The sequence below is a fragment of the Tumebacillus flagellatus genome, assembly GCF_000714935.1.
GTDB classification, from domain to species: domain Bacteria; phylum Bacillota; class Bacilli; order Tumebacillales; family Tumebacillaceae; genus Tumebacillus; species Tumebacillus flagellatus.
Genome location: NZ_JMIR01000016.1, coordinates 1 through 93,813, shown reverse-complemented (window position 1 = coordinate 93,813; position 93,813 = coordinate 1). Strand labels below are relative to the sequence as shown.

Here is a 93,813-nt window from a genome sequence, read left to right as displayed (position 1 = left end):
AAGAACATACATTGATTCGATGTCTTGAATCACAAAGTTTGCTATCCAGTTTTCAAGGAACAATCTCGTCAACCGGATGTCTCTCGCGGCGACAAGAGTTATCTTATCACGCATGCTTCAACACCACAATACCAATTTCGACACAAACGGAAACAAACTTCGCACTCTCATGCGAAGACCTGCACGATTCTCCGCCGCACAGGTCTTTTCTTCTCTTATTCTACGTGCAAGGTGAATCGGAACGAAGAATGGACATTCAAGCGGCTCACGTGCTGCAGGTCCTGTCTGGTAAACGGATCTTCCGCCACGAAACTCGCGACTTCATAGTCGCCGGGTTGTACCGGCGCGGTGAACTTCAACGTTTTGACGGCAAATTTGCCGGCCGGAACGTTGGCGTACCAATACGGCGCTCCGTTCTCCCACGGAATCTGCTGCCAGCCAAGCGTCGCCCAAGCCAAGTAGGTTTCCACTTCCGGATCGCCGCCCATGCGGACGGAGAACCGCACCGTCTGCCCCGCTTTGGCGTTGACTTGCTTCGGCGGAACTTTGAAAGTGTCGAGATCGGCGGTTTCGGGGCTTAAAAACACGCCCTGAAACCCGTTGGCGTCGCGGGTAACCTCGCTCGGCGCGGGAACCGGCGCGTTTTGGAAGGTGTCGCTTTCCTGTTTGATCAGCGTGTACCTCCCCGCCGTTCCGAAAAACTCGCTCGGCTCTTGGGCCGCGCTCTGACTCGTCATCTGGTTCGAATCCGCGATCAGCGAGAGCACCAGCGCATGTGCGCCCTCTCCCAAGTCACTCACCGGAAAGTGCAGCGGCACCAGTTTCTCTTCTTTGTTTTTGAGAGGAAACGTCATCGTCAGCTCGTTTTGCTGCTTGTAATCCAGATAAACCAGCAGCGAGAACGTGCCGTCATGACCGGAGAAGTTTTGCACATTCACCGGGTACTGAAACTCTTGCAGGTTGGAGATGTCGATTTCAAACTGCTTGTTCGCCGGAGCTTCCAACGAGACGTTGTACCCGAGGTCTTGATCCTTCATCTGTTGCAGCACTTGTTGGGCCTGCATCTGCTCATCCGGCTTGTCAAAAAACTCAACTTTCACGAAGACAATCCCGAACCCGAGCACCAGTCCAAGCAACACCAACCAGAGCAACTCGCCCGCTTTTTTCATGAGTCAAACACCTGCCTAAGTAGGAACAACTCCCGCCACGAGCACCGTGACAGGAGTTGTCTTGTTTTTTACTCGTCTGAGGGTCTAGAAGCTGAGGGAAGTCGAAACGACTGCAAAGCCTGCAGCAGAGTCGGTGAATTGATGGTAGCCTGCGAAATGGCCGGAGGTGTTTGCCAAGGTGTTGGAAGAGGAAGCTACGAAGGTGCCGTTGTTCACCGAGTCAGAGTGGCCGCCGTAATCGATGCCGCCGTCCCCGTAGTAGGTGTGCAGCGAAGCGACCAGGTTGCCCACCGGAGCGGACGTGGAGGACGTTGCGTACGCGGTCGGTTGCGCGCCGCCGGATACCAGGACCAGGTTACCGGTCAGGGTGACGCCGTTTTTCACTTTGGAAGCGGTTTGTGCTGCACCTGCGGTGGTTGCGACTGCGAGAGCTGCTACTGCCATTACGGTTGCGATTTTCGTGATCTTCTTCATTTCTTTCACTCCTATCATAAATTTTATTGGTCTTTCTGTTTATGATGTTAATATGACTGCGGGATTTTTTCATCCTGCCGATCCCGCCATTATCGAGAATTAGAGTCCGAACCTGTATGATTTTCTGGATTTTCCTCTGTCTTAAAGCAATAACTAAATTAATGAATTGCACTTACATTAATGAAATTAGTTTTACACCCCCGCCAAAAAAAGACCCGATCCGTTTTCGGACCGAGTCTTTTGGCAGCTCTTATCAGGCATGCAGTTGTTTCAGTTGACCGAGGCGCTTGCGCACAACGCTCACGACCGCTTCCTCCGCTTCGACGAGCGGCAGGCGCACGCTGCCGACGTTCATGCCGATCATCTGCAGCGCAGCTTTAACCAGCGTCGGGTTGGTGGCGAGAAACAGCCCCTTGAAGATCGGGGTCAAGCGCTTGTGCCAGTCCGCGGCGTCGGTGGTGCGGCCTTCGACGAAAGCGTTGATCATCTGCGTCATTTCGTCGCCGACGACGTGGGACGCGACGGAAATGATGCCGTACGCACCCGCTGCCAGCATCGGCAGGGTCAAAATGTCGTCTCCGCTGTAGACGAGGAAGCCCTCCGGCGCCCGCGACGTGATCTCGCTGATCTGCCCGAAGTCGCCGCTCGATTCCTTGGTCGCGACGATGTTCGGAATTTCGGCGAGACGCAGCGTGGTTTCCGCCTCCATGTTGATCGAGGTGCGGCCCGGGATGTTGTAGAGGATGCACGGGATCTTCACAGATTCCGCAATCGCTTTAAAGTGCTGGTACATCCCTTCCTGCGAGGGTTTGTTGTAGTACGGGACGACGAGCAACAGCCCGTCGACACCTACAGCCTCGGCTTCTTGCGAGAATTTCACGCTGTCCGCCGTGGAGTTGCTGCCGGTCCCGGCGATGACTTTGGCGCGGCCCCCAGCCGTAGCGACGACGCGCTTGAAGAGCGCCAGTTTCTCGTCGTGCGAGAGGGCCGGCGATTCGCCGGTCGTCCCGCAGACGACGATCGAAGTGGTTCCGGTCGCGATGAGGTGTTCGACCAACGCGTCTACCTGATCGAAATCAATTTGCAAGTCTTGGTCAAACGGGGTGACCATCGCGGTCACCAGTCTTCCGAATGTCATGAATTTGACACCATCCTTATGTCTATCGTTGGTGCAATTGAAATTTGTTGTGGAGGGCACGGATGGCCTTCACCATGTCTGTGCCGCGCACAAGCACCCAAATCGTCGTGTGCGAGTCGGCCGATTGCAAAATCTCGATGTCCTCGGAGACGATGGCGTCGACGATCAACGCCATCACCCCCGGCACGCCGGCGATGCCCGCCCCGACGATGGCGATCTTGGCGCATCCGGACGCGATTTCCGGCTCATAGCCCAGTCCGCGCAGCACGCGAAGCGCTTCCGGCGTGTCGCGGTCGGTGACGGTGTACGCGACGCCGCGCGAGTTGACGTTGATCAAGTCCACGGAGATGCCGTGCTCCGCCATCGCACGAAACACGTTGCGCTGCATCGGCAAATGCTGACCGGGTTCGGCAAACACTTTGATCTGCGTCACGTTCGCCGTCTGGGTAATGCCGGTGACCATGCGGTCTCCGAGATAATCCTCAATCCGGTCGCTCTCATGCGACGAGGTGACCAGCGTCCCTTCGTCCTTGCTCATCGTGGAGCGGACGCGGATCGGGATGTTTTTTTGCATGGCGATTTCGACGGCGCGCGGGTGAATGACCTTCGCGCCCTGATAGGCCAAGTTGCAAATTTCCGTGTAGGTAACCGTCTGCAGCCGCGTCGCGTTGTCCACGATGCGCGGGTCCGCCGTCATGATCCCTTCCACATCGGTGAAAATGTCCACGATCTCCGCATCCAATGCCACTCCAAGCGCGGTGGCCGACGTGTCGCTTCCACCTCTTCCAAGCGTCGTGATCTCGTGATTTGGAGCCCCGCCTTGGAACCCCGTGACGATCACGACACGGTCTTTCTCCAGCTCTTGGAGGATGCGTTTGGGTTGAATCGTGACGATTTGCGCGCGCGAGTAGTCTTCGTTGGTGACGATGCCCGCTTGCGGACCGTTCAAGACGGTCGCCTCGACGCCGTGTCCGCGCAGCTGCGCGGCAAACGCGACGGCGGAGATCAACTCGCCGCACGACATCAGCAAGTCGAGTTCCCGACGGTTCGTGCGGTCCTTCTCGTCGATGATCGACAGCAGGGAGTCGGTTGCGTACGGGTCGCCCTTGCGCCCCATCGCGGAAACGACGACGACGACGCTGTAGCCCTCCCGGCGCGCATCCATGATATGCTCGATGGCTTGCTCGCGGGTCTCGCGTTTCGCGACAGAAGTCCCGCCGAACTTTTGGACTAAGATACGCATAGTGTCCCCTTCTATCTGGTTTTCACCATGTACTCAGCGATCTGCACCGCGTTCCAAGCGGCGCCTTTCAACACGTTGTCGGATACGATCCACATGTTCAAGCCGCGCGGATGGAACAAGTCGCGGCGAATGCGTCCGACGAACGTATCGTAAGAGCCCTCTGCGGTAACCGCCATCGGGTATTCTTGGGCTTCCGGGTTGTCGATGACTTTCACACCCGGCGCTCCTTGGAGCAGTTGCACGACTTCTTCGAGGTCAAACGAGTTTTTGAGCTCGACGTAGACCGATTCGGAGTGCCCGTAGAGCACCGGCACGCGCACGGTGGTCGGCGTGACTTGGATGTCCGGGTCGCCAAAAATTTTGCGGGTCTCGTTGACCATCTTCATTTCTTCTTTGGTAAAACCGTTATCGGTAAAGACGTCAATTTGCGGAATGACATTGAACGCCTGTTGGTGTTTTTTCGGGAGCGATCCAACCGGCAGCACTTTGGGTTCCGGTTGCTCTCCATTGAGAATCGCGCGGGTTTGGTCGAGCAGGTCGTTGATCGCGTTCTGCCCCGCCCCGGAAACCGCTTGGTAGGTGGAGACGATGATGCGGTCGATGCCGTACGCATCGTAGAGCGGCTTGAGCGCGACCAGCATCTGGATGGTCGAGCAGTTCGGGTTGGCAATGATGCCTTGGTGTTGGCCGATCATGTGCGGGTTGACTTCCGGCACGACGAGCGGCACTTCCGGCACCATGCGGAACGCCGAGGTGTTGTCGATGACGACGGCGCCGCGTTCCACAGCAGCCGGCGCGAGTTTCTCACTGATCGAGCCACCAGCGGAGAACAGGGCGAAGTCGATGCCTTCAAACGCCTCCGGGAGCGCTTCTTCAACCGTGTAGGTGCGGCCTTGGAACTGCACTTGCTGCCCTGCGGAGCGTGCGGACGCAAGCAGTTTCAACTCACCCACCGGAAAATTGCGTTTTTCGAGCGTTTCGATGATTTTTTGTCCGACTGCGCCCGTGGCTCCCACCACCGCGACATTGTAGCGATCCTTTTTCTCCATCTGGTATTCCATCTCCTCAATAGATCTTGCTTGTTATTTTTGTAAATCCCGCCACTTCTCCACGAGCACCGGTTGGATTTGTTTTTTCTCCAGTGCGGCTTCCAAGGTCGGGATGATCATCTCGTTGCGCGCGACCAACGAGTTGACCTTCTTCACCGGGTCGTCTTGACCAAACGGCACGAAGAAGATGTTCTTGGTCGCCATCAACCGCGCCAAATTGGCCATGTTCAAGCCCAGCCCGTCGTTGGTCGAGATCGAAAGAACCACGGGCGCCTCATTGCGCAGCGTGGCTTTGGCCGCCATCAACACCGGCGATTCGGTCATCGCGTTGGCCAGTTTGCTGAGGGTGTTGCCGGTGCACGGCGCAATCAGCACCACGTCGCACAGTTTGGAAGGGCCGAGCGGTTCCGCCTCCGGGATGGAGCGAATCGCTTTCTCCCCGGTGATTCTCTCAATCGTGGCAACCCATTCGTCCGCTTCTGCAAAGCGGGTGCTCGTCGACTGCACTGTATAGGAGAGGATCGGAATGACGCGCGCTCCGATCTTGACCAGCTCTTCCAGCGCCGGTTGAACGTCCGCATAGGTGCAATGCGAACCGGTCAATGCAAAGCCTATCGTCTTTCCTTTGAGATCCATGGTCGATACCTCCGGTTATGCGTTCTCCCGCAACAACCGGCACAACGTGCGTGCCAAAATCTGACCGGCTGTTTTGGGGGCAACGATCCCCGGCAGGCTTGGAGCCAGAATGGCTTTGATTCCCCGTTTCTCTGCATAGCGGAAGTCTGTACCGCCCGGATTGGAGGCGATGTCGATGATCACACAGGACTTTGGAACTTTGGCCAAGATCTGCGCGGAGAGGATCATCGCCGGCACGGTGTTGAAGATGATCTGCGCCTCCCGCACCGCCGCCGCCAAGTCTTGCATCGGGACAGCTTGAAGACCCATCTCTTCGATCCGCGCCAAGTCGGCCGCACTTCGCGCGCAGCACGTGACGTTTGCTCCGATGCCGGTAAGCATTCGGGCCAGCGTGATGCCGCAACGGCCGAAGCCTAGCACGACCGAATGGGAGCCGTGCAAGGTGATGTCGGTGTTCTGCATCGCGAACTGAATGGCGCCCTCCGCCGACGGAATCGAGTTGTGGATGGCCACTTCGTCCAGCTCCATCAGCTTGAACAAGCGCAAGTCCCGCGCCTGGCAGGTTTCCGCCAAACGCTTGCGGGCGATGCCGGTGAAGATCATGGTGTGCCGCGGCATTGCCTCAAAGTGTGACTCGTCAAGCACCAGCGGGCTCGAAGAATATTGTGCTTGCACGTTGCCTTCGTCATCCATCCCGGAAACCGGGAGGACGATCGCGTCTACATCGGAAAACACATCGGGGGAGAGCTCCGCCTTCACCGTGTCCGGCAGCGGGGTCTCAAGTTGGTCGAAGCCGATCAAGACGATGCCCGCATCCAGTTCACTGGCATGTTTGATGACTTCGATGATGCGGGCGTCGCCGCCGACGAACGCCATTTTGATCCCAGTCAGCATGCTCCGGTGCCCCTTTCAGAACATTTTACGCCAAACCCTTGCATTTGCATAGACTTCGTAGACTTTGCAGCACGAGAACGGGGAAGCTCCATGCCGCGGGCGTTGCAGTGAGATATCCTATTCATGGGCTCTCTGTCTGGTGACTCGCGGAGCATGTTCCGAATCGAGGATGATCATATCCGGCCCGACTTTCACGATCGCCTCCCACGGAATCACCGTCTCTTCCCGGCGTTTGCCAAACAGCGACCCGCCCGCCGACAGCAAGATCGAGTCGATGCGCCCCGTCTCTTCATCGATCCTCAGGTCCGCCCCGCTCAACGCCCCGATCTTCGTCCCCGTCTGCATGTCGATCATCTCTTTGCCCGCCAATTCGCTCAGTCTCATCTCTTCGTCAGCCCCTCTCCGGCGTGTTCGCTCTCTCGTATTGGCTTATGCATACCCAAAAATAAAAAGTACCCGCCCGAGGGCCGGTACTTTCGCGTGGCTGTTTGTTTTTTCCAACTTAATAAGACTGTTGCGGCGCTTGCAGCGTTTCGTTCGGGCCGACTGCGGCCATCGCCAGTTGGTTGCCGCCAAGCATCAGTTTGGCTGCTTCATGCACTTGATCGAGCGTCACGGTCTGGACTTTCGCGACCAGTTCGTCGAGCGTGTTGTGACGGCCGAGCAGTTCGTTTTTGCCCAAGCGGCTCATACGCGAAGAGGTGCTCTCCATCGACAGCATCAGCGAGCCTTTGACCTGTTCCTTGGCTTTGGTCAATTCCTGTTGCGACACGCCCTGCTGGACGATGTTGTCGAAGATCCCGCCCACCAAGTCGAGCACGCTTTGCGCCCGCTCCGGTGCTGTTCCGCAGTAGAGGCCGAATACGCCGTTGTCTTTGTATGCCGTGTGGTAGGAGTAGATCGAGTACGCCAAGCCCCGCTCTTCCCGCACTTCTTGAAACAAACGCGACGACGACGTGCCGCCGAGGATGTTGTTGAAGAGAATGCAGGGGTAGATCATCGGGTGGTCGTACTGGAAGCCCGGCATCCCGAGCACGATGTGCGTCTGCTCCGTCGCTTTGTGGCGAATCGCTTGCCCCGCGGTAAACGACGCTTGCTCCAGCGTGTGCACGCGGCGCGATTGCTTGATGCCGCCAAACAACTCCCCCGCACGCGCAAGCACTTCGTCGCGCTTGACGTTGCCGGCGATGGCGAGCACGATGTTGTCGGTGGTGTACTGGTCCGCCATGTAGCGGAACAGGTCTTGGGAGGTGAACGCGTTCAAGTTCTCCTCCGTGCCGAGGATGTTGTAGCCGAGCGGGTGCGTCGGGTAGATCACCTCGGCGATCAAGTCGTGCACCAGTTCGTCCGGCGCGTCTTCGTACATTTTGATCTCTTCAATGACGACGCGGCGCTCCTTGACCAGCTCTTCCTCGGCAAATTTCGAGTGCAGAAGCATGTCGGACAGCGTCTCCAGCGCAAGGCCGAAGTGCTCGTCGAGAACTTTGGCGTAATAACAGGTGTATTCCTTAGAAGTAAAAGCGTTCACTTGACCGCCGATGCCGTCGAACAGCTCGGCGATCTGCCGGGCGTTCAACTTGTCGGTGCCCTTGAACATCATATGTTCGATAAAATGGGTCACGCCGTTGTTCTGCGGGTTCTCATCGCGGGAACCGGTGCCGACCCAGATGCCGAGCGACACGGAACGAACGGTTGGAATCTCTTCAATGACCACACGGATTCCGTTCGGGAGTACTTCACGGTAGATCAAGGACATCCTCCTCGTACACGTTGCGTCTAATAGAAACTGCCATTACTATAACAGAACATTCCAATCGGAACAAGTTGACGCCCTGACGCCTTACGGAGCGGGCAAGGGGCGCTCCGGGTCGAGCAGTTGCGAGACGGTGACGAGAGCGTAGCCTTTTTTCTGCAACCCTTGCACTAAGGTACGCAAAGCGTCGCGCGTCGGTTCCGTCGGATGCATCAGCACCATCGCGCCGTTTTCCGCTTTGTTCAGCACGCGGCTCGTGATGGTGGCAGCGGGCGGTTTTTTCCAATCGACGGTGTCGAGCGTCCAGAGGACCGTCCGCATCTTCTGCCCGTGCGCGGTTTTGACGGTGGTGTCGTTGTACGCGCCCGACGGCGGCGCGAACAGGCGCGGCGTGATGCCGGTCGCTTTTTGGATCGCTTGGTTGGTGCGGGCGATCTGACTTTGTTGCGCGGCGGCACCCAGTTTCGACATGTCGGGGTGCGTATAGGCATGGTTGCCGAGTTCATGCCCGCGCGCGACAATCTCTTTGGCGACGGACGGGTTGTCGGCCGTCCACGACCCGTCGAGAAAAAACGTCGCTTTCACGCCGCATTCGTCCAGCGTTTTCAGCATATCCTCTATATATTCTGTTCCCCACGCAACATTTATCATGAGCGCCATTTGTTTTTTTTCCGGATTGCCCCGGTAGATCGGCACCGCGCCGAGGTCGTCGAGGGTTACTTTTGGCGGAATTTGTTTGGCGACGAGTTGGAGCCGGCCGTCGGGGTTTTTCTCGTTTTGCTTGACGGTGGCAGCGACGTCGATTTTCAGGCCGTTGAGGGCGGGGATGCCTTTCCAGACCCGGTCATTGCGCGCGTCGATCGGTTCGGCGTCGTACTGACCCGCCAAAATTTCCACGCGCTGTTGCAGCGACTTCTCCTGATGGCCCGCCATCGCGCTGACGACAGCAAGCGGTCCGCCGGATTGTCTGGGTTGTCCCTTCCAAAAAAGGCCGCCCGCCAGCAGCAGCGCGACGGCAGCCCCTGCGATCAGACGGCCGCGCGGCAGTTTGAAGGAGAGAATGGGCTTTCTCATGTTCCGCTCCCCCCTTTCCCTTGCAGGTCGGAGCAAGTGCTCCACTGGAACCCGGCGCCTTGGACGAGTTGCAAGAGCTGCGTCAATCCTTTTGAGGTTTGGGCGTCGGTGCGCAGGCGGAGGATGTCGCCCGGCTGCAAGGACTTCTCCAACCCCGTCCAGACGGTCGCCGGGTCTTGCCCAACGTTTGGCGCCGCGTTGACCGACCAGGAAATCAGGTCTTCGTGGCGTTCACGAATCTGTTTGGCGAGTAGGCCTTTCGAGTTTTGCGCGTCGCCGTAGGGGATGCGAAACAGCGCGGAGTCCGGCAGGCCGGCTTTTTTCCAAGCGGCGTCGGAGCGGTCGAGCTCCGCTTGCAGGTCGGCGGCAGAAAGGGCTGTTGCTTTTTGGTACGTATAGAGAGAATGGCCGACTTCATGACCTTGTTTGACAATTTCCAAAGCGGTGCGCGGATTCTTCTCCACCCACTCCCCCGTTAGAAAAAACGTCGCCTGCACATGTTGGGTCCGCAGTTGATTCAAGATGTCGGCGATGCGCTCGTTGTCGGATGCGCCGACATCGAACGTCAGCGCAACCGCTTTTTCTTGGACGTTGAAGCTCTGTACGGGAATCGCCATGCCTTTGAGATCCCGCACGTATGTATTGATCGCCATCGTATCGCTGAGGCCGGAGTACAGCAGCAGGCACACCGCCGCTGCGGCCAGCAGTTTGCCGGCTTGTACCCGCCGCGCCGTCGAGGTCGTCTTGGTTTTCATGCTCGTACCTCCTCACTGTGCTAGGAGGATTCTATGCGCAAAAGCACAGGGCTAGACCGAAAAAAAGAGACAGGCCGCCGTGCGGCGGTCTGTCTCTTTGGTTTCGATCTCTCAATTGAAGAAAAGCGTGCGGGATTACTGCTTGGTTTCTTGACGCGGACGGTCGCTGTTGTGCGGACGGCGGTCGCCGCCGCGATCACCGCGCGGTCCGCGGTCGCCGTCGCGGTTTTCACGACGCGGCGGACGGGATTCGGACGGCGGAGACGGCGGGAGACCCTTGAGCTCGCGAATCGCTTCCTTGTGCGAGAGGTTCACGCGGCCTTGCGGGTCGATTTCGGTACACTTGACGAGCAACATGTCACCGACTTTGACCACGTCTTCCGTTTTCTCGACACGCTCTTCGCCCAGTTGCGAGATGTGCACGAGACCTTCCTTGCCCGGGAGAACTTCGACGAACGCGCCGTATTTCTCCACGCGGGTAACTTTGCCGTTGTACGTGACGCCTGCTTCGACTTCCTTGACGATGCCTTCGATGATCGCTTTCGCCTTCTCCCCTGCTTCCCCGTTGGTCGCAGCGATGAACACGCGGCCGTCTTGCTCGATGTCGATCTTGACGCCGGTTTCGTCGATGATCTTGTTGATCACGCGGCCGCCCGGTCCAATGACGTCGCGGATCTTGTCCGGGTTGATGCGCAGGGTGATGATGCGCGGCGCGTACGGCGAGAGGTCTTCACGCGGTTGGGAGATCGCTTCCATCATCTTGGCGAGGATGTGCGCGCGGCCGCGATGTGCTTGCTCCATCGCCGTTTCGAGAACTTCGCGGTTGATGCCTTTGATCTTGATGTCCATCTGCAGCGCAGTGATGCCCTTCTCGGTGCCTGCAACTTTGAAGTCCATGTCGCCGAGATGGTCTTCCATGCCTTGGATGTCGGTGAGGACGGTCATCTTGTCACCGTCTGCAACCAGGCCCATCGCAACGCCGGAAACCGGCGCTTTGATCGGAACACCCGCGTCCATCATCGCGAGGATCGAACCGCAGATCGACGCTTGCGAAGAGGAGCCGTTCGATTCGAGAACTTCGGAGACGAGACGGATGGTGTACGGGAATTCTTCCTTATCCGGAATGACCGGTTCCATCGCGCGTTCGCCGAGAGCGCCGTGACCGATATCGCGGCGGGACGGAGCACGCAGCGGGCGCGCCTCGCCGACGGAGAACGGCGGGAAGTTGTAGTGGTGCATGAAGCGCTTCTCTTCTTCAAGGCCGATGCCGTCGATTTCCTGTGCATCGCCGAGCACGCCGAGGGTGCAGATGGAGAGCGCTTGGGTTTGACCGCGAGTGAACAGGCCGGAGCCGTGTGCGCGCGGGAGCAACCCGACTTCCGTTTCGATCGGGCGCACTTCGTCGATCTTGCGTCCGTCCGGACGGATGCCTTCGTGGACGATCGAGTAGCGGACTTGTTCCTTCACGATGTCGTAGAGGATCTCGTTGATGTCTTTGGAGTGTACGCCGAAGTTCTCTTCGCCGAGCTCTTCGAGCAGCGCCGCTTTCACTTCGTCCTTCACAGCGGTGATGTTCGCTTCACGCTCGTGCTTGTCGAAGGTGCGGATCGCTTCTTTGAGCTTGTCCGTTGCCATGGCACGGACTTTTTCGTTGATCTCCGCATCGACTGCGTGGAGAACGACTTCCATCTTCTCCGGTTGCAGTTCTGCGACGATCTGCTCTTGGAATTCCACCAATTCCTTGATGCGTTCATGACCGAACATGATCGCTTCGATCATGTCTGCTTCCGTCACTTCCTTCGCGCCCGCTTCGACCATGTTGATCGCGTGCTTGGTGCCCGCGACCACGAGGTGCATGTCCGATTTCGCGGCTTGCTCAACGGTCGGGTTGACGATCAGTTCACCATCTACACGGCCGACGATGACGCCTGCAATCGGGCCTTCAAACGGCACGTTGGACGTCATCAACGCAACAGAAGTACCGATCATCGCGACGATTTCCGGCGCGCAGTCTTGGTCTACAGACATAACGATGTCCATGACTTGAATATCGTTGCGGAAGCCTTCCGGGAACAGCGGTCGGATCGGACGGTCGATCAGGCGGGATGCCAAGATCGCTTTCTCCGACGGACGGCCTTCGCGTTTGATGAAACCGCCCGGAATTTTACCTACGGAGTACAGGCGCTCTTCGTAGTTGACCGTCAGCGGGAAGAAATCGAGGTCCTTCGGTTCTTTCGATGCTGTAACGGTTGCCAAAACAACCGTATCGCCGTAGCGAACGAAGCAAGACCCACTGGCTTGTTTCGCAACTTTACCAATCTCGATGCTCAGCGTGCGTCCGCCAAGCGTAGTTGTAAAGACTTTGTGCATGGTATACAAGATACCTCCTTACGGATATCGCTTTCGATATCGACCTATGTATGAACGACTTAAATCTTATATTACTTCGCACTTGAGGATAGTATTTCCTTCTTTGCCCGAGAAAAATCATTCCCAACACAAAGAAGAAGCGGGAAAGAAATTTCCCGCTTCTTACAAGTGTTACTTACGCAGACCCAGTTTCGCAACGGTTTCGCGGTAACGGTTGACGTCCGTCTTGCGGAGGTAGTTCAACAGGTTACGGCGATGACCGACCATTTTCAGAAGGCCACGACGGGAGTGGTGGTCTTTCTTATGCGTACGCAGGTGATCGTTCAGGTAGTTGATCTTGTTGGTCAGGATTGCGATTTGTACTTCCGGGGAACCGGTGTCGGTTTCGTGTACTTGGAAGTTTTCGATCAGTTGTTTTTTCGCGTCTTGAGACAGTGCCATCTCAATACACCTCCTATTATATATCCCCAAGGCCCAGAATGTCGTCGGTGTAGTCGACAATCCGCGCTCATGGTTGCAGTGTTATTTGCCGATGACTGTGATGACCAGCCGTCCCTGTGCGATGTCTTTGGCTACAATGTCAAAGGCTCTCCCGCTAAAGGAGATAAATCCCCGGAATCTCGTCGCAACCGGCAGAACGCCCGGCAACAGCCGCGCGGCTCTCACGATGTCGTCCACGTGAATGCCTCGCTGCCGCCCCTCATAGAGGCGCTGCTTGGCATGGGCTGTGACGATGACTCGCATGATCAGTTGTACTCAAACGACTGCTGAAAATTCTCGTCTCCCTCGGTAAACAAGGAAAACAGCGAATCTTGAAAAGCCAGCAAAAAGGGATCGTCCATCCCGGACTTGCGATAGAATTTCAGCAAGTCGCGGTTGAGTCGCTTAAACTCATCGCTGACGCAGATTCGTGCCACTTCGCGGCACCACTCCATCAACTTCTCATCTCGTTCATCGACGTATGGGACTCTCACGGCTCATCCATCCCTCGCTCTCACGATCGTGTAAGGCCGGGAGCTGGGTCTAGTAGGACGACGTTAAGAACCACTAAGAGATTATAGCATATCTGATTCCCTTGCACAACACCAGCGCTTGTGCTTCATGTGTATGCAAGCGCCAACGGGATTCAGACCTAGACGGAGTATTGCGCGAGGCGTGCTTGCGCCTCTTGCACGTCCGCCCCGATTTGCGCGATCAACTCGTCGATGGAGAAGAACTTTTTCTCATCGCGCAAGAAGTCGAGCAGCTCCACATAGACGGGTTGACCGTAGATGTCGCCGTCAAAGTGGAACAGATGCGCTTCCAAGGAACGATGAGCCTGGTCGTGGAACGTCGGCTTCGTGCCGATGTTCATCACCCCCGCGTGCCACACCCCGCCGTAGTCGCCGCCGATGTGAACGCGCACCAAGTAGACGCCGTTTTTCGGAAGCGAGTACGATTCGGACAATTCGATGTTCGCCGTGGGGAAGCCAAGCAGTCGCCCGCGCTTCTCCCCGTGCACGACATGACCGCTGACGACATAGGGGCGGCCGAGCAATTCTTGCACCAGCCGCACGTCGCCGTAGCTTAATTTCTCGCGGATCAGCGTGGAGCTGACCTTCTCGCCGTAGCGGTTGACCGCTCCGACGATCTCCACGTAGATGCCGATTTGTTCCGCGAGTTTTTTCAAAAGGGACGCGTCGGCGATCCCGCCGCGTCCAAACGAGTAATCAAACCCCACGACCACCGTCTGCGGGTTCAATCCCGCCAAGAAGTTGAACACGAACTCTTCGGCGGTAAGGCATGCAAAGTCGGTTGTGAAATTCACCACATAGGTGGTCTGTACACCCATCCCTTGCAAGACTCGCATCTTCTCTTCAAACGGAGTCAGCAAGTTGTTGTAGTGACCGCGGCCCAATACGACGCGCGGGTGCGGGTCGAACGTCAGCACGCTCGCAGGCAACCCGGAAGCGTCGGCCAATTCCTTGGCGCGGGAAATCAATTGTTGATGCCCGACGTGCAAGCCGTCAAAATTGCCGAGCGCCATCACCGACGGCCGTGCGGCAAGACCTTCTGGAAAACCGTTGATCTTCAGGATCTCCATGTCTCTCTTTCACCCCTGTACCTGCTCTTTGAACACCTTCTCCGGCAGTGTATGCGTCTGACCGTCCGCAATGGACTCCACACGGTACAGTGCCAACAATTGACCTTCCCGCGATTCCATGCGAATCAGCGACCCGACGTCCGTACCGGGCAGGACTTTTTTGATCGTGAAGTCACGGCCGTTGTGCACGCGGCGTTCCAGCACTTCCGGCACGAGATGCACCGGCACATGCGGGAGTGCCGCGCCGAGCGGTTGCAGGCGACTCTCGATCGTGCCGTCCTCAACATAGGATTGAATTTCTTCCAGCGTCATCGCCATCTCCAGCGTGAACGGGCCGGAGCGCGTGCGCACGAGATGCGACATGTGCGCCGGGATGCCGAGTTTTTGTCCGAGGTCGTGACAAAGCGTGCGAACGTACGTGCCTTTGGAGCATTCGACGGTGAAGCGGACTTTGGGATGCGGGAGGCTCAAGTCCATCTCTTCGATCTCCAAGTTGTAGATCGTCACTTCCCGCGCCGGGATCTCGACGTCCTCCCCCTGTCGCGCCAAGTCGTAGGCGCGTTTGCCGTCGATCTTAATCGCGGAATACTTCGGCGGAATCTGTGAGATCGGGCCGAGGAAAGCGGCAAACGCCGAGCGCACCGCTTCCTCTGTCAACCGCACTTCGTCCACCGACTCCAGCACCTCGCCGGAAGCGTCCTGCGTAGACGTGGACCAGCCGAACGTCACTTCTCCGCGATACGCTTTGGCTTGATCGAGCAAGTATTCCGCCACGCGGGTTGCCGTGCCCAGACACAGCGGCAAAACGCCGGTCACATCCGGGTCCAGCGTCCCGGTGTGGCCGATCTTCTTCATTCCGAGAATTCGGCGGGCCCGGCTCACCACTTGCTGGGAGGTCAGACCCGCCGGTTTGTTAACGACGAGAATTCCGTTCATGCCTGTTCCGCCTCATCTTCGGAAATCGCCTGTGCCACGCGGGCGAGCACGCGTTCCTTCACTTCCTCCAAAGTCCCGTCCACCGTGCAGCCGGACGCCCGGGCATGGCCGCCGCCGCCCAATTCGAGCGCGATGGCGCCGACGTCGACGACATACTTGGAGCGGAAACTGACTTTGACTTTGCCGGGTGCAGCTTCGCGCAAGAGGATGCCGACTTCCACGCCTTCGACGTTGCGCGGGTAGTTGACCAGCCCTTCGACATCTTCGTCGCAACCGCCCGCCGCGTGAATCATGTCGCGGGTGACGACCGCCCACGCGTACTTGCCGTCCTCACTGCGGCCGAGATTCTCCAAGGCCGAGCGAATCAGCAGCACTTGCGGCCACGTCATCGTCTCCATGACTTTGTCCACGACGTTGTACGGTTGGACGCCGAGTTTCAGCAAGGAAGCGGCGATCAACATGACTTCCTCAGAAGTATTCGAGTAGCGGAAGCCGCCGGTGTCGGTGACCAAGCCGGTGTAGAGGCAGGTCGCCGCATCCAAGGAAAGTTCCGCTTCCATTTCGCGGGAGATCTTGTAGACGATTTGGCAAGTGGCGGCTGCGTCGAGGTCAACGAGGTTCTCCGTGCCAAAAAAGTCGTTGGTTTTGTGATGGTCGATGTTCAAAATCACCGCGTCGCTGGCGATCAAGTCACCGGATAGACCGAGGCGTTTGCGGTCGCCGCAGTCAAACGAAATCACAGAACGAAAACGAGTCTTGACGTTCTCCGGAAGCAAGAATTGATCGGCCATCGGCAGGAACATAAACTTGTCCGGGATCGGGTCGTCGTTGACGAGCGTGAACGTTTTGCCCAATTGTTGCAACAAGTGGGCCGCGCCGAGCACGGAACCGAGAGCGTCGCCGTCCGGCTTCTCGTGCACAAGCAAGAGGAAATCATCGTATTCGCGGAAAAACTTCGCGGCGGTTTTATACGCCTGTTTCATTTCCGGGTTCATCGGTGGTTTCACCCTCTTTGATATCCCGCAACACTTCGGAGATGCGGGTAGAATAGTCGAGCGACGTGTCGAGCTTAAAGTGCAATTCCGGGGTACGGCGCAGGCGGATGCGACGGCCTACTTCCGCGCGGATAAAGCCTGTGGCTTTTTGCAAAGCGTCGAGCGAGCCTTTGCGTTGCTCATCGTTGCCCAAGACGCTGACGTAGACGGTTGCATGCTGCAAATCGCCGGAAGCTTCAACACCGGTGATCGTGACAAAACCGACGCGCGGGTCTTTGACTTCCGTGCGCACGATGTCCACGATTTCCTTCTTGATTTGTTCACCGACGCGGGAGACGCGAATCTTGGCCATGTGTGGGTTCCACCTCTCGTACAAAGATGTAAGTTGGATCAGTATGTAGAAGTTGGAGTTGCGCCTCTGCGCGAACGCGAGACCCAACTCCAAGGGTACAGCGATGTTCAGTTGAATGGCTTAGACGATCTTGATCTGTTCCATCTGGAAGGACTCGATGATGTCGCCTTCACGGATGTCGTTGAATCTCTCCAACGTGATCCCGCACTCGAAGCCGGTTGCGACTTCGCGTGCATCGTCTTTGAAACGCTTCAGCGCATCGAGTTTGCCTTCGAAGAGAACGATGCCGTCACGGATCAAGCGAGCTTCTGCGTTGCGCACGATCTTGCCTTCGGTAACCATGCAACCTGCGATGGTGCCGACTTTGGAGACCTTGAAGGTCTGGCGAACTTCAGCGCGGCCGTTGAGCACTTCCTTGTATTCCGGATCGAGCATCCCTTTGAGGGCGGACTCAACTTCTTCGATCGCGTTGTAGATGACACGGTAGAGGCGGACGTCGACTTTTTCCGATTCAGCCATCTTCTCTGCGTTCGGCTGCGGACGAACGTTGAAGCCGATGACGATCGCGTTGGACGCGGTCGCGAGGATGATGTCGGATTCGTTGATCGCGCCGACGCCTTGGTGGACGACGCGAACGCGGACGCCTTCCACGTCGATCTTCTCAAGCGAACCGCGCAGGGCTTCAACAGAGCCTTGAACGTCCGCTTTGAGGATGACGTTGAGTTCCTTCATCTCGCCTTCCTTGATCTTGCTGAACAGGTCGTCAAGCGTGACGCGGTTTTGAGCGGAGACCGCTTCGGCGCGCTGTTTCGCCACACGCTTGTCAACGAGTTTCGAAGCTTTGCGCTCGTCGTCGTACACGACGAACGGATCGCCTGCGGACGGTACGTCGGAGAGACCGAGGATCTCAACCGGCATCGACGGGCCTGCTTCTTTGATGCGGCGACCGCGGTCGTTGACCATGGCGCGAACTTTCCCGTAAGTGGTGCCGCAGACGACGACGTCGCCGACGCGCAGCGTGCCGTTTTGCACGAGAACGGTGGCAACAGGGCCGCGGCCTTTGTCCAGTTCGGCCTCGATGACGGAACCGCGCGGACGGCCGTCTTTGTTCGCTTTGAACTCTTGGACTTCCGAGACGAGCAAGATCATCTCGAGCAGGTCTTCGAGGTGCATGCGTTGCTTCGCCGAGACGTTGACGAAGATCGTTTCGCCGCCCCACTCTTCCGCAACGAGACCGTACTCGGTGAGTTCTTGCTTGATTTTATCCGGGTTTGCATCCGGTTTGTCGATCTTGTTAACCGCGACGATGATCGGCACGTTTGCCGCCTTCGCGTGGTTGATCGCTTCTACGGTTTGCGGCATGACGCCGTCATCCGCAGCCACGACGAGGATGGTGATGTCGGTGACTTGCGCACCGCGTGCACGCATCGCGGTAAACGCGGCGTGACCCGGGGTGTCAAGGAACGTGATCTTCTTGCCGTTGATCTCGACTTGGTACGCACCGATGTGCTGGGTGATGCCGCCTGCCTCGGACGCGGTGACGTTGGTCGTGCGAATCGCGTCGAGCAGAGTGGTCTTCCCGTGGTCGACGTGGCCCATGATCGTGACGATCGGCGGGCGTTCGCGCAGGTCTTCCGGATTCTCTTCTTCGATCAGCATGTCGAGTGCTTCTTCGTCGACCGGCTCTTTGACGATGACGGTGACGCCGAGGTCTTCGCCGACGAGTTGAACCGCATCGGTGTCGATCTCTTGGTTGATCGTCGCCATGATGCCGAGGAAGAGCAGCTTCTTGATGATTTCGGAAGGCTCGCGCTTCATCGATTTGGCGAGATCGCCGACAGTGATCGGCCCCTCGATCTCAATTTGCTTCGGCAATTCCGGCGCTTTCGGAGCCGGACGGCCGCCGCCTGCATACTGATTGCCGCCGCGACCGCCGCCGCGGTTGTTGTTCCCGCCGCGGTTGTTGCCGCCACGATTGTTGTTCCCGCCGCGGTTTTGGTTGCCGCCTCGGTTGTTCCCGCCACCGCGGTTTTGGTTCCCGCCGGTGTTCGGTTTGGCACCCCCGGTGCCCGGTTTCGCCCCCGCGGTCGCACCCGGTTTCTTCGGGATCTGTTGGTTGCGCGGTTGCGCGGCCACTCTGGCTACACGATCCGGCACGAGCGTGTCGTAATCCTTTTCGTTGCCTGCTGCGGCCTCGGTCGTCTGCGACTGTGTGGTTTCATTCGGTTTCTTGTTTTGATTCATATTCCCCTGAGTTCTCCGTTCTCCACCAGATTGATGATTGGATTCTTCCTTGATTTTGCGCATGAACGTCTCCACCGCCTCGACCATCGAAGCATCCATCACGCTCATGTGGTTGTTGACTTCAACCCCCACACGGCCGAGGATGTTGATGATCTCCTTGCTGGACATGTCCTGCTGCTTCGCGTATTCATACACCCGCAATTTGCTCAATCGGCTTCACTCCCGTCCACTTCATTCGACAATTGGAGTATGCGGTTTGCAAATCCTTTGTCGGTGATCACGACGATAGCCCCGTGTTCTTTGCCAACCGCGCGGCCCAAGCGTTCCTTGTCAAACAGCTTGATCAACGGAACGCCGAAAGAATTGCATTTGTCGTGATACTTTTTCATGGCGTTGTCACCGGTGTCCTGGGCTACGATGGCAAGCAATGCTTTGCCGGATCCGGAGCGGATCGCCTGCATGCAGGCGTCGTTGCCTGTGATCAGGCCGCCGGCGCGCTTTGCCAAACCTAAGAGATTCGCGATTTTTTGTTCACTCATCGGGTCCCTCCGGTTCCACCTCGGCCAGTTGTGCGGCGAGGCTGTCGTAGATTGCGTCAGACACAGACGTTTTCAGCGAGCGATCGAGCGCTTTCTTCTTGCGGGCCGGAGTCAAACAATGGACGTTGCGGCAGATGTAAGCCCCGCGTCCGGGTTTGCGCCCGGACGGGTCGAGGTCTACACTGCCGGCTGTCGCATTGTACACGATCCGGATCAATTCACGCTTGGGTTTCATTTCTTGACAACCCACGCATTTGCGAAGAGGGATCTTTTTCATTGTGGAAACTCCCTCCTATACGTATTCAGTTAGGTGACGACTACTCTTGAACTTCTTCCGCCACAGTGAGGTCGCTGTCGGCAAATGCGGTTTCATCCGTCATTTCGCCTTCCGGTGCCTCACTCGGGGTGCCGCCGGCTTGCGTCTCGCTCTTGATGTCGATCTTCCAACCGGTCAACTTCGCAGCGAGGCGGGCGTTTTGGCCTTCCTTGCCGATCGCAAGCGACAGTTGGTAGTCCGGCACGACGACGCGGGCGACTTTGTTTTCTTCGTCCACGTCAACGGAGACGACTTTCGACGGCGAGAGCGAGTTGGCGACGAGCTCGACCGGGTCTTCGCTCCACTTGACGATGTCGATCTTCTCGCCTTTGAGCTCGTTAACGATCGTCTGCACGCGCATGCCGCGCGGGCCGACGCAAGCGCCGACCGGATCGACGTCCTCGTTGCGGGAGAACACGGCGATCTTCGAACGGTAGCCCGCTTCGCGAGCCACCGATTTCAGTTCGACAACGCCCTCGTAGATTTCCGGCACTTCCAACTCAAACAGACGCTTGAGCAGGCCCGGGTGCGTGCGGGACAGCATGACTTGCGGTCCCTTGGTGGTCTTCTCAACCTTGGTGATGTACGCTTTGACGCGGTCGTTGTGCTTGAACTTCTCCGTCGGCATCACTTCGTTGAGCGGCAGCACCGCTTCGATTTTGCCGAGGTCTACATAGTAGAAACGGCTGTCTTGGCGTTGCACCACGCCGGTGACGATATCGTGTTCGCGGTCTACGAAAGCCGAGTAGATCAGACCGCGCTCTGCTTCGCGGATGCGCTGGGTGACGACTTGCTTCGCGGTTTGCGCCGCGATGCGGCCGAAGTCGCGCGGGGTGACTTCAATGTCGACGATGTCGCCGATATGAAGGCCAGGGTCGATCTCTTCCGCCGCGTCGAGCGCGATTTCCAGACGCGGGTCGGACGGTTCTTCGACGACCGTCTTGCGCGCGTAGACTCGAACCACGCCGGTGTGACGGTTGACGTCGACCCGCACGTTCTGTGCGGAGTTGAAGTTGCGCTTGTAGCCAGAGATCAAGGCCGCTTCGATCGCTTCGATCAAAACTTCCTTGGCAATACCCTTCTCACGCTCGAGTTGTTCCAATGCATCCATAAAATCTGTGTTCATTTGATACTCGCTCCTCCTATCTAGCGGACGCCGGCGTCCATTTAGAAGACGACAGCAAGACGAGCCGAGGCAATTCTCTCAGCTGGCAGGGTGACGGTCTTCTTGGCTTCGGTGATCGTCACTACATCACCGTCATAGCCGGAAAGCACCCCTTCGAACGTTTTCTGTCCATCCACCGGTTCGTACGTGGTTATGTATACTTGTTTGCCGATCGAACGCTCGAAATCGGCCGGCTTTTTCAACGGACGTTCTGCGCCCGGGCTGGAAACTTCCAGAAAGTAGCTGTCAGGAATCGGGTCCACTTCATCCAGCATGTCGGACAACTTTTCGCTGACACGGCTGCAGTCGTCGATGTCGACGCCCTCGGGCTTGTCGATAAACACGCGCAAGAACCAGTTGGCGCCTTCCTTCTTGTACTCTACGTCGACCAGTTCGAGACCCTCGCCTTCCACAATCGGGGCCGCGAGCTCTTCGACGATGTCGGTGACTTTGCGCTTGGTCATTTGTACCCTCCTTGTGTTTCATAAAACAGACGGTATTCGTGCGAGTAGTATTCCCACAAATTCCGTCTCGTGAAACACCTAGATAAACCGAAAGAGTGGGTTTCCCCACTCTTCATACGTACCGTATTCTACGTCTTACCCAAAGTATAGCATGGCTCACAATACTATGCAACCTGTGCCCTAGAACAGCGACAGTTGGTTGGTCTCCGGAAGTCCCACCAAACACTTGTGAGCTTCCAAAAGTTCAATCACGGTTTTCGACACGCGCGAACGCTCTTGCAAGTCTTGCACCGACAGGAATTCACCCTGTTTCGCCGCTTCCGCAATCGCCTTCGCCGCCGATTCCCCGCAGCCCGCCAATGCGCCAAACGGCGGGAGCAAACCGTTTTCTTCCTTAATAACTTGGAAACGGGTCGCGTTCGACTTGTAGAGATCGAGCGGCAGGAACTTAAACCCGCGCGAGGTCATCTCCAGCGCCATCTCCAAAACGGTGTGCAGCGCTTTTTCCTTCGGCGCGGCGTTGAAGCCTTTCGCCTCGATTTCTTCGATCTTGGCGTAGATGGCGTCATACCCCTTGCCCATGATCTCAAGGTCGAAATCGTCGGCGCGCACCGAGAAGTAGGTTGCGTAAAACTCCAGCGGATAGTGCACTTTGAAGTACGCAATCCGCACCGCCATCAAGACATACGCGGTGGCGTGCGCCTTCGGGAACATGTACTTGATCTGTTTGCAAGACCAAATGTACCAGTCCGGCACGTTGTTTTTCTTCATTTCTTCTTCCATTTCCGGGGTTAAGCCTTTGCCCTTCCGTACGCTCTCCATGATCTTGAAGGCGAACGACGGCTCCAGACCTGCGTAGATCAAGTAGACCATGATGTCGTCCCGGCAGCCGATGACGTCTTTCAGCTTGCAGATCTTGTCTTGGATCAGCTTCTGCGCGTTGTTCAGCCACACGTCCGTCCCGTGTGACAGACCGGAAATCTGCAGCAACTCGGAGAACGTCGACGGTTTGGTGTCTTCCAACATCTGGCGGACGAACTTCGTCCCGAACTCCGGAATGCCGTACGTGCCGGTCTTGGAGCGAATCTTCTGCGGCGTGACCGGGTTGTCCGGGTCGATCGTCAACGCGTCGGTGCCCGAGAACAGCGACATGACTTTGGGATCGGACGTCGGGATTTTTTTCGGGTCGAGACCCGTCAAGTCTTGGAGCATGCGGATGACCGTCGGGTCATCGTGCCCCAAAATATCGAGTTTCAGCAAGTTGTCGTGGATGGAGTGGAAGTCGAAGTGCGACGTGCGCCACTCGGCGTTTTTATCGTCCGCCGGGAACTGGATCGGGCAGAAGTCGTATACGTCCATGTAATCCGGCACGACGAGGATGCCGCCCGGATGCTGACCGGTGGTGCGCTTGATCCCGGTGCAGCCGTTGACGAGCCGCGCCATTTCCGCGTTGCGCAGCGTCCAGCCCTTCTCTTCGGCAAACTTCTTCACATAACCGAACGCGGTCTTCTCCGCAACCGTCGCGATCGTCCCGGCGCGATACACGTAATCGTCCCCGAACAGGACTTTGGTGTAGGCGTGGGCTTGCGCTTGGTATTCACCGGAGAAGTTCAAATCGATATCAGGGACTTTGTCGCCCTTAAACCCGAGGAAGGTTTCGAACGGAATGTCGTGTCCGTCCTTCTCGAACACAGTACCGCACTTCGGACAGTCCTTATCCGGCAAGTCAAAGCCGGAGCCGACGGAACCGTCCTCAATCCATTCGCTGTGCTTGCACTCCGGGTTCGGGCAGCGATAGTGCGGCTGCAACGGGTTGACCTCGGTGATCTCGGAGAACGTCGCGACCAGAGAGGAACCGACAGACCCCCGCGAACCGACGAGATAGCCGTCGGACAGTGATTTTTTTACAATCTTGGCGGAAATCAGGTAGATGACGGCGAACCCGTGAGTGATGATCGAGTTCAATTCCTTCTCCAGACGCTTCTCAACGATGTCCGGCAGCGGATTGCCGTAGAGCTCGTGCGCTTTTTCGTAGCACATCGTGCGAATCTCTTCGTCGGTGCCTTCGATCTTCGGCGTGTAGAGTTTGTCCGGGATCGGAGAGACGTCCTCGATCATGTCCGCGACTTTGTTGGTGTTGGTGATGACCACTTCGCGCGCCAGCTCCGGGCCGAGATACGAGAACGCCTCCAGCATCTCGTCGGTCGACATGAAGTAGAGCGGCGGTTGATCGTTGGCATCGCGATCGTTTTGCGCTTGCAAGAAGACTTGGCGGTAAATCGCGTCTTCCGGGTTCAAGAAGTGCACGTCCCCGGTGGCGACGACCGGCTTGTCCAACGCTTTACCGACTTCAATGATCATGCGGTGGTACTGCTGTACGGAATCAAGCGTCGAGATCGACTCGTTGCGAAGCAACGGCTTGTAGTGCAGCAAAGGCTGGATTTCGAGGTAGTCGTAAAACTCCGCGATCTCCATCAACTCTTCCTTGGTCTTCCCGCGCAAGATGCCGTCGAACAGCTCCCCCTGTTGGCAGGCAGTGCCGATGATCAATCCTTCGCGGTACTTGGCAATCAGCGATCTCGGAACGCGCGGCACGCGGAAGAAATACTTCGTGTGCGATTCCGAAACCAGCTTGTAGAGGTTCTTGAGCCCGGTCTTGTTCTGCACGAGAATCGTGGCGTGAAACGGGCGTTGGCGGGTGTAGTCGATCTCGCCGTCGTTCTCATTGAGCTTGGCGAGCGACTTAAAACCCTTCTCCACCATGTCTTTCAACATATATTGATAGATTTTCGCCAGCGCCACGGTGTCGTCGAGCGCCCGGTGGGCGTTCAGCAGATCGACTTCAAATTTCTTGGCGAGCGTCCCGAGGCGGTAGTTCTTCTCATGCGGGTACAGCTTGCGGGCGAGCGGCAGGGTGTCGAGGAACAGGTTGTCCCAATCTGCCATGCCGCTGCGTTTCGCGCAGGCGCGGATAAAGCCCAAGTCGAACTCCGCGTTGTGCGCGACGAGAATCGCGTCGCCGACGTAGTTTCGGAATTCCGGCAACACCTCGTCGATTTTGCGTTTGCCGCGCACCATGTCGTTGGTGATGTGCGTCAGTTCGGTGATCTTGGCGGAAATCGGCACGCCCGGGTCGATCAATTCCGTCCATTCCCCGACGATTTCGCGCCCCTTCATCTTGACGGCGGCGATCTCGATGATCGTGTTCTCCGCCGCGTTCAAACCGGTGGTCTCCGTGTCAAACACGACCCATTCGGTGTTCTCGTCGATCGTCACGTCGCGCCCGTTCAATTGCAGCACGATCGGCACGCCGTCGTCGACGACGTACGCTTCGAGGCCCAGGAGAGCTTTCATGTTGTTTTTCTTGGCGACCGAGTACGCTTCCGGGAACGACTGCACGACGCCGTGGTCGGTGATCGCAATCGCGGTGTGCCCCCACTTCGCCGCTTGCCCGATCAAGTCCTTGACGGGTGCCACGCCGTCGAGCGACGACATCGGCGTGTGCAGATGCAACTCGACGCGCTTCTCTTCCGACGTATCCTTGCGCGACGGCTTCGGCGTTTCCACCATGTCCTGAATCATCAGCACAAGTTCTTTGGCAAACGTGTCGAACTGCACCGTCCCGCGCACTTTCATGAACATGCCGTCCTTCAAGAGCTTCAGCACTTCCAGCTGCTTGTCCCCCTTGGAGAACGTCTTGCAGGAAATCGAGTCGGTGTTGTCGGTGATGTTGAACGTAAACAGCGTCCGTCCCGACGCCAGTTCCCGTGTTTCCACGGAAAAAATCCGGCCTTCCACCGTCACGCGGCGCATCTCGTCTTGCACCTGCTTCAGCGGCGTCGGCGCGTCGTCGATCGGGTGGCCGAGTTCCACTTTGTCAGGCGGCGGTCCGGCGTCGCCCTTCTTGCCATTGCCACCTCCCGCACCGCGGGTGGCTTCTTGCTTTTTTTCCTCTTCGACGGCAACGAACGCTTTTTGCCCTTCAAGGCGGTCTTCTTCTTGGATCAAGGAACGGAAGTTCTCCATGTCCTGCTCCAACTTCTTCTCATCGCGGAAAAACTGAACGGTCACGCTGAGGTCGAGAAACTCCCGCATCCATCGGGCGAGACTTTCATCGTACCCCTTCTGCTTGGCGCGCGCCGCGGTCGCGTCGGTGAGCATCGGAACGCGCAGGACGTCGCCTTCGAGTTGTAATCCGGACGGGTTCTTCAACTCGCCTTTGAGCACCACGTCGTCGCCGAGCACTTGATCGACCGCGTACACCCAGTAATCTTGAATGCAGCCAAACACATCCGGTTCCGGCTGCCCATATTGAAAACGAACGTCCACCTGGCGCGCATCCTCGCCAAAATACGCACGAAACGCCTCTTGCGCATGTGCGTACACCTGAAAAGGAACGCGCGCCGGCAAGTGCAGTTTCACGGCGACGGTGCGCTCGCGTTTGTTCACGACGGCCGGTCCCGCGAGTCTCGCGTCCGGGATGCCGGCCCGTTCTACAAATGCAGAGAGACTTTGCCCATTCACGTTGATCACACTCATAATGGGAAATCCCCTCCATCTTCCATAGAGTCTAGTTCTAGAATTCGAAATGATGACCGTACTATTTTAGCACAAGTCAAAACCGACCGCCTCCTGCGAAAGCGGTGTTTTTTCAAAGAAAACGAGATTAGTGACCGGTTTCGTAAAAAAAGAAACTGGACGGCAGCCTTCAGGCTTTTCATCCAGTTTCTTCGGCGTTGCGGACTGCACCGCTTATTCCAGCGATCCGGTCAATTCATACCGTTTCGCCATCGCGTCGATTTCTTTTTTCAGTTCGCTCACGAGGATGTCTTCCGGAATTTTGCGGACGATCTCTCCGTGTTTGAACAGCAAGCCTTCGTTGCGGGAACCGGCGATGCCGATGTCCGCTTCTCGAGCTTCCCCCGGGCCGTTGACGGCGCAACCGAGCACGGCGACTTTGATCGGGGCTTTGATGTTCGAAACATAGTCTTCGATCTCGTTGGCGATCGACACGAGGTCGATTTCGATGCGCCCGCAGGTCGGGCAGGAAATCAACGTGACGGCGTTCGACGCCAAGCCGAACGCTTTGAGCAGTTCGCGGCCGACTTTGATCTCTTCGACGACGTCTGCAGACAGCGAAACGCGCATCGTCGAACCGATTCCCTTCGCCAGCAACGCGCCGAGTCCGGCGGCGCTTTTGATCGAACCGGAGAACAGCGTGCCGGCTTCCGTGATACCCAAGTGCAACGGATAGCGGAACCGCTCCGCCGCGAGGGTGTACGCGTCGATGGCGAGCGGCACGTCGGACGCCTTCATCGAGATGATGATGTCCTCAAAGCCCAAGTCTTCGAGAATTCCGACATGGTACTCTGCCGATTCGAGCATCCCTTGCGCAGTCGGGTAGCCATACTTGTCGAGGATGTGCTTCTCCAGCGACCCGGCGTTGACGCCGATGCGGATCGGGATCTTGCGCTCCTGCGCCGCTTTGACGACTTCTTGGACTTTCTCGCGCTTGCCGATGTTGCCCGGGTTGATCCGGACTTTGTCGATGCCGTTTTCGATCGCTTTCAGCGCCAATTTGTAGTCAAAATGAATATCCGCAACCAGCGGGATGTGGATTTCGCGTTTGATTTGTTTGATCGCTTCGGCCGCTTCCATGTTGTTCACCGTGACGCGAACGATTTGGCAGCCCGCTTCTTCAAGACGGTGAATCTGTTCCACGGTCGCTTTGACATCGGCCGTTTTCGTCATCGTCATCGACTGCAGCACGACCGAGTCGGAACCGCCGATGGTGACGTTGCCCACGTTGACCGGGCGGGTTTCAGAACGATGGTACATTGGGGTACACGCTCCCGTTTTTACAGTTTTTGAGCGACTTCACGCGCGGTCGCCCGCGCCCAAGCGTCTGCCGAAAGGATATCTTCGAGACTCGGGTTGCCCAGCACGTCATGGCGCTCCATCACAGTTGCGTTGACGCGTTCGATGTCGAGAAACGAGATGCGCTCGTCTCGGAACAAGGCGTTTGCCACCTCGTTGGCTGCGTTCAACACAGCCGGCATCGAACCGCCGATCCGCCCTGCATCGTAAGCGTAGCGCAGGCACGGGAAGCGGTCAAGGTCTGGTGCACGGAAATGCAACGAGCTCGCTTCCAATAAATTCAAACGCTTATACTGTGCCGGCCGGCGGGTCGGATAGGTCAGCGCGTATTGAATCGGCACGCGCATGTCCGGCGCGCCCAACTGCGCCATGATCGAACCGTCCACAAACTCCACCAAGGAGTGCACAACGCTCTCCGGGTGCACGAGGACGTCGATTTGGTCATACGGCATGTCGAACAGCCAGTGCGCTTCAATCACTTCCAGACCCTTGTTCATCAGAGTCGCCGAGTCGATGGTGATCTTCGCCCCCATCGCCCAGTTCGGGTGGTTCAAAGCGTTTTGCAGCGTCGCCTGCGCCATCTCTTCGCGGGTTTTGTCGCGAAACGGTCCGCCGGAAGCGGTGACCAGTATGCGCTCCACATCCGAGCGGCGCTCACCGTTCAAGCACTGGAAGATCGCCGAATGCTCAGAATCCACCGGCAGCAGCGCACAGCCCTTATGCTTCGCCAAATCGGTGACGAGGTGCCCGGCTGCGACGAGCGTTTCTTTGTTGGCAAGCGCGATGTGCTTGCCTTTTTTCAACGCTTCCAGCGTCGGCAAGAGCCCGGCCGCGCCGACAACCGCCGTGACGACGACCTCGGCCGCCTCGTGCGTGGCGACGGCGACCAGTCCCTCCTGCCCGACCAGAACTTCGACAGACGAACCGAAGCGGCTCTTGACCGCTTGGGCTCCCTCTTCCGTCGCCACGCTGACCAACTCCGGGCGAAACTGTTCGATTTGCCGGCAGAGAAGATCGAGGTTGTTCCCGGCGGCGAGGGCGGCGACCCGGTATTCTTCCGGGTTGCCCGCGACGACGTCGAGCGTCGAGGTGCCGATGGAGCCTGTGGAGCCTAAAATTGTGATTGTACGAGACATGTCGTCACCTCATCCACTCCCTACTGAATCCATACGAATTCAGTACGAAATCATTGCGAAAGGATCAGCAGAATGCCGTAGTAGGCAATCGGTGCCGTAAACAAAAAGCTATCGAAACGGTCCAGCACACCGCCGTGACCGGGCAAGATCGTTCCCGAATCTTTGACGTCCAGCGCGCGTTTGAGCCCAGACTCCACGAAGTCGCCGAATTGACCGAACACCGACAAAAGCGCTGCCAGCAACATCCACGGCCCCATCGAGAAGCCCATCACTTGCGCGAAGATCAAACCGACCGCAAGCGCCCCCACGACGCCGCCGAGCGACCCGGAAACGGTCTTGTTCGGCGAGATCGCCGGCCAGAGTTTCGGGCCTTTGAGCGTGCGTCCGACGAAGTACGCGGCAGTGTCGGTCGTCCAGATCGTCAAGAGCACAAACAGAAAGTACGCAAGCCCTAACTGCTCGTTCGTACGCAAGAGCAAGGCCGAATGCAGCGTCAACCCGACATACAGCGTCCCCGCGAACAGATAGGTCATGTCTTGGAACGTAAATTTGTTTTTTGAGACCACGCTAACCGACAAAAACACAAACAGCGCAAGAAGCAACCACAGACTGGAAAGCGTATCGCCGGACGGCATCCACGTTCCGGCAAACGGCTGCAACAGCGAGCCGAGCAGCCACATCAACGTCACCACATAGCCAATCAGGGCAGGTCCGGAAAAAAGCGACCAGCCGCGCATGCGCACCAGTTCGCTGAATCCGACGACGGCCATCAACGCGATCAGCAGGGCAAACGGAAACCCGCCGTACCACACAGCGCCCAGAAAAATGGCGCCCCCGATGATTCCGGTCACTACTCGTTGACCCAACATAGGAATCCCCCTACTTCAGACCACCAAATCGACGCCCGCGGCCCTGGAAGGCGCGAATCGCTTGGAAGAAATGTTCTCTTGAAAAATCAGGCCAAAATACATCGGTAAACCAAAATTCCGTATACGCGGATTGCCACAGCAAAAAGTTGGACAGCCGCACTTCCCCGCTGGTGCGGATCAAGAGATCCGGGTCGGGCAGGCCGCGGGTCAACAAACGCTCCGCAATCGCCGCATCGTCGATCGCATCGACACTCAACCGACCCTCTTGCACGTCCTGCGCAATCTGTTTAACGGCTGCGACGATCTCCCGGCGCGACCCGTAGTTCAGCGCGATGTTCAAGATCATTCCCGTGTTGGCCTTGGTCTTCTCTTCCGCATCTTGCACCACGCGAGCCGTGTGCGACGGCAATCCTTCCGTTTCGCCGATGATGCGAATCTGGCAATTGCGGGCAATCAGTGTGTCAAGCTCCTTCGCCAGCCATTCTTCCGGCAAGCGCATCAAAAATTCAACTTCCTCGGTGGGGCGTTTCCAGTTCTCCGTGGAGAATGCGTACAACGTCAGCACCTTGATGCCGATGTCGTCAGCCGCCAAGGAGATTTCCTTGACTTTGTTCATCCCGGCACGGTGACCGGCGATGCGCGGCAGACCGCGTTTGCGAGCCCAACGTCCGTTGCCGTCCATGATGATGGCGACGTGGTTTGGCACAGCATCGGGAACAATCCCGTGCCCGTCCGTCTCTGGTTGCGGTTGTGAGCTAAATAGTCGCTTGAGTCGTTGCAGCATCGTGACTCCTCCACGTGAAAAATAACCCCCTTCGATACGAAGGGGGTCCGAAGGTCTTTACACTTCCATAATCTCCGCTTCTTTGGCAGAGAGCAGTTTGTCAATTTCCGCAATGGTCTTGTCCGTTGCAGCTTGGACTTTGTCCTGTTCGCGGCGAATTTCGTCTTCGGAGACTTCCTTCTCCAGCTTCTTCAGCGAGTCGTTGACGTCGCGGCGGATGTTGCGAACCGCCACGCGGCCGTCTTCCGCCAGACCCTTGACTTGCTTGACGAGGTCTTTGCGGCGCTGTTCGGTCAGAGCCGGGATGATCAAACGGATCACGTTGCCGTCGTTGGACGGGGTGATGCCGAGGTCCGACTTGGTGATCGCTTTGTCGATCGCCGCGAGGGAGCCTTTGTCCCACGGAGTGATGACGAGTTGGCGCGGTTCCGGAACGGAGACGTTTGCCAATTGGTTGATCGGCATCATGCTGCCGTAGTATTCGACTTGAACGCGGTCGAGCATCGACACGTTGGCACGGCCCGCGCGGATGGTGCTGAATTCACGCTTGACGTTGGACAGCGCTTTTTCCATGCGCTCGTCGAGCGACTTCATAATGTCTTGGATACTCATTGGTAGGTTCACCCCTCAACAGTTGTACCGATTTCTTCACCGATGATGGCACGCTTCATGTTGCCTTCAACGGTCATGTTGAACACGAGGATCCGAATGTTGTTATCCATGCAAAGCGAGATTGCCGTCGTGTCCATGACTTTCAGCCCTTTGTTCAGAACATCCATATACGTCAGATGTTCAAACTTCTTGGCATCCGGGACTTTCTTCGGGTCTGCGTCGTACACGCCGTCCACGTCGTTTTTCGCCATGAGGACTACTTGCGCCTCGATTTCCGCCGCACGAAGCGCAGCGGTGGTGTCGGTGGAGAAAAACGGGTTGCCGTTGCCTGCCGCAAAAATCACGACGCGGCCCTTCTCCAGATGTCGGATCGCACGGCGTCTTATGTAAGGTTCTGCTACTTGGCGCATCTCGATGGAAGTCTGCACGCGGGTGGAGACTCCTGCTTTCTCAAGAGCGTCTTGCAGCGCGAGCGCATTCAACACGGTCGCGAGCATTCCCATGTAATCCGCTTGTGCACGATCCATCCCTTGCGAGCTGCCGGAAACTCCGCGCCAGATGTTGCCGCCGCCGACGACGATGGCCACTTCCGTACCGAGTTCGACAATTTCGCGGATTTGATCTGCAACCGAGTTGATTACGGAGGCTTGGATGCCGTAGCCGGTATCACCGGACAGCGCTTCCCCGCTCAGCTTGAGAACGACACGTTTGTACTTCGGTTGAAGCATTGCCCATCCTCCAATACTCTAGTTTCTACATTGTTGTAAACATTCCTGCCGGAGCCTTAAAAAAAGGGAACACGGAAAGTGTTCCCTGTCAGGACCGGTCATTAGCCCTTGTTTACTTGGCTCATAACTTCTTCTACGAAGTTATCAACTTTCTTTTCGAGGCCTTCGCCCATTTCCCAACGGACGAAGCGACGGATGTTGATGTTCTCACCGATGGTCGCGATTTGCTCTTTGACCAGGGTTTCGATGGTTTTGTCCGGGTCTTTTACGAACTCTTGCTCGAGCAGGCAGTTCTCTTTGAAGTACTTGGAAACGCGGCCTTCGACCATTTTGTCGACGATGTTTGCCGGTTTGCCTTCGTTGAGAGCTTGCGCGCGCAGGATTTCTTTTTCGTGTTCGATGGTTTCTTGGGAAACCTCATCACGGGTCAGGAAGAGCGGTTTTGCAGCCGCGATGTGCATCGCGATGTCCTTGACGAAGTTGCGGAAGCCTTCGTTTTTCGCAACGAAGTCGGTTTCGCAGTTGACTTCGAGGAGGACGCCGATCTTGCCGCCTGCATGTATGTAGGATTCTACGATGCCTTCAGCCGCGATACGGCCGGATTTCTTCGCAGCAGCAGCCAGACCCTTTTCGCGAAGGAAGTCGATTGCTTTTTCGAGATCACCGTTGGTTTCAACAAGTGCTTTTTTGCAGTCCATCATGCCAGCGCCGGTGCGCTCGCGCAGTTCTTTTACAAGTGCAGCAGAAATGCTCATGTCTGTCGCCTCCTTGGTTACTATCATACCCATATTCGTGTATTCTGCATCATACAGATAAAAAGGGTGACTCAGGGTTCTACAACCCTAAGGTCACCCCCGGAACCACACAATTACGCGTTTTGTTCGCCTTGCTTGCCTTCCATGATCGCATCAGCGATTTTAGCGGTCAGCAGTTTGACAGCGCGGATTGCGTCGTCGTTGCCCGGAATCACGTAGTCGATTTCATCCGGATCGCAGTTGGTGTCGACGATTGCAACAATCGGGATACCCAGTTTGCGAGCTTCTGCAACAGCGATGCGCTCTTTGCGCGGGTCGATGATGAACAGAGCGCCCGGCAGAGACTTCATGCCTTTGATACCGCCGAGGAACTTCTCAAGGCGTTCCATTTCCTTCTTCAGAACGATAACTTCTTTCTTCGGAAGGACGTCGAAGGTACCGTCTTGCTCCATGGTCTCGAGCTTGGTCAGGCGGTCAATACGCTTTTGGATGGTGGAGAAGTTGGTCAGGGTACCGCCGAGCCAACGTTGGTTGACGAAGTACTGACCTACGCGCTCCGCTTCTTCCTTCACGGAGTCTTGCGCTTGTTTCTTGGTGCCCACGAAGAGAACCGTTTTGCCTTCTGCAGCCAGTTCACGTACAAAGTTGTACGCTTCCTCGACTTTTTTAACAGTCTTCTGCAGGTCAATGATGTAGATACCGTTACGTTCGGTGAAGATGTAGCGAGACATTTTCGGGTTCCAACGACGGGTTTGATGACCGAAGTGGACGCCTGCCTCCAGCAGTTGTTTCATGCTGATGATCGCCATAATCTTCAACCTCCTCTCAAAATGGTTTTTTCCTCCGTTGCCGTCCACCCTTCTCGACACTCATCCGTTGGGACAAGCACCTTCGAAAAAGTCGAGCAACGTGTGTTGTGTATTCACACCGGAAGTTAATATACCATACCGCCTGCTACTTGTGCAAGACTTCCCAACAAAAAAACAACCAAGCCGCGTGTGCCGAGGCTTTGGTTGTTTGTTATTGCTTCGGCGGTGTGGCGATCAACTTCAAAACGGCCGCCGGATCTCCCTTGAGCGGCAGGTCGTACACGCCCGCGCGAATCGGGTTTTGCGAGCTGCTGCGCAAGCTGATCAGCGCGTTGCCGTCCTCCAGCACCCCGGACGCTTGCAACAAACGGGCTACGTCTGTCGTGCCCATGCCGGGCTGGATGTAAACATGAACGGTCTTCGCAGACGCGGGTTGCGCAGCCAGTTCGTCCGCTTTCTGTTTGGCACCTTCCTCGCGGGCTTGCTGCAAACGCTTGTCGAGCTCGTCCTTCGCCAGCACTACCATCCCCGCTTTGTCCGCCTCTGCTTTCCAATCGGTCGAAGGCGTTTGTCCGTCAGCCGGAGCGGCGGGGGCGGACGATGATGCGGGAACGTACATGCTGCCGATGCCGAGCACCAAAGTGGCCGCGAGCACACCGGCTCCGAGACCTAAACTCAAGCTCCTGCTCTCCATCAGCGCGCTTCCTCCCGTTTCACGAGGCCGAGCACCAATTGAATCTCCCCGATGCCGATGCCGGTTTCGCGGGCGATTTGAGGCGGTGTGAGACCACGGTCAGACAGTTCGACGACCTTGGCGTATTTTTCGTTCACCAAAAAGCTCGGAGCTTTCGGTTCCGGAGCAGGCTCGGGTTCTGTCGGCGGTGTCTCCGTGCCGCCGGGTGCGGGAGTTGCAGGCAACATCGCTTGTGCGGCCGCTTTCTGTTCAACTTCTTGCAGGCGTTGCTCCAGCGCTTGGATGACGGACTGTTGCTCCGCCAACTTCGCTTGCGTTTCCCGCTCCAACGCTTTGAAGGTGTCAAGCGTGCGGTTGTTCTCCCGCTCCAATTCGTTCATGAACTCCTCAAACGTTTCCTTCAATTCCTGATCGACCGCCGCAGAAGGAACCGTGGAGGCTGGAACGACAGAAGACCCGGCGGAGGGAGACTTCGCGCGGGTCAGAGCGAACAAAACGATGACGACACCCACCAAAGCTACATAGAGATACAAGTGGCTCATGAATCGTCCTCGCTTACATTTTGATATCGAGACGGCTTCCCTTGTACGGATGCGGCGCTTCTTGCACCTCTTCGTCTTCGGGACGAGCACGCCGAGGGTACACCTTGCCCGCCGTTTGACCCTGCTTGCGGTCGCGCAACTCCGTGCGGGCGTTGTCTTCCGCTTCCCCCACCGTTTCTTCCTGAACGGTTGTTTGCCGGGTCAAACTCTCCCCGTCGACCGCATTTTGCAACGAAGCCTGATTCTGTTGAATCTGCTGGTTGCGGCTGTTGTCGAGAGTGCGGGGCAAGGCAACTTGCAATTCAATAGGTTTCAAAGACATGACGACTCCCCCTCCAGGGTGTTTCGCCTGACTAGAAACGCGAAGTCGAGACCTCGCCGTCTGAAATGCCGTAGACGATCGGACCGCGTTGCGGGTCGCGCAGGTAGGTCACCTGTTGACCCAGGGTGAGTTTCACCCCGGCGTACGCCACTTCCGTGACGAAGACTTTCGCGTTGCGCGTATCGAGCAAGATCACTTCGATCTCCGAGCGGCGATACATCAACTCTTCTTCTTCATGCTGGTAGTGTTCGTAGGTGTGGGTGAGATTTTGACGCAGCGCTTCTTTTTCCGGCGGCAGTTGATTGCCGACTCCCGCCATGTTCTCGAGAAGTGCGAGCGCTTTCTTGGTTTTGTCCATATGCAAGTACAATTCCTTGAGACGCGCTTGCAGCTCTTGAATCTCGGTGCGCAGATGCGGGTGCACGCCGACTTCCACTTCCGACGGCGTCGCCATCGGAGACCCGAGCGTTCTCGTGCGCACTTCCTCGCCGGCACGCACCAAACCGCCGACGATCACCGACTTCTGCGCCTCCATCAACACGTGGCGTCCGGCTGAGATGTGACAATGCATGATGCTGTCGCGAACGATGACGTCAACGCCCGCTTCAACGTTTGCGCCCTGCATGAAGCGGGAGCGCACAGTGCCCGAAGCCTTGATCAAGCCTTTCGAGCGCATTTGCACGCCGCCGCGAATCAGCACGTCCCCGCCCGCTTCCAAGATCGCGCCGTCAACGAAACCGGCTACTTCAATGTCGCCGGCCGCCACCACTTTAAAGCCCGGCAACACGCTGCCGTTGATTTTAACATTGCCCAAAAACTCAATGTTGCCGACGGCAAAGTCCACATCGCCTTTGACTTCAAAAACGTCGAACACGTTGATTTTGCTTTCCCGCGGGTTGTAGGACACGTGCCCGTCCACTTCTGCAAGCAAAGTGAAACCATCCTCGGCAATCGTGGTGTTCTTGCCGTTTGGAAGCCGAACATCGCGCCCCGGTTTCGCCATCAAAGCGGCTCCCCCGACGCCGACGCCCTGAATGCCTTCTGTGGCCGGCTTCTTCCGAGCCAAGATCTGACCCTTGGTCACGGTGTTGACAACCCCTAAGTTGTAAAAATCCACACGGCCGTCTTCCAGCATGCGCGGGGATTGTTCGTGTTCGTTGTTGATCAGGATCTCAATGGTGGCATTCTCGCCGTTGATCGGCTCTTTGCCTGTCGCAACCTTGCTCTTGCCGCCGATGAAACCGCGCGGGTTCATGACGATCTGTTGGCAAGACACCATATCCACCCCGTAAGAGACACCGTTCTGACGCAAGTGTTCCACTAAACAATCATAGGTCAGAGCCGGAAGCTCCTGTTCTTGTAACAGGGCCTCGCTTAAACTCAAAGAGGCGGTCAGACCGCCTTGCTCGATGGTGACCTTGGAGTTCTTCGCCCACCAGCTCATCTCTTCTTGTCTAGTCGCCATCGTATCACCCCCTGATCGAATCCCCTCAGCTCACGTTCTCAGTTCTTTTTTTCTGCGGCTTAAGGCCCCCCGCAAGCGGTAAATCGCCTTGGTATGCAGCTGAGACACTCGTGAAGAGGACAGCTCCAAAATCTCTGCAATCTCTTTAAACGTAAACTCTTCGTAGTAGTGCAACGTCACCACAAGACGTTCTTTCTCCGGCAACCGCTCTAACACGCCGGCCAAAAGCGTCTGTCGATCCGCCCGTTCCAACTCCGTCAGCGGCTCCCGAGCGTTCGGGTCGAGAATCGTGTCGGAGACCAACAGATCGCTGCTTGAATCTTCCTTGGCCAACATGCCGTCAAGCGATACCAAAGGAGACACGGAAAGTTCGTACAACACGCTCTGAAAATCGGAGACGCTCATGTTTAGACGTTGTGCAATCTCTTCGTCCTTGGCCGAGCGAAGGGTCTCGTGCTCAATTTCCGCATAGGCGGCTTCGATCTCTTTGGCTTTGGCGCGCAGAGAGCGGGGAACCCAATCCAAACTGCGCAGCCCATCCAACACAGCTCCGCGAACTCGGTGGGTTGCGAACGTATGGAACTCATAGCCCCGGCCCGGATCAAAACGCGTGACCGCGTCGATCAACCCTAGGGTGCCCATGCCGATCAAGTCGTCGGTGTTGGTGGGGCCGTTCCAATGGCTCGTCATTTTGCGCACCACTTTGTGAACAAGTGGAAGATGCGCCAGAACCAGAGCATCCCGCGACTGCTTGTCACGATGCTGCATGTATCGGGACCACAGTTGTTCATGCTCTTTGTTGCTTCGATTCTGCTCTTGCATCTCTCCACTCACCACCCTTCACCTATTCATCAAGATGTCGCAACGCGTCAGCCAGTTTTTCAGGGTCGATCTCCTCAAATTTGTCCTTGGCGGACACAGGGTTCGAGTTCCAAGGCACGAATTCGGCGGAGATATCTTCCGACGTCTCCTCCGATTCTTCGTTCGAGGATTTCGCTCCCTTCTTCTGAGGCTGCTCGGGAAGCAACAAGTCCAGATGTTTGCCGAGCACTTCCGCGTGTGCGTCTTCTTGGGAACCGACAAACGTTTTTAACGCAACTCGAATGATATAGCCTAGGAAAAAGGCTCCAAAAAGTCCAACAGCGCCGCGGAAAATGCTCGTGACCACGGTATTGCCCGCAGCGAGACTCAATCCACCCGTGAAGAAAAACCCCACAACGCCAAACGCGACCGGGATCCCAATGTCTGCAGGTTTGCGTTTGTTTGTATCCATTACAGTGTGCTGACTCCTTGCTTTGCCGTTCGAATAACCAGAGAACCGTCAACAGAAAATAGCTCTATCGTTCGGCCGCAATTTCCCCCTGTGTCCTCTGCCACGACCGGAATCGTGCTCAGACGAAGCGCCTCTTTCACCGCTTCCACGTTGCGCGGTCCGATGCGCATCAAATCGCTTTGTCCGGCGAATGTGAACATCTGCGCCCCTCCTGCAAGTTTCGCGTTCATGCGGCGTCTGTTCGCCCCTTTTTTCTCCATGAGTTCGATCAGCAGGGGCACGGCGGTGTTGGCATACTTGGCACGATTCGTCTCATTGGGATTGGCTGAAGTCGGAAGCATGATGTGCGCCAAGCCCGTGATCTTGGTTTGGGGATCGTACAGCGCGATCCCCACACAAGACCCAAGACCTGTTGTGCGCAACGAATCTTCTCCGTCCGCCACGTTCAAGTCGGCCATCCCCACTCTGATCACTGTCATTGGATATCCACCCCTAGTGCATGGAACAGAATCCGCACCGAACCCGGGTCCGGCAACATGAAGAAATGACCTTCGATGTTGCGCGCTCCTTGAACGAATTCTGTATCGACGAGTAAAGCGTAGTCGGCACCCAATTGAACCAATCCAATGCTCAAGATGGCGCCTGCCATGTCAACCGCGATGGCGGGAGGTGTCGGGGACATTTCTTTTTTGGTGAAATCGGCGAGCGACGAGAGATACGAGCCGGCCAAGATGTTGCCGATCTCCTGCAAAGCGGAGATTTCCATCTCGGAAAACTCATCGGGTTCCGCAGAGCCCATGCTGCCCACCAGATCGGTCACCAAACGTTTCGCACTTTCAACTTGCAGCAAGAAGAAAATGCTCCCCGGGATCTCGCCTTCAACACGCAGGAAGATCCCGATGACAAATTGTTCAGATCCGCCTACAATCTCCGAGATCTCTTCGAAACCGACCACCGAAACGCGCGGCACGTTCATCTGAATCTCCGAGCCGAGCAACTTGGAGAGTGCCGTGGCCGCATGCCCGGCGCCAATGTTCCCGACTTCGCGCAGAACGCTCAGCTGAAATTCGCCTAAATTACGAATTTCTTCACTCATCACGACTACCTCTCCATCGAGGACATCGCTTGAATCTCTTCGTTGCTCAGAACTTTGTCCAAATTGAGCATGATCAACAGACGATCCGAAAGTTTTGCAACACCGCGCAGGTACGCTTTGTTGATGCCGCCGACTACAGCCGGCGGTTGTTCGATTTTGTTGACCGGAATGTCGATGACGTCGTTGGCTGCGTCTACGATCAGACCGACTTCCATGTCGTCCACCGCCACGATGATGATGCGTGTGGTATCGGTGTAGTTTTCTTCCCCGAGGTCAAAACGGGATTTCAAATCGATGACCGGGGTGACGATCCCGCGCAGGTTGATGACGCCCTTGACGAAGTCCGGAGTGCGCGGTACGCGGGTGATTTTTTGCATGTGTTCAATGGAACGAACTTGGTTGACTTCCACGCCGTATTCCTCATCGACCAAACGGAAGACGATGACCTTGATTTCCTCTACGATATCTTTGTGCTCCAACATGACAATTCCCTCCTCAATTAAGTCCCAACGATTATTGAATCAGTGCGTTGCAGTCCATGATCAGCGCGACTTGGCCGTCGCCGAGGATGGTGGCCCCGGAGATGGCGAACACGCCGCCGGTCAGGTACTTGCCCAGCGATTTGAGGACGACTTCTTGCTGTCCGATGAAGGCATCTACGACGAGGGCCGCCATCTTGTCGCCTTTGCGGACGATGACGACGTTCTCTTCCTCAAGGCCTTGCGGCTCCGGACGCGGAATCGAGAAAATCTCTTCGAGGGACAACAGCGGGACGACGCGGCCGCGGAAGTCGATCACAGCTTGCTTGTGAACGCGCTTGACGTCCGCTTTGTTGATGATCGCCGTCTCGATGATCGAGCTGAGCGGAATCGCATATTTCTCATCGGAGATCTGCACGAGCATCGCTTGGATGATCGACAAGGTCAGCGGCAGTTGAATGCTGAACTTCGTGCCTTTGCCCGGTTGCGACTGGACGAGCACGCGACCGCCGAGCGATTCGATCTTGGTCTTGACTACGTCGAGGCCGACGCCGCGACCCGAGACGTCGGAAATCTTCTCCGCCGTGGAGAATCCGGAATGGAAGAGCAGATCGTATACTTGCTGATCCGTCATGTTTTCCGCTGCGAACGGATCGACGATGCCCTTCTCGATCGCTTTCTTCAACACGCCCGCCCGGTTGATGCCGTTACCGTCATCGGTGATTTCGATGAAGACGTGATTGCCGGAGTGGAACGCAACCAGTTCGACTAGACCCGTTTCGTCCTTGCCGTTTTGGCGGCGAGCTTCCGGGTTCTCCAAACCGTGGTCAAGCGAGTTGCGCAGCAAGTGAACCAGCGGATCGCCGATCTCATCGATGACGGTGCGGTCGAGTTCGGTTTCTTGTCCGCGGATGACGAAGTTGACTTTTTTGTTGAGATCGCGCGCGAGGTCGCGGACCATGCGCGGGAAACGGTTGAAGACAGTCTCCACCGGGACCATGCGAATCGTCATGACGATGTTTTGCAGGTCTGTAGAGATACGGCTCATGTGCTCGACCGTTTCGTACAGGCTTTGGTTGCCCAACTCCCGTGCGATCTGCTCCAGACGAGTCCGGTCGATAACCAACTCGGAGAACAGGTTGATCAGAACGTCAAGGCGCTCGATGTCAACGCGAACCGATTTGCCCAATTGCGGCTTCCTGGCGTCGTGCGCTGCCGCTTTCGGAGCTTCTGCAACCGATGCTGTTGCCGCTGCTTGCGAAACGGCTTGCACGATCGGCTCCACGTGGGCAGCAACCGCCGGAGTCGGCGCCGCCGGTTGAGCCGGCGCCTGATGCACGTCGATCTCCGTCACTTCCACAGAAGCGACTTCCGAGACGTTCAAACCGGTCTTGCGGACTTTTTCGATATCTTCTTGCGTGACGAGCACGAGCATGAACTCGTTCTCGAACTTCTCTTCTTCGAGGTCTTCCACGCGCGGTTCCGACTTGATGATTTCCCCGACGCGCTCGTACGCGTCAAACACCATGTAGGCGCGGGCTGCGCGCATCACGCACTTCTCTTCGAGACGGACGACGATCTTATACCCGGTGAACCCCTTCTCCTTGGATTGTTGGAGAATGGTGGACTCGTATTCGTTGAGATCGAGGTTGTCATTGGACTCTGCTTCTCCTGCTGCAGCAGCAGGAGCGACGGACGCACTCGGCACTGCGGCCGCTACCGGTTTGCCGGAAGCGATCGCTTTGAGCTGCGCGACGAGAGCCTCGACGTTCACGCCCGCATCTGTGCCGGTTTCGATGATTTGGTGAAGCTGAGTTTCCAACACGTCGACGCAGCTGAAAAGCACGTCCATCACTTCTTGCGTAACGGCGAGTTTTCCGTTGCGCATCAGGTCCAGACCGTTTTCCATATCGTGCGTCAGGTGCGCCATCTGTTCAAAGCCCATCGTTGCCGCCATGCCTTTGAGCGTGTGAGCGGAACGGAAGATGACGTTGACGATGTCAAGGGATTGCGGGTTTTGCTCCAAAGCGAGCAGGTTTTCGTTGATCGCCTGCAAATGCTCTTTTGATTCCTCAATGAACATATCCAAATATTGATTCATGTCCATGTATGACACCTCCTAGCAATTCCAAGGCTTCGTGAGTTCGTCCGCGATGCGGTCCAACGGGGCGATGATGTCAACGCAGCCCTTGGCGATCGCTGTGCGGGGCATTCCAAAAACAACGCATGATTCCTGTGCTTCCGCGATCGTGCGACCGCCTTGGGCTTTGATTTTTACCATTCCGTTTGCGCCATCTCCGCCCATTCCCGTCAGTATCGCAGCTCGTATCCGAACACCGCGAAGTTCTGCCAGCGAGTCATACATGGTGTCTACAGCGGGACGATGACCGCCAACCGGCGGCTCTTGATTCAATTGAATCACATACGTGCCGGGCGACTTCTCCACAATTCGCATGTGGTAGTCCCCGGGGGCGATATAAACATGTCCTTGCTCCAACACTTGCCCGTCCTGTGCTTCCTGCACCGAGACCAAGCAGAGATGGTCAAGCCGCTGTGCCAGCGAACGGGTGAAGCCCGCCGGCATGTGCTGCACGACCACAACAGGCGCCGCAAGCGTTGCCGGCAGATGAGAAAGCACCATCTGCAGCGCGCGCGGCCCTCCCGTAGAGGTGCCGATCGCCAAAATTTCTTCGACACGCTTCGACGTACGCAACGGTTTGGGCGGCGCGGGTGTCGGTTTTGGTTGCGGCCTAAAATACTTCGTGCTCTGGACGACTTGTTCCTTTTTTGCGGCGGCTTTAATTTTATGAATCAGATCCTGTCCGACCTTTGCCAAATCAAGCGAGATCGAACCGGATGGTTTTCCCACGAAATCGAACGCGCCCAGTTCCAAGGCTTTGATCGTTGCGTCAGCCCCTTCTTGCGTGAGGCTGGAGAGCATGATGGTCGGCAACTTGTATTTGCGCCAAATCATCGGCAACGCTTCAAGGCCGTTGAGCACCGGCATCTCGATGTCCAGCGTCAAGACATCCGGCTTCAACTGCGGAATCAATTCAAGCGCTTCCTGACCGTTCTTTGCTGTGCCAACTACGATGATTTCAGGGTCCGACTTGAGAATGTCGCTGATGATGCGACGCATAAGTGCTGAATCGTCACAGACGAGAACTTGAATCGGCTTCATCCCGGTCATTCATCCTTTGGTTCCAAGTTTATCGAAACAGTCGTACCATTCGATGTAAAAACTGTTTCATCCCTTTGGGAGGCGCATCCTGTTCCGCTTCTCCGTGGAGTTGAGTTTGAATCATCTGTTTCAGACTTCGGGATGCCGTCGTTTCCGGGTGCGCGATGTAAAAAGGTATCTGTTGCTTTACCGATTTGGTCACGTTCGGATCATCCGGCAGGATGCCCAGCATCGGAATCTTCAAATTCAGGAAGCGCTCGGCCACGAGGCTGACCTTGTCTGCAGCTTCCCGGCCTTCCCCGACCGTTTGCGCACGGTTGACCAACAACTTCAAATGTGCGGACGGATCTCGGTTAACAACCATCTTGATCAGCGCATACGCATCGGTGATCGACGTTGGTTCCGGCGTTAAGACGACGAAGATCTCGTCAGCTGCCAAGATCAAACGCAACGATTGCGCGTTCAACCCGGCTCCTGTGTCAATCAACACGTAATCCGCGTATCCCTGCAACTGACCCAACTGCTCCACCAGATAATCAAACTGTTCCGGTTGAAGGTCGAGCAGATCTTGAAATCCAGAGCCGCCGGCGATGAATTTGATGTCCATCGGGCCGGTCTCGAGGATCTCCCACAATGTGGCTTCCTTGCGAATTAATTCAGCTAAGGTCTGTTTCGGTTTCACTCCCATCAGCACGTCGATGTTTGCAAACCCGACGTCTGCGTCAAGGATGACGACTTTCTTCCCCTGTTCCGCCAACGCGAGGGCGTAATTCAGAGTGAAATTCGACTTGCCGACTCCTCCCTTGCCGCTGGAGATTGTGATCACCCGCGTCTCTCGGCCGGACGCAGCGCGGTTGGCTTGCGCGACCATCGAACGCAAACGCTGTGCCTGATCATGCATCGGACTTCTCTCCCACCAACAGAGTCGCTACTTTCTCGGCGGATGCAAGTTCGATGTCATCCGGAACCGTCTGACCTGTGGTCAGATAAGAAAGGGAAATGCCGTGACGGACGACCAAGTTGTAGATCGAACCATAGCTTGTGGTTTCATCCGCTTTGGTGAACAGGTACTTCTGAATGGGAATCTGCTCAAAGTTCTGCACGATGTCCGACAGGTCGGTCGACTTTGAAGTCAGAGCCAGCACCAGATAGGTCTCATCCGGAGAGAGCACTTTCAAGTACGGTTCCAACTCTTGCACATTCAGCCGGTTGTGGTAATTGCGTCCCGCAGTGTCAACGAGAATCAAGTCGTAGTCGGCGAATCTCTCCATGGCGCGTTGCACATCGTCCGGTGAGTAACAGACTTCCAGCGGCACGTTCAGGATCGTCGCATACGTGCGCAATTGCTCGACCGCTGCGATCCGGTACGTATCGGTGGTAATCAGTCCGACTCTCCGGCCGTAAGTCAACACTTGCCCGGCTGCCAACTTTGCAATCGTCGTGGTTTTGCCGACGCCGGTCGGTCCCATGAACGATACGACACGGGTGGTTGGAGCGATGGGGGACGGTGCCCCGACCTTCTCCAACTCCTCCCTAATAAACTTTGTCAAAATACCTCGAAATTCCTGCTCCGTGATGTCCTGAACTTGTGGAAACTCGCGAATTCCCCGTTCGACAAGGTCATCCACCTGCTCTTCTGCCACCCCGTTTGCCAAAAGTTGTTTGCGAACCGTGTAAACCGACTCCGGAAACATCTTGTGATTGTTGGCGTTGATCAAGCTGCGGATCAAGTGGCGAAGGTCTTGTACTTCTCGCAGTACAGTGTCGTCTTCCTCCGTGCGGGCCGAGACGACGGACGGTTCGGAAGCGCCGGCAACCGCTTCGGATCGAACTGCGGGAGTTGCCGAAGGCGTCTGCCGCGTCGACTGTGCAAGTTGTGTCGACGGGAGCGGCGATGTGACGGGCGGAGTAGCAACAGCCGCTTGGAACGCCGCCACAGCCGCCACAGGGTCCGAATGCTCGCTTTGCGCCAGCGGCTCAAGCGTAGCCGTGGCGCTCCCCGCCTGCGGGCGGGATTGTTGTTGGTACGCACCCACCGCGAAGTTGCGCGGCAACGTCGCCGGAACCGGACGATCCGCTGGTTTTTCTTCGTTGGCCGCCGCGATTACTTCGATGTGAGTTTTGCTGAACAGCCCGAGGAACCCCCGGCTTTGCACTTTCTTGGTCGAGAGAATCACGGCGTCTTTGCCGAGGTCTTCCCGAATCAGTGCGACTGCTTCCGGCATTTCTTTGACCATATAGCGTTTGACCAGCATTACAGATTCACCACCCCTCCGCTTTGAACATCAACTGTTGTATCGAGTTCGTTAAAGGAAAGCACCGCCACGTCGGGCAAGACGCGCTCAATCAACTTGCGCACATGCATGCGGGTGTTCGGCGAAGTGAGCAGGAGCGGAGGGTGCCCTTGGTTTGTCACCACTTGCACCTGTTCGGCCAACTTCTGGTAGATCTGCTGAGAGACGCGCGGGTCAAGCGCCAGGTAAGTTCCTTGGTCGGACCCTTGGATGTTGTCGAGCAACAGCTTCTCCACGTTCGGGCTCAGCGTGATCACCTTGAGCGGACCTCCTCCCGCTTTGTATTGGTTCGTAATCTGACGGGACAGCGCCTGGCGAACATACTCTGTCAGAATGTCAGTATCCTTGGTATACCCAACATAATCGGCCAAGGCCTCCAGAATGGTAACCAAGTCTCGAATGGAAACTTTTTCACGCAGCAGGTTGATGAGCACCTTCTGCACTTCCCCGATCGACAACTGGTTCGGAACCACTTCGTCGACCAGCGCCGGGTAGTTCTCGCGCAGCGAATCGATGAGTTGCTTGGTTTCTTGACGGCCCAGCAGCTCGCTGGCATGTTTGCGCAACACTTCTGTCAGGTGAGTTGCCACCACCGAAGGCGGATCGACAACGGTGTAACCGGCGAACTCCGCCTGTTCCCGCATGTTGTCGGTGACCCAGAGCGCCGGCAAACCGAACGCCGGTTCCTTGGTCGGGATGCCGACGATGTTCTCGTCGTCAAATCCAGGACTCATGGCGAGATAGTGGTCAAGCAGCAGTTCGCCGCGCGCGACTTCGTTGCCCTTGATCTTGATCACATACTCGTTGGGGCGCAGTTGGATATTGTCTCGGATGCGGATGACCGGAACCACCAAGCCCATCTCCAACGCAAACTGACGTCGAATCATGATGACACGGTCGAGCAAGTCGCCGCCCTGATTGACATCGGCAAGCGGAATCAGCGCATAACCGAATTCGAATTCGATCGGGTCGACTTGAATCAAGGAAATCACGCTCTCCGGACTGCGCACTTCTTCTTGTTTCGTCTCTTCCACCTGCTCCAACTCACGAATCGTCTCCAGTTTCATCGAGCGCTGCATCAGGAATCCGCCGTATACGATAAGTCCGGCCACCGGCCAGGTCTTCAGCACACCGATCGGCGTGAACAATCCCATCAACCCGATCACGCCGCCGACGATGAAAAGCATCTTCGGATACGCGAGCAGTTGCTTGGTGATATCTTCGGAAAGATTGTTGTCAGAAGCGGCTCGGGTTACGACGAGACCGGTTGCCGTCGAAATCAGCAGCGCCGGAATCTGCGAAACCAGACCATCGCCGACCGAGAGAATCGTGTAGTTCTGCATGGCTTGCGTTGCCGATTCACCGCGCATCGCCACCCCGATGACAAACCCGGCGATGATGTTGATGGCCACGATGATCATCCCGGCGATCGCATCGCCTTTGACGAATTTCGAAGCACCGTCCATCGCTCCGTAGAAATCGGCTTCGCGTTGAATTTTCGAACGTTTCTCCCGAGCTTCCCGCTCGGTGAGCAAGCCTGCGTTCAAGTCCGCATCGATGGAGATCTGCTTACCCGGCATCGCGTCCAAGGTGAAGCGGGCTGCAACTTCCGCAACGCGCTCCGAACCTTTGGTGATGACGATAAATTGGATAATGACAAGAATAAGGAACACGATAAAACCGACGACCGCGTTCCCACCGATAACGAACGTCCCGAAAGTGTGAATGACGTCCCCGGCCTCTCCGGAAGAGAGGATGGAGCGAGTCGACGACACGTTCAGAGCCAGCCGGAACAACGTTGTCAAAAGCAACAAGGATGGAAAAATCCCAAATTCAAGCGGCTCCTTGGTATTCATCGCCACAAGCAAAATCGTCAAGGCGATGCTCAAGTTGATGATCAACAAAAAATCCAGCAAAAAAGTAGGCATAGGGATGACCATCATAACTACGATCCCGATGACAGCCCCGATTACACCTAAGTCCTTGAGTTTCAACTCGGTCCCTCCTACCTACACCTTGCCTTTTAGTCTGTATACATACGCGAGCACTTCGGCAACCGCTTGGAAGAGATCGCCTGGAATCGACTCCCCGATCTCAACCGTTCTGTAGAGCGTTTGCGCGAGTGGGCGGTTTTCGACGCAGATCACGTTGCTTTCGCGGGCGATTTTTTTGATGCGTTGGGCGGTTTCGTCGACACCCTTGGCGATCACCTGCGGAGATTCCATAGAGTTCGAATCATACTTCAGGGCGATGGCAAAGTGCGTCGGGTTGGTGATGACGACGTCCGCTTTGGGGACGTCCGCCATCATGCGGCGCATCGCCATAGCGCGCTGACGCTCTTTGATTTTGGCCTTAACTTCAGGGCTCCCTTCTTGTTGCTTGTACTCTTCCTTGACTTCTTGCTTGGACATTTTCAAGTTGCGTTCAAAGTCGAAACGCTGGTAGAGAAAGTCGGCGACCGCGAGCGCCAACATGGCGAAACCGACTTTCCAGAAGATCCCGTAGGCCAAGGAAGCGACGACAGAGAGCATGTCGGAAACATCCATGTCGCCAAGCCGTGAAACTCGAACCCAGTCCTTGCTGATTTCACTGTAGACGATGAAGCCGATAGCTCCCATTTTTAAGATCGACTTCAAAAGGTCCACGAACGTACGCATCGAGAAGATCCGCTTAAATCCCGAGAGCGGATTGATCTTGGAGAAGTCAGGCATGAGCGGCTTTAAAGTAAACAACGTGCCCACTTGCAAATACGAGGTGAAAGCACCGATGACCATGACAACGCCGGCAATCGGCAGAATCAGTTTTGCCAGTTGCAAAAGCATTTCTATGAACAACGGAATCACCGATTGATCGGTGAGTTGGTACGTCAACTTGCTGGTGAAGTTCACCTGAAACAAGTGCGTCAACTGGTTCATGTAGTACCCGGAGAGAAGTTTCAAGGTGAAAAGACCGCTCAAGAGCACAGCCGCTTGGCCGAATTCTTGACTTCTCGCGACCTGCCCTTTTTTTCGGGCGTCTCCCCGTTTCTTGGCTGTCGGTTTCTCTGTCTTCTCACCTGCAAAGTACTGGAGATTTAATTTGATCATGACTTATCCTCCCAGCACTCGCAAAAGGGTGTCCATCTTGTCGAACATCGTATGAAACAACCCGCGAAGAAGATAAACAAAAGCCGGCATCACCACGATGATCATCAGTCCGCCAACCACGGTCTTCACAGACATTCCCAGCGCAAACACGTTCATCTGCGGCACAGCTTTTGAAAGCATCGCAAACCCGAAGTCTACCAAAAACAGTGTGGCGACCACCGGGATGGCCACTTTCAACCCCAGCAAGAACATCGCCGAGAACGTCTGCATCAGCACCGACATCAGGTTGTCCGAAACCTGAAAAACGCCGATCGGCACGAAATTGTAGCTTTGCAGCATTGCTGTAATCAATCCGTGATGTCCGTCAAGACCCAGAAACAGCAAAAACGCGAGTGCATACTTGAATTGACCGGTCAGCGGCGACGAGGCGCCGGACATCGGGTCAAAAACGTTTGCCATCGCGAAGCCGATCTGAAGGTCGATGAACATCCCTCCCACCTGAACGGCGGCGAAGATCATCGCGGCAGTCAAGCCGAGTGTCACTCCTACCATCGCTTCTTTGAGCAAAACCAGCACCAAGTCGGCAAACGAGGCTCCCGCGTACGAAGCACCCGACTCCGTCGCAGCGATTGCAGGTGTAACGATGATCGTCAACAAAAAAGCCAGCCCCGTTTTCACGGCCGCCGGGACGTTCCGGGTTCCAAAAAACGGCGTCAGGAAAAAGAAGCTGGACATGCGGACGAGTACTAGGAGAAAGATCTGCGTATACTGAAGTGCGACATCTAGCATCGGATATCGCCCCTATCGAATAAACGAACTGAGGTTGCCTAAAATTCCACGCGTAAAGTCCAGAGTCAGCGACAGCATCCACGGCCCGAAGATCAACATCGCGGCGAACACCGCAATTAACTTCGGAATGAACTGCAACGATTGCTCTTGAATTTGCGTGGTGGCTTGAAACACGCTGACGATCAACCCGACCAAAAGTCCGACCCCAAGCAGTGGCGCACAGATCTTGAGCATCGTCCAGATGGCGTTTTGACCGAGCGAGAGTACAAAATCACTGCTCACGCGCTACACCCTTCCCAAACCCTTATTGGTAACCGGTTAACAGGGACTTGACGACGAGATACCAACCGTCGACCATGATGAACAACAAAACCTTGAACGGCATGGAGATCATCACTGGCGGCAGCATCATCATCCCCATTGACATCAACACACTCGCGACGACCATGTCGATGATCAAGAACGGGATGAAGATCATGAACCCTAGCTCAAACGCTGTCTTCAACTCACTGATGACATAGGACGGAACCAACGTGGAGAGCGGAATGGCTTCCACGGAGTCAGGCAACGCCTGCTTGCGGTAATCCAAGAACAGTTGCAAGTCCTGCGGGCGCGTCTGGTTCGCCATGAAGTGCTTCAGAGGAACCTCGGCTTGGGTCAGCGCTTGCGTCTGTGTCAGTTGACCGTGCAAGTAGGGTTGAAGTGCCTGGTCGTTGATCTGGTTAAAAGTCGGATACATAACAAACAACGTCATGAACAACGCCAAACCGACCAGCACCTGCGTCGGCGGCATCTGTTGCAACGCCAAAGCGTTGCGCACAAACCCTAACACCACAACGATGCGAGTAAAGCAGGTCATCAATACCAAGATGGACGGCGCCAACGAAAGCACCGTCAAGATGGTGATGATCTGCAAGGAAGTCGCAACGGATTCAGGGTTGTCCGAGGTCGAAACGCCGATGTTCACCCCTGGGATGACGGTCCCCTCGGCAAGCGCCGGATGGGACCACGTTAGAGCCAGCAGCATGACGACGAAAAGAAAGAGAACTCTCAAGTTTTTCATTTCGATGGATCCTGCCAATCGTCGACCGTCTGTTGACGCCTTTCCTTCAAGTTGTGAAGTTTTTCTCGCAAAGCGGCGTCAAACGGCAATTCTTCCACTTGTAGTTCTTCGGCCTGTGCGTTTGCTTTGGGGCGCAGACGATTCATCCAAGTTTGCAAACCGGGCACAGGACGCACCATCGGTTGCTGGGCATTCTCCCGCAATTGTTCGATCAGTTGCGCATCTGTCACGGTATCGAGCAGCGTAACAGTTTCCCCCACCCCGAGCAGGTAGACTTTGTCCCCTACGGAGATCAAGTGAACCGAGCGATCCTTCCCCAGTGCCTGAGCGCCCAACGACTGGAACGCTTGATTACGAGACAGATTCGTTTTCTGGGAAAGGAAGCGAATCAAAAAGTAGATGATTGCGATGATGATCCCCAAGGCAAAAACCAATTGCAGCAAGGACCAAAAAAGCGAACCATCGCCTGTGGCAGTTGGTAGCTCCGCCGGAGCGGTGCCTTTTTGCTTGTCTTGAATCGCCTTCGTGACGTTTTCACCAACCGCCAACACATGAGGTGGGGAGGCAAACCAAAGGGTACCCAGTGCAACAGACCAAGTCGTTATCGTGCGAGGTATTGTCAGTCGCATGACCCCACCCTTTCTAAAATGTTGACGTTCAGGGAACGCTTAGCCCAAAGTTTTCTTGATCGCTTCGATAACACGATCTGCTTGGAACGGTTTGACGATGAAGTCCTTTGCACCCGCTTGAATCGCATCGATAACCATCGCTTGCTGGCCCATTGCCGAGCACATGATGACACGAGCGTTGGCATCAAACGCACGAATTTCTTTCAGTGCGTGAATCCCGTCCATCTCCGGCATCGTGATGTCCATCGTAACGAGGTCCGGGCGCAATTCTTTGTATTTTTCAACAGCTTGTGCGCCGTCTTGTGCTTCGCCTACTACGTTGTAGCCATTGCGGGTAAGGATTTCCTTAATCATCATTCGCATGAATGCCGCATCGTCAACGATCAAGATTTTGTGAGACATTGTTTGGTTCCCCCTAGTCTAATTACTGTAATTTGCGAACTCGTTCTGCCGGTGAAATGATATCAGTTACCCGTACACCAAAGTTTTCGTCAATGACCACGACTTCTCCTTTGGCGACCAACTTGTTGTTGACCATGATATCAACCGGGTCCCCCGCCAATTTATCCAATTGTACGATGGAACCGGGTACGAGTTCCAAAATGTCGCGAATTAATTTCTTCGTACGTCCTAACTCAACAGTAATCGAAAGCGGGATATCTAGCAAGAGGTCAAGATTCCCTTGTGAGCCAGTCATCTCGGACGTCTCGAACGATTGGAATTGAGCAGCTTGTACATTGACATTCGGCTGAACCGGACGCGGTTGATTAGTAGCGGCCTGCGCAGCCGGATCTCCATACCCCGGATATCCTTGCGGCGGGTATTGTTGCGGATACGGAGGATACGCGTATTGCGGCGGATACGGCTGCGGATACGGCGGGTAACCGGCAGGTACTTGTTCCGCATACATTGGTTGCGGCGGATAGTTCTGCGGTTGTTGCGGCGGATATTGTCCGGGAACGCCGGAAGAAACTGGTGCTTCATACATCGGTTGTTGAACAGGCTGCGGTTGGGCTGCAGGCTGTTGCACAGGCGCTGCCGCAGCGACCGGAGTCGGTTCCGGCATGGACGCTGCAGGAGCAGATTGCGGAGCCGGAGCCGGAGCCGGTTCAGGCTCTTCGCTCATGCCGCCCGTCAGTTTGGAGATCATGTCTTTGGCGAACGAAACCGGAACCAATTGCATGATGTGCGAGTCGATCAACGTGCCGATGATCAGTCGGAACGAAATCTTGATCAAAACTTCGTCATCCGGGAATAGAGACGCCGACTGCTTGTTGTCAAAGTCCATCACGTCCACGATCGGCGGAGTGATGTTGACCATCATGTTGAAAATCGTCGACATCGAGGTGGAAGCGGAGCCCATCATCTGGTTCATCGCTTCCGCCACCGCGGAGAGATGAAGTTCGTTGAGTTCGGACGGAGCTGTCGTTCCGTCTCCCCCCATCATCAGGTCCGCAATGATCTGTGCATCCTCAACGCGAATGGCCAAGACGTTGGCCCCGATGAACCCGTCCGTATATTCCACTTTGATCGCCACATGCGGCAACGGGAAATCGTTGCTCAAGGAGCTGCGGAGAACGGCTGTCACTTTCGGGGTCGTGATGTCTACTTTTTGTCTCAACAAAGTCGAAAGCGCTGTTGCCGCTGTTCCGAACGAGATGTTCCCGATCTCTCCAAGCGCGTCGGTCTCGAAGTCGCTCAGGTAATCGCTCAAGCGGATTCCGTCCGAGTTCGGATCGGTGTCGTCGTCGTCGCCATTCTGCCTAAGGAGCGCATCGATTTCTTGTTGAGACAACACATCTTTATTCATCTGCGCCCACTCCTTCTTCTATTACTTGTGAAATCTGCACCGCGACTTTGCCGCGTACGGTTCCCGGCTGTCCCAAGAACTTCAAGCGTTCTCCCACTTTCAGTTGGAGCTTCGCTTTGACGTCTTGATCCAGCGAGATGACATCTCCTACATTCAAAGCGAGAAATTCGCCTACGGAGATCGTCGAGGAACCCAACTCTGCAATCAACGGCACTTGGGTCTTCCCAAGGTTTAGACGGATGGCTTCCCATTCCTCCGAGAAGTCCTTGGTGCTTTTCGAAGTACCCATCCAGTAGTGGGTGGAGAGTTTGGGGATGATCGGCTCCAACACAACGTGCGGCATACAGATGTTGATCATCCCGGTAATTTCCCCGATCTTGGTCGACAAGGAGACAACGGCAACGGTTTCGTTTGGCGACACCAGTTGCAAGAACTGAGGGTTGACCTCCAAATGATCGAGTTCAGTCACCAATTCTGCGACGCCCTTCCAAGCTTCCTCGAAGTTGTCGAGCGCCCGCCCGAACACGCGTTCCATAATCGTCATCTCGATCTCCGTCAAGTCGCGCAGGATATCCGTCCCCATGCCGGCACCGCCAAGCAAGCGATCCAGCATCGCGTACGCGATGTTCGGGTGGACTTCCATCACGAACTTGCCTTCGAGCGGTCTGCAGTTGAAGACGTTCAAAATGGTCATCTTGGAGATCGATCGAATGAATTCTTCGTAAGGCAGTTGATCGACAGAGACCACAGAGATCTGGACGAACGTTCGCAATTGGGCTGAAAAGTATGTGGTAAGCAGGCGCGCGAAGTTTTCAAAGATCCGCGTGATACTGCGGATGTGGTCTTTGGAAAACCGCATGGCGCGTTTGAAATCGTATACTTTGATCTTGCGGTCGGTGTCTTCCTTGCGAATTTCTTCAGCAGAGATTTCACCGGTAGAAAGCGCGGATAAAAGGGCATCGATTTCACTTTGTGACAAGACCTCAGCCATCGGTCATCACCTCCTTTGTCCCAGGGTGTTCTTATTGAACAACGATGTCGGAGATGTATACGTTCGTCACTTTCCCCTCAAGCATCACTTTGTTCAACTCGCCAATCAAATTAACTTTCAGAAGCTCGATGCCTTCCGCCTTCTCCAGGTCTGCCTGCGTCGTTTTGTGCAGGACAGCGTTGATGATATCGCGGACTTGCACTTTGCGTTCTTCCAGTTCGGTCTTCATCTTGGAGCTGTCGCCTTGGATGGAGATCGTGGCTTGAATCAGCGAGTTGCCCGCCAGGTTGGTCGTCATCTTGCCAATGTCGAATTGGCTGGCCAACAGTTCCTTGGCCGACGGCACTTTGGGTTCATCGGCGCTTTTGGCACCAAACATCTTATACCCGACAAGGCCGAGAACGCCCACCAAAATTACAGAAATAATGACCAGTAAGACAATATTAAATGCCTTATTCCGAAACATCTGTCTCCTCCGCATTCTGTTGGACTTGCACAGCAAGAAGTCCAACTCTTCGGTAGTAACCCTCGACCATCTTCAGCACTTCTTCGACAGTCTCACGTACGATCAGCTTCTTCCCGTTGACAAGCGTGATCACAGTATCAGGCGTAGATTCAACCTGCTCGACGAGCGTCGCATTGACGTACACCGTCGAGCGGTTGAATTTAGTGACCGGAATCATGGTCTACGATTCACCGATTATCCGCGCTTGAGGTTGACGACTTCTTGAAGAATTTCGTCAGCAACGGTGATCGTGCGGGAATTCGCTTGGAAACCGCGCTGTGCCACGATCATTTCGGAAAATTCATTGGTCAGGTCGACGTTGGACATTTCCAGCGCGCCGACTTGAAGAGTGCCAAGACCGACGTCGGTGCTGCCCGGAGCGCCGAGTTGCGGGTCGCCCGAGTTTCCGGAAGTACGGAACAAGCTCCCTCCGACTTTCTCCAAACCGGACGGGTTTGCAAACTTCGTCAACCCGATGGTCGCCACCGGTGTTCCGTCGGTCGTGCCGTCGTTCAGGACGGTGTAGAGGTTGCCCTTGGAGTCGAACGTGTACGACTTGACGGTCGTCATGTCAACAACGATCGGTTGCCCATCCGCACCCGCGACTTTCCAGCCGTCGGAGTTCACCAAGTTGCCGGCGTTGTCGAGGTAGAAATTCCCTTGACGGGTATAGAACGTCTCGTTGTTGTCATTGACCAAGGTGAAAAAGCCGTTGCCCTGGATGGCAAAGTCCAACGGGCGGTTCGTGACTTGGGTCGAACCGTCGTTCATGACGGTGTCAATCGCCGAGATCGTCGAACCCAAGCCGACTTGGATCGGGTTGGTGCCGCCGAAGCCTTGGGCCGGGGCGCCCGCGCCTTGCATGGTTTGGCTCATGATGTCTTTGAACATGACACGGCCAGCCTTGAAACCGGCGGTGTTGACGTTCGCTACGTTGTTGCCGATGGTGTCCAACTTGGTTTGGAAACCTCGCATACCAGAGATACCCGAGTAAAGAGAGCGCAGCATGTGTTAGTTCCTCCTCTTAGTGGGTAGTAAACCGCGTCTGTCATTCGGCGGTTCAGGGCCTCCACATTGTGGGCCAGCCCAAGAAATTTCATCAAGCAAAAACAGCACTGTCGATGTTGGTAAACACATGGTCGTTCATGTGTGCTTGATCAACGGCGGTGATCACCGTTCGATTCCTGATGTTGATCAAATACGCGGTGTTCTTGTAGACCACCAGAGACTCACGTCCCCCTTTGGCGGCCACCCGATCGATGGCGCTTCCAAGACGAGTCATGTCCTCCTGGCTGAGACGAATATTCCGATTTCGCAGGCGATCCAGCGCATGCGCGGAAAACGTGACCGGTTGTTGCGATTGAGCTTGAAGTTGTTTCTTCAGTTCATCTTGAAAGGAAACCGTACCGACCGCACGATTTGCGGAAGGGTTCTTTCGGATTGGCAATTCTGCTTGGGGAGCGTTCGGCAGCGAAACAGGCCGCATGGGCCATCCCTGACTCACAAGTTACACCCCCTGATGCCGTGATTTACTTTTTCTTGACTTCAATGATCTGACTCAGGTCAATCATGTCGTCTCCGATTTGGACCATGACGTTGCCGCCAATCGTCTGAGCGGAGATCACTTCACCTTCCTGAATCGTACCGTCCGACCGTTGATAGCCGGCAATGTTGCCGATCATCTGAGTCCCGAGTGCAAGCGAGTTCACTTGGTAGACTTTGTTCGTCTGCTCCAAGGCGCTGAACTGCGCCATCTGGGCGATAAACTCCTTATCCTGCATCGGCTGAGACGGGTCTTGGTATTGCAGTTGGGTGATCAAAATCTTCAGAAAGGCGTCGCGATCGAGATCCTTATGCGCAACAGTTGTCGTGGTGGGACGCGTGTACGAAGACGGATCGAAGGTAATGTTGTTGGATGCCATCTGGAATCTCCTCCTCTACGCCGTGACGTCAAGGCTTGCTTCATCTGTTGTGTCCGTTTCTTCTGCGAACGCCGCTGCGTCGGCCGCGTCCAACGCGTCGATCGTGAAGCGTTCACCGCTTTGTCGTCGGTTGGACTCTTTGCCGGATTGGCCGCCTTGGAAGCCCTGACCGGATTGGCGGTCTTGCGGGAGTCCGCTGCTCAGACTGCCGTTGTTGTTTTGGTTGGTGCTGTTGTTGGTGTTCGCGGACGAAACTTCGATGCGGTCCAACTGAATGCCTTGAGCTTGCAATTGTGACTTGAGGCTCGAAAGGCTCGAATCCAACAGTCCCTTGGTCGCGCTGCTGTCAGCAGACATTTGCAAAGAAATCTGGTTGCCGACCGCTTGCACGCGCACTTCGATCTCTCCGAGACCCTGCGGTTGCAAGACGATGCGGAACTCATGTCGTCCCGGTGCTTCAAGCATTGTGGCACGCTTGACGACCAAGTCGGCAAATTGATTTTGGAATTGGTTTCCTTGCATATTGATGACGGTCGGAAGCTTCGCGAGGCGTTCTGCGTTCACGCTTTGCAAAGGTGTTTGACCTCCGGCGAGCAGGTTGGTCATCCATTGCGTCGCATCAAGAGGGGTCCCGCTTGACTTCGCTTGCTCTTGGGTCGGGTTGTCGGAAGAAAGCAACGCGGCCGTTAAAGCGGAGACTTGCATACCCTGGACAGCCGTTGCTTGACTGCTTGGGACCACAGACACCGTTTGCGCTTCAGGTGTTGCCTGCACTTGCAAATTCACAGCGGTGATCGTCGCAGCTTGCAGCTTGCCAAATTGCGGTTGCTTGGTTGCCGTCGTATTCGCTCCGGTCGACGGAGTGTTCGTCGACGCTTGGCCGTCGGTTCCCTCTGCTTGGAGCAGTTGCGCAAACAAGCTTTCCATCAGAGCCGCAGCTTTCGGCGATGCCAGAAGCAACTGAGGGTTCTGAACCGTTTGTTGCACGAGGTTTGTCAACGCTTGACCAAAGTCGGAAAGCACCTCCGGATGAGCGCTCAGCACTTGACCCGAAGGAAGGCTTGGGTTCTCTTGCAAGACCCCCAAAAGCTTTGCGGAACCTCCGAATTGTTGTAACAATTGGGCTAAATCTCCGCTTTGCAACGGAAGGCCTGCCACTGGAACCGCCATCGTGCGATTGCCGAGCATGACGTCTGCTGCAGAGGTTGTGGTTTTCACACCGTCTGCCGTCATCACTGTCGGCATTTGCTGCTGAAGAGCGAGCGGATTGAGGCCGCCGGCCAGCAGAGCAAGAACAGCCGTCATCGGATCGGTTACTTTCTTCTCAGAAGTTTGATTTCCGGCGTTTTGCAACAAGTTGTTAAAAACCGACTTGCCGCCATTCGACTTCGTCGACTGCGCCGTCCCGGTCGATACCGCAGAACCGCTTGCAGCCGGAGTTGAGGTCACTTGAATTTCCATTGTCTTTCACCTCCTTTCAAAGAATCAAGAGGAAAGTACCTTGCTGGCGATTGCCGGGTCCATTTTTTCCAGAATGGCAGCTTGCTGTTCGTTGGTCATCTTGGAAAAAATGTGCTTCAATTCCGTGACGGAAAGCTGGCTCATCACCGCCGCAGCCTTCGCCGGGCTCATCTGGGAATACACTTGTGCTTGCTGAACATACGGGTCGGCAGCCGCCGCACCTCCCGCAGAGGTGCCGTTCTTGGCCGTGGCGTCCGCTTTTTTCTTGAGATCGTCGATCTGTTTTTTCAAGTTGGAGATCTCGGTGTCCTTCTTGGACATATCTGACTCCAGTTGTTTCTTGGAGTCCTCAAGCGCTTTGATCTGATCTTCGGCATCTTGCAGTTGTTGGGCGGGGTCAGGTTTGTCCCCGTCTGCCGCAGATTGGGTCTCTTCGGCGGGGAGGATCTTGCTGACACCGGGAATGGCGCGCGCGGCGTGACCGATCTTGCCGGTGATGTCCCACCCTAAGAATTGCAAAATGATCCCAACCAACAGCGCGGTGAACAGCATCGGGAGAATGATGATGTAAAACGTCCATTCCATCCCGCTGTAGCGTCGTTCCGATTCTTGCATGCTGTTCCCTTCACCCCTTCGTTCGTTGATATCCGGTCACGGCGATCTCATCCAAAGATTCCTGCGCAAGCTTGTTCAGCCAGGCTTGGTGCTCCTCCAATCGACGCCCCTTGAGTTTCACCCATTTTTGCTCCTCCAGATAACATTCCGTCATCTCTTGTCGCTTTTCGGTGCACTCAGACCGTTTCCCTTCTATGAGATGGTTCTGCCGCTCGATCAAACTTCTCTGTGAGAGCATGAACTGCATCCAGCCGTGCAACTCTTGAGCGGAGACTCCCTCCATCGTCATGTTGTGCAACTCCAAAACGGCCTCCTCGTGGGAGGCGAGCAGGTTTTGCAGCTTTTCCCGCTCTGTTTCCAAGTTACGAAGCGATTCGGTGTATTGCCAATTGGCTTGTTGCGTCAAGCGGTTCTTCAGGTCGGTGATTTTGTGCAAGGATTCCAGACGAACACTCATGCGTCAATCCCTCCGAACGTTTCAATCAGCGTCGTTTGCGCGGTTTCCAAGTTCGTTTTCTCGTGCACGTCCTGAGTGGTGAATTGCTCGATGGCCGAGGCGAATTGAATGGCACGGTCGATCTGAAGGTTGCTGCCCCGCTGGTATGCTCCGATGTTGATCAGGTCTTCCGATTCCTTATAAATAGAAGCGAGTCGTTTGACGGTGCTCGCCGCTTGTCGATGCTCGGGAGTTACCAACTCGTTCATCACGCGCGAGACGGAAGCCAGGACATCGATCGCGGGAAAATGACCTCGGTTAGCCAGCGCCCGTGAGAGGACGATGTGACCGTCGAGAATCCCCCGCACGGCATCGGCAACCGGTTCGTTCATGTCATCCCCGTCCACGAGGACGGTGTAAAACGCCGTGATCGTACCGCTGTGCCCTGTGCCCGCTCTCTCCAAGAGACGCGGCAACATCGCGAACACAGAAGGGGTATAACCGCGTGTCGTCGGAGGTTCGCCGACTGCGAGACCCACTTCGCGCTGAGCCATCGCAAATCGGGTGACAGAGTCCATCATCAACACGACGTCTTGACCTTGGTCGCGAAAGTATTCCGCGATGGACGTCGCGACCATCGCCCCCTTGATCCGCACGAGCGGCGGTTGGTCGGAAGTGGCAACGACGAGGACAGAGCGTTTCAGCCCTTCCTCCCCCAGGTCTTTCTCGATGAATTCACGAACTTCGCGCCCCCGCTCCCCGATCAACGCGATGACGTTGATGTCGGCGGTCGTGTTGCGCGCCATCATCCCGAGCAACGTGGATTTCCCGACGCCGGAACCGGCAAAAAGACCGACACGTTGTCCGCGCCCGACGGTCAGCAGACCGTCGATGCAGCGCACGCCTACGCTGAGCGGTTCTTGAATCCGTTTGCGGGTCAAAGGGTTGGGAGGTTGTTGCATCGCGTTGGTGTGCTCATGACACACAAGCGGCCCCTTCCCGTCAATCGGTTCGCCCAGCCCGTTCAAAACGCGGCCGAGCAGATGCGGACCCACCGGAACCTGCAACGAACTGCCCGTTGCCACCACATCGTGCCCCGGACCGATCGATCCGAGATCTCCAAGGGGCATGAGGAGGACGTTGTTCTCACGAAACCCGACGACCTCCGCGTACATCGGAGGCATCCCGGCGGATTCGATGGTGCAGACATCCCCGATGGTGGCAACCGGCCCCTTGGACTCGATCGTCAATCCGATGACTTTGGTGACTTTGCCATTGACTTTGATCGTGCGTGTGCGTTCGAGACGTCTGAGGTAGCGGTCAAGTTGCAGTGTTTGGCTCATGCTTCAAGGTTTGCAGCAACATCCTGCAAAGCCTTCCTCACCTCTTCCAACTGAGTGTCGATCCGAGCGTCGACGTTGCCAAAGGACGTGTGCAAGACACAGCCGCCGGCCGTGACTCCGCGGTCGGGGATCACGATCAATTCCGTCTGCCCCGGTACTTCCTTGCGCAAGAACTCGCGGTTGTCGCGCACTCGCTCAAAGTCATCGGGATGGACGCGGACTTCGATCTTGCCGGAGTCGTTGATTTCTTCAAGCGCCGCTCGAACGACATCGAGCACCCAACTGCGGTCGATTTCGGATTCGCGGTGCATGATCTTGCTCGCAATTTGGCAGGCGAGGTCGACGATGAGAGGTTCGGAATCGGCAAGAAATTGTCTTCGGTCCGTTTCGGCCAACTGATAGAGATGCTGTACTTCAGCAAATGCGCCGGCGTACTCCCGCGAGACCGTCTCTTGCGCTTCTCCGTACCCTTCGTTGAAGCCGTTGCGTTTTGCCGTTTCGACTTCCGCGTGCAAAACTGCTTCGACGCGCGCCCGCTCCGCTTCCAAAAGCCCCGCCGCCTGTTGCTCGGCCGCGAGGCGGATGCTCTCGGCCTCGCGACGAGCTTCTGCCCGGATGTTCTCCGCTTCTTGCAGCGCGGATCGTTTGATCTGGTCGATCTCCGGGTCGAGCATTGCTTCCGGCTCACGGATCGGTTGCACATGTACAAAGTAGGAGCCTTGGGTCAATTGAGCTTGGTGAGCTTTTAGCACCTTAGACAATGATATCGTCTCCTCCACCGCGGGCGATCACGATCTCGCCGCTCTCTTCGAGGCGGCGGATGATGCCTACGATGCGTTGCTGTGCTTCTTCGACATCGCGAAGTCGAACAGGCCCCATGAATTCCATGTCTTGCTTGAAGGTTTCCACCATGCGCTTGGACATGTTGCGGAAGATGACTTCCTGCACTTCCTCGCTCGCCACTTTGAGTGCCAAGGCGAGGTCTTGGGTTTCGACATCGCGGATGACTCGCTGAATGGACCGGTTGTCGATGTTGACGATGTCTTCGAAGACGAACATGCGTTTCTTGATCTCTTCTGCCAGTTCAGGATCTTGCAGTTCCAGCGATTCGAGGATCGTCTTCTCGGTGGAACGGTCGACCCCGTTGAGCACCTGTACGATAGCGTCGATCCCGCCGCCTGAGGAAAAGTCGTGCAACGACATCTGGGAAAGTTTGTTCTCCAGCACGCGCTCGACTTGCGAGATGACTTCCGGAGAAGTTCGATCCATCAACGCGATGCGTCGAGCGACATCCGCTTGGTGGTCTTGCGGAAGCGCCGAGAGGATCATCGCCGCCTGTTGCGGATCGAGATAGGAGAGCACCAACGCGATGGTTTGCGGGTGCTCGTTTTGGATAAAGTTGAGGATTTGATTCGGATCCGCTTTGCGGGCGAAATCGAACGGTCTAACTTGAAGCGAAGCCGTTAAGCGGTTGATCACTTCGAGAGCTTTTTGCGACCCGAGCGCTTTCTCCAAGACATCCTTGGCGTATTCAATCCCGCCTTGGGCGATGAACTCTTGGGCTTGTACGATCGAGTGGAACTCTTCCAGCACGTCTTCGCGCTGTTCGAACTCGATCTTGCGCACGTTGGCGATCTCCAAAGTCAATTGCTCAATTTCGTCTTCACGTAAATGTTGGAATACTTTGGACGCAATTTCAGGACCCAAAGAGACCAGCAGCACGGCGGCCTTTTGACGACCAGATAGTTTCTGTTGTCGTGCCACAAGCATGTCACTCCTACTCTTCTACCAACCAAGTACGCAACAGGTTGACAAATTCTTCCGGCTTTTGTCCAGCCAGTTTCTCCAATTGCTTTTTCATCTTCGCGTTTTCGGTTTCTTCTACGACGGCACCCACATCGGTAACGCGCGGTTTTTCCAGAACCGGAACTTCTGCCACCTTGCGTCGACGAGAGAACATGTACACACCGCCGCCCAGCAACACAAGCGCTGCAGACAGAGCTCCGAGGAACCACGGTTGTTTGTACCACGCGGTGGTGGAGGCAAACGGGTTGGCCGGTGCTTGGAACGTCCCGCCGGTGATGGTGATTTGCGTGTCGGCCGTTCCGTCGTTGCTTGCCCCGATGGCAGTTGAGACAAACTTTCGGATGTCCGCTTCGCGGTCCTTCACCAACTGTTCGTTGTTGATCAAGACGGAAACCGTGTAGGAGTTCACTTCGTACGGTGCGGATTGACCGTTCTCGTCGTAAGTGTCCCAATCGCGGTTGATCGTGGACTCCTTCTTGGACGAAGTAGTGCTGCCACTGTCTGTCGCTTTTCCCGTCGGCGTTGCGCCCGGATCGCCGGTGGTTGTGCCCGGTGTGCCGGAAGCACCCGAGGTGCCTTGGTTTTCTTCGGAGATGTTGTGTTCGGAGACGACCGCCCCGGTGTTGCTGTCTTTCATCGGGCTTACGTTGTGCGTCTTCCAAGTTTTTTGGTCGAAGTTTAAGTTGGCATGTACGACAACTTCCACATTGCCAAGACCGACCAACCGCTCCAAAGAATCCCGAATTCTATTCTTAGCTTCGTTTTCCACTTGGTTCTGGATCACTTGTTGTTTGGTCAATTGCGGATTCGACGTGCCGTCCGGAATCGGCTGTCCAGTTTCGTCCAGCAGGCGGGCGCCGTTCTGGTCGACCAGCGAGATGTTTTGCGGCGACAGGTTCGGAACGGAATGAGACACCAGCTGTTGAATCCCCATCACTTGTTCGGAGGAAAGTTTGACACCCTGGTCCAGCAACACGACGACAGAAGCTTTGGCGTTGTCTTGCTGTTGGGTGACGAACAACTTCTGCTCCGGCATTACGACATTGACTCGCGCTTCTCGAACACCCTTGAGCGTGAGGATCGAATTTTGAATCTGGGTCTCGATCGCTTGCTTGGTGCGGACGTTGAACTCGTTCTCGGTCATCCCGAGGGTTTGGTTGTCAAACACCGAGTACCCGGACGCGCCTGTGCTCGGGAGGTTGGCCATCGCGAGTTTCATCCGCGCTTCATCGACGTACTGTTCCGGCACGGAGACGGAGTCGCCTGCGGTTTTATAAGGAATCTTCAGTTCGTCCAACTTGGTGGTCACTTCGCCGAGTGAGGCGGGAGCTTGATTGACCAAGACTGTTTGGTAATTCGGTCGCAATGCGAACCAGCTCAGAAAGGCCACCGTTAGAACGAACAGCACAGCGACGATAAGCAGGTTCCGGCGCTGGTGTTTCTGAAGGTTTTTCCAGTAACCTGTGAGTTTTTCTATTAGTGCTTTGATCTGTTGGTTCACAATGTCACCCCGTCATCACTTCTTACGCCCAAAATCACGTTACATCTGCATTCTCATGATCTCTTGGTACGATTCCAGCGCTTTGTTGCGAATCTGGACGCCAAGTTGGAAGGAAATCGTGACTTTCTCGGTCGCGATCATCACGCTGTGCAGATCGGGAACTTGTCCCGCCGCTGCCAGCGCGGTCATCTTGTCCGCCTGCAGCTGTTCCGTGTTCACTTCTTCCATCGCTTGGTTCAGAAAGTCCGAAAACGAGCTTCCCGCGGTTTTCTTGGCATCGGCGGCTTGAAGGGATTGCACAGAGCTCGTCCCACTGACCGGAAGCAGATTGGATACAGAGTTAATCATCTAGGAAGCTCCCCTCTTATTTGCCGATCTCAAGCGCCTTGAGCGCCATCGATTTTGCAGAGTTGATCGCCGTGATGTTGGCTTCATAGGAACGGGACGCCGAGATCATATCGACCATTTCCGTTGAGATGTCAACATTCGGCATTTGAACGTAACCATACATCGGGGAGTTCGGGTCTTTCACCGCGTCCGGATGACTCGGATCGTACACCAGTTTAAACGGTGTGTTGTCCCGGGAAATCTCCGTCACGCGCACGCCTTGGCTCGGCGCTTGCAACTGACTGCTCAACGCGTCTTGGAAACTCGGAGCCATGCGTTCGCCAAACGTCACGATCTGACGGCGGTACGGCTGACCGTCCACGCCGCGCGTGGTGTTGGCGTTTGCGATGTTCGAAGAGATGACGTCAAGACGCAACCGCTGCGCGGTCAAACCGGATGCTGCTATGTTAATGCTGTCAAACATCCCCATGCTTATCTCTTCCCTTCACTGATTGCGTATTTCAGAATCCCAAATTTCGAGTTGATCTGCTGCGTCATGGTGTTGTAGAGAATTTGGTTCTCGGCGAGGTTGGTCATCTCCGCGTCAATGTCGACGTTGTTTCCGTCGGTGCGAAGCGAAGTGGTGTTCTCTTGAAACACCGTCGGCTTCACATCGTCGAGGTTTGTCGAATTGATTTGAATATGACGAGGGTCGGTGATGCGCCCCTCCAACGTGTCGCCCGGCGACAGCGCGTTCGACAACGCCTCTTGGAACGAGACATCGCTGCGCTTGAAATTCGGTGTGTCGATATTGGCAATGTTGTTAGACAACACTTTTTGGCGCAGAGAAGATGCGTCAAGAGTTCGCTCAAGCAAGGTGATCGAACGGGTATCCAGCAAAGACATTCATCATCACCCTATCGTTAGTAATTTTATCGTATTTCATTTCGATGCGATACACGAAAATCCTGCATATTACGACAAGTCGTTCAAACCAACATTCACCATTTTATTCTCGAATAAGTCGAATTACTAGGGACTTTCGCCCTGCTTCGACAGTTTCCTGCTTATAATTCGCCGTTTTTACATGAAAAATAAAAAAAGGAAGCCGCATTCGGTGCGACTTCCTTTTTTATTTGACCTCTTATGACGAATTCTGTCACACGGTTATCGGGACTTGATCGCTTCCAGCATCGGCATTAATTTCTCGTTGAGGATTTTGATGTGCGTCCCCTTCATGCCAAGCGATCTCGCTTCGACAACACCTGCACTTTCCAATTTGCGCAACGCGTTGACGATCACCGAACGGGTGATGCCCGCGCGGTCGGCGATGCGGCTTGCCACCAGCAACCCTTCACGGCCGTTCAATTCGGCGAAGATGTGATCGACCGCTTCCAACTCGCTGTAAGAAAGCGACGAAACGGCCATCTGCACAACAGAACGCTCGCGCCCTTCTTGGATCTGGCGGTCGAGTGTCTGCCGCATCATCTCCATTCCGATCACAGTCGCGCTGTACTCCGCCAGCACGACGTCTTCCTCGGTGAACTCCCCGCTGCGGCGCGTCAAAAGCAGCGTGCCGATGCGGTCGTTGCTTGAAGAGATCGGAATCATCGTCCAGCAGGTGTCGCCGGTGCCCGCCGCGCAAAACGGGGTGGCTTCCCGGATGTTCATGAGCGTGCGTTCTTCGCGCTGCATGCGCTGCACGAAGTCGCGCGGGGCGGCGTGCGCGCCGTTGATGTCGCGCGGCAGTTGGACGAAATCGCTCGTCTCCGCCAGCGCGTGACCGAGCACCGCTCCGTCAGGATGGATCAGGAACACGTTGCAGAACACGATATCCCGCAACGTTCCCACCAATTCCTCAAAGCCCACTCGCATGCCTTCAGCTCGTTGCAACAACTTATTAATCACCCGCGTTTTGCTCAACAATTCCATAACAGCCTGGTACCCTCCTGTATAACGCTACAGGATAAACTGGCTGAGATCCTTGTTCTTGACGATTCCTTCCAATTTCTCTTGTACGTATGCCGGAGTGATCACAACTTTCTCCAGCAACACGTCCGGGGCTTCAAACGAGAGGTCTTCCAGCAACTTCTCCAACAAGGTGTGCAAACGCCGCGCCCCGATGTTGTCCGTCTCTTGGTTAACCGTCGTTGCCAGCTCCGCGAGTTTTTGAATCGCATCTTCGGTGAACTCGACTTTGATGCCTTCTGTCTCCAGCAAAGCTACGTACTGCTTGAGCAGGGCGTTTTGCGGTTCGGTGAGGATGCGGCGGAAATCGTCCGCCGTGAGAGAGGTCAGTTCGACCCGGATCGGGAAGCGTCCTTGCAGCTCCGGGATCAGGTCGCTCGGTTTGGAGATGTGGAAAGCGCCGGCTGCGACAAACAGGATGTGGTCGGTCTTGACCGGGCCGTACTTGGTGTTCACGGTCGATCCTTCCACGATCGGCAAGATGTCGCGTTGCACGCCTTCGCGGGACACGTCGGGGCCGCCGCCGCGCTCCTTGCCTGCGATCTTGTCGATTTCATCGATGAAGATCATGCCCGACTGTTCGGCGCGGTAGACGGCTTCGGTGGTCACGTCGTCCATGTCGATCAGCTTTTGCGCTTCTTCTTGGGCCAGCAATTTGCGGGCTTCGCGGACTTGGACTTTGCGCTTCTTGCGGCGCTTGGGCATCATGTTGCCCAGCATCTCCTGCAAGTTGTTCATGCCCATCCCTTCCATCCCCGGCAGGTCCATCATGCCCGGAGAGTTGTCCTCGACTTCCACTTCGACAAGCTGGTCTTCCAACTCGCCGCGCTCCAACTTCTGACGAACCTCATTGCGCTTTTGGCGGATCTCATAAGATTCCTGTGCGCTTTCGTCTTGTTGAATACCAGCATTGCCACTAAAGAGCATTTCTAACGGGTTTTTGAAATTTTTTGTTTTTGCAGGGTCGGGAACCAACACGGAAACGAGGCGGTCTTCCGCGAGGCGGCTCGCTTTTTCCTTGACGGATTCCATGCGCTCTTGCTTGACGATGCGAATCGCCGTCTCGACCAAGTCGCGCACCATCGATTCCACGTCGCGCCCCACATAGCCGACTTCCGTGAATTTCGTCGCTTCCACTTTGATAAAAGGCGCTCCGACCAACTTTGCCAGCCTGCGCGCGATCTCGGTCTTGCCCACGCCGGTCGGACCGATCATCAAGATGTTTTTCGGTGTGACTTCATCGCGGATGTCGTCGGCCAGCAACGCGCGGCGATAACGGTTGCGCAGCGCCACGGCGACCGCTTTCTTGGCGGCTTTCTGGCCGACGATGTAGCGGTCCAGTTCTTCGACGATCCGGCGCGGGGTCAGGTTAAGGTTACTCACAGGCGTTCCCCTCCGATCTCTTCGACGATGATGTTGTCGTTGGTGTAGACACAGATGTCCGCGGCGATCTGCAGGGCGTTTCGAGCCACGTCGCGCGCCGGCAAGTCGGTATGTTGCATCAAAGCACGGCCCGCCGCCAACGCGAAGCTGCCGCCCGATCCGATCGCGATCACGTCGTCGTCCGGCTCAATCACTTCCCCGTTGCCGGAGACGAGCAAGAGGGCGTCGCGGTTCATGACGATCAGCATCGCTTCGAGGTTGCGCATCATCTTGTTCATGCGCCATTCCTTGGCGAGTTCGACGGCTGCCCGTTGCAAGTTGCCGTGGAACTCCTCCAGTTTGCCTTCAAATTTCTCAAACAGGGTAAAAGCGTCCGCAACCGCCCCGGCAAATCCGGCGACGACTTCACCGCGATAGAGGCGGCGAACTTTCTTCGCTCCGTTTTTCATGACCATATTCTGTCCAAACGTGACTTGGCCGTCGCCGGCCATCGCCGCTTGCCCGTTGCGTCGGCAAGCGAAGATCGTCGTGGAATGGAATTGACTCGCGCTCATCTGATTGGCTCCTCTCTGACTAGGCCCGCGGATGGGCTTGTGTGTACACGCGCTCCAAGTGTTCACGCGCCGTGTGCGTGTAGATCTGCGTACTGGAAAGCGAACTGTGCCCGAGCAGTTCTTGAATGGCGCGCAGGTCGGCGCCGTTGTCGAGCAGATGTGTGGCAAACGTGTGCCGCAGGGTGTGCGGAGAGATGTGTTGCAGGCCCGCACATAGTACTACGTATTTATCGAGAATTCGTCGCACGCTTCGGTCAGATAATCTCGTGCCGTTTTTGTTCAGAAAAAGCGCCTGCCCCGCACCCCCCCCTGCCGTGTTCCAAAGCGACGGACGCCCGTGGGCGAGGTAGTGTTGCAGCGCTTTCACGGCTTGGCTGCCAAGCAAGACGAGTCGCTCCTTGGCTCCCTTCCCGAATACGAGCGCCATGCCTTGGCTCAAATCGAGGTGGGAAACGTCGAGCGCCACCAACTCGCTGACACGCACGCCAGAGGCATACAGGACTTCCAGCAGCGCTTTGTCCCGCAAGCCAAGCGGCGTGGAGGTATCGGGAGCACCCAGCAACTGCTCCATGGCGTCCGCATAGAGAAAATTCGGGAGCTTGCGTTCCAGTTTCGGAGAACGGACTTCCTTCGCCGGGTTTTTCTCCACCCACCCCTCCCGTCGCAAAAACTCATACAGCGAGCGCAAAGCGGAAAGTTTGCGGGCGATTGATTTTTTTTCGTGCGTTTTGCTGAGACGGCCCATGAACGTGCGGACGTCGAGGTACGTCACCCGCCCGAATTCCTCCAACCCCTCCCGCAGCAAAAAACCAATGAATTGCTCAAGGTCGGAAAAGTAGTGGTCGAGCGTGTGATCGGATACGCGCTTCTCCACGGCAAGATACTGCATGTACAGGTCGACTTGGTGCTCCATCTCCGCCGGCCAGTGCAGATCAACGACCGGCTCCTCCACCCGTTCTTCCATCGGCTCTCCCCTGCCTTTCCTGCATCCCTATGTATGAAATCATCCTATTATGCAAGTACGCGAAAAGGCGTTTCAGGAACAGCCCCTCGAAACACCTTCTCGCTTTGGTCGTGCGTTTACAGTTCGTGAGTCGCCGTAAAATCTGCAAGAGCGGACAGAGCGCGCTCGGAGATTTTTTCGTTCTTCTCGGCTTTGTTGCGAATCTTCTTGCCTTCCAACGCCGGCAACAGGCCGAACGTCGCGTTCATCGGCTGGAAGTTTTTCGAAGAGGTGTGCGTGATGTAGTGCGCGAGCGACCCGATCGCCGTCGTGTCCGGGAAGACGAGCGGTTCCAGACCTTCTGCCAGTCGGGAAGCGTTGATCCCCGCGATGAGACCTGCCGCCGCCGATTCGACGTAGCCTTCGACACCGGTGATTTGCCCGGCAAAAAACAAATTGTCCCGCACTTTGGTCTGGTAGGTCGGACGCAGGAAGTTCGGCGAGTTGATGTAGGTGTTGCGGTGCATCACGCCGAAGCGCACGATCTCCGCGTTCTCTAGGCCCGGAATCATCCGGAACACGCGCGACTGGTCGCCCCACTTCAAGTGCGTCTGGAAGCCGACCATGTTGTACAGCGTCGCCGCCCCGTTGTCTTGGCGCAGTTGCACGACGGCAAACGGAGTTTTGCCCGTGCGCGGGTCGGGAAGACCGACCGGCTTCAGCGGACCGAACAACATCGTCTGACGGCCGCGCTTCGCCATGACTTCAATCGGCATGCACCCTTCAAAGAACACTTCCTTCTCGAATTCTTTGAGCTGCACCACTTCGGCGGAGATCAAGGCTTCATAAAAAGCGTTGAACTCCTCTTCCGTCATCGGGCAGTTGATGTACGCCGCCTCGCCTTTGTCATAGCGGGACGCGACATAGACTTTGTCAAAATCGATGGTGTCCTTCGAGATGATCGGAGCCGCCGCGTCGTAGAAGTACAGATACTCCTCGCCGGTCAGGTCGGCAATCGCTTTCGAGAGCGACGGCGACGTCAACGGTCCGGAAGCGATGATCACGATGCCGTCCGCAGGAATCTCGGTGAGTTCTTCGCGAATGACGTTGATGTTCGGGTGGTGTTTCACCCGCTCGGTCACGCTTTCGGAAAATGTATCGCGGTCGACCGCCAGCGCGCCGCCCGCCGGCACAGCTGTCAGATCGGCGGAGGTGATGATCACCGAGTCCAGTCGGCGCATCTCTTCCTTGAGCAAGCCGACGGCGTTGGTCAGCGAGGCTCCGCGCAAGGAGTTCGAGCAGACGAGTTCTGCGAAGTTTTCGGTTTTATGAGCATCCGTCTTGCGGACGGGGCGCATCTCGTAGAGGTTGACTTGATGGCCGCGCTTGGCGATTTGCCAAGCCGCTTCCGAACCGGCGAGACCCGCTCCGATGACGGTGATGGGTTGCGTCATGGTGAATGTACTCCTCCTGTCTACATACCTGCTCAGAAAAAAGCACAGGGCTGCTAAGAGCCCTGTTTGCTTTCTGCTGTTGCTTCAACTTCTTCCTTATGGCCGCATTCGGCGGACGAGCAGACGATCGTTTCTTTGCCCTCGCCCTTGCCGGAACGCTTGATCACAAGCGGCTGCGAACATTCCGGGCATGCTTTGCCAACCGGGCGATCCCAGATGATAAAGTCGCACTCCGGGTAGTGGTTGCACCCGTAGAAGACGCGGCGGCGTTTGCCTCGGCGCTCAACGAGTTGACCCTCGGCGCACTTCGGGCACGCCACTCCGATCTCCTTGAGGATCGGCTTGGTGTTGCGGCAATCCGGGAAGCCGGGGCATGCCAAGAACTTGCCGAAGCGCCCGTGCTTGTAGACCATCAGTTTGCCGCACTTCTCGCACTCGACATCGGAGACTTCGTCTTCGAGGACGACGTGCTTCATCTCCTCTTCGGCGACTTTCAAGTCCTTCTCGAAATCCTCGTAGAATTCCTTGAGCACTTTCACCCAGTCGATGTCGCCTTCCTCAACTTCGTCGAGGTTCTGCTCCATGTTCGCCGTGAAATCGACGTCGATGATCTGCGGGAAGAACTCTTCCATCATCTCGTGGACGATTTCCCCGAGCTCCGTCGGAACAAAGCGCTTCTCTTCCAGCAACACGTACCCGCGCTTTTGGATCGTCTCCAACGTCGGCGCGTACGTGGACGGACGGCCGATGCCGATCTCCTCCATCGTTTTGACGAGACGCGCTTCGGTGTAACGAGGCGGCGGTTGCGTAAAGTGCTGCTTGGGATCAAGCGAAGGCGTTTTCAACGCTTGGTTTTCGACCAGCGGCGGGAGGAATTTCTCATCGTCCTCCTTGCCTTCATCCGTTCCTTCAATATAAAGGGTCATAAACCCGGGGAACTTGATCTTGGAGCCGGTCGCCCGGAATTTCACGTCGCCGGCCAGAATGTCGACCGTCATCGTGTCGAGCACGGCGGAGGACATCTGCGAAGCGACGAAGCGATCCCAAATCAGCTTGTAGAGACGGAGCTGGTCGCGGGAGAGGAATTCCTTGAGTTTGTCCGGGTGGCGGAGCACGGAAGTCGGGCGAACCGCTTCGTGCGCTTCTTGTGCGCCCTTGGACTTGGTGTTGTAGTTGCGAGTTTCCGGCGGGTAATAGTCCGCGCCGTACTCTTCGACGATGTACTCGCGCGCTTCTTCCTGCGCGATCGGCGAGATGCGGACAGAGTCGGTACGCATGTAGGTGATCAAACCGACAGTGCCCTCTTCGCCGATGTCGATGCCCTCATAGAGCTGCTGGGCGAGCGACATCGTCTTCGCCGCACGGAAGTTCAGCTTGCGGGCCGCTTCCTGTTGCAGCGTGGAAGTGGTAAACGGAGCGGACGGGTTGCGGCGGCGTTCCGTCTGCTTGACACTGTGGACGCGGTACTCGGCGCCCTCCACCGCTTTTAGGATTTCTTGTACGTCTGATTCCGATGTAAGGTCGCGCTTTTCTTCTCCGAACCCGTGGAATCTGGCATCAAATTTGGACTTGTCCACTTGGAAATTCGCAGTGAGTGTCCAATACTCTTCCGGTTTGAACTCGCGAATCTCGTTTTCGCGGTCGATGATCAGGCGGCAGGCAACAGATTGCACACGGCCGGCCGACAGCCCTTTTTTCACTTTCTTCCATAATAATGGGCTGATTTGATAACCGACGAGGCGGTCGAGAATTCGGCGCGCCTGTTGGGCGTTGACGAGGTTCATATTGATCGAACGAGGTTGCTTGAATGCTTCCTTGACAGCGTCCTTGGTGATCTCGTTGAACACGACGCGGCAGTCGCCCGCCGTGTCCACATCCAGAATATGAGCCAGGTGCCAGGCGATCGCTTCCCCTTCGCGATCAGGGTCGGCCGCCAGAAAGACTTTTTTGACTTTCTTGCGGGTGTCGCGAAGTTCCTTCAGCACATCGCCTTTGCCACGAATGGTTATATATTTCGGAGAGAAGCCGCTCTCCACATCGACCCCAATCTGAGACTTTGGCAGGTCGCGGACATGACCCATCGAGGCTTTCACGACATATTTCTTGCCAAGATACTTCCCGATGGTCTTCGCTTTCGCCGGAGACTCGACAATGACCAGGTAGTCTGCAGCCACGACTCTCTCCCCCTTTCTTCCTTAGTATGTATTGGTACCTGCCAGCTATAAGCAATATGTACCAATATACTACACAGTATCCGTTGGTTTGTCACGGAGTTTGTGTTCCTCTGCCTAACACTTTATTCGTTTTCGTCATTAATTTCAAGATCGGATGTAACGAGCGCCCGGCAGTGCATTCACAACTCCAAGAAATTGCAACTGCAACAGCTGCGTGTGCAAAACGCCCGCCGGAAGCCCCGTTCCCAGCAGCAGATCGTCAACATGACGCTCAAACGGGCCGAGGATTTCAAGGATTCGCACAGCTTCAGGCGAAAGGTTGGGCGGGAGGTGCGAATGGCGAGCCGAACGGACGGAAAGTGGTGTCTCCCGTGAGGAGACAGAGAGGAGATGGAAGTCTTCGAGGATGTCTTGCGCGGTCTGCACCAGTTTGGCTCCTTGCTGGATCAACCGGTGCGTGCCGACGCTCTGGGCAGACGTGATCAATCCGGGAATCGCGTACACGTCGCGGCCTTGCTCCAGCGCTTGGTCCGCCGTGATCAGCGAGCCGCTTCGCTCTCCTGCTTCCACGACGAGAACGCCTTGCGAAAGTCCGGAGATGATGCGGTTGCGGGCGGGAAAGTTGCCGGGGCGCGCATCCATGAGCGGATGGTGTTCCGACAGCAAACAGCCCTGCCCGTTTGCAATCGCTTGAGCCAACCCCCGGTTCTCGCGCGGGTAGAGTTTCAAAAGCCCGCTGCCGAGCACGGCGATCGTGTTTCCCCCGGCGCGCACCGCCGCTTGATGCGCCACGGTGTCGATGCCCCGCGCAAACCCCGAGACGATCGTGAGACCTCTTGGAGCGAGTTCCCCGACCAGTTTCCGAGCGACTTGCCTGCCGTATTCCGTGGGGTTGCGAGAGCCGACCACGCCCAGGGCAGTGTCTCCTGTAGGTGGAATCTCCCCCCAAATGAACACCCCCGCCGGCGGGTCGTAGAGCTGGTGCAGCACTTCGGGATATTCCCCGTCCAGCACGCTGACGAAGCGGATGCCCTGCGGTTCATACAGCTTCCGAAACGCAACCGGGTCAAATGTTTCCCGGCTCTTTGCGAGTGCGCGCGCGATGTTTTTTCGTACCCCCGCCCCGCGCCACATCTCTTCCCAATCTCCCGCCCAGACGGCCTGCCAAGAGCCGAAATAATCGTGCAGAGCCCGCACGCTGACGCCTCCCGCGCCCTGGGTCGAACACAGCCAGAGAATCACATCCTGATCTCCCATCTCCAAGTCTCCCCTCATGATGTGTTGGAAAAAAACGAACGGTCACGCGGCTTCTGCACTTCCAAGAAGATGCAAAAGAGGCTCCCTCTGCGGGAGCCCCTTTGGACGGTGTTGCTTATTTTTTGACGAGAACTTGCTCGTACATGCCTTTTTCTTTGAGCAGGGCGACCATGGTGGAACCGAGGTCGGACGGGGTCGGAGCCACTTTGATGCCTGCTGCTTGCATCGCAGCGATCTTCTCAGCCGCGGTGCCTTTGCCGCCGGAGATGATTGCGCCGGCATGACCCATGCGCTTGCCCGGAGGTGCGGTTGCGCCTGCGATAAAGCCGACAACCGGCTTGGTGCAGTTCGCTTTGATCCACTCAGCCGCTTCTTCTTCCGCGGTGCCGCCGATTTCGCCGATCATGATGATCGCGTCGGTGTCCGGGTCGTTTTGGAACATTTCCAGAACGTCGATGAAGTTCGTGCCGTTGACCGGGTCGCCGCCGATACCAACAGCGGTCGATTGGCCGATGTTCTCAACGGTGAGCTGGTACACAGCTTCGTAGGTCAAGGTGCCGGAGCGGGAAACGACGCCCACGCGGCCCGGGGTATGGATATAGCCCGGCATGATGCCGATCTTGCACTCGCCCGGCGTGATGACGCCCGGGCAGTTCGGCCCGATCAGGCGGGTGCGCTTGCCTTCCATGTAACGGCGCACTTTCACCATGTCGAGAACCGGGATGCCTTCGGTGATGCAGATGACGAGGTCGAGATCTGCGTCAACCGCTTCCATGATGGAGTCAGCTGCGCCGACCGGCGGAACGTAGACAACCGCGACGGTCGCGCCGGTTTTGTCTTTCGCTTCTTGAACGGTGTCAAATACCGGGATGCCGTCCACTTCCGTGCCGCCCTTGCCCGGGTTTACGCCTGCAACCATCTGCGTGCCGTACTCAACAGCGCCTTGAGCGTGGAAACGGCCCGTTTTACCGTGCAGGTTGATGGTCATAACCTTTGTGTCTTTGTTGATCAAAATCGACATTGGAAACCCTCCTTCGGTCGGAAATTATTTCACCAGTTCGACGATCTTCTTGGCTGCGTCTGCCAAGGAGTCCGCTGCGACGATGTCGAGACCGGATTCGTTGAGCAGTTGCTTGCCTTTTTCGACGTTCGTGCCTTCCAGACGAACGACGAGCGGATGACGAAGGGACACTTCTTTCGCAGCTGCGATAACGCCTTCCGCGATGGTGTCGCACTTCATGATGCCGCCGAAGATGTTGACGAGAATGCCCTTGACGTTCGGGTCCGCCAAGATGATCTTGAACGCTGCCGTAACTTTCTCGGTGGTCGCACCGCCCCCTACGTCGAGGAAGTTCGCCGGGGTGCCGCCGAAGTGGTTGATGGTGTCCATCGTCGCCATCGCCAGACCTGCGCCGTTGACCATGCAACCGATGGTGCCGTCAAGCGCGATGTAGGTCAGGTCGAACTTGGAAGCTTCGATTTCTTTCGGATCTTCTTCGTCCATGTCGCGCATTTCCAAGATGTCCGCATGACGGAACAGCGCGTTGGAGTCGAAGTTCAGCTTCGCGTCGAGCGCGACAACTTTGCCGTCGCCGGTCACAACCAACGGGTTGATTTCGGCGATGGAGCAGTCGTTGTCAACAAACGCGTTGTACAGCGCCTGCATGAACTTGACGGCTTGGCCGACGAGTTCCTTCGGGATGTTGATCGCAAACGCCAGTTTGCGCGCTTGGAAAGCGGACAGGCCGACAGCCGGGTCGATCGCTTCTTTGAAGATCTTCTCCGGGGAGTGTGCTGCCACTTCTTCGATCTCGGTGCCGCCCTCTTCGGACGCCATCATGACGACGCGCTGCGTTGCGCGGTCGACGACGAGGCCGATGTAGTATTCCTTCTTGATATCGGACAGCTCTTCAACCAAGAGGCGTTTTACAACTTTGCCTTCCGGACCGGTTTGGTGAGTGACGAGGGTCATCCCCAAAATTTGTTCCGCATATGTACGAACTTCGTCCAAAGTTTTCGCAACTTTAACGCCGCCGGCCTTACCGCGACCGCCTGCATGGATTTGCGCTTTCACTACACCTTTGCCGCCGAGTTCTTCTGCGATTGCTACTGCCTCATCTACAGTGAAAGCCACACGGCCATTCGGAACAGCGACGCCATACTTTTTCAAGACGGCTTTGCCTTGATACTCGTGAATGTTCATTCCGCTTCCTCCTCCACATTCTACGTCATTTCGAAATACGTTTCGAAATACGAAAAGATCGGTTATTCACCAAAACCTAATATTCGACTTCATTCGTCACGTTCCTGCCAGGGGCCAAATAGTCGCAATACTCACTTAAACTTCTGCTCGCTGTCGTATTGGACACGGGCTTTGCACGCTTCGCAGACATGGACAGGCGCGTCGGTGAACTTTGCTTGGTTCAGCTCTTCGACGGCTGTTCCGTCAACTTCCGACGTACTGCCGCACATCGTGCAGCGCAGTGCATACTCATTGGCCATGAAGTGGTCACTCCTTCGCGAAGAATGGTCACAGATGGTATTTAGTATGCTGGTTTCCGCCCAAATCATCCCCGCAGGATGCGCAACTACCGGTTGACCGTCTTGACTCCCTTGTCCGTCAAGCCGGACTTGTCGCTCTCCCAGTTCTCGTCCGTGTCGTCCATGATGTCCAGAATCCGGGCTACGACTTCCGCGATCGTATCGCGTCCGTACAACTCATCGCCCAATTCCTTCTCCATCGCGTCCATCACGTCCAAGACGAACTGTTCCTCTAGATAGAGTTCCTTGGAAACTTTTTGAACGACCATCTCGCGAACGGCAGCCTTCTCCATGCGTACAGCCTCCCTTACAAAAACTCCTCTCCTATCATACCTCTGGAAACCCGCTACTACAAGCACGAGTCATCATGTACAATACATCATATAAGAGTACCTGAATGCAGGAAGGAGCAACGCTTGTGAACGTTATGGACGCGATCATGACCCGACGCAACGTCAAGCTTTTCAAACCCGACCCCGTTGCACGCGAGAAAGTGCTGGAGTGGCTGCAAGCGGCCGCCTATGCGCCGAACCACCGGATGACAGAACCGTGGGAAATTCTCTGGATCGGCCCGGAAACCCGCGCGCAGATCCCGCACAAAAACAATTTCGGCGGCGCCCCTGTCCTGCTCGCCGTCCTCTCGACGCCGGGCAGCACCCCTGTCGACCGCGACGAGCATTACGCGGCCGTCTCCTGTTTCCTTCAAAACTTCATGCTCGCGGCGCACGCCGAAGGCGTTGGAACCGGCTGGTCCTCCGCCGGCCTTTCGGAAAAAGTCCGCGAGCTCCTCGGCGTCGAACCGGGTACTGAAGTCGTGGGCCTCATTCCGGTCGGCTACCCGGAAGTCACGCCCGCGCCGAAAGACCGCGCGCCGATCACGGCCAAACTCAAAGAGCTGCCGTAAAACAAGAGTGCAAAAAAAGTGCAAAAAATCGTCTCTCCGCACGGAGCAACGCTTCCCCCAAACGCCTCCCTCACGGACCAGCGCGCAAAAAAACGCCGCCCCACACGCGTGGAGAGGCGTTTTTTCTTATTTCGGCTTATTTCGGTTTGATCGGTCCGTAGGTCTTCTCCGGCGCGTTGTCGAGCTGGTACCACGTGCCGTGGTATTCGAAACGGTCTTCGAAGAGGTTGACGATGCGCTTGCCGTTCGGGGTATCCGCGACAAACGTGACGACCGGCGCGCTTTTCACCGGGTCTTTGATGTCCATCTTCGCGGCACTTTTGAGCACCGGTACGAGGATGGCGGCTTTGTCCTTGGCTTCTTGGTCTTGGAAGACCCAGTTCTTCGGCAGGTCGGACGTCGGCTTGGTGATCATCTCCAAACGGGTGGCGTTCGACAAATCGTCAAACGTGGCCGGCGTTTGCTGGTTCGATTGTTGGGGACTGGCAGTGCCGGATTGATTTCCGGGAGCACAGCCGGGCAGGGCGAGGAGCAGGGCTGCTCCGAGGATGAGGGTCCAAGTACGACGCATGGGTGTTTCCTCCGATCACAAGGGGTAGTTCTCCACCCCTTACTTTCTCTCTCCGCCCGCCGCTTGTCAAGCCGTTGGCGCCAATTCCCGGCGCGGGTCCGGCACGACGAAGCGCAGCCAAATCGCGTTGACCAGCAAGAACGTGCACGAGACGAAGAACAACGTCGAGATGCCGAAGTGACCGCCGATATACCCGCCGACGTTCGGCCCGCACAAGTTGCCGATAAACATCGCCGACGTGCTGTAGCCGAAGATCCGCCCCTGCATCTCCAGCGGCGCCACCGAGCGCAGGAGGGAGTTCACTTGCGGCATCAAGCCGCCCATGCACATCCCGAGCCCGAAGCGGCAGATCATCAACTGCCACGGCGCCGTGACGAACGCTTGCGGCAAGTACATCAGCGCCGCGCCGCAGAGTGCAAGCAGCAGCACGCGCTTGTACCCGATCCGGTCGCCCAGTCTGCCAAGGCGCGGCGAGAACAGAATGTTCGCAACGCCCGTCGAAGCGGTGACCATTCCGGCGAGCAACGCGACGTTTTGCGAAGCCGGCGCCAATTGCGAAACATACACCGACATCAGCGGGTCGATCATCATCATCGAGAACGTGATCAAAAACGCCACGACAAACATCGGCCAAACGGGTTTGAGCGAGCGCAATTCCGCACCGAGTCCGCTCAAGCGGCTTTTTTTCGGAGTGTCGGTTGCCAGTTTGGGTTCCGGTTTCTTGAACTCTTCCTTCACGAGCACGAACACGATGCCCGTGGCGATCAAGAGCATGCCAGACGTTACGAGAAACACGTGGCGGAACCCGAGGAAGTTGGCGAGCACGCCGCCCAGCAGCGGGCCGATGATCTGACCGGAAACGCCGCCGGTCGCCAGCGTCCCGAGCGCGTAGCCGACATGCTCTTTCGGCGTGTTGGACGCCATCAGCGAGACGGCTGCCGGAATGAAGCCGGAGACGACGCCCATCGCGAGGCGCAAGAAGAACAATTGCGTCACGTCCGTGGTAAAGCCCATCAAGCACATGACGATCGCCATGCCAAGCGAGGAGCGGATCAGCATGACTTTGCGCCCGGTTTTGTCAGAGAGCGCGCCCCAGATCGGGGCAAAGATCGCCGAAGCCATGAACGTGGCGGAAAAAACCAATCCCGCCCAGCGGGTCAACGACTCCGGATCGGTGACGCCCAAGTCCTTTATGTAGAGAGGCAAAAAGGGCATCACCAAGCTCATCCCGGCCATGACGGTAAAGTTGGCAAACCAGAGGACGATCAAGTTTCGTTTCCAAAGTTGCATGGACTTTCCTTCTTTCAATGTTGTACAATCACCTCAAGACAAAACGAACTGGCAGGTGAACCTCTCATGTCTACTTCTCACGAGTTTCTCGTTCAAGTGCGCGGTCTGGTCACACGTGAAGCCGACTTGCAATATTCTGACTTCACAGAGGGTGTTCTCGGTCCGCAATTGGATGTAAACCCTATTGTACCTCAGTTCTCGGGAAAAGGAACTCCGTTTTCTTCGCTCCTCGAAATGGTTAAACCGCTCAGCGAGTGCACACACGTGATCTTTCACGCAAGCGACGAATTTCAAGCGACGATTCCGCTCTCCGAACTGGACAGCGCTTTGCTGTTGTTCCAACAAGACGACAAGCAGCTCAAGAAAGGCTTCCCCGTGCGTCTGCTCGTCCCCGACGGGTCCAGCGAGTGCTTGAACGTCAAGTCGGTGGTCAAGATCGAATTCGTTGCCCACAGAGAGCCGGGCGAGCAAGCGACGTTCGGGTTCAAGAACCTCGTGAAGCCGTCTGAACTGTAAGAGCCCCCGGAGTTCTCCTCTCACTGGAAAAACCCCCGCTGGTGACGCGGGGGACGATATGATACATTGGTACAAAGGTCTACCTATTGTTACAGGAAAGGGTGGTGCCCGATGAACCAACAGGATTTTTGCTGTGGAATGACGATGGTCGCACTCCTTCGGAGCATCTACTCGGAAGGCGGCGTGTTGGTGCATGATGTCCCGATGCTGGTCTGCCCCACTTGTCACAAGAGCCACATCGTGCCGGATTTGGAGTTCGACTACATCATGCTCACCCACTACTGCGAGACGGACCGCGTGAAAGTCACGTCGTTGCGCGACGCGGTCGGCGAGAGCAAAGTGGCAGACGCGCTCTCCAAATATCCGGAAGATGAACGGATTCGCACCGGACGCCGCGTGGTGCCGCAACAGATCGACTCGGTGCTCGACTTGATCAACGTCGCCAAGGGCATGGGTGATCAAACCTGGCATGACGAGCTGATGGAGCAGTTAAAAAAATTCTCGTCCTACCAACAGATCAGATCTCGCTGAAATCCCCCGCGATGTAGTTGTGATGGTAGTTGCGCAAGTGGGTTTTGTACGGGACGAGATTGTGCTTTTTGCAGAAGTTGTCAAACTCCTCGCTCGACATCTCCTTCTCGACGATGGCGCTGTTTTTCGGATAAAAGCCATCCATCGACTTGTCGTGCTGCATCATGTGGTGGAAGGCATCGTTGTACAACTGGACTTTGAACATGGACGGGCCTCCTCCTTGCTTCGAAGTATCTCTAGCATATGTCGTTCGGACAAAACGTAACGCCCCCAACTTTTACCGTCGGGGGCGTTTACGATTTCTCTTCGTCTTCAGTTTTACAGGCCGCGTTGAGCATGACTCTCTCCTTGTTCCTCTGTCGATTTGAGACCTTCACAGGATTCGCATCGGTTTTGGGATCGGCGGATTTCGTCACCCTCGAAGAAGCCACCACAGTCGAGGCACACGTATTCCAACCCTTTCACCTCCTTTACAAATAACTCTACTTCCATTATAAACGAAACTCTCCACTTGTGCGACAAGCTCTTTCGGATCGTAGAAATATTGTCACACATCTCCACAGTGCCAATCTCCTCATCCCTCACCCTTCTATTCATATGCAGATGTCGACGATTCTGTACAATTCCCTTTTCTTTTTTGACGAAAACCCTCGAAAAATTCCATACGTGTGCGGGAGAAGCCCTTGGGTGGACCTTTGCACGAGAGAGCCTTCGGGATCTCTTACTTCTGGTTGCACAGTTGCAGGAGGGGTTTAGACATGTATGCACAAGTAAACACGTTGGCTTTGTATGGCTTGCAAGGTGTCGTCGTGCAAGTGGAAATCGACTTAGCGCAAGGGTTGCCTGGTTTTGAGATCGTCGGGTTGCCGGGACACTCGGTACGGGAAGCGAAAGACCGGGTGCGGGCGGCGATGCGCAATTGCGGGTTGGAGTTTCCACAGAAACGCATCACCGCCAATTTGGCGCCCGCGCATCTGCGCAAGGAGGGTTCCGGCTTTGATTTAGGGTTGGCGCTCGGCATCCTCGTCGCCGAAGAGCAAATTCCCCCGCAACGGCTCAACGGTGTCGCACTTGTCGGCGAATTGGCGCTCGACGGAACGCTTCGCTCCGTGCGCGGGCTGTTATCTCTGGCGCTCGGCGCTCGGGAACACGGGTTTTACACGCTGGTCGCCCCCGCTTCCTGTGCGCAAGAAGCGGCGCTCGTCAGCGGGTTGCAAGTGATCGGTGCCGAATCGCTGCGAGACGTCGTGCTCTGGCTCATGGGAAAAAAAGAACTTCCCCCCGTCCGCCCGCACGATTCGGCAGAACCTGCCCTCCCGTCGGGCCGTGAGGATTTTTCCGAGATCAAAGGCCAACCGCATGTGAAACGGGCGCTCGAGATCGCCGCGGCCGGCAATCACAACATCCTCCTGATCGGGCCGCCGGGCAGCGGCAAGACGATGTTGGCGAAGCGGGTGCCGACGATCCTGCCCCCGCTGACGGCGAGAGAGTCGCTTCAAGTGACGCAAGTGCACAGCGTGGCGGGTTTGCGGACGGCCAACGGCGGCTTGATGCAGACCCGGCCGTTTCGCACGCCGCACCACACGATCTCAAGCGGCGGCTTGATCGGCGGCGGCACGATTCCAAGACCTGGCGAAGTGAGTTTGGCGCACGGCGGCGTGCTGTTTCTCGATGAGTTGCCGGAGTTTCGCAAGTCGGTGTTGGAGATGTTGCGCCAACCGCTCGAAGACGCGCAGGTGACGATCTCGCGGACGCAGGCGACCTATACGTTTCCCAGCCGTTTTTTGCTGGTGGCGGCGATGAATCCCTGCCCGTGCGGGTACTACGGGTCGGATTACAAGACCTGCTCCTGCACGCCGGTGCAGATCGCGAAGTACCAAAGCAAAATCTCCGGTCCGCTGTTGGATCGAATCGATCTGCATATTGAAGTGCCGCGCGTGACGTACCAAGACATCGTGAATCAGACGCAAGAGCCGTCCTCCCGCGACATCGGCGCGCGGGTATTGATGGCGCGGGACGTGCAGGCGAAGCGTTTTCCCGATCGAACTTCGCCTTACAACGCCTCGATGTCGTCGAGCGATACGCGCTTTTTTTGCGAGTTGGGGCCAGATGCGCGGTCGTTGTTGGAGAAGTCGTTTGACGTGCTCGGGCTGTCGGCCAGAGCGTATGAACGCGTCTTGAAAGTGGCGCGGACGATCGCCGATCTGGCGGGGAGCGCGGCGGTGGAAGAAGCGCATGTGGCGGAAGCGGTGCAGTATCGTTCGTTGGACCGCCATCCGACTTTGTGAGAGGATGAAACGAACGGTCGGCTTAACAAGATTTGTGCGTTGCGGAGACTCCCCGAAAAGTCGTATTCTAAGGAAGAAGATTTGAGTGCCAGAGAGAGGAGAATGCCTCATGCGCAAATGGTTCTTGTTGTTGTCTGCGCTGCTTCCTGTGGTCGTTCTGCTCCCTGCTCACCCCAAAGCGGTGGCGGCTGTGGAACCGACCGTCTCGGTCGTTCCCCCTCAGACGGTCACGCTGACGTTTGACGACGGGCCCGACCCGCGCTTTACCCCGAAGATTTTGGATATGCTGAAAAAACGCCACCTGCAAGCGACGTTTTTTATCGTTGGCAAAAACGCGTTGGAACATCCGGATTTGGTCAAGCAAATTGAACAAGACGGTCACACCATCGCCAACCATACCCTGACTCACCCGCACTTGGAAACGATGAAACCGGGCGGCGTCACGGCGGAATTGCAAGGCGGCGATGCCGCACTGACCTCTGTACTCGGCCCGAGCTTTCCCGTCCCCCACTTCTTCCGCCCGCCGCGCGGCAATGTGTCGCCCGCGATTCTCAACTCCACCGAACAGTTGGACAAGCAGTTGATCCTCTGGAACGTCTGCGTGGAAAACCACACGACGACCACGCCGGAACAAGTGGAACAGCGTGTGATAAAGCTGATTCACGAACGACACGGCGGGATCTTGCTCGCTCACGACGGCGAACTCGACCGAACGCTGACCGTGAAGTCTCTGCCGCGCATCTTGGACGATCTTGCGCGCGACGGCTACCGCATCGTGCCTTTGCAGGAGTATCTGAAAGACCAACAGCAAACCGTATCCAAAAACTCGCTGGGCGTGTGACTAGCGAGTTTTTTTGCGTGGAAAAGGTTTGGGTGTGGTGATGCGTCCGAGCAAAAAACCGACGGCAACGCCCACGGTGATCCAGAGCATCGCGGCGGCTGCGGCGAGGCCGTGGGCAGCTTTGACAGCGAAACTGCCGAGCAAGAGCACGAGCAGCAAGAGGAGCGGGGCGAGCAGCAGCCGCGGATTGCGGCGCAGGCGCGTCTTGAACTTCCACAGCGGGGACCCGATTTTCATCCGAGCATCCCTCCTTTCCCCTATCTATATGAGGAATGAAAAAACGGCATGTCTGCACAGGCGCAGGCATGCCGTTTTGCTTTATTTTTTCGGAGATTTGGTCGGTTGTTTCTTGGCGTTGGCTTTGGTCTTGGATTGGTTGGATTGCGCGTTCTTCATGCGGCGCTGAATCTGTGCCAATTGCTTCTGGTTAAGGTTCATGCCCATGCCCTTCGCCATCGCTGCGATCTCCGAGTCGGACATCGTCATGTTCTGCATCTTGTTGCGCAGGTAGTAGACGCCGCCGAGCGCGCCCAACACCAGACCTACAATAAAGGTACCAATTGCTATAAGAGTTGTTGCCATTGAGAGTTAGCCCCCTACTTGTCTTATCCCTAGTAGTATACTACAGAACTTGTTGGGAATTCCACTGTTGTCCAAACTCCTGTAGAATGTATGAGAGAGGAAAGATTCGGGGAGGACGTGACGTGATGGACAACAAGATTCACATTCGGCCTGTGCGGGCGAGCGATGCGGAGCGAATTTGGGAGATCGGGTTGCAGGATGACGTGTTGCCGTATGTGCTGTATACACCGAGCATGCGGCTGGAGACGGTGCAAGAGCAGTTTGCAAAGCCGCAACCTAACAGCCATCAGTTTGTTGCGGAGATCGACGGGCGCGTGGTCGGACATATCGGGCTGTCGGTATTCCAAGGGCGGCGCGCGCACATCGGATACCTCTACTTGTTCGTTGACACCGCCGCGCACGGGCAAGGGGTCGGCACGGCGATGCTGAAAAAAGTGATCGACCTCGCCGACAATTGGTTGCGCTTGGAGCGGTTGGAGCTCGGCGTGCTGTCCCACAACCCGCGGGCGCAGCAGCTGTATGAACGCGTGGGCTTCGTCGTTGAGGGGCGTAAAGTCGGGGCGAACTTTTCGCAGGGGCGGTTTGTGGATGAGATTCTCATGGCCCGCTTGCGGCCGGGCGGCGAGCTCGCAAACAGACAAACAAAATAGGTTGGCAGACGGGACTCCATCGGTGCAGATGGGGTCTTTTTTCTTACGGGGAGAGTATTTTGTTTTGATATTTATTTTTAATACGGTTTATGAAATCTAGTTGACGACATTAACTAATATCTAGTAACATGACTACATAAACATTCATTTCCATTACATTGAAAGGAAGGTGTATCAAGCATGCGTAAATGGTTTAACAGCAAGACCGCAGCATTCGTTATTTTTTCTCTTTTTGCCTTCTTGTTCGCGCCTTGGTTTGCGAACGCATCGTTTGCCGCATCCGCACCGCCCTCCACGCTCAGTCATTATGTCACGTACACGGACACCAACACGTTCTACAACATGGGGTGCTCCCTCGGTACGAAAGACAAGAACGCGGGTCTGACGTACGACAACATCGTCGTCCTCGACTTCGGGCAACCGCTCGTCTCCGGCGGCGTGCAAGGCATGTCCACGTTCGGCAACGGGTTTATCTCCATGGCGGGCGTCACCTCCGCGGTTGAAAACTACGCGAAGGGCTTCTACACCTGCACGGGCTCCAACCCGTCCACGGTTCGCATCGTCGCAGGCACTTCCAACTACGGTTCCTATGTAACGTCCGCTCACGGCGCCGCTCTGGCGGTCGCGGTGAACAACGCAAACTCTTGGCTGTCCAGCCAAGGATACTCCAACTGGATCTCCGCTGCAGGCGGCTGCGACATGGAAACTTCCTGGAACAGCGCTTCGACCACCAAAGCGTGGGCAAACGGCTACAACGGCTCGCATCAATACGGGCTCTATAACTACGGCGATGCCGGCGGCTGCCCGAAATCGCAAGGCGGAACCTGCAACAACGGATGGACGCAAGGCGATGTCTACTACGTGACGTGGGGGGTTCCGGCAGGCTTTGCTCTTCCGGAAATCTACAACACGACCGGCACGAACGCCACCCAGTGGCAACAAATCTCGCTCTGGGGCTATCTGAACGACTCCCAAGGCAAGATCACGTTCTCCGGCGCGATGACACAGTATAACGCTTGTGCCGGCACTTGCAGCGGCACGGACAACACCCCGTCTGCAGGCTGGACCCAGTTGTACAACGCAGTCAACTCCGATTCCCGCACCGCAAGTTCCGTCCGTTGGTCGACCGACATTTCTTGGGGCACCGGCGCTTAATCCACCGCTGAAGGAGGGACAATCCAATGAAGAAACAAGCCTCGAAAAAACAAACGCAGAAAAAGTCTTCGCGCGTCGCGGTGTTGCTCGGGCTCGGTGTGTTGGCACTCGGCATCACCGCGGTTGCGGCGAGCGCAACTTCCCGCGCTCCGATGGACTCGCTTCCGCTCGCCAAGCAAGCGATTGAAGACAACTACGCGAAGTTGAAAGAAAACGCCGCGAAACCGGCTCCGAAATCGACCGACACGTCGCTCAAGCCGGTCAACCACGAGCAACTGCCGACCGGCATTCTCGATTCGTTCACGCCGCCGTTCCATTCGGAAGACGTGACGATCACCAACATGTGGCAAAAGCAAGAGGGCGGCCAACTTGTCCAAGTCTACGCAGGTCAATTGGCGGGCGACACGGATCAAGGCGTGATCATCGTCAGAACGACCGATGCGGACGGTATCACCACCACCGAAGACCGGATCGTAACGAAGGAGAAAGCCGGCTCGATGAAGATCACGGCGGACGGCAACGGCAAGCTGTCGATGAAAGCGGTCAAGGGAAGCTCCTACGAGTTCGATGTCAAAGGCAAAGGACTTGCGAAAAAGCAGTAAGTCAAAGCCACCACGCAAAAAAGACCGGGTTCCTGCGCGGAACACGGTCTTTTTTGCGGTTTTGGGCTAAAACGCATGCGGGAGGTGCCGGATGCTCCGGACTTCTCCGGAGTCACGATCCACATAGACGGTCACGACATCAAAGCGGATGTCCCGATACCCGTTCTCCCCCGCTTCTCCTTCGTAGAGAAAGCAGGAGGCCATCTTCCGTACTTGGCGCTGTTTGCGCCAATCCACCGACTCTTCGGCGGTGCCGAAATGGCGGGTCGAGCGGGTGCGGACTTCGACGAACACCAACGCCCTGCCGTCGGTCGCCACGATGTCCAACTCTCCTCCCCGCCGCCGCCAATTGCGGGCGAGAATGGTGTAGCCGCCGCGAAGGAGGTATTCGGAAGCTACGCCTTCGCCGAAATCTCCGAGTTGCTTGCGGAGGTCGGGCTGATTGCGAGAGCCGTGATGCGCACGAGCGGCGAGCTGCTTGCGAACATCGGTTTGCTCGCGCGGGTCGAGTTGTTTGCGGGTTTCGGGTCGTCGGTTGGTCATGGGGAGGCACCTCTATTCAGTTGTGTATGAAGTTGTGTAGGAAGTTGTTTTTTGGGGGGCTGGAAACTTGTCAACGTTCCCGCTTGTCAAGGCGTTGCACGAAAGCGAGGACTTCCGCCACGACTTGGTAGAGTTCGGCGGGGATTTCTTTGCCGATTTCAAACGCGAGAAGGGTTTCGACGAGCGCACGGTCTTCGTGCATCGGCACCCCGGCGTCTTGCGCGAGGTTCAAGATGTTCTCCGCCACTGCCCCCCGCCCCGAAGCGACGATGCGCGGAGCGGTATCGCGCTCGCTGTCGTACTGCAAGGCGACGGCTTTCTTCGGCGGCGTCGGTTTTTTGTCGTCTGGAGCCATGCGTCCCTCCTCCTTCTTGCCCTTACATTCGCAAATCCAAACGGCTCTGCGTCAACAGCGGCGGCAACAGCGGAAGTTTTTTGCCGTCCTGCGGAGGTTGTTTTTCTTCCACTTTCAACACGCCGAGGTGGAAGCCGACACTCTGCAACTTGTCACGCAAGTCTCGTTGGTCGGCCGCTTCGATGTGCACCGCTTCTTTGTCTTGCGAAACAAAGCGCACGCCGACTACGCGGTCGACGATATGCAAGTGAATGTCCAACTCGCCCAAGTTGGGCATGTCGAGACAGAACAGCACATAGCAGTTCGACGGGTCGAGGCTTTTCTGCCCCGGCCCCTTGCGCGACATGACATGCAACTCCACCGTCTGCTCCCGTCCGTTCATTTGCATCGGCACGGCGGTGAATTGGTAGAAAAGGTCTGACCTTTGCGGCGTCTGCCCCGGCGTGTTCATCAGTTGCTGTCCGGTCAAATTGTTGAGCAGCGTGCTCACATCGTCCGTGAGGGCAGCGTGCCCGGCAGCGGCGAGGTCGGCGGCGGAACGTTGCACGTTGAGGAGCGCTTCCTTGAGGCTTGGGCCTTGCGTTTCGCTCTCCAAACTCCCCAACGCATTCTGTAGCGCGTCATGCACGGCGGGCGCGTCGCTGTCGGACGGCAGACGGCGCAGGGCCGCGCCGAGACGCTCTTCCAGCGCGAGACCGAGTTGCTTGGCTTTGTCGCGCAAGGAATCTGCGGTGGCATCGGGGTCAGACGCGAGGTCGCGCACCGCTTTCGCCAACTGCTTCAAAGCGTCTTGAGCAGAGTCGGAAAGCGGAAGTTTGGCTTCGACAGCATTGCCGCCGGACGGTGTCGGGAGCGGTCGAATCATCTTATTTTCCGGGAAAAAAGAAACGGGTCGCCCTCCGGATGAGTGGTCGGCGGAAGACTCCGGTGCGGTGTTTGCTAAGCCTGCAACGGTCGCGGATTCACCGGCAGCGGGAGCGGTTCGCGCCGACGGAGCTTGCTGGGAGTCCGCCGCCGTTGCAGGTGCGGAAGGCTGAGCTTTGGATGCAGAGCCTCCTGCCGCTTGCGTTTCGGGACGGGAGATTTGTGTGTTCGGCACCGCCCCTGCTGCCGGTTCTGTTGCAGAAGCGGAGGCTTGCGTGTTCGGCGCTGCTCCCCCTGCCGTCTGCGCGGCGGATGAGTTCATTTTCTCCGAGAGAGAGGTTTGAGAAGCGGGCGTTTGCGGTTGTGTCGAGGCGTTCGCGGGTGCGGATGACTCTTCCGTATCGGGAAGCAGAGCGTCCAGCGCGTTGCCGATGTGGGTCAGCAGTTCATGCAGTTTCGGCCCGTTGTCGAGGGCGTCCAGCGCTTGAAAAGTCGCGGGCGAGATCGGGATGCCCAGCTCCGCCATCTTGCCAAGCGTGGCAACTTGCGCGGGGGTCGCAGCGGTGCCAAGCGACTTCAACACTTGCCCCGCCTGCTTCAACGTGTCCGTGTTGAGCGGCAGATTTCGCGACACAAACTCCTGCACCACCGCTTTCATCTCGTCTCCGTCCGGAAGCTGCAACGCGTTCAAGATCGCGGCAAGATCCATCTGCAGGGTCTTCCCCCCGTCCCCGCGCACCGGTTGCCCGACCAGTTTCAACTCCATCGCGCCGCGCATCTGCTCTCCTGTCACCAAGAGGTCAAGTTGATCGCCCGGTTGCAAGTGCGCCTCCACTTGCGCCCGCACCTTGGTGTTGCCGATCATCAGCCATGCGTCCGATTTGCTGTTTCCCAAAAACTCCATCAGTGTCGCCCGCACGACGGTTCCGACCTTCAGTTCCAGTTGTCCGCCTGCGTCCTTGGCTCCTTGGAGCGTCTGCATGACGATCTTCGCCATCTGCCCGGTGGTGATGCGCATCCCGTTCTCCTCCTTTGACTACAACTTCATCTCAAACTCTTCAAACAGCGACCCCTGCACTTGCAGTTTCTTGCCAACCGGGGCAAACGACGTGCGATGCAGCGGGCACGGTCCGTGCTCTTCCAACGCCGCCATGTGGTCGGGGCTTCCGTATCCTTTGTTGCGCTCGAATCCGTACTGCGGATACTGAGCGGCATAGTCGACCATCAAGCGGTCTCGCGTCACTTTGGCGAGGATCGAAGCGGCGGCGATGGAAAACGACGAGGCGTCTCCCTTCACAATCGCTTCATACGGCTGTTTCACGCCGGGAATCTTCAAGCAGTCGGTCAACAAATAGTCCGGCGCGACGGCAAACTGTTGTTCCATCGCCGCCAACGCTCGGCGAGCCGCTTCAAACGTTCCTTGCAGAATGTTATGTTCATCTATATAGTCCACATCCACGATGCCGACTCCATACGCCACCGCACCCGCACGGATCAGGTCGTAGAGTCGTTCGCGGACGTCTTCCTTCACTTGTTTCGAATCGTTCAGCCCCGGCAAGTCGATGCCGTCGGGCAAGATCACCGCCGCCGCCACGACGGGTCCTGCCAGCGGGCCGCGTCCGGCTTCGTCGATCCCGGCGATCCGTTCATATCCTGCTTCCCGGGACATGCGCTCATAGCTCCACATGCGTTCGCGAAACAGTGCTGCGTCGGCGAGGCGTTTTTGTTCCCGGAGGTAGGTTTCGATCAATTTGCGAACTCCGGCGCGCTCGTCGCTTTGGATGGTTTTGATCTGACGGGAGGTGGGGGTGTTGTTGGCAAGCCAGTCCCGCACGTCTCCCACGGTCATGGTTTGAAAGTCAATCGATTTGCGCGGCATGGGCAGACTCCCCTCTGTTTCTATCCCTATTCCATTCGCCAGCCCGCCAGTCGAATCCTGTAGATCCAAGCAAAAAACCACCGTGTTACTCCACGGTGGTTTCTTCCGGCACTGCCGCTTCTTGCTGAATCTCTTCCTCGGTTTCCACTGCTTCTTCCGCTTCCAGTTCGCTCGGGCTCTCCAGCGAGAGGCGTCCGAACTGCCCGCCTCGAAACTCGCGGATCAAGAGTTTCCACGTCGCTTCCATGTCCACGACGTTGCCTTGGCGCAGGAAGCCGCGCTTGCGTCCAATCGTCTCAATCGCTTCCCGCGGATCGTCCGGAAGCGATTCGAGGTTGTAGCGACTTTCCAAAACGCCGCGATACCGCTCGTTCATCAGTTGTACAATGTAGATAGCAACCGGTTCGGTGTCGAGGATTTCCTCCTTGATCGCGCCGGTGGCGGCGAGTCGCAAGCCGACTCTCTGGTCTTCAAACTTCGGCCAAAGAATCCCCGGCGTGTCGAGCAGTTCGAAGTCCTTGCCGACTTTGATCCATTGTTGATCTTGCGTAACGCCCGGTCGGTCGCCGGTCTTGGCAATGGTTTTCTTCGCCATGCGGTTGATCAGCGACGACTTGCCGACGTTCGGGATGCCCAAGATCATCGCGCGGGTTGCGCGCGGGCGGATACCCTTCTTCGCCATCGCTTCGAGCTTCGGAGCAAACAGACGCTTCGCTTCCGCTGCGGCCTTGGGCAGACCTTCGCCCTTGATCGCGTTGATCGGCAGCGCGTCAAGCCCCTGTGCGCGGAAATACTTCACCCATTGGTCGGTGACGCGCGGATCGGCGAGGTCCGCTTTGTTCAAAAGCACCAGACGGGGTTTGTGCTGCACAATTTCGTCCATCATCGGATTGCGGCTCGAAAGCGGGAGCCGTGCGTCCACCAATTCCATGACGATGTCGACCAGTTTCAGCTTCTCGGTGACTTCCCGGCGTGCTTTTGCCATATGGCCGGGGAACCATTGAATGGTCATGAATCGTCCTCCCTTGCTGTCATTAGATGTTGCGGATGTCTGCGAACGGCCACCAGACGAACTCGGCTCGTCCGATGATCTCCTGATCCTTGACATAGCCGACTTGCGGGTCCCGGCTGTCCTTGGAGTTGTTGCGGTTGTCGCCCATCACGAAAATCGTGCCGTCCGGGACGGTGTACACGTTGCCGTTCGGGGCGGTCGGTTCGGCGATGTACGGTTCGTCGAGCTCCTGCCCGTTGCGGAAGACTTTGAAATCCCGCACTTCAATCCGGTCTCCCGGCAGGCCGATGACACGCTTGATAAAGTCCTTGGTTTCGTCGGAGGGGTATTTGAAGACGACGATGTCGTTGTACTCAGGCTTATGTAAGTGATAGACCAACTTGTTGACGACCAGCCGTTCCCGGTCTTGCAAGGTCGGCACCATCGACTGTCCGTCCACCATGAAGATGGCGAACAGGAATTGACGAATGATCAGCGCCAAGACGAACGCGATGACGAGGGACTTGATCCACTCCCACGACTCGTTTCGTTTCTTGCCGGGAGTTCCGGCCGACGTCTCTTGGACTCTCTCGCTCATATAGCGTGCCCTCCTGCCCAGTGACAGATACAAAGAAGGGACTTGTAGCGAATACAAGTCCCTGGTCTTTGCTGAAATTAGCGGATTTCGCGGATACGCGCAGCTTTACCGGTGAGGTTGCGCAGGTAGTACAGTTTCGCACGACGTACGCGGCCACGGCGCATCACTTCGATCTTCTCGATCTTCGGGGAGTGGAGCGGGAAAGTACGCTCTACGCCGACGCCGTAGGAGACCTTACGAACGGTGTAGGTAGCAGAGATGCCACCGCCACGACGCTTGATCACAACGCCTTCGAAGACCTGGATACGTTCACGGTTACCCTCTTTGACTTTAACGTGCACGCGAACGGTGTCGCCTGCTTTGAAAGCCGGGATATCCGAGCGGATTTGTTCCGCAGTGATTTGAGCCAAAAGGTTTTGGTTCATGGTATTACCTCCTCCCTGCAGGCGTTCATATCACGGGCCATAAAAGGTCACCGAACAGCGGACCGCCTTGATGTCACAAACGAAATTATAGCACAGGGTTGGAGGGCTTGGCAACGCCATTTGACGAATACTCTAGAATTCTTTTAACGAATCACCCGTTTGCCGTACAGGAAGTTTGTCGACCAGTAGCCGGTGAACTTCGAAACGGTGACGCCGGTGCGCGGGATGGTGTGCAGAATCTGGTTGTTGCCCATGTACACCCCGACGTGCCCGACCCGACCGTCCGAATAGCGTTCCGGATACTTGAAGAACATCAGGTCGCCCGGTTGCAGCTGCGTTTTCGTCACGCGGGTCCCCAACGCCGATTGCTGGCGGGAGTCGCGCGGCAAGGTGATGCCGTTTTGGCCGAAGATGTACTGCATGAACGACGAGCAGTCCATCAAGCGCGGCGCATCATTGGAATTTGCCCCGAATTTGTACGGCACGCCCATGTATTTCTTGCCGAGTGCGATGATCGCTTGGGCTTTTTTGGCTGCCGTCGCGGATTGGGTCGCAGTCGGCGTTGCCGTTTGCGTTTGCGACGGGTCTTGGGCGTTCGGGTCGACGATCACCGACGGGTCCTGCTGCGCCGGAGTCGCGCTGGTCGGCTCCATCTCGCGCTTGAGCACTTCCGCCGGGAGCGTCAAGATTTGACCCGGCATGATTTCGTCGGTTTTCAAGCCGTTGGCTGCGCGTACCGCCGTGGCCGTCGTGTGATGCGCCTGGGCGATCTTGAACAACGAATCGCCGGCAAGCACTTTGTAGCGGGTCGCCGGCATCTGGATGCGAACCGACCCGTCCGGTGCGTTGAAGTACGCAAAAACGTTGAACACGGAACTCACCGCATCGAGGGAGAGATAGGCGGTGCCGTTCAGGAACTGCGGCGCGTGGATGTTGACGCGCTCGTCCCCTTTCATCGCATGGGTGCCGCCAATGGAGACGCGCACGGTGACGGACCCGTCCGTCGCGGCATACGTTTTGGTTTTTTGGTTGTAGGAGATGGAGTCGTAGTCCAAGATGTGCGCGATATCTTTAAACGGCACATAGTAGAGACCCTTGACCAACACCGGGGAGATCGCCGTCTTGGTGACGCCGTTGATCACGACGCCCGCGCGCGGAACAGCCGAATACCCGGCGGCGGGAAGCGCCTCTTGGTCCGACGCCATCGCGTTGATGGCGCCCGGCAGCGGCATTAAGGTGAACAGGGCGACAAGTGCCAAAGCCATGCGTTTGTTCTTCCGATTGTTCATCTCTATCACCTCAGATACAAGATTCAAACCCACGTGAGTATTGTTTGTGGGCGCGAAGTCTTGCAGTCTGAGCAATAGATGGCAGAAAAGTAAAAGACCCGCCGCAGGGGCAGGTCCATTTCTTGAAGCGTTGCAAGAGATCAGCCGCGCAAAAACGCGATCTCTTCTTTGTACTTTCCTTCCGGTGTTTCCAAGATCAGCGGGAGATCCTTGGCGAGTTCATGGTGGACGATCCGTTTGATGGCGTCGCCTCCGATCGAGCCTTCTCCGATGTTGGCGTGGCGGTCCTTGCGCGAGTTGAACTCGGTCTTGGAGTCGTTGATGTGCCACACTTTCAAGCGGTCGAGACCGACGATGTCGTCAAACCGCTGCATGACGCTGTCAAAATCGTTGACAATGTCGTAGCCTGCCGAGTAGAGGTGGCAGGTGTCCAAACAGACGCCGAGCTTGTCCTTGTGTTTGACAAGCGAAATGATCTCCGCCAACTCTTCAAAGTTCGACCCGACTTTCGACCCGTCACCCGCCATCAGCTCCAAGCAGACGTTGACCGTCTCGTCGCCGGTCAACACGAGGTCGAGACCTTCGGCGATGCGCTTCACGCCGTATTCGATGCCGGAGCCCGTATGCGAGCCCGGATGGAAGACGAGGTGCTTGATGCCCAAGTAGGTGGTCCGCTCAATGTCTTCACGCAGCGTGTTCACGCCGTACTCGAACGTCTCTTCCTTATTGGATGCGAGGTTGATCAGGTACGGCGCGTGCACGACCGGATCGCTCAAGTTGTGTTCCTTCATCAACTCGTACGCTTTCTCGCGGTTGAACAGCGTGATGTCGCGCGCTTTGCCGCCGCGGTTGGAACGGGTGTAGATCATATAAGTGTCCGCTTCGTAGCCGATCGACTCTTGAACGGCTGCGAGCAGTCCGTGTTTGGCAATCGAAACGTTGGCTCCCAATTTCGGCACTGGAAAATCCGCCCTCTCTTGATAGTCTTTCCAAATTGTAGCATAGGTTCCGCCCGCAGGCAAACGCGCATACGCTGTGCAAAAAGGGGGCAGCCCGCATGGCGAACTCCATCCGCATCTCACTCTCCAAGCGCCAATTGAGCTTGCTTTCCAACGGCAAAGTCGTGCGCACCTACCCTATCGGTGTCGGCAAAATCGCCACGCGCACACCGACCGGCTCGTTCACGATCGTCAGCAAAGTACCCAACCCCGGCCGTCGCCCCGGCGGCCCGCGCACCGTCTACGGCGACTACTGGATGGGTCTCTCCAGAAAAGGATACGGCATCCACGGCACCAACAACGAGGCTTCGATCGGCAAATACGTCTCGCACGGCTGCATCCGCATGCACAACAAAGACGTCGTCAATCTCGCCTCCCGCGTGGGGGTCGGCACCAAAGTTCAGATCGTGCCATAATGAAAAAAGCACCTCTCCCAAGGCGTGGAAGAGGTGCTTTCTCATGGTACTGCTCTTAGTAGGTTGGTGCGGGTAGCCGGACTCGAACCGGCACGGGGAAACCCCGACAGATTTTAAGTCTGTTGTGTCTGCCATTCCACCACACCCGCGAGGACAGTATTCAGAATATCACAATCGAAGAACTTTGACAATCCATGTTTGTATAAAAAATCGCAATAAAAAAAACCGGATGGTTAGCATCCGATCTTGCTGTTGCAGTTGGAGGTGGCACCCGGATTTGAACCGGGGAGTGAAGGTTTTGCAGACCTTTGCCTTACCACTTGGCTATGCCACCAAATGAAATGGAGCGGAAGACGGGATTCGAACCCGCGACCCTCGCCTTGGCAAGGCGATGCTCTACCC

Annotated in this window: 104 protein-coding genes and 2 tRNA genes; 9 read left to right on the top strand and 97 right to left on the bottom strand. The window is 56.4% G+C overall.

All coding sequences use genetic code 11. The features are described 5' to 3' along the window. Positions 1-215: 215 nt before the first annotated feature. The 81 genes from EL26_RS12280 to EL26_RS11885 form a co-directional block, all read right to left on the bottom strand. Complete coding sequence (locus EL26_RS12280) at positions 216-1,169, bottom strand: hypothetical protein (protein WP_038089017.1); 954 nt, start codon at positions 1,167-1,169, stop codon at positions 216-218. A gap of 84 nt (positions 1,170-1,253) precedes the next feature. Further along, complete coding sequence (locus tag EL26_RS12275; protein ID WP_038089014.1) at positions 1,254-1,643, bottom strand: hypothetical protein; 390 nt, start codon at positions 1,641-1,643, stop codon at positions 1,254-1,256. Between the two features lie 253 nt (positions 1,644-1,896). Then, positions 1,897-2,781 (bottom strand): 4-hydroxy-tetrahydrodipicolinate synthase, encoded by an 885-nt coding sequence (gene dapA, locus EL26_RS12270; protein WP_038089011.1) that lies wholly within the window; start codon positions 2,779-2,781, stop codon positions 1,897-1,899. Positions 2,782-2,803: 22 nt separating this feature from the next. Beyond that, a complete protein-coding gene (dapG, locus tag EL26_RS12265; RefSeq protein ID WP_038089008.1) occupies positions 2,804-4,024 on the bottom strand; it encodes an aspartate kinase in 1,221 nt (406 codons plus the stop codon). 11 nt (positions 4,025-4,035) lie between these two features. Beyond that, entirely contained in the window at positions 4,036-5,073 is a 1,038-nt protein-coding gene (locus tag EL26_RS12260; RefSeq protein ID WP_038089004.1) for an aspartate-semialdehyde dehydrogenase, read from the bottom strand. A 33-nt stretch (positions 5,074-5,106) separates the two neighbouring features. Further along, positions 5,107-5,709, bottom strand: a complete 603-nt coding sequence (locus EL26_RS12255; protein ID WP_038089001.1) for a dipicolinate synthase subunit B — start codon at positions 5,707-5,709, stop codon at positions 5,107-5,109. Positions 5,710-5,724: 15 nt separating this feature from the next. Continuing rightward, positions 5,725-6,603: a dipicolinate synthase subunit DpsA gene (gene dpsA, locus EL26_RS12250; protein WP_038088999.1), complete on the bottom strand. Its 879-nt coding sequence runs from the start codon at positions 6,601-6,603 to the stop codon at positions 5,725-5,727. Between the two features lie 117 nt (positions 6,604-6,720). Beyond that, on the bottom strand, positions 6,721-6,987 hold the full coding sequence (locus EL26_RS12245; protein ID WP_038088996.1) for a YlmC/YmxH family sporulation protein: 267 nt from the start codon (positions 6,985-6,987) through the stop codon (positions 6,721-6,723). 118 nt (positions 6,988-7,105) lie between these two features. Beyond that, the gene (locus tag EL26_RS12240) at positions 7,106-8,359 is read right to left on the bottom strand and encodes a M16 family metallopeptidase (RefSeq protein ID WP_038088995.1); all 1,254 of its coding nucleotides are present in this window, start codon (positions 8,357-8,359) and stop codon (positions 7,106-7,108) included. Positions 8,360-8,443: 84 nt separating this feature from the next. After that, a complete protein-coding gene (locus EL26_RS12235; RefSeq protein WP_052036300.1) occupies positions 8,444-9,430 on the bottom strand; it encodes a polysaccharide deacetylase family protein in 987 nt (328 codons plus the stop codon). Further along, complete coding sequence (locus tag EL26_RS23775; protein WP_052036299.1) at positions 9,427-10,185, bottom strand: polysaccharide deacetylase family protein; 759 nt, start codon at positions 10,183-10,185, stop codon at positions 9,427-9,429. Before EL26_RS23775 ends, EL26_RS12235 begins: the two co-directional genes overlap by 4 nt. 135 nt (positions 10,186-10,320) lie before the next feature. Continuing rightward, positions 10,321-12,555 (bottom strand): polyribonucleotide nucleotidyltransferase, encoded by a 2,235-nt coding sequence (pnp, locus tag EL26_RS12225; RefSeq protein ID WP_081857157.1) that lies wholly within the window; start codon positions 12,553-12,555, stop codon positions 10,321-10,323. A gap of 171 nt (positions 12,556-12,726) precedes the next feature. Beyond that, complete coding sequence (gene rpsO / locus EL26_RS12220; protein WP_038088993.1) at positions 12,727-12,996, bottom strand: 30S ribosomal protein S15; 270 nt, start codon at positions 12,994-12,996, stop codon at positions 12,727-12,729. A gap of 81 nt (positions 12,997-13,077) precedes the next feature. Further along, a complete protein-coding gene (locus EL26_RS12215; RefSeq protein ID WP_038088990.1) occupies positions 13,078-13,299 on the bottom strand; it encodes a hypothetical protein in 222 nt (73 codons plus the stop codon). A gap of 2 nt (positions 13,300-13,301) precedes the next feature. Further along, complete coding sequence (locus EL26_RS12210) at positions 13,302-13,529, bottom strand: hypothetical protein (RefSeq protein ID WP_038088985.1); 228 nt, start codon at positions 13,527-13,529, stop codon at positions 13,302-13,304. Positions 13,530-13,687: 158 nt separating this feature from the next. Further along, positions 13,688-14,638, bottom strand: a complete 951-nt coding sequence (locus EL26_RS12205) for a bifunctional riboflavin kinase/FAD synthetase (RefSeq protein ID WP_038088984.1) — start codon at positions 14,636-14,638, stop codon at positions 13,688-13,690. A gap of 9 nt (positions 14,639-14,647) precedes the next feature. Then, on the bottom strand, positions 14,648-15,574 hold the full coding sequence (gene truB, locus EL26_RS12200) for a tRNA pseudouridine(55) synthase TruB (RefSeq protein ID WP_038088981.1): 927 nt from the start codon (positions 15,572-15,574) through the stop codon (positions 14,648-14,650). Further along, positions 15,571-16,569, bottom strand: coding sequence for a DHH family phosphoesterase (locus EL26_RS12195; protein WP_038088978.1), 999 nt, complete (start codon positions 16,567-16,569; stop codon positions 15,571-15,573). Before EL26_RS12195 ends, truB begins: the two co-directional genes overlap by 4 nt. Beyond that, positions 16,541-16,921: a 30S ribosome-binding factor RbfA gene (rbfA, locus tag EL26_RS12190; RefSeq protein ID WP_038088975.1), complete on the bottom strand. Its 381-nt coding sequence runs from the start codon at positions 16,919-16,921 to the stop codon at positions 16,541-16,543. The genes EL26_RS12195 and rbfA overlap by 29 nt, the downstream gene beginning before the upstream one ends. Before the next feature lie 120 nt (positions 16,922-17,041). After that, positions 17,042-19,333 carry a translation initiation factor IF-2 gene (gene infB / locus EL26_RS12185; protein WP_081857158.1) on the bottom strand — a complete coding sequence of 764 codons (2,292 nt, stop codon included), beginning with the start codon at positions 19,331-19,333 and terminating at the stop codon, positions 17,042-17,044. A gap of 38 nt (positions 19,334-19,371) precedes the next feature. Then, positions 19,372-19,704, bottom strand: a complete 333-nt coding sequence (locus tag EL26_RS12180; protein WP_038088969.1) for a L7Ae/L30e/S12e/Gadd45 family ribosomal protein — start codon at positions 19,702-19,704, stop codon at positions 19,372-19,374. Further along, entirely contained in the window at positions 19,697-19,981 is a 285-nt protein-coding gene (gene rnpM, locus EL26_RS12175; RefSeq protein WP_038088966.1) for an RNase P modulator RnpM, read from the bottom strand. The genes EL26_RS12180 and rnpM overlap by 8 nt, the downstream gene beginning before the upstream one ends. A gap of 40 nt (positions 19,982-20,021) precedes the next feature. Further along, the gene (gene nusA / locus EL26_RS12170) at positions 20,022-21,146 is read right to left on the bottom strand and encodes a transcription termination factor NusA (RefSeq protein ID WP_038088962.1); all 1,125 of its coding nucleotides are present in this window, start codon (positions 21,144-21,146) and stop codon (positions 20,022-20,024) included. A 41-nt stretch (positions 21,147-21,187) separates the two neighbouring features. Next, positions 21,188-21,649, bottom strand: a complete 462-nt coding sequence (gene rimP / locus EL26_RS12165) for a ribosome maturation factor RimP (RefSeq protein ID WP_038088959.1) — start codon at positions 21,647-21,649, stop codon at positions 21,188-21,190. A gap of 180 nt (positions 21,650-21,829) precedes the next feature. Further along, positions 21,830-26,188, bottom strand: a complete 4,359-nt coding sequence (locus tag EL26_RS12160; protein ID WP_038088955.1) for a PolC-type DNA polymerase III — start codon at positions 26,186-26,188, stop codon at positions 21,830-21,832. 213 nt (positions 26,189-26,401) lie between these two features. Continuing rightward, positions 26,402-27,487 (bottom strand): flavodoxin-dependent (E)-4-hydroxy-3-methylbut-2-enyl-diphosphate synthase, encoded by a 1,086-nt coding sequence (gene ispG / locus EL26_RS12155; protein WP_038088951.1) that lies wholly within the window; start codon positions 27,485-27,487, stop codon positions 26,402-26,404. Between the two features lie 20 nt (positions 27,488-27,507). Continuing rightward, entirely contained in the window at positions 27,508-28,662 is a 1,155-nt protein-coding gene (locus EL26_RS12150; protein WP_038088948.1) for a 1-deoxy-D-xylulose-5-phosphate reductoisomerase, read from the bottom strand. Positions 28,663-28,712: 50 nt separating this feature from the next. Further along, positions 28,713-29,531 (bottom strand): phosphatidate cytidylyltransferase, encoded by an 819-nt coding sequence (locus EL26_RS12145; RefSeq protein ID WP_052036297.1) that lies wholly within the window; start codon positions 29,529-29,531, stop codon positions 28,713-28,715. 10 nt (positions 29,532-29,541) lie between these two features. Next, on the bottom strand, positions 29,542-30,315 hold the full coding sequence (locus EL26_RS12140; protein ID WP_038088946.1) for an isoprenyl transferase: 774 nt from the start codon (positions 30,313-30,315) through the stop codon (positions 29,542-29,544). Positions 30,316-30,372: 57 nt separating this feature from the next. Continuing rightward, positions 30,373-30,927: a ribosome recycling factor gene (gene frr, locus EL26_RS12135; protein WP_038088943.1), complete on the bottom strand. Its 555-nt coding sequence runs from the start codon at positions 30,925-30,927 to the stop codon at positions 30,373-30,375. A gap of 8 nt (positions 30,928-30,935) precedes the next feature. Then, complete coding sequence (pyrH, locus tag EL26_RS12130) at positions 30,936-31,655, bottom strand: UMP kinase (RefSeq protein WP_038088940.1); 720 nt, start codon at positions 31,653-31,655, stop codon at positions 30,936-30,938. A gap of 101 nt (positions 31,656-31,756) precedes the next feature. Further along, positions 31,757-32,410: a translation elongation factor Ts gene (gene tsf, locus EL26_RS12125; protein ID WP_038088937.1), complete on the bottom strand. Its 654-nt coding sequence runs from the start codon at positions 32,408-32,410 to the stop codon at positions 31,757-31,759. Positions 32,411-32,523: 113 nt separating this feature from the next. Beyond that, positions 32,524-33,219, bottom strand: coding sequence for a 30S ribosomal protein S2 (gene rpsB / locus EL26_RS12120; RefSeq protein ID WP_038088933.1), 696 nt, complete (start codon positions 33,217-33,219; stop codon positions 32,524-32,526). A gap of 211 nt (positions 33,220-33,430) precedes the next feature. Further along, positions 33,431-33,913, bottom strand: a complete 483-nt coding sequence (locus EL26_RS12115) for an MltG/YceG/YrrL family protein (protein WP_038088929.1) — start codon at positions 33,911-33,913, stop codon at positions 33,431-33,433. Then, positions 33,913-34,455 carry a DUF6115 domain-containing protein gene (locus EL26_RS12110; RefSeq protein WP_038088925.1) on the bottom strand — a complete coding sequence of 181 codons (543 nt, stop codon included), beginning with the start codon at positions 34,453-34,455 and terminating at the stop codon, positions 33,913-33,915. Before EL26_RS12110 ends, EL26_RS12115 begins: the two co-directional genes overlap by 1 nt. 13 nt (positions 34,456-34,468) lie before the next feature. After that, the gene (locus EL26_RS12105; protein ID WP_038088922.1) at positions 34,469-34,777 is read right to left on the bottom strand and encodes a hypothetical protein; all 309 of its coding nucleotides are present in this window, start codon (positions 34,775-34,777) and stop codon (positions 34,469-34,471) included. A gap of 31 nt (positions 34,778-34,808) precedes the next feature. Continuing rightward, positions 34,809-36,242 carry a DUF342 domain-containing protein gene (locus EL26_RS12100; protein ID WP_052036296.1) on the bottom strand — a complete coding sequence of 478 codons (1,434 nt, stop codon included), beginning with the start codon at positions 36,240-36,242 and terminating at the stop codon, positions 34,809-34,811. Between the two features lie 30 nt (positions 36,243-36,272). Next, a complete protein-coding gene (locus EL26_RS12095; protein WP_038088918.1) occupies positions 36,273-37,064 on the bottom strand; it encodes a sigma-70 family RNA polymerase sigma factor in 792 nt (263 codons plus the stop codon). Between the two features lie 22 nt (positions 37,065-37,086). After that, positions 37,087-37,515 (bottom strand): hypothetical protein, encoded by a 429-nt coding sequence (locus EL26_RS12090; protein WP_038088914.1) that lies wholly within the window; start codon positions 37,513-37,515, stop codon positions 37,087-37,089. After that, positions 37,515-37,994: a chemotaxis protein CheD gene (locus EL26_RS12085; RefSeq protein WP_038088912.1), complete on the bottom strand. Its 480-nt coding sequence runs from the start codon at positions 37,992-37,994 to the stop codon at positions 37,515-37,517. Before EL26_RS12085 ends, EL26_RS12090 begins: the two co-directional genes overlap by 1 nt. Beyond that, on the bottom strand, positions 37,991-38,611 hold the full coding sequence (locus EL26_RS12080) for a chemotaxis protein CheC (protein WP_038088910.1): 621 nt from the start codon (positions 38,609-38,611) through the stop codon (positions 37,991-37,993). The genes EL26_RS12085 and EL26_RS12080 overlap by 4 nt, the downstream gene beginning before the upstream one ends. A gap of 5 nt (positions 38,612-38,616) precedes the next feature. Next, the gene (locus EL26_RS12075) at positions 38,617-39,093 is read right to left on the bottom strand and encodes a chemotaxis protein CheW (RefSeq protein ID WP_038088906.1); all 477 of its coding nucleotides are present in this window, start codon (positions 39,091-39,093) and stop codon (positions 38,617-38,619) included. A gap of 31 nt (positions 39,094-39,124) precedes the next feature. Continuing rightward, positions 39,125-41,197 (bottom strand): chemotaxis protein CheA, encoded by a 2,073-nt coding sequence (locus EL26_RS12070; protein WP_038088903.1) that lies wholly within the window; start codon positions 41,195-41,197, stop codon positions 39,125-39,127. Between the two features lie 12 nt (positions 41,198-41,209). Further along, positions 41,210-42,271 carry a protein-glutamate methylesterase/protein-glutamine glutaminase gene (locus EL26_RS12065; protein ID WP_038088900.1) on the bottom strand — a complete coding sequence of 354 codons (1,062 nt, stop codon included), beginning with the start codon at positions 42,269-42,271 and terminating at the stop codon, positions 41,210-41,212. A gap of 28 nt (positions 42,272-42,299) precedes the next feature. After that, positions 42,300-43,172 carry a MinD/ParA family protein gene (locus EL26_RS12060; RefSeq protein WP_038088897.1) on the bottom strand — a complete coding sequence of 291 codons (873 nt, stop codon included), beginning with the start codon at positions 43,170-43,172 and terminating at the stop codon, positions 42,300-42,302. Continuing rightward, a complete protein-coding gene (gene flhF, locus EL26_RS12055) occupies positions 43,165-44,526 on the bottom strand; it encodes a flagellar biosynthesis GTPase FlhF (RefSeq protein WP_038088894.1) in 1,362 nt (453 codons plus the stop codon). The genes EL26_RS12060 and flhF overlap by 8 nt, the downstream gene beginning before the upstream one ends. Beyond that, positions 44,526-46,559 carry a flagellar biosynthesis protein FlhA gene (flhA, locus tag EL26_RS12050; protein WP_038088892.1) on the bottom strand — a complete coding sequence of 678 codons (2,034 nt, stop codon included), beginning with the start codon at positions 46,557-46,559 and terminating at the stop codon, positions 44,526-44,528. Before flhA ends, flhF begins: the two co-directional genes overlap by 1 nt. Before the next feature lie 15 nt (positions 46,560-46,574). Next, on the bottom strand, positions 46,575-47,651 hold the full coding sequence (flhB, locus tag EL26_RS12045; protein ID WP_038088890.1) for a flagellar biosynthesis protein FlhB: 1,077 nt from the start codon (positions 47,649-47,651) through the stop codon (positions 46,575-46,577). Positions 47,652-47,654: 3 nt separating this feature from the next. Next, a complete protein-coding gene (gene fliR, locus EL26_RS12040; protein WP_038088887.1) occupies positions 47,655-48,440 on the bottom strand; it encodes a flagellar biosynthetic protein FliR in 786 nt (261 codons plus the stop codon). A gap of 12 nt (positions 48,441-48,452) precedes the next feature. Beyond that, positions 48,453-48,722, bottom strand: coding sequence for a flagellar biosynthesis protein FliQ (fliQ, locus tag EL26_RS12035; protein WP_038088881.1), 270 nt, complete (start codon positions 48,720-48,722; stop codon positions 48,453-48,455). 22 nt (positions 48,723-48,744) lie between these two features. Next, positions 48,745-49,503: a flagellar type III secretion system pore protein FliP gene (fliP, locus tag EL26_RS12030; protein WP_038088877.1), complete on the bottom strand. Its 759-nt coding sequence runs from the start codon at positions 49,501-49,503 to the stop codon at positions 48,745-48,747. Next, positions 49,500-50,132, bottom strand: coding sequence for a flagellar biosynthetic protein FliO (locus EL26_RS23770; RefSeq protein ID WP_052036295.1), 633 nt, complete (start codon positions 50,130-50,132; stop codon positions 49,500-49,502). Before EL26_RS23770 ends, fliP begins: the two co-directional genes overlap by 4 nt. 39 nt (positions 50,133-50,171) lie before the next feature. Next, positions 50,172-50,534 (bottom strand): response regulator, encoded by a 363-nt coding sequence (locus EL26_RS12020; protein WP_038088874.1) that lies wholly within the window; start codon positions 50,532-50,534, stop codon positions 50,172-50,174. A 22-nt stretch (positions 50,535-50,556) separates the two neighbouring features. After that, on the bottom strand, positions 50,557-51,942 hold the full coding sequence (fliY, locus tag EL26_RS12015; RefSeq protein ID WP_038088871.1) for a flagellar motor switch phosphatase FliY: 1,386 nt from the start codon (positions 51,940-51,942) through the stop codon (positions 50,557-50,559). Next, the gene (fliM, locus tag EL26_RS12010; RefSeq protein ID WP_038088869.1) at positions 51,935-52,933 is read right to left on the bottom strand and encodes a flagellar motor switch protein FliM; all 999 of its coding nucleotides are present in this window, start codon (positions 52,931-52,933) and stop codon (positions 51,935-51,937) included. The genes fliY and fliM overlap by 8 nt, the downstream gene beginning before the upstream one ends. Before the next feature lie 31 nt (positions 52,934-52,964). Then, entirely contained in the window at positions 52,965-53,312 is a 348-nt protein-coding gene (locus tag EL26_RS12005; RefSeq protein WP_038088866.1) for a flagellar basal body-associated FliL family protein, read from the bottom strand. A gap of 73 nt (positions 53,313-53,385) precedes the next feature. Beyond that, the gene (locus EL26_RS12000; protein ID WP_038088863.1) at positions 53,386-53,616 is read right to left on the bottom strand and encodes a flagellar FlbD family protein; all 231 of its coding nucleotides are present in this window, start codon (positions 53,614-53,616) and stop codon (positions 53,386-53,388) included. 17 nt (positions 53,617-53,633) lie between these two features. After that, entirely contained in the window at positions 53,634-54,446 is an 813-nt protein-coding gene (flgG, locus tag EL26_RS11995; protein WP_038088860.1) for a flagellar basal body rod protein FlgG, read from the bottom strand. Positions 54,447-54,537: 91 nt separating this feature from the next. Continuing rightward, positions 54,538-54,942 carry a TIGR02530 family flagellar biosynthesis protein gene (locus EL26_RS11990; RefSeq protein ID WP_081857155.1) on the bottom strand — a complete coding sequence of 135 codons (405 nt, stop codon included), beginning with the start codon at positions 54,940-54,942 and terminating at the stop codon, positions 54,538-54,540. A gap of 25 nt (positions 54,943-54,967) precedes the next feature. Continuing rightward, positions 54,968-55,360 carry a flagellar hook capping FlgD N-terminal domain-containing protein gene (locus tag EL26_RS26200; protein ID WP_052036294.1) on the bottom strand — a complete coding sequence of 131 codons (393 nt, stop codon included), beginning with the start codon at positions 55,358-55,360 and terminating at the stop codon, positions 54,968-54,970. A gap of 15 nt (positions 55,361-55,375) precedes the next feature. Beyond that, positions 55,376-56,821 (bottom strand): flagellar hook-length control protein FliK, encoded by a 1,446-nt coding sequence (locus EL26_RS11980; protein ID WP_038088858.1) that lies wholly within the window; start codon positions 56,819-56,821, stop codon positions 55,376-55,378. A gap of 24 nt (positions 56,822-56,845) precedes the next feature. Beyond that, a complete protein-coding gene (locus tag EL26_RS11975; RefSeq protein WP_038088852.1) occupies positions 56,846-57,436 on the bottom strand; it encodes a MotE family protein in 591 nt (196 codons plus the stop codon). Between the two features lie 10 nt (positions 57,437-57,446). Next, positions 57,447-57,893: a flagellar export protein FliJ gene (fliJ, locus tag EL26_RS11970; RefSeq protein WP_038088851.1), complete on the bottom strand. Its 447-nt coding sequence runs from the start codon at positions 57,891-57,893 to the stop codon at positions 57,447-57,449. Beyond that, positions 57,890-59,215, bottom strand: coding sequence for a flagellar protein export ATPase FliI (gene fliI / locus EL26_RS11965; protein ID WP_038088848.1), 1,326 nt, complete (start codon positions 59,213-59,215; stop codon positions 57,890-57,892). The genes fliJ and fliI overlap by 4 nt, the downstream gene beginning before the upstream one ends. Beyond that, entirely contained in the window at positions 59,212-59,967 is a 756-nt protein-coding gene (locus EL26_RS11960) for a FliH/SctL family protein (RefSeq protein ID WP_238546101.1), read from the bottom strand. The genes fliI and EL26_RS11960 overlap by 4 nt, the downstream gene beginning before the upstream one ends. 1 nt (position 59,968) lies before the next feature. Then, positions 59,969-60,979: a flagellar motor switch protein FliG gene (fliG, locus tag EL26_RS11955; protein WP_420802062.1), complete on the bottom strand. Its 1,011-nt coding sequence runs from the start codon at positions 60,977-60,979 to the stop codon at positions 59,969-59,971. 13 nt (positions 60,980-60,992) lie between these two features. Next, on the bottom strand, positions 60,993-62,522 hold the full coding sequence (gene fliF, locus EL26_RS11950) for a flagellar basal-body MS-ring/collar protein FliF (RefSeq protein WP_038088840.1): 1,530 nt from the start codon (positions 62,520-62,522) through the stop codon (positions 60,993-60,995). A 39-nt stretch (positions 62,523-62,561) separates the two neighbouring features. Next, positions 62,562-62,870 carry a flagellar hook-basal body complex protein FliE gene (fliE, locus tag EL26_RS11945; RefSeq protein WP_038088837.1) on the bottom strand — a complete coding sequence of 103 codons (309 nt, stop codon included), beginning with the start codon at positions 62,868-62,870 and terminating at the stop codon, positions 62,562-62,564. A 16-nt stretch (positions 62,871-62,886) separates the two neighbouring features. Then, complete coding sequence (gene flgC, locus EL26_RS11940; protein ID WP_038088834.1) at positions 62,887-63,339, bottom strand: flagellar basal body rod protein FlgC; 453 nt, start codon at positions 63,337-63,339, stop codon at positions 62,887-62,889. Between the two features lie 2 nt (positions 63,340-63,341). Beyond that, positions 63,342-63,755 carry a flagellar basal body rod protein FlgB gene (gene flgB, locus EL26_RS11935; RefSeq protein WP_038088831.1) on the bottom strand — a complete coding sequence of 138 codons (414 nt, stop codon included), beginning with the start codon at positions 63,753-63,755 and terminating at the stop codon, positions 63,342-63,344. A 261-nt stretch (positions 63,756-64,016) separates the two neighbouring features. Then, complete coding sequence (codY, locus tag EL26_RS11930; protein ID WP_038088827.1) at positions 64,017-64,781, bottom strand: GTP-sensing pleiotropic transcriptional regulator CodY; 765 nt, start codon at positions 64,779-64,781, stop codon at positions 64,017-64,019. A 27-nt stretch (positions 64,782-64,808) separates the two neighbouring features. Continuing rightward, positions 64,809-66,200: an ATP-dependent protease ATPase subunit HslU gene (hslU, locus tag EL26_RS11925; RefSeq protein ID WP_038088821.1), complete on the bottom strand. Its 1,392-nt coding sequence runs from the start codon at positions 66,198-66,200 to the stop codon at positions 64,809-64,811. Next, positions 66,197-66,754, bottom strand: coding sequence for an ATP-dependent protease subunit HslV (gene hslV / locus EL26_RS11920; protein ID WP_038088819.1), 558 nt, complete (start codon positions 66,752-66,754; stop codon positions 66,197-66,199). The genes hslU and hslV overlap by 4 nt, the downstream gene beginning before the upstream one ends. 19 nt (positions 66,755-66,773) lie before the next feature. After that, positions 66,774-67,718, bottom strand: coding sequence for a tyrosine recombinase XerC (gene xerC / locus EL26_RS11915; RefSeq protein WP_338010855.1), 945 nt, complete (start codon positions 67,716-67,718; stop codon positions 66,774-66,776). A 116-nt stretch (positions 67,719-67,834) separates the two neighbouring features. Then, complete coding sequence (trmFO, locus tag EL26_RS11910; protein WP_038088816.1) at positions 67,835-69,151, bottom strand: FADH(2)-oxidizing methylenetetrahydrofolate--tRNA-(uracil(54)-C(5))-methyltransferase TrmFO; 1,317 nt, start codon at positions 69,149-69,151, stop codon at positions 67,835-67,837. 53 nt (positions 69,152-69,204) lie between these two features. Next, positions 69,205-71,325 carry a type I DNA topoisomerase gene (gene topA / locus EL26_RS11905; protein ID WP_038088810.1) on the bottom strand — a complete coding sequence of 707 codons (2,121 nt, stop codon included), beginning with the start codon at positions 71,323-71,325 and terminating at the stop codon, positions 69,205-69,207. A gap of 144 nt (positions 71,326-71,469) precedes the next feature. After that, positions 71,470-72,582 (bottom strand): DNA-processing protein DprA, encoded by a 1,113-nt coding sequence (gene dprA, locus EL26_RS11900; protein WP_052036293.1) that lies wholly within the window; start codon positions 72,580-72,582, stop codon positions 71,470-71,472. Positions 72,583-72,697: 115 nt separating this feature from the next. Then, positions 72,698-73,603, bottom strand: a complete 906-nt coding sequence (sucD, locus tag EL26_RS11895) for a succinate--CoA ligase subunit alpha (protein ID WP_038088808.1) — start codon at positions 73,601-73,603, stop codon at positions 72,698-72,700. 24 nt (positions 73,604-73,627) lie between these two features. Then, the gene (sucC, locus tag EL26_RS11890) at positions 73,628-74,785 is read right to left on the bottom strand and encodes an ADP-forming succinate--CoA ligase subunit beta (RefSeq protein WP_038088805.1); all 1,158 of its coding nucleotides are present in this window, start codon (positions 74,783-74,785) and stop codon (positions 73,628-73,630) included. Positions 74,786-74,916: 131 nt separating this feature from the next. Next, positions 74,917-75,084: an FmdB family zinc ribbon protein gene (locus EL26_RS25510; RefSeq protein ID WP_161780716.1), complete on the bottom strand. Its 168-nt coding sequence runs from the start codon at positions 75,082-75,084 to the stop codon at positions 74,917-74,919. 86 nt (positions 75,085-75,170) lie between these two features. Next, a complete protein-coding gene (locus EL26_RS11885) occupies positions 75,171-75,416 on the bottom strand; it encodes a hypothetical protein (protein WP_038088802.1) in 246 nt (81 codons plus the stop codon). A 134-nt stretch (positions 75,417-75,550) separates the two neighbouring features. Between EL26_RS11885 and EL26_RS11880 the strand changes: the two genes are divergently transcribed. After that, positions 75,551-76,027, top strand: coding sequence for a nitroreductase family protein (locus tag EL26_RS11880; protein WP_338010856.1), 477 nt, complete (start codon positions 75,551-75,553; stop codon positions 76,025-76,027). Positions 76,028-76,163: 136 nt separating this feature from the next. On the opposite strand, the gene EL26_RS11875 is transcribed toward EL26_RS11880, so the two are convergent. Both EL26_RS11875 and EL26_RS11870 read right to left on the bottom strand, forming a co-directional pair. After that, entirely contained in the window at positions 76,164-76,598 is a 435-nt protein-coding gene (locus EL26_RS11875) for a hypothetical protein (RefSeq protein ID WP_038088799.1), read from the bottom strand. 66 nt (positions 76,599-76,664) lie between these two features. Then, positions 76,665-77,888: an MFS transporter gene (locus tag EL26_RS11870; protein WP_038088797.1), complete on the bottom strand. Its 1,224-nt coding sequence runs from the start codon at positions 77,886-77,888 to the stop codon at positions 76,665-76,667. Positions 77,889-77,954: 66 nt separating this feature from the next. Between EL26_RS11870 and EL26_RS26460 the strand changes: the two genes are divergently transcribed. After that, positions 77,955-78,404 (top strand): molybdopterin-dependent oxidoreductase, encoded by a 450-nt coding sequence (locus tag EL26_RS26460; RefSeq protein ID WP_052036292.1) that lies wholly within the window; start codon positions 77,955-77,957, stop codon positions 78,402-78,404. A 111-nt stretch (positions 78,405-78,515) separates the two neighbouring features. Then, a complete protein-coding gene (locus tag EL26_RS11860; RefSeq protein WP_038088794.1) occupies positions 78,516-78,935 on the top strand; it encodes a hypothetical protein in 420 nt (139 codons plus the stop codon). Here the strand turns inward: EL26_RS11860 and EL26_RS11855 are convergent. After that, positions 78,922-79,140 carry a hypothetical protein gene (locus tag EL26_RS11855; RefSeq protein ID WP_038088791.1) on the bottom strand — a complete coding sequence of 73 codons (219 nt, stop codon included), beginning with the start codon at positions 79,138-79,140 and terminating at the stop codon, positions 78,922-78,924. The genes EL26_RS11860 and EL26_RS11855 overlap by 14 nt on opposite strands. 553 nt (positions 79,141-79,693) lie before the next feature. On the opposite strand from EL26_RS11855, the gene EL26_RS11845 reads away from it, so the two are divergent. Together EL26_RS11845 and EL26_RS11840 are read left to right on the top strand one after the other, a co-directional pair. Continuing rightward, a complete protein-coding gene (locus EL26_RS11845; protein ID WP_038088785.1) occupies positions 79,694-81,223 on the top strand; it encodes a YifB family Mg chelatase-like AAA ATPase in 1,530 nt (509 codons plus the stop codon). Positions 81,224-81,332: 109 nt separating this feature from the next. Beyond that, complete coding sequence (locus tag EL26_RS11840) at positions 81,333-82,064, top strand: polysaccharide deacetylase family protein (protein ID WP_052036291.1); 732 nt, start codon at positions 81,333-81,335, stop codon at positions 82,062-82,064. Here EL26_RS11840 and EL26_RS11835 read toward each other — a convergent pair whose 3' ends face one another. After that, positions 82,065-82,301, bottom strand: coding sequence for a hypothetical protein (locus EL26_RS11835; RefSeq protein ID WP_038088781.1), 237 nt, complete (start codon positions 82,299-82,301; stop codon positions 82,065-82,067). 81 nt (positions 82,302-82,382) lie between these two features. Beyond that, the gene (locus EL26_RS11830; RefSeq protein ID WP_038088779.1) at positions 82,383-82,646 is read right to left on the bottom strand and encodes a YneF family protein; all 264 of its coding nucleotides are present in this window, start codon (positions 82,644-82,646) and stop codon (positions 82,383-82,385) included. A gap of 125 nt (positions 82,647-82,771) precedes the next feature. Between EL26_RS11830 and EL26_RS11825 the strand changes: the two genes are divergently transcribed. From EL26_RS11825 to EL26_RS11815, 3 genes are all read left to right on the top strand, one after another. Beyond that, positions 82,772-83,296, top strand: a complete 525-nt coding sequence (locus EL26_RS11825) for a GNAT family N-acetyltransferase (RefSeq protein ID WP_038088777.1) — start codon at positions 82,772-82,774, stop codon at positions 83,294-83,296. Between the two features lie 180 nt (positions 83,297-83,476). Continuing rightward, positions 83,477-84,451: a hypothetical protein gene (locus tag EL26_RS23755; RefSeq protein ID WP_052036290.1), complete on the top strand. Its 975-nt coding sequence runs from the start codon at positions 83,477-83,479 to the stop codon at positions 84,449-84,451. A gap of 26 nt (positions 84,452-84,477) precedes the next feature. After that, positions 84,478-85,053 carry a hypothetical protein gene (locus EL26_RS11815; RefSeq protein ID WP_038088775.1) on the top strand — a complete coding sequence of 192 codons (576 nt, stop codon included), beginning with the start codon at positions 84,478-84,480 and terminating at the stop codon, positions 85,051-85,053. A 66-nt stretch (positions 85,054-85,119) separates the two neighbouring features. Here EL26_RS11815 and EL26_RS11810 read toward each other — a convergent pair whose 3' ends face one another. The 9 genes from EL26_RS11810 to EL26_RS11770 all read right to left on the bottom strand — a co-directional run bounded on the left by EL26_RS11810 (position 85,120) and on the right by EL26_RS11770 (position 92,956). Next, complete coding sequence (locus tag EL26_RS11810; RefSeq protein ID WP_081857152.1) at positions 85,120-85,596, bottom strand: YraN family protein; 477 nt, start codon at positions 85,594-85,596, stop codon at positions 85,120-85,122. Positions 85,597-85,666: 70 nt separating this feature from the next. Further along, positions 85,667-85,951: an EscU/YscU/HrcU family type III secretion system export apparatus switch protein gene (locus EL26_RS11805; protein ID WP_038088771.1), complete on the bottom strand. Its 285-nt coding sequence runs from the start codon at positions 85,949-85,951 to the stop codon at positions 85,667-85,669. Between the two features lie 22 nt (positions 85,952-85,973). Continuing rightward, the gene (locus EL26_RS11800) at positions 85,974-87,833 is read right to left on the bottom strand and encodes a flagellar hook-length control protein FliK (RefSeq protein WP_038088768.1); all 1,860 of its coding nucleotides are present in this window, start codon (positions 87,831-87,833) and stop codon (positions 85,974-85,976) included. 18 nt (positions 87,834-87,851) lie between these two features. Beyond that, a complete protein-coding gene (locus tag EL26_RS11795) occupies positions 87,852-88,694 on the bottom strand; it encodes a ribonuclease HII (RefSeq protein ID WP_152559254.1) in 843 nt (280 codons plus the stop codon). A gap of 85 nt (positions 88,695-88,779) precedes the next feature. Continuing rightward, a complete protein-coding gene (gene ylqF, locus EL26_RS11790) occupies positions 88,780-89,706 on the bottom strand; it encodes a ribosome biogenesis GTPase YlqF (RefSeq protein ID WP_052036289.1) in 927 nt (308 codons plus the stop codon). Positions 89,707-89,728: 22 nt separating this feature from the next. Continuing rightward, entirely contained in the window at positions 89,729-90,283 is a 555-nt protein-coding gene (gene lepB, locus EL26_RS11785) for a signal peptidase I (RefSeq protein ID WP_052036288.1), read from the bottom strand. Positions 90,284-90,360: 77 nt separating this feature from the next. Next, the gene (gene rplS / locus EL26_RS11780; protein ID WP_038088766.1) at positions 90,361-90,708 is read right to left on the bottom strand and encodes a 50S ribosomal protein L19; all 348 of its coding nucleotides are present in this window, start codon (positions 90,706-90,708) and stop codon (positions 90,361-90,363) included. Positions 90,709-90,851: 143 nt separating this feature from the next. Then, complete coding sequence (locus EL26_RS11775; protein WP_038088763.1) at positions 90,852-91,997, bottom strand: C40 family peptidase; 1,146 nt, start codon at positions 91,995-91,997, stop codon at positions 90,852-90,854. Positions 91,998-92,137: 140 nt separating this feature from the next. Next, positions 92,138-92,956, bottom strand: coding sequence for a deoxyribonuclease IV (locus EL26_RS11770; protein WP_038088758.1), 819 nt, complete (start codon positions 92,954-92,956; stop codon positions 92,138-92,140). Positions 92,957-93,054: 98 nt separating this feature from the next. On the opposite strand from EL26_RS11770, the gene EL26_RS11765 reads away from it, so the two are divergent. Further along, positions 93,055-93,411, top strand: a complete 357-nt coding sequence (locus tag EL26_RS11765; protein ID WP_038088756.1) for a L,D-transpeptidase — start codon at positions 93,055-93,057, stop codon at positions 93,409-93,411. 64 nt (positions 93,412-93,475) lie between these two features. Here EL26_RS11765 and EL26_RS11760 read toward each other — a convergent pair. Both EL26_RS11760 and EL26_RS11755 read right to left on the bottom strand, forming a co-directional pair. Beyond that, positions 93,476-93,560: transfer RNA gene (locus EL26_RS11760), tRNA-Leu, on the bottom strand. Positions 93,561-93,670: 110 nt separating this feature from the next. Next, positions 93,671-93,745 (bottom strand) — tRNA-Cys (locus EL26_RS11755). Between the last annotated feature and the right edge of the window lie 68 nt (positions 93,746-93,813).

Excerpts from the sequence above, each read along its gene's own strand:
- EL26_RS12280 (WP_038089017.1), bottom strand. The coding sequence starts at position 1,169 with ATGAAAAAAGCGGGCGAGTTGCTCTGGTTGGTGTTGCTTGGACTGGTG.
- EL26_RS12275 (WP_038089014.1), bottom strand. The coding sequence starts at position 1,643 with ATGAAGAAGATCACGAAAATCGCAACCGTAATGGCAGTAGCAGCTCTC.
- dapA (WP_038089011.1), bottom strand. The coding sequence starts at position 2,781 with ATGACATTCGGAAGACTGGTGACCGCGATGGTCACCCCGTTTGACCAA.
- dapG (WP_038089008.1), bottom strand. The coding sequence starts at position 4,024 with ATGCGTATCTTAGTCCAAAAGTTCGGCGGGACTTCTGTCGCGAAACGC.
- EL26_RS12260 (WP_038089004.1), bottom strand. The coding sequence starts at position 5,073 with ATGGAGAAAAAGGATCGCTACAATGTCGCGGTGGTGGGAGCCACGGGC.
- EL26_RS12255 (WP_038089001.1), bottom strand. The coding sequence starts at position 5,709 with ATGGATCTCAAAGGAAAGACGATAGGCTTTGCATTGACCGGTTCGCAT.
- dpsA (WP_038088999.1), bottom strand. The coding sequence starts at position 6,603 with ATGCTGACTGGGATCAAAATGGCGTTCGTCGGCGGCGACGCCCGCATC.
- EL26_RS12245 (WP_038088996.1), bottom strand. The coding sequence starts at position 6,987 with ATGAGACTGAGCGAATTGGCGGGCAAAGAGATGATCGACATGCAGACG.
- EL26_RS12240 (WP_038088995.1), bottom strand. The coding sequence starts at position 8,359 with ATGTCCTTGATCTACCGTGAAGTACTCCCGAACGGAATCCGTGTGGTC.
- EL26_RS12235 (WP_052036300.1), bottom strand. The coding sequence starts at position 9,430 with ATGAGAAAGCCCATTCTCTCCTTCAAACTGCCGCGCGGCCGTCTGATC.
- EL26_RS23775 (WP_052036299.1), bottom strand. The coding sequence starts at position 10,185 with ATGAAAACCAAGACGACCTCGACGGCGCGGCGGGTACAAGCCGGCAAA.
- pnp (WP_081857157.1), bottom strand. The coding sequence starts at position 12,555 with ATGCACAAAGTCTTTACAACTACGCTTGGCGGACGCACGCTGAGCATC.
- rpsO (WP_038088993.1), bottom strand. The coding sequence starts at position 12,996 with ATGGCACTGTCTCAAGACGCGAAAAAACAACTGATCGAAAACTTCCAA.
- EL26_RS12215 (WP_038088990.1), bottom strand. The coding sequence starts at position 13,299 with ATGCGAGTCATCGTCACAGCCCATGCCAAGCAGCGCCTCTATGAGGGG.
- EL26_RS12205 (WP_038088984.1), bottom strand. The coding sequence starts at position 14,638 with ATGGAGATCCTGAAGATCAACGGTTTTCCAGAAGGTCTTGCCGCACGG.
- truB (WP_038088981.1), bottom strand. The coding sequence starts at position 15,574 with ATGAACGGAATTCTCGTCGTTAACAAACCGGCGGGTCTGACCTCCCAG.
- EL26_RS12195 (WP_038088978.1), bottom strand. The coding sequence starts at position 16,569 with ATGAACCCGGAAATGAAACAGGCGTATAAAACCGCCGCGAAGTTTTTC.
- rbfA (WP_038088975.1), bottom strand. The coding sequence starts at position 16,921 with ATGGCCAAGATTCGCGTCTCCCGCGTCGGTGAACAAATCAAGAAGGAA.
- infB (WP_081857158.1), bottom strand. The coding sequence starts at position 19,333 with ATGTCCAGCAAGGAGATCATCAACATCCTCGGCCGTGTGGGGGTTGAA.
- EL26_RS12180 (WP_038088969.1), bottom strand. The coding sequence starts at position 19,704 with ATGAGTGAACAAAAAATCGCGAATCTCTTAGGTTTGGCAAAGCGCGCC.
- rnpM (WP_038088966.1), bottom strand. The coding sequence starts at position 19,981 with ATGAAAAAGATCCCTCTTCGCAAATGCGTGGGTTGTCAAGAAATGAAA.
- nusA (WP_038088962.1), bottom strand. The coding sequence starts at position 21,146 with ATGAACACAGATTTTATGGATGCATTGGAACAACTCGAGCGTGAGAAG.
- rimP (WP_038088959.1), bottom strand. The coding sequence starts at position 21,649 with ATGACCAAGCGCAAAGTCACCGACATCGTCGAAGAGCTCGCGGCCCCG.
- EL26_RS12160 (WP_038088955.1), bottom strand. The coding sequence starts at position 26,188 with ATGAGTGTGATCAACGTGAATGGGCAAAGTCTCTCTGCATTTGTAGAA.
- ispG (WP_038088951.1), bottom strand. The coding sequence starts at position 27,487 with ATGTACCATCGTTCTGAAACCCGCCCGGTCAACGTGGGCAACGTCACC.
- EL26_RS12150 (WP_038088948.1), bottom strand. The coding sequence starts at position 28,662 with ATGTCTCGTACAATCACAATTTTAGGCTCCACAGGCTCCATCGGCACC.
- EL26_RS12145 (WP_052036297.1), bottom strand. The coding sequence starts at position 29,531 with ATGTTGGGTCAACGAGTAGTGACCGGAATCATCGGGGGCGCCATTTTT.
- EL26_RS12140 (WP_038088946.1), bottom strand. The coding sequence starts at position 30,315 with ATGCTGCAACGACTCAAGCGACTATTTAGCTCACAACCGCAACCAGAG.
- frr (WP_038088943.1), bottom strand. The coding sequence starts at position 30,927 with ATGAGTATCCAAGACATTATGAAGTCGCTCGACGAGCGCATGGAAAAA.
- pyrH (WP_038088940.1), bottom strand. The coding sequence starts at position 31,655 with ATGCTTCAACCGAAGTACAAACGTGTCGTTCTCAAGCTGAGCGGGGAA.
- tsf (WP_038088937.1), bottom strand. The coding sequence starts at position 32,410 with ATGAGCATTTCTGCTGCACTTGTAAAAGAACTGCGCGAGCGCACCGGC.
- rpsB (WP_038088933.1), bottom strand. The coding sequence starts at position 33,219 with ATGGCGATCATCAGCATGAAACAACTGCTGGAGGCAGGCGTCCACTTC.
- EL26_RS12115 (WP_038088929.1), bottom strand. The coding sequence starts at position 33,913 with ATGGAGAGCAGGAGCTTGAGTTTAGGTCTCGGAGCCGGTGTGCTCGCG.
- EL26_RS12110 (WP_038088925.1), bottom strand. The coding sequence starts at position 34,455 with ATGAGCCACTTGTATCTCTATGTAGCTTTGGTGGGTGTCGTCATCGTT.
- EL26_RS12105 (WP_038088922.1), bottom strand. The coding sequence starts at position 34,777 with ATGTCTTTGAAACCTATTGAATTGCAAGTTGCCTTGCCCCGCACTCTC.
- EL26_RS12100 (WP_052036296.1), bottom strand. The coding sequence starts at position 36,242 with ATGGCGACTAGACAAGAAGAGATGAGCTGGTGGGCGAAGAACTCCAAG.
- EL26_RS12095 (WP_038088918.1), bottom strand. The coding sequence starts at position 37,064 with ATGCAAGAGCAGAATCGAAGCAACAAAGAGCATGAACAACTGTGGTCC.
- EL26_RS12090 (WP_038088914.1), bottom strand. The coding sequence starts at position 37,515 with ATGGATACAAACAAACGCAAACCTGCAGACATTGGGATCCCGGTCGCG.
- EL26_RS12085 (WP_038088912.1), bottom strand. The coding sequence starts at position 37,994 with ATGACAGTGATCAGAGTGGGGATGGCCGACTTGAACGTGGCGGACGGA.
- EL26_RS12080 (WP_038088910.1), bottom strand. The coding sequence starts at position 38,611 with ATGAGTGAAGAAATTCGTAATTTAGGCGAATTTCAGCTGAGCGTTCTG.
- EL26_RS12075 (WP_038088906.1), bottom strand. The coding sequence starts at position 39,093 with ATGTTGGAGCACAAAGATATCGTAGAGGAAATCAAGGTCATCGTCTTC.
- EL26_RS12070 (WP_038088903.1), bottom strand. The coding sequence starts at position 41,197 with ATGGACATGAATCAATATTTGGATATGTTCATTGAGGAATCAAAAGAG.
- EL26_RS12065 (WP_038088900.1), bottom strand. The coding sequence starts at position 42,271 with ATGAAGCCGATTCAAGTTCTCGTCTGTGACGATTCAGCACTTATGCGT.
- EL26_RS12060 (WP_038088897.1), bottom strand. The coding sequence starts at position 43,172 with ATGCATGATCAGGCACAGCGTTTGCGTTCGATGGTCGCGCAAGCCAAC.
- flhF (WP_038088894.1), bottom strand. The coding sequence starts at position 44,526 with ATGCTGGTCAAACGCTATATGGTCAAAGAAATGCCGGAAGCAGTCGCA.
- flhB (WP_038088890.1), bottom strand. The coding sequence starts at position 47,651 with ATGATCAAATTAAATCTCCAGTACTTTGCAGGTGAGAAGACAGAGAAA.
- fliR (WP_038088887.1), bottom strand. The coding sequence starts at position 48,440 with ATGCTAGATGTCGCACTTCAGTATACGCAGATCTTTCTCCTAGTACTC.
- fliP (WP_038088877.1), bottom strand. The coding sequence starts at position 49,503 with ATGAAAAACTTGAGAGTTCTCTTTCTTTTCGTCGTCATGCTGCTGGCT.
- EL26_RS23770 (WP_052036295.1), bottom strand. The coding sequence starts at position 50,132 with ATGCGACTGACAATACCTCGCACGATAACGACTTGGTCTGTTGCACTG.
- EL26_RS12020 (WP_038088874.1), bottom strand. The coding sequence starts at position 50,534 with ATGTCTCACAAAATCTTGATCGTTGACGATGCGGCATTCATGCGAATG.
- fliY (WP_038088871.1), bottom strand. The coding sequence starts at position 51,942 with ATGAATAAAGATGTGTTGTCTCAACAAGAAATCGATGCGCTCCTTAGG.
- fliM (WP_038088869.1), bottom strand. The coding sequence starts at position 52,933 with ATGGCTGAGGTCTTGTCACAAAGTGAAATCGATGCCCTTTTATCCGCG.
- EL26_RS12005 (WP_038088866.1), bottom strand. The coding sequence starts at position 53,312 with ATGTTTGGTGCCAAAAGCGCCGATGAACCCAAAGTGCCGTCGGCCAAG.
- EL26_RS12000 (WP_038088863.1), bottom strand. The coding sequence starts at position 53,616 with ATGATTCCGGTCACTAAATTCAACCGCTCGACGGTGTACGTCAATGCG.
- flgG (WP_038088860.1), bottom strand. The coding sequence starts at position 54,446 with ATGCTGCGCTCTCTTTACTCGGGTATCTCTGGTATGCGAGGTTTCCAA.
- EL26_RS26200 (WP_052036294.1), bottom strand. The coding sequence starts at position 55,360 with ATGGCATCCAACAACATTACCTTCGATCCGTCTTCGTACACGCGTCCC.
- EL26_RS11980 (WP_038088858.1), bottom strand. The coding sequence starts at position 56,821 with ATGGAAATTCAAGTGACCTCAACTCCGGCTGCAAGCGGTTCTGCGGTA.
- EL26_RS11975 (WP_038088852.1), bottom strand. The coding sequence starts at position 57,436 with ATGCAAGAATCGGAACGACGCTACAGCGGGATGGAATGGACGTTTTAC.
- fliJ (WP_038088851.1), bottom strand. The coding sequence starts at position 57,893 with ATGAGTGTTCGTCTGGAATCCTTGCACAAAATCACCGACCTGAAGAAC.
- fliI (WP_038088848.1), bottom strand. The coding sequence starts at position 59,215 with ATGAGCCAAACACTGCAACTTGACCGCTACCTCAGACGTCTCGAACGC.
- fliE (WP_038088837.1), bottom strand. The coding sequence starts at position 62,870 with ATGATTAACTCTGTATCCAATCTGCTTCCGGTCAGTGGGACGAGCTCT.
- flgC (WP_038088834.1), bottom strand. The coding sequence starts at position 63,339 with ATGGGGATGTTTGACAGCATTAACATAGCAGCATCCGGTTTGACCGCG.
- flgB (WP_038088831.1), bottom strand. The coding sequence starts at position 63,755 with ATGTCTTTGCTGGATACCCGTTCGATCACCTTGCTTGAGCGAACTCTT.
- codY (WP_038088827.1), bottom strand. The coding sequence starts at position 64,781 with ATGGAATTGTTGAGCAAAACGCGGGTGATTAATAAGTTGTTGCAACGA.
- hslV (WP_038088819.1), bottom strand. The coding sequence starts at position 66,754 with ATGAGCGCGAGTCAATTCCATTCCACGACGATCTTCGCTTGCCGACGC.
- xerC (WP_338010855.1), bottom strand. The coding sequence starts at position 67,718 with ATGGAAGAACGGGTGGAGGAGCCGGTCGTTGATCTGCACTGGCCGGCG.
- trmFO (WP_038088816.1), bottom strand. The coding sequence starts at position 69,151 with ATGACGCAACCCATCACCGTCATCGGAGCGGGTCTCGCCGGTTCGGAA.
- dprA (WP_052036293.1), bottom strand. The coding sequence starts at position 72,582 with ATGGGAGATCAGGATGTGATTCTCTGGCTGTGTTCGACCCAGGGCGCG.
- sucD (WP_038088808.1), bottom strand. The coding sequence starts at position 73,603 with ATGTCGATTTTGATCAACAAAGACACAAAGGTTATGACCATCAACCTG.
- sucC (WP_038088805.1), bottom strand. The coding sequence starts at position 74,785 with ATGAACATTCACGAGTATCAAGGCAAAGCCGTCTTGAAAAAGTATGGC.
- EL26_RS25510 (WP_161780716.1), bottom strand. The coding sequence starts at position 75,084 with ATGGCCAATGAGTATGCACTGCGCTGCACGATGTGCGGCAGTACGTCG.
- EL26_RS11885 (WP_038088802.1), bottom strand. The coding sequence starts at position 75,416 with ATGGAGAAGGCTGCCGTTCGCGAGATGGTCGTTCAAAAAGTTTCCAAG.
- EL26_RS11880 (WP_338010856.1), top strand. The coding sequence starts at position 75,551 with ATGGACGCGATCATGACCCGACGCAACGTCAAGCTTTTCAAACCCGAC.
- EL26_RS11875 (WP_038088799.1), bottom strand. The coding sequence starts at position 76,598 with ATGCGTCGTACTTGGACCCTCATCCTCGGAGCAGCCCTGCTCCTCGCC.
- EL26_RS11870 (WP_038088797.1), bottom strand. The coding sequence starts at position 77,888 with ATGCAACTTTGGAAACGAAACTTGATCGTCCTCTGGTTTGCCAACTTT.
- EL26_RS26460 (WP_052036292.1), top strand. The coding sequence starts at position 77,955 with ATGTCTACTTCTCACGAGTTTCTCGTTCAAGTGCGCGGTCTGGTCACA.
- EL26_RS11860 (WP_038088794.1), top strand. The coding sequence starts at position 78,516 with ATGAACCAACAGGATTTTTGCTGTGGAATGACGATGGTCGCACTCCTT.
- EL26_RS11855 (WP_038088791.1), bottom strand. The coding sequence starts at position 79,140 with ATGTTCAAAGTCCAGTTGTACAACGATGCCTTCCACCACATGATGCAG.
- EL26_RS11845 (WP_038088785.1), top strand. The coding sequence starts at position 79,694 with ATGTATGCACAAGTAAACACGTTGGCTTTGTATGGCTTGCAAGGTGTC.
- EL26_RS11840 (WP_052036291.1), top strand. The coding sequence starts at position 81,333 with ATGCGCAAATGGTTCTTGTTGTTGTCTGCGCTGCTTCCTGTGGTCGTT.
- EL26_RS11835 (WP_038088781.1), bottom strand. The coding sequence starts at position 82,301 with ATGAAAATCGGGTCCCCGCTGTGGAAGTTCAAGACGCGCCTGCGCCGC.
- EL26_RS11830 (WP_038088779.1), bottom strand. The coding sequence starts at position 82,646 with ATGGCAACAACTCTTATAGCAATTGGTACCTTTATTGTAGGTCTGGTG.
- EL26_RS11825 (WP_038088777.1), top strand. The coding sequence starts at position 82,772 with ATGGACAACAAGATTCACATTCGGCCTGTGCGGGCGAGCGATGCGGAG.
- EL26_RS23755 (WP_052036290.1), top strand. The coding sequence starts at position 83,477 with ATGCGTAAATGGTTTAACAGCAAGACCGCAGCATTCGTTATTTTTTCT.
- EL26_RS11815 (WP_038088775.1), top strand. The coding sequence starts at position 84,478 with ATGAAGAAACAAGCCTCGAAAAAACAAACGCAGAAAAAGTCTTCGCGC.
- EL26_RS11810 (WP_081857152.1), bottom strand. The coding sequence starts at position 85,596 with ATGACCAACCGACGACCCGAAACCCGCAAACAACTCGACCCGCGCGAG.
- EL26_RS11805 (WP_038088771.1), bottom strand. The coding sequence starts at position 85,951 with ATGGCTCCAGACGACAAAAAACCGACGCCGCCGAAGAAAGCCGTCGCC.
- EL26_RS11800 (WP_038088768.1), bottom strand. The coding sequence starts at position 87,833 with ATGCGCATCACCACCGGGCAGATGGCGAAGATCGTCATGCAGACGCTC.
- EL26_RS11795 (WP_152559254.1), bottom strand. The coding sequence starts at position 88,694 with ATGCCGCGCAAATCGATTGACTTTCAAACCATGACCGTGGGAGACGTG.
- ylqF (WP_052036289.1), bottom strand. The coding sequence starts at position 89,706 with ATGACCATTCAATGGTTCCCCGGCCATATGGCAAAAGCACGCCGGGAA.
- lepB (WP_052036288.1), bottom strand. The coding sequence starts at position 90,283 with ATGAGCGAGAGAGTCCAAGAGACGTCGGCCGGAACTCCCGGCAAGAAA.
- rplS (WP_038088766.1), bottom strand. The coding sequence starts at position 90,708 with ATGAACCAAAACCTTTTGGCTCAAATCACTGCGGAACAAATCCGCTCG.
- EL26_RS11775 (WP_038088763.1), bottom strand. The coding sequence starts at position 91,997 with ATGAACAATCGGAAGAACAAACGCATGGCTTTGGCACTTGTCGCCCTG.
- EL26_RS11765 (WP_038088756.1), top strand. The coding sequence starts at position 93,055 with ATGGCGAACTCCATCCGCATCTCACTCTCCAAGCGCCAATTGAGCTTG.